This window comes from Pseudomonas sichuanensis (assembly GCF_003231305.1).
In the GTDB taxonomy this organism is placed as follows: Bacteria; Pseudomonadota; Gammaproteobacteria; order Pseudomonadales; family Pseudomonadaceae; genus Aquipseudomonas; species Aquipseudomonas sichuanensis.
Genome location: NZ_QKVM01000024.1, coordinates 1 through 85,928 on the forward strand (window position 1 = coordinate 1; position 85,928 = coordinate 85,928).

The following is an 85,928-nucleotide window of genomic DNA, read 5'->3' on the forward strand; positions in this document are numbered from 1 at the left end:
AGTGATGACAAAGTCCGGTGCCAGCTCGGCATGCGCGTCACTGGACTTGCTGCTGAGGCCCTCGGTGGAGATACCGGCACGCTGCAGCGCGGTGATGGACAGCGGGTGCACCTCACCCTTTGGCTGGCTGCCGGCGCTGTAGGCCTTCATGCCGGCCGGGGCCAGATGATTGAAAACAGCCTCGGAGAGGATGCTGCGGCAGCTATTGGCGGTGCAGAGGAACAGAACTTTCATCGGGTTTTCTCGGCAATGATCAGCAGCAGGAGGCGACGCGTTGAGGGCGGTCACCCATGGTGTCCAGTCGTTTGGTGCTAGTACTTAGCCATTCGCGGTTGGCTTCCAGCGTCGTCGCCAGGACCTCACGTACCCAGGCGGGAAGCGATGGATGCAGCCGGTAATAAACCCACTGGCCCTGACGGCGGTCTTCCAGCAGGTCACAGGTGCGCAGTTGCGCCAGGTGGCGAGAAACCTTGGGCTGGCTTTCTTCCAGCGCGCAGGTCAGTTCACAGACGCAGAGTTCTTCCTCGCGAGCGATCAGCAGCATCATCCGAATGCGGTTCTCGTCGGCGAGGCATTTGAAAACCTTGGTGGGGGTCAGCGAGTCAGTCATAGCAATTCTCAGTGTTTGGTTTTCACCAGGACGAACATCTTGATGCGCTCATGAATCTCGTGAAGCGTGTGTCGGAAGGCATCGTGTTGGTCACTGGTGACAGGGTCTTCGAAGTTCCACGCCAGAACCTCGCCGAAGGCAGGCAACGTAAGGCACTCATGGGCTGCCTTGTCGCACAGCGTAATCACGTAGTCGAACCGCTCCCCTGCGAACTCATCGATGGACTTGCTGCGTAGAGCCTTGGTATCGATATCGAGATATTCGAGGGCTTCATAGGTGCGCGGATCGACTTGGCCAGGCTGGGTACCTGCGCTGAAGGCTTCGAAGTGAATAGGGTCTGTGTGTCGGAGCAAAGCTTCGGCGAGCTGGGAGCGAGCGGCGTTCGCGGTGCAAACAAACAGGACGCGGATCTTGCCAGTCATCACTTGGTACCCTGCGCGTATATGGTTTTTCGAATATACGCTTTTCCGAATGTATCGCAAGCCCTCGATGATGGGTGGCTTTACATGTGCACGTTTATGCACATATATTGACCGCATGACGATCAACCAAAATCTCCGTGCTCAAACCATCGACGCCGCCATCGAGTCGCTGGACGAGGCCTTCTTCAAAGCGCTTTGCGAGCCTTCCAGAGTCGCGGTTTTCAAGCGCGTGCTTTTGCTCGGCCGGGCTGATGTCGGCGAAATCGCCAAAGAGCTGCCACAGGAGCGCTCGGTGATCTCCAGGCACCTGCAGGTATTGCATGACGCCAAGATCGTGAAGGCTACCAAGGTGGGCAGGCAGGTGTTCTATGAAGTAAATGGCGAGGCGATCGTCGAGCGTCTGGAGGGTCTGCTCCAGCGAACCAAAGGTCTGGTTTCGCTCTGCTGTCCGTAGGCCGGCCTTTTTTTGCCCTTATATATGCATGAGTGCGCACATATGAATGATTCGAATCGCGTTCTGGATGTGGTCGTCATCGGTGGTGGGCAAGCAGGTTTGGCGACTGGCTGGCATTTGCAGCAGCGCGGCTTGGAGTTCCTCATCTTGGATGAGCAGGCATCCCTTGGCGGGAACTGGCGTAACTACTACGAAAGCCTGCAGCTGTTCTCACCAGCTGAGTACTCTGCGCTGCCGGGGCGGGCGTTTCCTGGCGATCCCAAGGGCTACCCGCTGCGAGACGATGTGGTGCAGTACCTGGAGGCATACGCCGCCGAGTTTCAGTTGCCTTTCCAGGGCGGTACCCGAGTGGTGGCGGTCGTACAGAAGGAAAAGGCATTTGAGGTTCGCACCGCCAACGGAGCGACTTTCACTGCGCGTGCTGTGGTAGTGGCATCAGGGGGCTTCAGCTGTCCTTTCATGCCTGACATTCCTGGGCTGGAGAACTTTTCAGGACACTGTCTGCATAGCTCGGCTTATCGAACACCTGAGGCCTTTGCCGGCCAGCGTGTTGTCGTTGTGGGGGCAGCGAACTCGGCTGTTCAGATTGCCTATGAGCTTGCCGGCGTTGCACAGGTAGTGCTGGCTACCCGCGAGAAGATCCGCTTCTTCCCTCAGCGGATTCTTGGACTCGATTTTCATGCCTGGCTGAAATTCACCGGGTTGGAGCAAACACGATGGTTGAGTGATCAAAGCACTCCAGTGCTCGACACCGGCAAGTACCGAAAGGCACTGAGCAGCGGCAGACTTCAGCGCAGAGCCATGTTCCAGCAGGTACTGCCCGACGGTGTGATTTGGCCAGACAAAAGCAGCACCCAGATTGACGCGCTGATATTCGCAACAGGATTTCGCCCTAACCAGGAGTTTCTGGCGCAGCTCCCAGTCGTTGACCGGCACGGGCGTACGCTACAGCGAAACGGCGTGGCAATTCAGGTGCCTGGCTTGTACTTCGTGGGTCTGCCCAAGCAAAGGAATTTTGCCTCGGCGACCCTGCGAGGTGTTGGAGCTGATGCGGCATACCTGATGCCGCGGCTGCTTGAGCACTTGAGCGATAGGCGATTGCCTCACCTGTCCACTTCGCCCCGCACGATTTGAACTCGTGCAGGGCGAAAGAGCAGTCTCAGAGCATGGGGTTATGCGCGGCTTGCCGGTGTGCAGCAGCTCGACTTTTGGGCTGAAGGCGTTGCCAGGGGTTCCGGTGATGCACAGCAACTGGTTTGAGTAGTGGGCTTGGGTGCGCAGCAACTGGAAGCTTCATCTTGCTCCTCGAACTGAAGGCTGCAGACACCGGTTTCAGGCAGTTCGAGCTCGACACGCCGTGCCGCTTCCCAGTCGCCTGCAAGCCCGGCCATGATTGAGCGCACCTGCTCATACCCGGTAATCATCAGGAATGTCGGAGCACGACCGTAGCTCTTCATGCCTACGATAAAGATGCCTTCGTCGGGATGAGAGAGCTCATCGATGCCATGGGGGCGAACGGTACCGCAGCTGTGCTCATTCGGGTCGATCAACGGGGCCAACTGAACAGGGCTCTGTGTAGCCGGGTCGATAGCCAGTCGTAGCTCGCCCAGAAGCTGCAGATTAGGGCGGAAGCCAGTGGCGACGATGATCTCATCCACCTCTGGCAGAGCTTGGCCATTGCTGTGCACGACCAGCCCCTGTTCGGTCGTGTCGACCTGGCTGATGGAGATGTCCTGGTGTAGCGAGATCTTTCCTTGTTCGAGCAATGCACGGATTCGCAGACCCAGGCTGCCGCGCTCGGCCAATTTGTCATTGGCACCACCACCCAGAATTTTATCTAGCGAGTGTCCGCGAATAGCCCACGAAACCTGGGTACCGGGCAGTTGGACCAGATCCTGAAGAGCGTTGAATGCCGAGTGTCCGCCACCTACAACCAGCACTCGGCGCCCGAGATAACGATCGCGCGCATTGCCGCTGACATCGGGAATCCCATAGGCAATATGCGCTTTGGCGTTCAACTCTCCCAATGCCGGGATGCCGGATGCGCCCATCCAGTTCGGGGTCTCGTACGTGCCCGAGGCATCGATGACTGCGCGAGCTTGGATGTCTTGCTCACCCTTTGGCCCTTTAACACGCACCAGGAACGCGGCAGATTCGCGGCCTTTGGTTTTCTGCACATCAGCGCCGACTTTCGTCACAGCAGTGACGCGAGAGTTCAGATGAAGTCGTTCCTTGATGACTGGCAGCTCAGCTAGCGGGAGCAAGTAGTGATCCAGCAGTTCACGACCTGTGGGGTACGTGTCGGAATCAGGCGCTTGCCAGCCCGTTGCCGACAGTAACTTTGCAGCCTCCTTGTCTACGTTGTATTCCCAGGGCGAGAACATGCTGACGTGGCCCCATTGGCTAATGCTTTCTCCAGCCTGGCCGCCTGCTTCAAAAATGAGTGGGTTCATACCCCGGGCCACTGCGTGCGCAGCAGCCGCCAGCCCCACGGGGCCGGCGCCGATGATTACGATGGGAAGATCAGATTGGCTCATGCTCGTTCTCCTGTGTCAGGTTGGTTGGAGGGGAAGACTCGTTCAACGATGGCGCAATCAAGCCAGCGTCCTTCAAGGCATGCGTGTTTTTCATAGACGCCGACCTTCCGGAAACCGCAGGACTGGCAGAGCGCAAGGCTCGCTTCGTTGAAGGTGAAAATGCGGGAAAGGACTTTCCAGAAGCCCCGTGCCTCTGCTTCGCTCAACAGTGCGTTCAGCAGTGCCTTGCCGATGCCACGCCCACGGACATCTCGCCGTAAGTAAATCGAGAAATCAGCGATGCCGGCATAGCAGGAGCGCGCCCGGTAGCTGCTCAGGTTTGCCCACGCCACTACTGCGCCGTCTAGCTCGACGACCAGCACCGGGAAGCGAGACATATCGGCAACCCAGGGCTGTACATCCATGGCGGTCCGAGGCTGGGTCTCAAACGTAGAGCTACGGTCATCGATCCCTTGGTTGTAAATCTCGGCGATGGCCTGAACATCACCGAGCTGAGCGGGGCGAATGTGCATCTGGCTTCCTTTTTAAGTTGGTAGTAACAACAATTTAGATAAAAAAGGGGGATCTCCCCCTCATTATTCTTGCGGCTTCGCTGAGCAACTCTCGTTTGCCAAGCCGCAACGTACCTCAGCAGCGCGGGTCAGCTGCCGCAGGAGCGTCAGGGCTCCCTGGCGTACTTCCGGTGCCATGCAACTGATCATCGCCTTTTCTTCATTGATGAGGTCATCGCGGATGCGCTCATACAGGTCGGCACCGGCTTCGGTAGCCTGGACCCGCACGGCACGACGGTCTTCCGGATCTTCCACGCGGGAGACATACCCCTTGCGTTCCAGCGTATCGACGACACGGCTAGCCGTGCTCTTGTCCAGGAACATTTCCTCGGCCAGGGCCTGCAGACGTAGTGGTCCCTGCTTCACCAAGGTCTCGATGGCGTAGCACTGGGTGACGGATACGTCATAGCAGCAGATGCGATCGCGATCCCTGAACTGGTAGACGCGCACCAGCTGGTTCAGGGCTTCGTAGAGGTCTTCAGCATCACGGCTAAGGTCGTCGTTGTGCTCGTTCAGCATGTCATTTCCAGTTAGTTGTTACCTGCAACAATATGGGCGATGAGCGCGCTCGTCAACTGACCGGTCATCAGATTGACCTTTCAGAGCTCCGTCGACTACATTGGTTGTTACTAACAACCATAACAAGGACTGCCGTGACTCGACATGAACAGCTCCTGCCAGCCAACGTGGGTCGCGCTCGGTTAGTGTTCACCTTGGGCATCACCCAGATCTTGGCTTGGGCGTCGACGTTCTACCTGCCGGCGGTCCTGGCAGGTCCAATTGCTCGCGATACGGGCTGGTCTCTATCGTTTGTCGTGGGCGGACTGTCCTGGGGCATGCTGGTTGCTGGCCTTTGCTCTCCGCTGGCTGGCCGACTGATTGATCGCCGCGGCGGGCGCTCGGTCCTTGTTTTCAGTTCGCTGATGCTGGGTGCTGGGCTCACGGTGATGTCGATGGCCAACTCTCTGTGGCTCTATTACCTGGCTTGGTCGCTCCTTGGCGTAGCCATGGCCACGGGTTTGTATGACGCGGCATTTGCAACTCTGGGGACGTTGCTGGGAGAGCGTGCGCGGGGTGCAATAACGGGGCTGACCTTGATTGGCGGCTTTGCCAGTACTGTTGGATGGCCCGCGTTGGCGGCACTGGAGTCATGGATAGGCTGGCGGGATACCTGCTTGGTACTTGCTGCGATACATGTTGTGGTTGGCTTACCTGTTCATTGGCTGGCGGTGCCGAAACCGCTCGGCTCAGGAAAAGAGTCAACCTCGGAAGAGCTGGCGTCGGTGACGCTCGATGAACGTAGCCGCCGCCTTTTCTGGCTTGTTGCAGGGCTGCTGACAGTAGTCGCCTTCGTCATGGCCAGCCTGTCTGTTCACCTGCTCACGGCGCTCAAGCAACTGGGTCTGCCAACGGTCACGGTGTTGGCAGTCGGGATGGTCATTGGACCGGCCCAGGTGGTTGCCAGGGTGCTGGAATTTTCGATTGCCCGGCATCTTCATCCGAGCTGGTCGGCTCGCGTCGGTGTGATGGTAAGCCTCATCGGCATCTGCCTGTTTATCCCTGGTGTGCCTTGGCTGGCATTTCCTGGAGCGGCACTTTACGGCGCGGGAATGGGGATTCTGACCATCGCCCGAGGCACATTGCCGTTGGTGCTTTTTGGCCCCCAGGGATATGGCGCACGGATGGGAGCACTGGCGCGGCCCATGCTTCTCGCACAGGCCGCAGGTCCATTTGCTGCGGCCATTGTGTTGAGCGCTCAGGGCGCTCCTGTAATGCTTTTGCTGATGGCGATGATGATCGCGGTGGCACTCTGGGGAAGCATCAAGTTGCCCACAGACACTCATTTATGACCAGCAATAAGGGGCTTACAAATTGGCTACTTACGGTCCAAAAACAGAGCGGGCCGTACTGATCGCCTCCAACCCAGGGCTGTCGCTAAGCCGGCGTAACCGCACCGAAGCTAGGTAGCTTCTGCTTTGATCTACGACGAAGCGAACCGAAGATGATCTGGAGCGTTTGTATCGTCGGGCCATCCTACGAGGACTAGCCCTGTTAATAGTATGTTTTGATCTGGGGCCCTAATACCAGTACAACAAGAAGCTGCTGCGCGAGATCGATCGCCGCGTGCGCTACCTGCGCAAGCGCCTGGAAGACGTCAAGGTCGTGGCCTACTCACCCGAGCAGGAAGGCAAGGTGTTCTTCGGTGCCTGGGTGGAGATCGAGAACGATGACAGCGAGCAGTTGACGTTCCGTGTAGTCGGCTATGACGAGATCCACGGGCGTAATGACTACATCTCCATCGACTCGCCCATGGCCCGCGCCCTGCTCAAGAAGCAGGAGGGTGACGAGGTGCTGGTGCAGACGCCTACCGGCGAGGCGACCTGGTACATCAACCGCATCAGCTACAGGCCGTAGCCGGCCCCTCTGAGCATTCAGCCTTCGCGCAGTACCGCCAGCGGGCTGGCGTTAAGCGCTCGCCGCGTGCCGATCACCCCGGCGCCTCCCACCAGCACCGCGCCTGCCAGTGGCAGCCCCAGCAGCCATAGGTGCGGCGCCCAGTGCAGATCGAAGGCATAGCGGTACAGTGCCCAGGTGATCAGCTCGCAACCCAGTGCGCCAAGCAGGCCGCTGACGGCCCCCAGCAATCCGAATTCGATACGCCGGGCCTTGACCAGCAGCGGTCTTGCGGCCCCCAGGGCGCGTAGCAGGGCGCCCTGGCGGATGCGTTCGTCGAGGGTTGCCTGCAGGCCTGCGAACAGCACCGCCAGCCCCGCTGCCAGCACGAACAACAGCACATATTCCACCGCCAGCGTCACCTGGGCGAGGATGCTGCGCAGTTGGCCGAGTAGGGCGTCGACCTGGAGGATGGTCGCCGCCGGGAATGCCCGTGACAGCGCGACGACTTCCTGATCATGGCCGGGGGCAAGGTAGAAGCTGGTCAGGTAAGTGGCGGGCAAGCCCTGTAAGGTCCCGGGCTGGAAGATCATGTAGAAGTTGGGCTGAAAACTGTCCCAGTGCACCGTGCGCAGGCTACTGACCCTTGCCTGGCGCTGCTGGCCACCGATGTCGAAGGTCAGCAGGTCGCCCAGTTGCAGGTTGAGGCTCTGCGCCAGTTCTGCCTCGACCGAAACGCCAGGTATGGCAGCGTCTTGCGGCGCCTGTTGCCACCAACTGCCGGCGCTCAGCGCGTTGCCCTGAGGCAGCTCGGCGGCCCAGGTCAGGCTGAGGTCGCGCTGTACCGCCCGCTCGCCGGTGGACTCCTTGCTCACCAGTTGGCGTACCGGCTGCTCGTTGATGTGGGTGAGGCGGCCAGGAATTACCGGATACAGCGGCGCGGAGGTCGCGTTGATCTGTGCCAGGCGCTCAGTGAACGGCTGGCGTTCATCAGGCAGGATGTTCAGGGCGAAATGGTTGGGGGCATCCTTGGGCAGTTGCGCCTGCCAGTTGTCGAGCAGTTCCGCGCGCAGCAGCGCCACCAGACCCATGGCCAGCAGGATCAGGCCGAAGGCCAGGGCTTGGCCGGCAGCTGCCAGTGGATGACGTAACAGCTGGCCCAGGCCAAGGCGCCAGGCCAGCGGCGCACCGGCCAGAAGCTGGCGCAGGCTACGCAAACCGAGCAGCAGCAAGCCCCCGAGCAGCAGCGCGGCGATCAGGCCGCCCCCCAGCAGGGCGAAGGTGAGCAGCAGATCGAGGCTCAGGCGCCACATGATCAGGCCCAGGGCGAGCAGGGCTGCGCCATACACCAGCCAGCTGCTGGTTGGCGTGGGCAGCAGGTCGCGGCGCAGCACTCGCAAGGGCGGCACGCGGCCGAGGGCGGCCAGTGGCGGCAGGGCGAAACCGGCCAGGGCCACCAGCCCGGTGCCGATCCCGGCAAGCGCGGGCGCGACACCGCCGGGGGGCAGTTGGCTGGGCAACAGGCCTTCGAGCAGGCGGAACAGCCCCAGTTGGGCGAGCCAGCCGAGCAGGGCGCCGCCAAGGGCTGCGACCGTGCCGAGCATGGCCAGCTGCAGGCAGTAGAGCCCCAGTGCCTGGTGCCGCGACAGGCCGAGGCAGCGCAGCAATGCGCTGGCGTCCAGGCGCCGGGCGGCGTAACGGCTGGCCGACAGGGCCACGGCGACACCGGCCAGCAGCACCGCCACCAGGCTGGCCATGTTCAGGTAGCGCTCGGCCTTGCCCAGCGCCCCGCCGATCTGACGGTTGCCATCACGGGTGTCGAGCAGGCGCTGATTGGCTGCCAGGCTCGCTTCGGCGGTTTTGCGGTACTGGGCCAGGGCGTCGATGTCGCCTCGCCACAGCTCCCGGTAGCTGACCCGGCTGCCGGGCTGGATCACCCCGGTGGCTTCGAGGTCGGCCAGGTTCATCAGCACGCGTGGGGTGAGGCTGTAGAAGTTGTTGGCGCGGTCTGGCTCGTAGGTCAGTACGCGGCTCATGCGCAGGGTCTTCATGCCCACATCGATACTGTCGCCCACCGACAGCCCGAGCGCCGCCAGCAGGCGTGGCTCGACCCAGGCCTCGCCCGGTGCCGGGCCGCCACCGGGCGTTTCTGCGGCATAGGGCGCGGCGGCGCTGCGCAACTGGCCGCGCAAGGGGTAGGCGGGGTCGGCAGCCTTGATGCTCGACAGCTGAATGCCGTTGTCGCCGCCGACCACGCTGGTGAACTCCACCACCTGGGCGTGGCGCAGGCCCAGCACGGTGCCATCGGCGATCTGCTGCGCGGTTGCCGGCGCGCTGCCTTGCAGCACCAGGTCGGCGCCGAGGAATTCACTGGCGCGCAACTGCATCGCGCCATTGAGGCGGCTGCCGAAGTAGCCGATGGCGGTACTCGCCGCCACTGCCACCAGCAGGGCGAAGAACAGCACGCGCACTTCGCTGGCGCGGGCATCGCGCAGCAGCTGGCGCAGCGAGAGCGCGCACAGGCGCAGGAAGGGCAGGCGGGTCATCAGGGCTCCAGGGGCGCGACCAGGCGGCCGGCATCCAGGCGAATCAGGCGGCGGCAGCGGCTGGCCAGCCGCTCGTCGTGGGTGACCAGTACCAGCGTGGTGCCGCGCTCCTGGTTCAGTTCGAACAGCAAGTCGCTGATGCGCTCGCCGGTGTGGCTGTCGAGGTTGCCGGTGGGTTCATCGGCAAACAGCACCGCAGGTTGCGCGGCGAACGCGCGGGCGATCGCCACCCGTTGCTGTTCGCCGCCGGAAAGCTGGCGTGGGGTGTGGCTCAGGCGTTTGCCCAGGCCGACCCGCTCAAGCAGGCTGCGGGCGTGCTCGCGGGCATCGCGGCGGCCATCGAGCTCCAGCGGCAGCATCACGTTCTCCAGGGCATTGAGGCTGTCGAGCAACTGGAATGACTGAAAGACAAAACCGACGTGTTCGGCGCGTACCCGGGCGCGCTGATCTTCATCGAGCGGGCCGAGGTCGTGGCCGGCCAGGATGACGCTGCCGGCGCTGGGGCGATCAAGCCCGGCGAGCAGGCCGAGCAGGGTGGATTTGCCGGAGCCGGAGGCGCCGACGATGGCCAGGCTGTCGCCTTGGGCAAGGTCGAGGGAGAGTGCGTGGAGGATGGTCAGGTCGCCTTCCGCGCTGGGGACCACTTTGCTAAGGTTCTGCGCAACGAGAATGCTGGGGCCCATGGAGAATCCGATGCGAATGTGGTGGTTGAGTGCCGGTCTGGCCCTGTGTTGCCTGGCCCAGGGCGCGGTGGCGGGAACGGTGCTGGTCGTTGGCGATAGTATCAGCGCCGGTTTTGGCCTGGATACCCGTCAGGGGTGGGTCGCACTCCTGCAGCAGCGCCTGCAGCGCGAGGGTTTTGACGATCAGGTGGTCAATGCCTCGATCAGCGGCGACACCAGTGCTGGTGGCCAGGCGCGGCTGCCGGCGCTGCTTGCAGCGCACAAGCCGGGCCTGGTGGTGCTGGAGCTGGGGGGCAATGACGGCCTGCGCGGGCAGCCTCCCGAGCAATTGCAACAAAATCTTGCCTCGATGATCGACGATGCCCGTGAGGCGGGGGCAAAGGTCGTATTGCTGGGCATGCGCCTGCCGCCCAATTATGGCGTGCGCTACACGACGGCCTTCGCCCAGGTCTACGAGCAACTGGCCGGCGAGAAAAACGTGGCGCTGGTGCCGTTCTTCCTCGAGGGCATCGGTGGGGTGCCGGAGATGATGCAGGCCGATGGTATTCATCCTGCCCAGGGGGCCCAGCAGCGTTTGCTGGAAAATGCCTGGCCGGCGATAAAACCCTTGCTGTGACGCTTTTATCGGGGGCCGCTTTCGGCTAATGTTGCGCCCCCCGATTCGAGTGCCCCCGATGCCCCGCCCCGCCTGGTCCCTGTACGCCTATCAACTGATCGAGCCCGACGAGCAGCTCGACCTGTTCGCCTGCCAGGAGATCCGCGTGCACCTGGCGGCCCGCCAGCTGGAACTGGGTGTGCCGGCCGACCGTACCCTGTGCGGCGGCCTGCTGCCGGCGCAACCGCGCTGGTCGGTGGTGGAGCGCGCCATCTACCGCGACGAGCGCCTGTGCACGCTGTGCAAGGCCATCCTTGATGCCCAGCGCCACGGCATGCGCCCGGTCTGGCCGCAACTCTGAGCACCTTTCATCATCTGAAACGCTTGCCCGCCGCCGACGCCTCCCGCTCGCCGGTGCACGGGTGTACAATCGACTCCCTTGACTGACCTTTCGAAGGATTTACCGGATGTTGCCGCGCTTTCCCGCCGTCACCCGTAGCCTGTCCCTGGCCGCCCTGCTGGTAGCCGGCCCCGCCGTTGCGCTGGAACTGCCGTTGCCCCCTCCTGGTGAAGACGTCGTCGGCCAGGTTCGGGTGATCAAGGCCAAGTACGAAGACACCTTCGCCGACATCGGTACCGCCAACGACCTGGGCTACCTCGAAATGATCGCCGCCAACCCGGGCGTCGACCCCTGGTTGCCGGGCGCCGGTACCGAGATCATCCTGCCCACGCGTTACGTCCTGCCGCCCGGGCCGCGTGAAGGCATCGTCATCAACCTCGCCGAGTACCGCCTCTACTACTACCCGAAAGGGCAGAACGTGGTGCATACGTTCCCGCTGGGCATCGGCCGCGAGGGTTGGGGTTCGCCAATTGCCAACACCCGCATCACCGCCAAGACCCCGAACCCGACCTGGACGCCACCTGCCTCCATTCGCAAGGAGCACGCTGCCGATGGCGACATCCTGCCCGCGGTGGTGCCGGCCGGCCCGGACAACCCGTTGGGGCCGTTCAAGTTCACCTTGGGCGTGCCGGGTTACCTGATCCACGGTTCTAACAAGAAGTTCGGTATTGGCATGCGCACCAGCCACGGTTGCTTCCGCATGCTCAATAACAACGTGTTGACGCTGTCGAAGATGGTCCCGGTAAACACGCCGGTTCGCATCATCAACGAGCCTTACAAGTTCGGCGTCAGTGGTGGCAAAGTCTACCTCGAGGCGCACACGCCGCTGGATGACCAAGGCAACCCGTCGGTGGTCGACAAGCACACCGCGGTCATCAATGCGCTGCTCAAGCGTGAGGACCTGGCCAACAACTTGCGCATGAACTGGGACATGGTGCGTGATGTGGTTGCCGCCGAAGATGGCATGCCGGTTGAAATCGCCGTCCCGGTCAATGGTGGTGCCGCACCGGTGGTCTCGAGCATTCCAGCCGAACTGCAGTAAGCCATTCGCGATTCGTGTAAAGGCCTGCCTTAGTGCAGGCCTTTTCGTTTGTGCGTTTTGCCTTTCACCCGGCAATAAAAAAGCCGACCCACAAGTGGGTCGGCTTCTTAACAATCCGTGAGGATTATTACTTGCGGCTGGCTTTGTCCAGCATACGCAGAGCGCGCTCGTTGGCTTCGTCAGCGGTTTGCTGAGCCTTCTGAGCAGCTGCCAGAGCGTCGTCAGCTTTGCGGTAGGCTTCGTCTGCACGAGCCTGGGCGCGAGCTGCTGCGTCTTCGGTAGCGGTCAGGCGAGCTTCGGTTTCTTTGGAGACGCTGCTGCAACCGGTAGCCAGAACTGCGGCCAGGGCCAGAGCAGAGAATTTCAGAACGTTGTTCATCGTGTTCCCCTTCAAGGACTTTCTATTTAAATAGCCATCTCTCGGAAAAGAGAAACTGGCCGGCGTACATAGTACCCATTACTTGTAGTAAGTAAACTGACAGAGCGCAAGAACTGCAAAAAAAATGTCGCGAGCGGGCAGCAGTGACGGGCTGTGCAGGGCATCTGTGAAAATTGTGTGAGACGCACGCAAGCGATTGTAGGGCGGGAACTTTTTTGTTGAACTAAGGGTGACTTCAACTGTCGGTGAGCGTCTTAGCCCAAAGAGCATTCGGCGCGTATCATGCTACCAGGCCAGTGTGGCAAAACCGCGCTGTTGGATTTTCAGTCCGGGCGCTTGAGCAACCCCGCGTGTGCCGCCTACTATTTGTAGGTGCCCAGGGTCAGAACGATCAAGGTCGTGCAACTGTCCAAGGGGCTAGGGTTGGTACGAAAAGTCGCCGAGCGGCGATCAGGCAAGGCGAAAACAGGCGAGGAACGGTCGGAGTCGCGCTCGACTTTACGTGTTGTAAATGAGCATTCCGAGCCTGTTTTCAACGCAGCATGATCGTCGCGCAGGCACTTTTCGTGCAAAGCCTAGAGGTGGCGCAGAGGTTCCCCGCCGGAAACAAACACATCGGTAAGGTATGGGTCTGCCGACAAGACCTGCGAGGAGTAGTGATGAGCGAGACGCTGACCATCCACCATGACCAGGCGGGTCATCAATTCGAGACCAATGTGGACGGTCACCGGGCGTACCTCACGTACATGGACCTGGGCAAGCAGACGCTGGACATCTACCGTACCTTCGTGCCCAACGCCTTGCGCGGGCGCGGCATCGCCGCCGCCTTGACCGAAAAGGCACTGGAGTACGCCGAGCAGATGGGTTACACCGTCATCCCGTCCTGTTCGTACGTCGAGCGCTACATGGAGCGTCAGCAGCGTCACTCGAGCAAGGCCTGAAGACCTCACCGTACACATGAAAACGCCGGGCATTGCCCGGCGTTTTCATGTGCGCAAGGATTAGCTGCGCTGGCGCTGCGGCAGCACATCCTTGAGCTTGGCGTGCATGCTGCGCAGGGTTTTTTCGGTGGCCGCCCAGTCGATGCAGGCATCGGTCACGGAAACGCCATACTGCAGCTCGTCCAGGTTCTTCGGAATAGCCTGGCAACCCCAATTCAGGTGGCTCTCGACCATCAGGCCGATGATCGACTGGTTGCCTTCGAGGATCTGGTTGGCCACGTTTTCCATGACCAGCGGCTGCAGGGCCGGGTCCTTGTTGGAGTTGGCGTGGCTGCAGTCGACCATGATGTTGGCCTTGATCTTCGCCTTGGCCAGGTCCTGCTCGCACAGGGCGACGCTGACCGAATCGTAGTTGGGCTTGCCGTTGCCGCCGCGCAGTACCACGTGGCCATAGGCGTTGCCTTTGGTGGTGACGATCGACACGCCGCCCTCCTGGTTGATCCCCAGGAAGCGGTGCGGCTTGGAGACCGACTGCAAGGCGTTGATCGCCACGGTCAAGCCGCCGTCGGTGCCGTTCTTGAAGCCGACCGCCGAAGACAGGCCTGAAGCCATTTCGCGGTGAGTCTGCGATTCGGTCGTGCGTGCGCCGATGGCCGACCAGCTGATCAGGTCCTGCAGGTACTGCGGGGAGATCGGGTCGAGTGCTTCGGTGGCGGTGGGCAGGCCCATTTCGGCGAGATCGAGCAGCAGCTTGCGGCCAATGTGCAGGCCGTCCTGGATCTTGAACGAGTCGTCCAGGTAAGGGTCGTTGATCAGGCCTTTCCAGCCTACGGTGGTGCGCGGCTTCTCGAAATACACGCGCATCACCAGGTACAGGGTGTCCGAGACTTCCTCGGCCAGTACTTTCAGGCGTTCGGCATATTCGTGAGCGGCCTTGATGTCATGGATGGAGCACGGGCCGACCACCACGAACAGGCGGTGGTCCTTGCCGTCGAGGATATTGCGCACCACTTCGCGGCCGGCAGTCACGGTCTGCAGGGCTTTGGCGCTGAGAGGGATTTCCTTCTTGAGCTGATCAGGGGTGATCAAGGTCTCGTTGGAGGCAACGTTCAAGTCATCGATCGGTAAATCAGCCATCGTGTTACTCGTCAGGTCACGGGTGCCGGCCGCCAGCAATCCCCGTGCGGCCCAGCAGCAGATTGTTCGCAGCGGGGAGGCCGAACCTTAACGCGTTAGCGGGGGCGGGACAATGGGCTGGGGCCCGTCGATACTGGGTTTTTGCGGGTGGAGCGGCGATTCAGGGGGGTGTGGCGCCCAGGCTCGCCTCGGAAAAGGCCTCGGTATGCAGGCTGATCCATTGCGCGGCCAACTGTTGCGCCGCGCTGCTGTCAAGATCGGCCTGGGCGTGCTCCAGGCAATAGTGCTGGATCTGGCAGGCCTGCTCGCCCATGCGTGCACCGAACAGCGCCTGGCTGTCGGTGAAGGCCACGCCCACTCGATAGCCTTGATCAAGCCGTTGGCACCAGGCGACATAGCCGGGGTAATGTGCATCCAGGCCCAGTGAAGGGATCAGCACGTCGACGGCAGTGCCGCGACGGTAAGCGCGTGGCTGGTTGCAGGCGATGCCGCCGAGGCCCTGGGTATAGAGGTGGCGACGAAACAGGCTGGATGTGGGGCGAAGGGTGAGTTCGACCGGGATGTCATCCGGATGAGGCAGGTATCCGCACATGCTCGACTCCGTGTCGATTATTTGACCTTCTTTGCCCCAGTATAGTGAGGGATCGAAAACCAGCTGATTTACGTGCTAAAAACCGACGAACACACATCAAGGAGAAAAGGCATGCAGGTTAGCAATACTCGCATCGGCATCATTGGCAGCGGGGCCATTGGTGGCTTTTATGGCCTGATGCTGGCCCGTGCTGGCTTCGATGTGCATTTCTTGCTGCGCAGTGAGTACGCCACGGTGCGTGAGCACGGGCTGACACTCGACAGCGCGCTGCACGGCCAGTTGCATGAGCGGGTCCAGGCTTACGCCAGTGCTGCCGACATGCCGCCGTGCGATTGGCTGCTGGTGGGCGCCAAGGCCACCAGCAATGGTGAGCTGGCGCCGTCGATCGTGCAGGCGGCGGCGCCCGGCGCCAAGGTGGTATTGCTGCAGAACGGCCTGGGGGTGGAAGAGCAACTGCGCCCGGCACTGCGCCCTGACATGCACTTGCTCGGTGGCCTGTGCTTCATCTGCGTGAATCGCGAACGCCCTGGGGTCATTCGTCATCAGGCTCTGGGTGCGGTCAACCTCGGCTACCACAGCGGGCCGGCGCAAGATGCCGGGCTGGCGGTGGTGGAAGAGGGCGCCGGGCTGTTCCGTGCAGCCGGCATCGACTCGCAGGCCATGCTCGACCTCAACCAGGCGCGCTGGCAGAAGCTGGTGTGGAACGTGCCGTACAACGGTCTTTCGGTGCTGCTCAAGGCCAGCACCACGCCCCTGATGAGCGACCCTGACAGTCGGGCGCTGATCCAGGCGTTGATGGCTGAAGTGGTCGAAGGTGCGCGTGCTTGCGGGCAGGTGTTGCCGGACGGGTATGCCGAGCATCTGTTCCGGGTGACCGAGCAGATGCCGGACTACTGGCCGAGCATGTATCACGACCACGCCGCACAGCGGCCGCTGGAGTTGCAGGCCATTTATGCCGAGCCGCTGGCAAGGGCGCATGCGGCCGGTTGCCGACTGCCGCGGATCGAGGCATTGCATCAGGCGCTGGCCTTCATCGACCGACAAAACCGGCAAGCTTGAGCAGCCCTGCAGCCCGCGCCGGACGGCAAAGCGGCGCCCGGTGGCGCTGCTAAGCTCAACCTTGCTCTGCCGTAGCGGCAGTCGAGGAGGCCGAATGATCCGCACCATGCTGTACGCCACCGACCTCGGTGTGTACGCACCTTTCGTCATGCAGCACGCCCTGGCCCTGGCGCGCACCTTCAACGCAGAGCTTTACGTGATCCACGCGGTCGAGCCCATGGGCCAGTTTGCCGAATCCCTGCTGCAGAGTTACCTCGATGAGCAAACCCTGGACGCGCTGCACAGCGAAGGGGTCAACACGGTGATGGCCACTATCGAACAGCGGGTACTGGAGAATTTTCGTGACGAGCTGGGCGAGGAAGCCGACCTGGCCCTGATAAAGGCGGTGCGGGTACGCCAGGGCGACCCGGCGCAGGTGATCCTCGAGCAGGCGCATCGCCTGAGTGTCGACCTGCTGATTTTCGGCAGCCACAGCGCCGGGGCGGGCGCCGGGGTGCCCATTGGTCGCACGGCGGTACGCCTGCTGCAGTTGTCGTCGGTGCCCGTGTACATGGTGCCGCTGGCACAGCACCTTGGGCGTAGGAAAGGGGAAGGTAGAGAGTAGGTAGTTTCGGGCAAGAGTAACAAAATAGTTCTAGATTTATTTCCCAAGCCACTAATATAGTTATAACTCGTCGCTGCCAGTGCGCCGGTGGCCTACCGTCTTTGAGGGATATCTATGAAGCTTCAACAACTGCGCTACATCTGGGAAGTGGCGCACCATGACCTCAACGTTTCCGCGACGGCGCAAAGCCTGTACACCTCCCAACCCGGTATCAGCAAGCAGATCCGCCTGCTCGAGGACGAGCTGGGTGTCGAAGTCTTCGCCCGCAGCGGCAAGCACCTGACCCGCGTCACGCCAGCCGGCGAGCGCATCATCAATACCGCCGGCGAAATCCTGCGCAAGGTCGAGAGCATCAAGCAGATCGCCCAGGAATTCTCCAACGAGAAGAAGGGTACCCTGTCGATCGCCACTACCCACACGCAAGCGCGTTACGCACTGCCGCCGGTGATCAGCAATTTCATCAAGCAGTACCCTGAAGTGGCCCTGCACATGCACCAGGGCTCGCCGATGCAGATCGCCGAGATGGCCGCCGACGGCACCGTCGATTTCGCCATTGCCACCGAGGCGCTCGAGCTGTTCGGCGACCTGATCATGATGCCGTGCTACAAGTGGAACCGCTGCGTGGTGGTGCCACAGGGGCACCCGCTGACCAAGCTGCCGAAGCTCACCCTGGAAGCGGTTGCCGAGTATCCGATCGTTACCTATGTATTCGGCTTCACCGGCCGCTCCAAGCTCGACGAAGCCTTCAACCATCGCGGCCTCACGCCCAAAGTGGTGTTCACCGCCGCCGACGCCGACGTGATCAAGACTTACGTGCGCCTGGGGCTGGGCGTGGGTATCGTGGCCAAGATGGCGGTCGACCCCAAGCTCGACAGCGACCTGGTGTGCCTGGATGCCAGCGAACTGTTCGAGGCCAGCATCACCAAGATCGGCTTCCGCCGCGGCACCTTCCTGCGCGGCTTCATGTGCGATTTCATCGAGAAGTTCGCCCCGCACCTGACCCGCGAAGTCATGGCCAAGGCCATCCAGTGCCACAACAAGCAGGAGCTCGAAGAGCTGTTCGAAGGCGTCGAGCTGCCGGTGCACTGATTCAAACCTGTATGGGGCCGTTTCACGGCCCTTTCGCCGGCAAGCCGGCTCCCACAGGAAGGCGCATGGCTTTAAGCTGGCGCGTTCGGGGTGGGAGCTGGCTTGCCAGCGAAAGGGCCGCGAAGCGGCCCCAGTCGTTTATGCCTTGCTGATCAGGTTGCCTGCGTGCAGCCCGCATTCCTTCTGGGTCGACTCTTCCCACCACCAACGCCCCTCGCGCTCGTGCTGGTTGGGCAATACCGGGCGGGTGCACGGCTCGCAGCCGATGCTGATGAAGCCGCGCTCATGCAGGCTGTTGTACGGCAGCTCGAGCATGCGGATATAGCCCCAGACTTCCTCGCTGCTCATCTGTGCCAGCGGGTTGAACTTGTACAGCGTGCGCTCCGGGGTGGAGAAGGCGCCGTCGATCTCCAGGGCTGCCACCTGGCTGCGGGTACCCGGGCTCTGGTCGCGGCGCTGGCCAGTGGCCCAGGCGCTGACTGTGGCCAGCTTGCGGCGCAGCGGCTCGATCTTGCGGATGCCGCAGCATTCGCCGTGGCCGTCCTTGTAGAAGCTGAACAGGCCCTTTTGCTTGACGAAGGGGTCGAGCTTGTCGCGGTCCGGGCTGAGGATTTCGATCGGCAGGTTGTAGTGCTCGCGCACCTGGTCGATGAAACGGTAGGTTTCCGGGTGCAGGCGCCCGGTGTCGAGGCTGAACACCTTGACCTGCTTGTTCAGTTTCCAGGCCATGTCCACCAGCACCACGTCTTCGGCGCCGCTGAACGAGATCCACAGGTCGTCGCCGAAGTGTTCGAAGGCGAGCTTGAGGATCTCCTGCGGGGACTTGCTGGCATAGGTCGCGGCCAGGGCGGCGACGTCGAAGGGTTGGCTCATCAGGCGGTTTCCATCGTGTGAGTGGCGCTGTGCGCTCGTAGTGAACGAATGGTAACAAAAAATGGCGGGGTAGACCTGTCGCGCCGCAATCGCGGGGCAAGCCCGCTCCCACGTTGGAAATCGTGGGAGCGGCGGTTCGGCGCTCCCACGTGCCCCGCGATGCCTCAGAGCGCCTGCAGCGTCTCCATCAGCACCCGCACCTTGGCGATCGACTCTTCGTACTCGGCCTGCCAGTCGGAGTCGGCCACCACCGCGCCGCCGCCCCAGCAACTGACCTGGCCGTCCTTGACCAGCAGGCTGCGAATGGCGATGGAGCTGTCCATCTCGCCGCGCACGTCGATGTACAGCAGCGAGCCGCAATACAGCGCCCGGCGGGCAGGCTCCAGCTCATCGATGATCTGCATCGCCCGGATCTTCGGCGCGCCGGTGATCGAGCCGCCCGGGAAGCTGCCGCCGATCAGGTCGAGTGCGTCCTTGCCGGGTGCCAGGCGCCCGGTGACGCTACTGACCAGGTGATGGACATTGGGATAGCTCTCCAGGCTGAACAGCTCCGGCACTTTCACCGAGCCGATCTGGCAGGTGCGACCGATATCGTTGCGCAGCAGGTCGACGATCATCAGGTTCTCTGAGCGATCCTTGGGGCTGGCCAGCAATTCGGCAGCGTTGCGCGCATCTGCCAGCGGGTCGGCGCTGCGCGGCCGGGTGCCCTTGATCGGGCGGGTTTCGACCTCGCCCTGGCTGACGCGCACGAAGCGCTCCGGGGAAAAGCTCAGCAGCGCCGTGCCGGCGTCCAGCTGCTGATAGCCGGAAAACGGTGTCGGGCAGGCGGCGCGCAGGGCCTGGTAGGCGTGCCACGGGTCGCCCTGGCAGGGTGCACGAAAGCGTTGGGTCAAGTTGATCTGGTAGCAGTCGCCCGCCTGGATGTACTGCTGGACCTTGTCGAACGCTGCACGGTATTGCGCCGCGGACAGGTCGCCAGCCATGGGTGCCAGCAGCGCGAATTCGCCGCTGTCTGCCTGGGTTGGCGCTTCGAACAGCTGGACCAGGCGCTGCCGTTCAGCGGCTTGCAGGCTAGGGTGAAACACCAGTTGGCTAGTGCGCGCATGATGGTCGCTGACCAGTGCCCAGGCATACAGGCCGAGCTGCGCGTCCGGCAGCCCTAGATCATCGGCCGCCTGTGTGGGCAACTGCTCCAGGCGGCGGCCGAAGTCGTAGCTCAGGTAGCCGATCAGGCCGCCGGCAAACGGCAGCTCCACACCGTCGGGCAGCTGCGCCGGCCCCAGTTGCGCCAGTGCCTTGCGCAGCCGCTGCAGGTACGCCTGGCCCGACTCTGCGGTTTGCGCTTGCAGGTGCTGCAACGGCCAGGCGCTGAGCAAGTCGAAGCGGCCCCGTTCGGCGTTGGGGCGGGCGCTGTCGAGCAGGATCGCGCCGGGCGCCGTGCGCAGGCGTGCGAAGTAGTGCGCGGGGTCGGGCTGGTAAGGCAGGGCGTGGAGTGTACAGGTCGGCATCAGAATGGACGGCGAAGAAAAAGCGAGGAGGGCGATTGTAGACCTGTGTAGGAAATGCGCCTAGCACTGGTGGCGACATTCACATGTTGTGCAGAGGCGCTGGGTGGCATCGTGGGAGCGGGCTTGCCCCGCGATTGGGGCTTTGCCTGGCTGTGCTATCGCGGGGCAAGCCCGCTCTCACGGTTCAACTAGTGTGCACGTGCCCGAACAGGCCTTGTGCCACCTTTACCCGTTCTTCGGCGGTCTCGGTGCGGCCTTCTTTGGCCAGTGCCTCGATGTGCGCTTCGATGGCATGGGTGCGCTGGGTCAGGCCGCAGTCGTTGGCGATCTGGATGTTCAGGCCAGGGCGGGCGTTTAGCTCAAGGATCAGCGGGCCCTTGTCCTGGTCCAGTACCATGTCCACGCCGATGTAGCCCAGGCCGCACAGCTCGTAGCAGCTGGCGGCAAGCTTCATGAAACCGTCCCAGTTCGGCAACTGCACGCCGTCCACCGCGTTGGTGGTGTCCGGGTGCTTGCTGATGATCTTGTTCAGCCAGGTGCCGCGCAGCGTCATCCCCGTGGTCAGGTCGACGCCCACGCCGATGGCGCCCTGGTGCAGGTTGGCCTTGCCGCCGGACTGGCGGGTGGGTAGGCGCAGCATGGCCATCACCGGGTAGCCCATCAGCACGATGATGCGGATGTCCGGCACGCCCTCGTAGCTGATGCTCTTGAAGATCTGGTCCGGGGTGACCCGGTACTCGATCAGCGCGCGATCACGGTGCCCGCCCAGCGAGTACAGGCCGGTGAGGATGCTGGAGATCTGGTGCTCGATCTCTTCGTGGCTGATGATCTTGCCGGAGACCGTGCGGTAGCGTTCCTCGAAGCGATCGGCGATCACCAGGATGCCGTCGCCGCCGGCACCCTGTGCCGGCTTGATGACGAAGTCGGTGCGCTCGCCGATGATCTCGTGGAGCTTCTCGATCTGCTTCTCGGTCTCGATGATGCCGTACATCTCCGGCACATGGATGCCGGCCGCCAGCGCGCGCTCCTTGGTGATGATCTTGTCGTCGACGATCGGGTACAGGCTGCGCTTGTTGTACTTGAGTACGTAGTCCGCGTTACGCCGGTTGATACCCATGATGCCCCGGGCCTCCAGGGCTTTCCATGTCTTGATCAGGCCGAACATCAGGCGTCAGCCTTCTTCAGGAAAGCCTTGAAGCGCACGAGCTCGGTCAGGCGGTAGCCGCGGTAGCGACCCATCGCCAGCATGAAGCCCACCAGGATCAGCAGTACCGCCGGGAAGGTGAAGACGAAGTAGGTCAGCTCCGGCACGGTCATCAGCAGGTGCGCCAGGGACGCGGCGAACAGGGTGCCGATGGCCACTTTCATGGCATGGCCGCCGCCGCGCTCTTCCCAGGTGATCGACAGGCGCTCGATGGTCATGGTCAGGATCACCATCGGGAACAGCGCTACCGACAGGCCGCGCTCCAGGCCCAGCTTGTGGCTGAACAGGCTGATGGCGGCGATCAGCACCACGACGAAGGTCAGCACCACCGACAGGCGCGGCAGCATCTGCAGCTTCAGGTGTTCAAGGTAGGAGCGTAGCGACAGGCCCAGCGCGGTGATCACCGTGAACAGCATGATGCCGAAGCCCAGCTGTGTCTCGCGGAAGGCCAGGGCGATCAGCACCGGGGTGAAGGTGCCCAGGGTCTGGATACCGATCAGGTTGCGTAGCACCAGGATCACCAGCACGCCGATCGGGATCATCACCATGATCATGAAGGTCTGCTGGGTCTGCAGCGGCAGGCCGTACAGCGAGTACTCGAGGAAGTCGGCGTCGGTGTTCTCGTCGGTCAGCTTGGCCAGGCGGATGGCGTTCATCTCGCTGTTGTTCATGCTGAAGGTGACGTTGGCCTTCTTGCCGCCATCGACGGTGATCAGGTTGTCGTCACCGGTCCACCACAGCAGGCGGTCGCTGGGCAGGCCCTGTTCGCCGGTGTCCGGGTTGAAGTACAGCCAGTCGTTGCCGTTGAAGCTGCGCAGCCACAGTTCAGGGGTTTGCGGGGTATCGGCCACCAGGCGGATGGTGTGCACTTTCTCCAGCGGCACATGGGCGATGGACAGCAGCAGGTCGATGATCTGCGCCTTCTTCATCGTCGAGGTGTCGCCGGCCAGCAGCAGCTTGACGTTGTCGTCGTTGAGATTGTTGACACGTTTGATGGTCTCGCCGACGAAGGTCTCGACGTCGGCCGAGTGCTGGCGGATCGGCGCCATCAGTGCTTCGGCGGCCAGCTTCTCGGGGCCTTCGATGGCCAGGCTGTCACGGAAGGTCGGGCCTTTGATCTTGGTCTTTTCGCTGCTGTAGCGCTTGGTCAGTACCAGGCGGTAGTACAGCGTCTGGTTGCCGCTGGCGCGGCGCGCCGACCAGGTTACCTTGCGGTTGCCATCGACCCGGTTGACGCTCACCCCATAGTTGTTGGAGATGAAGCTCTCGTTGAGGCTGACATAGTCACGGTTGAGCGGGGGCACGAACATCTGCACCTTGACCGGGTCCTTGGTGCTGGCGACGAACTCGACCTTGGCATCGATGTTCCACAGGTCGTCGGTCTCGTCCTCGGTCACCGGGATGCCCAGGAAGAAGATCTGGTAGGCCGTGACCGCGACGCCCAGCAGCACCAGGACGGTGATCAGGACTTTAAGGTGGAGGGTAAGAGAGCGCATCGGAATTACTCTGCTTTGGAAACTTCGGTGGCACAGGCAGGTTTGCCGGCCGCGTATTTAAGGCTTGGATCGACCAGCGCATCCAGGTGCTTGAGGGCCTCGGAGCCGATCAGCAGCGGGAACTGGAAGGCGCTGCGGTCGGTGAGGTTGACCTCGATGGTGCGTCGGGTCTGGCCCATGCAGATATCGAGCTCGATGACCGGGCGGGCCGTGTAGGCCTTGCCGGACTCGGCGTCATAGTCCCCGGCACGGCGCTTGATCTTGCTGACGCGGGCCAGGGGGCGTTCGATGGGGTGCTTGTGGGCGGCGTCGATCGCCAGATAGAAGCGCACCCAGCTTTCGCCGTTGCGCTTGAAACGCTTGATGTCGCGGGCGCTGAGCGAGGCGGTCTTGGCGCCGGTGTCGAGCTTGGCCGCCACTTCCAGGTCGAGGTCGCCCAGGCGCGCGTATTCGTTCAGGCCATAGACGGTTTTCTCCGCCGCAGGCGCAAGGGCCGGCAGCAGAGTCAGGCAGAGCAGCAATAAAGCGGGTATGGGTCTCATAATCCTGGCGCGGTGCTGTGCGGGGTTCAGGGCAAGGCGACTGGCCAAGCGTCCCTATTGGCCTGCCATCAGCATGAAATGATGACAGGCAGCGTATCCATGCTCCCGAAGGAGCGCGGCATTCTATCACGCCGATGTGTTGACGCCAGCGCACCCGCGATCAGACCGCACGGCGGTGCGGTAAGTTCGTTATTAGACAATTGTCGACAATGTTCTTTTTGTCTTTGACTCTTGCGGCCTATTTAGCTAGTTTTGCCGTCATTGAATGTGAAGGTGTCGACAATCATGCTGGACGCAGCCCAAGCCACCCCAATCCTGCAGGACGAGACCGAGACCCTCTCGGAAAACGTCTTCCGGCGCATCCAGGCGGCCATCGTCAAAGGCGAAATCGCGCCTGGCAGCAAGATCTCCGAGCCGGAACTGGCACGCACCTATGGCATCAGCCGCGGCCCGCTGCGCGAGGCGATTCACCGGCTGGAGGGCCAACGCCTGCTGGTGCGGGTGCCGCATGTCGGTGCGCGGGTGGTGTCGCTCGGCCATGCCGAGCTGATCGAACTCTACGAAATCCGCGAGTCGCTCGAAGGCATGGCCTGCCGGCTGGCCGCCGAGCGCATGAGCCAGGCCGCCATCGACGAACTGCGCCATGTGCTCGACACCCATGAGCGCGACGCCGCGTTCCAGGCCGGGCAGGGCTACTACCAGCAGGAAGGCGACCACGACTTCCACTACCGGATCATCCAGGGCAGCGGCAACCAGACCCTCTACAAGATGCTCTGCGGCGAGCTCTATCAACTGGTGCGCATGTACCGCATCCAGTTCTCGACCACGCCCAACCGGCCACGCCAGGCCTTTGCCGAGCACCACCGCATTCTCGACGCCATCGAAGCCCGCGACGGCGAACTCGCAGAACTCCTGATGCGCCGGCACATCGGCGCGTCCAAACGCAATATCGAGCGTCACTACCAAGGCGCCGACAACAATAGCCCACGAGGTGAGTCATGACAGTGAAGAGCACGCCCGGCCAGCGTTTCCGTGACGCGGTTGCCGCCGAACATCCGCTGCAGGTGGTCGGGGCCATCAACGCCAACCACGCCCTGCTGGCCAAGCGCGCCGGCTTCAAGGCCATCTACCTGTCCGGTGGCGGTGTCGCCGCCGGGTCCCTGGGTCTGCCGGACCTGGGCATCAGCAACCTGGACGATGTGCTCACCGACGTGCGCCGCATCACCGACGTGTGCGACCTGCCGCTGCTGGTGGATGTCGACACCGGTTTCGGTGCCTCGGCCTTCAACGTTGCCCGCACCGTCAAGTCGATGAGCAAGTTCGGCGCCGCCGCCATCCATATCGAAGACCAGGTCGGCGCCAAGCGCTGCGGCCACCGCCCGAACAAGGAGATCGTCTCCCAGCAGGAGATGGTCGACCGCATCAAGGCCGCGGTGGATGCCCGCACCGATGACAGCTTCGTGATCATGGCGCGTACCGACGCCCTGGCGGTAGAGGGCCTGAACGCAGCCCTGGACCGTGCCGCCGCCTGCATCGAGGCCGGCGCCGACATGATCTTCCCGGAAGCCATCACTGAGCTGTCGATGTACAAGACCTTCGCCGACCGGGTGAAAGCCCCGATCCTGGCCAACATCACCGAATTCGGCGCGACGCCGCTGTACACCACCGAAGAGCTGGCCTCGGTGGACGTATCGCTGGTGCTGTACCCGCTGTCGGCCTTCCGTGCCATGAACAAGGCTGCCGAGAACGTCTACACCGCCCTGCGCCGCGACGGCACGCAGAAGAACGTGATCGACACCATGCAGACCCGCATGGAGCTCTACGATGCCATCGGCTACCACGCCTTCGAGCAGAGCCTCGATGCGTTGTTCGCCCAGAAAAAAGGATAAGTGAATGCCTGCACCGGCCTCTTCGCGGGTGAACCCGCTCCCACAGATGAGACGCTGTATCTGAAACTGTGCGACCCCTGTGGGAGCGGGTTTACCCGCGAAGAGGCCGGCACAGGCAAACCGATTAGCCAGAAAGACCTCGATAACAAATTCAAGAAAGGAGAAACACCATGGCCGAAGCAAAAGTACTCAGTGGCGCAGGCCTGCGTGGCCAGGTGGCCGGGCAGACCGCCCTGTCGACCGTCGGCCAGGCCGGCGCCGGCCTGACCTACCGCGGCTATGACGTGCGCGACCTAGCCGCCGGCGCCGAGTTCGAGGAAGTCGCCTACCTGCTGCTGTACGGCGAGCTGCCGAGCAAAGCCGAGCTGGCCGACTACAAGCGCAAGCTCAAGGGCCTGCGCGACCTGCCGCAGGCGCTCAAGGAAGTGCTCGAGCGCATTCCGCGCGACGCCCACCCGATGGACGTGATGCGCACCGGCTGCTCGGTGCTCGGTACCCTGGAGCCGGAGCTGACCTTCGACGCCCAGCACGACAAGACCGACCGCCTGCTGGCGCTGTTCCCGGCAGTGATGTGCTATTGGTACCGCTTCACCCACCACGGTGTGCGCATCGACTGCAGCAGCGACGAAGACACCATTGGCGGCCACTTCCTGCACCTGCTGCACGGCAAGAAGCCAAGCGCGCTGCACGTCAAGGTGATGAACGTCTCGCTGATCCTGTACGCCGAGCACGAGTTCAACGCTTCGACCTTCACCGCCCGGGTGTGTGCCTCGACCCTGTCGGACCTGTATTCCTGCATCACTGCCGCCATCGGCTCGCTGCGTGGCCCGCTGCACGGTGGTGCCAACGAGGCGGCAATGGAGCTGATCGAGCGCTTCCAGAGCCCGCAGGAAGCTACCGCCGAGCTGCTGCGCATGCTCGAGCGCAAGGACAAGATCATGGGCTTCGGCCACGCCATCTACAAAGAGTCCGACCCGCGCAACGAGGTGATCAAGGGCTGGTCGAAGCAGCTGGCTGACGAAGTGGGTGACAAGGTGCTGTACCCGGTCTCCGAAGCGATCGACAAGACTATGTGGGAGCAGAAGCGCCTGTTCCCCAACGCCGATTTCTACCACGCCTCGGCGTACCACTTCATGGGTATCCCGACCAAGCTGTTCACCCCGATCTTCGTCTGCTCGCGCCTGACCGGCTGGGCCGCGCACGTGTTCGAGCAGCGCGCCAACAACCGCATCATCCGCCCGAGCGCCGAATACACCGGCGTCGAGCAGCGCCAGTTCGTGCCGATCGAACAGCGTTGATAAGCAGGTGACGAGCTCTTGTGGGAGCGGGCTTGCCCCGCGATGGCGGCAGCGCTGGCAACGGCGCTTGACCTGTCGATGCTTTCGCGGGGCAAGCCCGCTCCCACGGGATCGGCGTCTGCCCAGGTAAACCGTGACCGAGCCAGATAACGATATGAACAGCGCATTCCGCAAGTCCCTGCCAGGCACCGCCCTGGACTACTACGACGCCCGCGCCGCGGTCGAGGCCATCAAGCCCGGCGCCTACGACGGCCTGCCGTATACCTCCCGCGTACTGGCCGAAAACCTCGTGCGCCGCTGCGATCCGGCCACCCTCGATGCATCGCTCGAACAGCTGATCGAACGCAAGCGTGACCTCGACTTCCCCTGGTTCCCGGCCCGCGTGGTGTGCCACGACATCCTCGGCCAGACCGCGCTGGTGGACCTGGCCGGCCTGCGCGACGCCATCGCCGACAAGGGAGGCGACCCCGCCGCAGTCAACCCGGTGGTGCCGGTACAGCTGATCGTCGACCACTCGCTGGCGGTGGAGTGCGGCGGCTTCGATCCGCAGGCCTTCGAGAAGAACCGCGCCATCGAAGACCGTCGCAACGAAGACCGCTTCCACTTCATCAACTGGACCAAGAAGGCGTTCAAGAACGTCGACGTGATCCAGCCGGGCAACGGCATCATGCACCAGATCAACCTGGAGAAGATGTCGCCGGTGATCCACAGCGAGCGTGGCGTGGCCTACCCGGACACCTGCGTCGGCACCGACAGCCACACCCCGCATGTCGACGCCCTGGGCGTGATCGCCATCGGCGTCGGTGGCCTGGAGGCCGAGAACGTGATGCTCGGCCGCGCCTCGTGGATGCGCCTGCCGGAAATCGTCGGCGTCGAGCTGACCGGTCGCCTGGCGCCGAACATCACCGCCACCGACCTGGTGCTGGCGCTGACCGAGTTCCTGCGCAAGCAGAAGGTGGTGGGTGCCTACCTCGAGTTCCATGGTGTGGGCGCCAGCGCGCTGACCCTGGGCGACCGTGCCACCATCTCCAACATGGCCCCGGAATACGGCGCCACTGCGGCGATGTTCGCCATCGACCAGCAGACCATCGACTACCTCAAGCTCACCGGCCGTGAAGAGTCGCAGGTGCAGTTGGTCGAAACCTACGCCAAGGCCGCCGGCCTGTGGGCCGACAGCCTGGCCAAGGCCGAGTACGAGCGCACCCTGAGCTTCGATCTGTCGAGCGTGGTGCGCAACATGGCCGGGCCATCCAACCCGCACGCCCGGGTAGCCACCAGCGACCTGGCGGCCAAGGGCATTGCCGGGCAGTGGCAGGAGGTGCCGGGGCAGATGCCGGACGGCGCGGTGATCATCGCCGCCATCACCAGCTGCACCAACACCAGCAACCCGCGCAACGTGATTGCCGCGGGCCTGCTGGCGCGCAACGCCAACAAGCTCGGCCTGGCCCGCAAGCCGTGGGTCAAGTCGTCGCTGGCGCCGGGCTCCAAGACCGTGCAGCTGTACCTCAAGGAGGCCGGGCTCGAGCAGGAACTGGAGCAACTGGGCTTCGGTGTCGTCGCCTTCGCCTGCACCACTTGCAACGGCATGTCCGGTGCACTGGACCCGGTGATCCAGCAGGAGATCATCGACCGCGACCTGTACGCCACCGCCGTGCTGTCGGGCAACCGCAACTTCGACGGGCGCATCCACCCGTACGCCAAGCAGGCTTTCCTCGCCTCGCCGCCGCTGGTGGTGGCCTACGCCATCGCCGGCACCATCCGCTTCGATATCGAGAAGGACGTGCTGGGTGTGGTGGACGGCAAGGAGATCCGCCTGAAGGACATCTGGCCGAGCGACGAAGAGATCGACGCCGTAGTACGTGCTTCGGTCAAACCGGAGCAGTTCCGCCAGGTGTACATCCCGATGTTCACCATCGAGGAGGACAAGGGGCCGAAGGTCGCGCCGCTGTATGACTGGCGCCCGATGAGTACCTACATTCGCCGCCCGCCGTACTGGGAAGGCGCCCTGGCCGGTGAGCGCACCCTGCGCGGCATGCGCCCGCTGGCGGTGCTGCCGGACAACATCACCACCGACCACCTGTCGCCGTCCAACGCCATCATGCTCGACAGCGCCGCGGGTGAATACCTGGCGAAGATGGGCCTGCCGGAAGAGGACTTCAACTCCTACGCCACCCACCGTGGCGACCACCTGACCGCCCAGCGCGCCACCTTCGCCAACCCCAAGCTGTTCAACGAGATGGTGCGCAAGGACGACGGCAGCGTGAAGCAGGGTTCGCTGGCGCGCATCGAGCCGGAAGGCAAGGTGACCCGCATGTGGGAAGCCATCGAAACCTACATGCAGCGCAAGCAGCCGTTGATCATCGTCGCCGGTGCCGACTACGGCCAGGGTTCGTCCCGTGACTGGGCGGCCAAGGGCGTGCGCCTGGCGGGGGTCGAGGCGATCGTCGCCGAAGGCTTCGAGCGTATCCACCGCACCAACCTGGTGGGCATGGGCGTACTGCCGCTGGAGTTCAAGCCAGGGACCGACCGCAAGACCCTGGGGCTCGATGGGAGCGAGGTCTATGACGTGCTCGGTGAGCGCAAGCCGCGCGCCACGCTGACCCTGGTGGTCACGCGGCGCAATGGTGAGCGTGTCGAGGTGCCGGTGACCTGCCGCCTGGATACTGCCGAAGAAGTGTCGATCTACGAGGCGGGCGGGGTGCTGCAGCGCTTTGCCCAGGACTTCCTGGAAGGCACGGCCTAACAGGAGCAGCATGGCCCCTGTGGGAGCGGGTTTACCCGCGAATGCGTCGGCAGGATCAACATCATTGCTTGATCAAACGCCTTCGCGGGTAAACCCGCTCCCACAGGGTGTCGTGCAAGACAGGAATTGACCATGACACATGTACCGCAAATCAGAATCCCCGCCACCTACATCCGTGGCGGCACCAGCAAAGGCGTGTTCTTCCGCCTGCAAGACCTGCCCGAACAGGCGCAGATCCCCGGCCCCGCCCGCGATGCCCTGCTGCTGCGGGTGATCGGCAGCCCCGATCCGTACGGCAAGCAGATCGACGGCATGGGCGGCGCGACGTCCAGCACCAGCAAGAGCGTGATCCTGTCGAAGAGTATCAAGCCCGACCATGATGTCGACTACCTGTTCGGCCAGGTGTCGATCGACAAGGCCTTCGTCGACTGGAGCGGCAACTGCGGCAACCTCTCGGCTGCGGTCGGTTCGTTCGCCATCAGTGGCGGCCTGGTCGACCCCGCGCGGGTGCCACGCAACGGTGTCGCCACCGTGCGCATCTGGCAGGCCAACATCGGCAAGACCATCATCGCCCATGTGCCGATCACCGAGGGTGAGGTACAGGAAACCGGCGATTTCGAACTCGACGGCGTGACCTTCCCGGCCGCCGAGGTGCAGCTGGAGTTCCTCGACCCGGCCGCCGACGAGGACGGTGACGGCGGGGCGATGTTCCCCACCGGCAATCTGGTCGACGATCTTGAAGTGCCGGGTGTCGGTACCTTCAAGGCAACCCTGATCAACGCCGGCATTCCGACCATCTTCATCAACGCCGCCGACCTCGATTACACCGGTACCGAACTTCAGGACGCGATCAATGCTGACGTCGCTGCACTGGCGCGGTTCGAGACCATTCGCGCCCACGGCGCGGTGCGCATGGGGCTGATCGAACATATCGACCAGGCTGCCGGGCGTCAGCACACACCCAAGGTCGCTTTCGTCGCGCCGCCAACCACCTACACTGCTTCCAGCGGCAAAGTGGTCAATGCGGGCGATGTCGATTTGCTGGTGCGCGCCCTGTCCATGGGCAAGTTGCACCACGCCATGATGGGCACCGCGGCGGTGGCCATTGGCACGGCAGCGGCGATCCCCGGGACCCTGGTCAACCTTGCCGCCGGCGGTGGCGAACGAAGTGCGGTGCGCTTCGGTCATCCGTCCGGGACGTTGCGCGTGGGGGCACAAGCCCGCCAGGTTGACGGGCAATGGACCGTGACCAAAGCAATCATGAGCCGCAGTGCTCGGGTGCTGATGGAGGGCTGGGTGCGCGTGCCTGGCGACAGCTTCTAACGCACTATCAGCGCTCGGCTTTACTGGCCCATCGCGGGGCAAGCCCGCTCCCACGTCACTACGCGTGGGAGCGGGCTTGACCCGCGATGGGCTGCAAAGCAGCTCTTTTTCAAGGAGCCACGAATGAGCGCCAACACAGACAGCAACACCCGCCCCGACTACGACCAGGTCCTGCAGACCCTTGCCGACTACGTGCTCGGCTATCGCGTCGAATCCCCCGAAGCCCTGGATACCGCCCGTCACTGCCTGATGGACACCCTCGGCTGCGGCCTGCTGGCGCTGCGTTTCCCCGAATGCACCAAGCTGCTCGGCCCGCTGGTCGAAGGCACGGTGGTCCCCAATGGCGCTCGCGTGCCCGGCACCGCCTACCGCCTCGACCCGGTCAAAGCCGCCTGGGACATTGGCTGCATTGTCCGCTGGCTGGACTACAACGACACCTGGCTGGCTGCCGAATGGGCCCATCCCTCGGACAACCTGGGCGGGATTCTCGCGGTCACCGATCACCTGTCGCAGAAGCGCGTGGCCGGTGGCGAAGCGCCGCTGACCATGCGCGACGTCCTCGAGGCCATGGTCATGGCCCACGAGATCCAGGGCGTGCTGGCGCTGGAGAACGCCTTCAACCGGGTCGGCCTGGACCATGTGCTGCTGGTCAAGGTCGCCTCGACGGCAGTGTGCGCCAAGCTGATGGGCGCCAACCGCGATCAGTTGCTGTCGGCCTTGTCCCATGCCTTCGTCGATGGGCAGGCCCTGCGCACCTACCGCCATGCGCCCAACGCCGGCTCGCGCAAGTCGTGGGCGGCGGGGGATGCCTCCAGCCGGGGCGTGCGCCTGGCCGATATCGCCCTGCGCGGTGAAATGGGCATCCCCGGTGTGCTCAGTGCTGCGCAGTGGGGCTTTTATGATGTTTCGTTCAGCCACAGCAACAAGGACCTGGCCCTCAAGCAAGAGGCCCAGCGCGAATTGCGCCTGCCGCAGCCCTTCGGCAGCTACGTCATGGAAAACATCCTGTTCAAGGTCAGCTTCCCCGCCGAGTTCCATGCCCAGACCGCCTGCGAGGCGGCGCTGATGCTGCATCGGCAGGTGCGCAACCGCCTGCATGAGGTCGACCGCATCGTCATCGCCACCAACGAGTCGGCGATCCGCATCATTTCCAAGGAAGGCCCGCTGGCCAACGCCGCCGACCGTGACCATTGCCTGCAATACATGACCGCAGTGCCGTTGATTTTCGGCGACCTGGTGGCCGAGCACTATGAAGACAGCTTCCACGCCGCCCACCCGAGCATCGACCGCTTGCGCGAGAAGATGGAGGTGGTCGAGGAGCCGCGCTTCAGCCGCGAGTACCTGGAGGCCGACAAGCGCTCGATCGCCAATGCCGTGCAGGTGTTCTTCAAGGACGGCACCCACACCGAGCAGGTGGTGGTGGAGTATCCGATCGGCCATCGGCGTCGGCGGGAGGAGGGGCTGCCGTTGCTGGAGGCCAAGTTCAGGGCCAACCTGGCGACGCGCTTCGTGCGTCAGCGCTGTGAGGAGATTGTGGCGTTGTGCAGGGACCAGGCGAGGCTGGAGGCCATGCCCGTGCACAGGTTTGTCGATCTGTTCGTGATTTGATGCTGTTTGTACCGGCCTCATCGCGGGGCAAGCCCGCTCCCACGAGGCTAGTGCCTGCGTATGAACGTGGGAGCGGGTTTACCCGCGAAGAGGCCAGAACAAGGTCAATAAAAAAGCCCCGGTATTTCTACCGGGGCTTTCTGTTACAGCCTGAAACTCAACTTACGCCTGAATCACCGGGATCTTGGCGTTGGCAGCCGCTTCGCGGAACTCGGCGATCTGGTCGAAGCTCAGGTAGCGGTAGACGTCGGCAGCCATGCTGTCGATGTCCTTGGCGTACTGCATGTACTCTTCGACGGTCGGCAGCTTGCCGATGATCGAAGCCACCGCAGCCAGCTCGGCCGAGGCCAGGTACACGTTGGTGGCGTCGCCCAGACGGTTCGGGAAGTTACGGGTCGAGGTGGAGACCACGGTCGAACCGGTCTGCACACGTGCCTGGTTACCCATGCACAGCGAGCAGCCTGGCATTTCCATGCGCGCACCGGCCTTGCCGTAGATGCCGTAGTAGCCTTCTTCGGTCAGCTGGTGGGCGTCCATCTTGGTTGGCGGAGCCAGCCACAGACGGGTAGGGATACCGCCCTTGACCTTGTCCAGCAGCTTGCCGGCAGCGCGGAAGTGGCCGATGTTGGTCATGCACGAACCGATGAACACTTCGTCGATCTTCTCGCCCTGTACCGAAGACAGCAGGCGGGCATCGTCCGGGTCGTTCGGCGCGCAGAGCACAGGCTCTTTGACGTCGGCCAGGTCGATCTCGATGATCTCGGCGTACTCTGCGTCTTTGTCAGCCGACAGCAGCTCAGGCTTGGCCAGCCAGGCTTCCATGGCCTGGGCGCGACGCTCCAGGGTGCGGGCATCGCCGTAGCCTTCGCCGATCATCCAGCGCAGCAGGGTGATGTTGGACTGCAGGTACTCGGCAACGGCCTTCTCTGGCAGCTTGATGGTGCAGCCGGCAGCGGAACGCTCGGCCGAGGCGTCGGACAGCTCGAACGCTTGCTCGACAGTCAGTTCGTCCAGGCCTTCGATTTCCAGGATGCGGCCGGAGAAGGCGTTTTTCTTGCCCTTCTTCTCGACGGTCAGCAGGCCTTTCTGGATGGCGTAGTAAGGGATGGCATGGACCAGGTCACGCAGGGTGATGCCAGGCTGCAGCTTGCCCTTGAAGCGCACCAGGATCGACTCTGGCATGTCCAGCGGCATGACGCCGGTGGCAGCGGCGAAGGCCACCAGGCCGGAACCGGCCGGGAACGAGATGCCGATCGGGAAGCGGGTGTGCGAGTCGCCACCGGTGCCGACGGTGTCAGGCATCAGCATGCGGTTCAGCCAGCTGTGGATGATGCCGTCGCCCGGGCGCAGCGACACGCCGCCACGGGTGCGGATGAAGTCTGGCAGGGTGTGGTGAGTGGTGACGTCGATCGGCTTCGGATACGCGGCGGTGTGGCAGAACGACTGCATTACCAGGTCGGCGGAGAAGCCCAGGCACGCCAGGTCTTTCAGCTCGTCGCGGGTCATCGGGCCAGTGGTGTCCTGGGAACCGACGGTGGTCATCTTCGGCTCGCAGTAGGCACCTGGGCGCACGCCCTGGCCTTCCGGCAGACCGCAGGCACGGCCGACCATCTTCTGCGCCAGGGTGAAGCCCTTGGTCGAAGCGGCAGGTTGCTCTGGCTTCTTGAACAGGTCGGAAGCACCCAGGCCCAGTTCGGCGCGGGCTTTCTCGGTCAGGCCACGGCCGACGATCAGCGGGATACGGCCGCCAGCGCGGACTTCATCGAGCAGCACTTCGGTTTTCAGCTCGAAGCTGGTGACCAGCTCGTCGCTGCCGTTGCGGCGCACTTCGCCCTTGAACGGGTAGACGTCGATGACGTCGCCCATGGCCAGGTTGGTGCAGTCGAATTCGATCGGCAGGGCGCCGGCGTCTTCCATGGTGTTGTAGAAGATCGGAGCGATCTTGGTGCCGAAGCAGAAGCCACCGGCGCGCTTGTTCGGGACGTACGGAATGTCGTCGCCGAAGAACCACAGCACCGAGTTGGTGGCGGATTTACGCGAGGAACCGGTACCGACCACGTCACCGACGTAGGCAACCGGGTGGCCTTTGGCCTTGACCGCTTCGATCTGGGCCAGCGGGCCGACCGAACCAGGCTGCTTGGGCTCGATGCCGTCGCGGGCCATCTTCAGCATGGCCAGGGCGTGCAGCGGGATGTCAGGGCGCGACCAGGCGTCCGGGGCAGGGGACAGGTCGTCGGTGTTGGTTTCGCCTGGCACCTTGAACACGGTCAGGGTGTACTTGTCGGCGATGGCCGGGCGCGAGGTGAACCACTCGCCGGCAGCCCAGGATTCCAGCACGGCCTTGGCGTGGACGTTGCCGGCCTTGGCTTTTTCGGCCACGTCGTGGAAGGCGTCGAACATCAGCAGGGTGTGCTTGAGCTGTTCGGCCGCGACGGCGCCCAGTTCGGCGTCATCCAGCAGCGCAACCAGCGTCTCGATGTTGTAGCCGCCCTGCATGGTGCCCAGCAGCTCGGCAGCGCGCTTGCGGTCGAGCAGTGGCGACTTGGCTTCGCCCTTGGCGATGGCGGAGAGGAAAGCGGCCTTGACGTAGGCGGCTTCGTCCACCCCTGGCGGAACGCGGTTGGTGATCAGGTCTACGAGGAAGGCTTCTTCGCCGGCCGGCGGGTTTTTCAGCAGCTCGACCAGGCCTGCGGTTTGTTCGGCGTTCAGCGGCTGGGGCACGATACCCAGAGCGGCACGCTCTTCGATGTGTTTGCGGTAGGCTTCAAGCACAGTTATTACCCTCATCAGTGGTCCCTAAAGGGAGTCCGGGACGCTCATCCAGCATTCAATGCACCCATGCGCAGCGCCGACTTTTTGAGTCGCACCGCCAGGGTCGCAAAGAATCCTTACAGAAGCTGCTTTCAAAGTTTTACGCCTGTAGAACGGGAGGCTGATGAGGGCTGGCACGGGCATGCGAGGGTGCATGGCCCGGGCCAACGCCGTTCTACCGGATCAACTGTGCTCGTGACGCTTTGAAAACAGCTTCCAACGGACATTGTTGCCTTGAAAAGGCGGAGTGATTCTACGGTAAAAAAAGCCCGAAGGTAAGGCGGCAAAGATGACTTTAACCAGTGACCCTGGTTAGACAAAGGGCTAACATGAGCCGGTGTTCCGCCGTCAAGCTGTTGTTTTCCAATGACCAACCAGTCCATCAAGACCCCTTGCGTCGGCCTCTGCTCCACGGTGTATGGAGATCTGGTGTGCCGTGGCTGCAAGCGTTTTCACCACGAAGTGATCCACTGGAACGGCTACGACGACGAGCAGAAGCGCGCCGTGTGGCTGCGCCTGGAGCAACTGCTGGTGCAGGTGATGATGGCCAAGCTGGAAGTGTTCGACAAAGGCCTGCTGCGCCAGCAACTGGAGCAGCGCTCGATCCGCTTTGTCGTGCAGCAGTCGGAATATTGCTGGGCGTACCAGCTGATCGCCCGTGGGGCGCGGATGATCCGCGATCTCGAGGCGTATGGAATGGTGTTGTTGCCGGAGTTCCGCGATTGGGACTTGCCGCAACTGCGCGATGCCATCGATCGCGAGTTTTTCTTGCTGTCCGAGGCGCATTACCAGCGCTATATCGCGCCGAGCTTTTTGCGCGACGCCATGCAGTAGGCTGCCGGCCTCATCGCGGGGCAAGCCCGCTCCCACGCGTCATGTGGGGGCGTGGGAGCGGGCTTGCCCCGCGATGAGGCCATTCGATCAGTCGCCGGTGTACTCGCACCCGCTGGTGCAGGTCTCATGAATACGCACTTTCGACAACTCCGGCAGCAGCGGCTTGACCTGGTCCCAGATCCACTTGGCGAGCACTTCGCTGGTGGGGTTCTCCAGGCCGGGGATGTCATTCAGGTAGTTGTGGTCCAACTGCTCGTAGATCGGTTTGAAGATCGCCTTGATCTCGGAAAAATCGCGGATCCAGCCGGTGTGCGGATCGAGCGGGCCGGTCAGGTGCAGGCCGACCTTGAACGAGTGACCATGCAGGCGGCCGCACTTGTGCCCGGCGGGAACGTTGGGCAGGCGGTGGGCCGATTCGAAGGTGAATTCCTTGAAGATTTCCAAGATGTCAGGACTCTGTGTGTATCAATGATGCGCGCAGTCTACCAGCATGCCCGCTACAAGGCTTGCAACCGATCCTGCAACCGCCCGGTGGCGATCAGCTCCAGCAGCTCATCCCCCAGCCGCTGGCTTTCGGCAATGGCCTTGTACCAGTAGCGCTTGCGCGTCGGCGCATCGCCCATGAAACGCTTGAAGTCGTTGCGGTCGGGCAGCTTGCCGTAGGGCAGGGCGGCCAGGTACTGCGGCGACGGGGTCATCAGCAGCACGTTCTGCAGGCGCGTGGCGTCGCCCTTGCGCCATGGCAGGGCCTTGTCGAACCAGCCAGGCACCACCTTGTCGGTGAAGTGCGGGTAGAGCACCAGGTCGTCGCCCCGGTAGGGCAGGTCCAGGTGGTAGTCGAGCAGGCCGCCGTCGCGGTAGGTGCCGGCGCCGGCGCCGGGGATGTCGCGCACGCCCTCCATGACCATGGGGATCGAACCCGAGGCGAGCAGGGCCTGGCGCAGGTTGGCCAGGTCCAGCGGCAAGCAGCGCGAAGGGAAGTCGGTGAGCGCGTCCAGCGGTGGCGCGGCGCGCTGGTCATGCAGAATCACTCGTTCGAAATGCCGGCCCAGGCGTGCGCGCCCCAGCAGGTTGCTGGCGACCACCGAAGACAAGCCCAGGCCCAGGCGGCCACGGTGATCGTGGGCGAGCTGGCCGTGGCTCTTCACCACCAGGATGTTCAGGCGGTAGTGCGGGTTGCCGAGAATCTGCCCGTCGCGGCCCTGCAGCAGGTCGTCGAGCATGCGCTGGCTGCTCTGGCTGATCTGCCTGGGGGTGACGCCTTTGGCGAAGTCCTGCTCGGTGTACAGCTCGCCCAGGCGGCGCAGGCCGGCCACCGGGTCGTCGAGGCAGGCGCTGGCGAAGCGCCAGGAACCGATCGAGGCGCCGATCAGTGCGCGCTGGCGTGGGGCGGTGGGTAGCCATTCACCGAACAGCGCCAGGTCCAGGCCCTGAATGCCCAAAGGCTTGGGGCCGCCGGCGGCGCCGGGCAGCACACCGACATCGGCCGCCTGCAGGCCGCGCTCGCGGATCTGGCGCAGGGCGCGTTGGCCGGCCTTGAAGGTCAGGGCGGGGTACTTGATGTGGATGGCGCTCATCGAGGTTCTCTAACCGGGGCAGGCGCGCAGTATAGGCCCAATCGCGGGGCAAGCCCGCTCCCACGGTAACAAGGTGACCGGGTCGGTACAGGCCGACTTCCCATCTGCGCTATCATGCGGCCAGCTGTTTTCAGGTTGGATTAAGGACCCCCGGTTAGTCTTGTTTGCGTAGACAACTTGTTCATCCCCAAGGAGAGACCCCATGAAGACCCTGACTGCCCTGTTCACCGCCGCCGCCCTTGCATTGGGTGCCAACGCCGCCTTCGCCAAGGACGTGCAGCCCGATGAAGTGGTCAAGCTGGTGAACGCCAAGACCATCAAGTCGCTGGACGAACTCAAGGCCGCCGCCGTGGCCAAGCACCCCGGCGCCACCGTCACCGACTCCGAGCTCGAAGACGAATACGGCCGCTACATCTACAAGGTCGAACTGCGTGATGCGCAGAACGTCGAATGGGACGTCGACCTGGACGCCAAGACCGGTGAAGTGCTGAAGGACGCGCGGGACAATTGATGAACGCATTACCGCAGGCGGCGCGCTGCCTGGCCCTGGCCTTGCTCGGGATGTGCTCGCTGGCCGCCGCCCGCGACCTGGATCAGGACGAGGCCCTGGCGCTGCGCCAGCAGGGCATCATCCTGCCTTTCGAGCGCTTGCTCGAGACCGCCCTGGGGCGTTACCCCGGGGCGCGCCTGCTGGAGGCGGAGCTGGAAGAGAAGCACGGCCGCTACGAATACGAAGTCGAGTTGCTGACCCCCCAGGGCGTAGTGCGCGAGATCAAGCTCGACGCCCGCACCGGCGAGCTGCTCAAAGACGAGGAAGATGACTGAATGCGCCTGTTGCTGGTCGAAGACAACGTGCCCCTGGCCGATGAACTGATTGCCGCCCTGCAGCGCCAGGGATATGCAGTGGACTGGCTGGCCGACGGCCGGGACGCGGTGTACCAGGGCCAGAGCGAGCCCTACGACCTGATCATCCTTGACCTCGGCTTGCCGGGGTTGCCTGGGCTTGAGGTGCTGGCGCAATGGCGCGGGGCCAACCTCGCCACCCCGGTGCTGATCCTCACGGCGCGCGGCTCCTGGGCCGAGCGAATCGAAGGCCTCAAGGCCGGCGCCGACGACTACCTGAGCAAACCCTTCCATCCCGAGGAGCTGCAACTGCGCATCCAGGCCCTGCTGCGCCGCGCCAAGGGCTTGGCCAACCAGCCGAGGCTGGAAGCCGCCGGCCTGCACCTGGATGAATCGCGCCAGTGCGTCAGCCGCGAAGGCATCGACGTCCAGCTGACCGCTGCCGAGTTCCGCCTGCTGCGCTATTTCATGCTGCACCCAGGCCAGGTGCTGTCCAAGAGCCACCTGGCCGAGCACCTCTACGACGGTGAGACCGAGCGTGATTCCAACGTCCTTGAAGTGCACGTCAACCACTTGCGCCGCAAGCTCGGGCGCAGCGTGATCGAGACCCGCCGTGGCCAGGGTTATGTGTACGCCGGGAGTGGCGCGTGAAGTCGATCCAGGCGCGCTTGAGCCTGGGCCTGGTGGCGGTGCTGGTGGTGGTGGGCCTGGCGTTTGCGCAACTCACGCTGTGGCTGTTCGAGGCCGGCCTGCAGCGTTACCTGGAAACCGGCCTGCGCAAAGAGAGCGAGAACCTGCTGGTGGCGCTGGTGCGTGGGCCGTCCGGCCTGCAACTGGACGAGCGGCGCATATCGGCGGCCTACCAGCGCCCCTTCTCGGGCTACTACTTTCGTATCGATTTCGACCAGGGCACCTGGCGTTCGCGCTCGCTCTGGGACCTGGACATGCCCAAGCCGGCCAAGCCCGGGCTGGACGACGGCCATGAGCTGGGCCCCGAGGGCCAGCAACTGCTGGCCTATCGCGGCGACTACCGGCGCCTGGGCCAGGACATCTCGATCAGTGTGGCCCAGGACTATTCGCCGGTGCGCGAGGGTTTTCGCCGCATGCAGCAGATCGGCCTGGGCATGGGCCTGGTGGCGTTGTTGCTGGTGCTGGTGCTGCAGCGCATCACCGTGACCCGCTCGCTGCGCCCGCTGGAGCGCGCCCGTCAGCAGATCGCCCAGTTGCAGCAGGGCCAGCGCTCGCAGTTGGATGCCCAGGTGCCCAGCGAATTGCAGCCTTTGGTGGATCAGATCAACCACCTGCTCAATCACACCGAAGACAGCCTGCGCCGCTCGCGCAATGCCCTGGGCAACCTGGGGCATGCGCTGAAGACGCCGCTGGCGGTGCTGCTCAGCCTGGCCGCCAGCGAGCGCCTGCAGGCATTGCCCGAGGTGCGCGCGCAGATGCGCGAGCAACTGCAACAGATCCAGCAGCGCCTGGCCCGGGAGCTCAACCGTGCGCGCCTGGCCGGGGACGCGCTGCCCGGCGCGCAGTTCGACTGCGATGCCGAACTGCCGGGCTTGCTGGCAACCTTGGGGATGATCCATGGCGAAGGGCTGTTGCTGGAGCGCGACGTACCGCCCGGGCTGTTGTTGCCGTGGGATCGCGAAGACCTGCTGGAGTTGCTCGGCAACTTGCTGGACAACGCCTGCAAATGGGCTGACAGCGAGGTGCGCGTGGGCATGGCGGCGACCGCAGATTGTTATCAGCTGTGGGTCGACGACGATGGCCCCGGCATTCCCGAAGCGCAGCGCCTGCAAGTGCTCGAGCGCGGCTCGCGGCTGGACGAGCAGGTCGATGGGCACGGCCTGGGGCTGGGTATCGTGCGCGATATCGTCGACGCCTGGGGCGGGCGCATCGCCTTGCTGGATAGCCCGCAGGGCGGGTTGCGGGTGAGTATCGAGTTGCCGCGCAAAAGTCGTTGATCGCCATCGCGGGGCAAGCCCGCTCCCACGGGATCTCCATCGTGGGAGCGGGCTTGCCCCGCGATGAGGACCGGATCAACCCTGCAAAAAAATTGCAGTACAGCCGCAGTTTTTTGAATTGGCAGGCAAACCTGCCCTCCCGGCACAATCCCCCCCACGAAACCCTCCGGTTTCCATCTCTCCATGGACGGAGCCCCTTGCGTTATTGCCTTTGCAATACCGGGCCCAGGTGCGTTTGCGCTGGGCTTTCTTTTCAAATCAGAAAAACACGACGCCACTACTTCGATGCCTGCCTCTCGCCCCGATACCCGTCTGCAGCGCCTGCTCCCGGCGCCCCTGAACATCCCCCCCAAAGAATGGCTGCGCGCAGGCCTTGGCGCGCTGCTCGGCCTGTTCCTCGCCGGCTACCTGTGCAGCCTGGCCTACGGCCCGTCGATTGCCTTGCACCTGCTCGGCCCGTTGGCAGCCTCGGCGGTGTTGGTGTTCGCCGTGCATTCCGGGCCGCTGGCCCAGCCGTGGCCGGTGGTGGGCAGCTACGCGCTGGCCGGCGCCGTGGGCCTGGCCATGCGCCACGGCTTCGGCGACGGGCTATGGGTGGCGGCAGCCGCGCTGGCGCTCGCCACCCTGGTGATGTGCCTGCTGCGCTGCCTGCACCCGCCGGGTGGCGGCGTGGCGGTCAGTGCGGTGCTGGCCGATCCGGGGCTGGTGGCGATGGGCGACCACCTGCTCGAACCGGTGCTGCTCAATGCGCTGATCCTGGTCGCTGTCGCGGTGGTCTACAACCGCCTCACCGGCGTGCGTTACCCAAAGGGCGCCGCGCCGCGCAAAGACCTGCACCACACCCATGACCCGCTGCCCGGCGAGCGCGTGGGCATCAACGCCGACGACCTGGACCAGGCCCTGGAAGACATCGGCGAGTTCGTCGACGTGACCCGCGACGAGCTGGAGCGGATCATCCTGGCCACCGAGCAGCATGCGTTGCAACGCAGCCTTGGCGGCATCACCGCAGGCGCGGTGATGTCCCGCGATGTGCAGTCGGCCACGCCGCGCACCAGCCTCGAACAGGCCTGGAAGATGCTCGCCAGCCATCACCTGAAAACCTTGCCAGTGCTGGACAACGGCCGCCTGGTGGGCATCGTCAGCCTCAGCGATCTGGTCGGCCCGGCCATGGCGCGCGGGCGTTTCAGCTGGCGTGGGCTGCTGCGCCGCAACACTGTGCGCCTGGAGCAGGTCATGAGTCGACGCGTTGTCAGCGTGAGCAGCCAGCACCCGCTGGAGCGCCTGCTGCCACTGCTCAGCGAGCAGGGCCTGCACTGCCTGCCGGTGCTCGACGGCGACAGCCTGGTGGGGGTGGTCACCCAGACCGACCTGATCGCCGGCCTCAAACGGCACCTCCTGACGGCGGCCGCCCAGGGTTCAGATAACCGGGTCCCAGCGCTGTGACCAGTCGCTTTCGCCGGCGGCCACCAGCCGGCGCAACACCGCGAAGGACTGCTGCAGGGCCGCGCTGTCGCGTTCGCGGGCGTACACCAGGAAGGTCGGGTAGGTGAACTCCGGCGCTTCGGGCACCCGCTCGAACACGCCGCTTTGCAGGTAGGCCTGCACCACCCGGGTGCGGAAGTAGCCGCTGCCGCCCTGGTCGAGGATGAACTGCAGGGCCAGCGGCCCAAGGTTGAAGCTCAGCGCCGGGCGTGACAGCTCGGGCAGGGCGGCGTCGTGCTGGCGGCGAAAGGCCTCGCCCCAGTCGATGTAGATGTACGGCTCGGGCCGGTCCACCCGGCGTACGCGGATCAGTTTCTCCTCCATCAACTGCTCCACCTGCAGGCCTGGGCCGTAGGTCGGCTGGTACACCAGCGCGGCGTCCAGCAGGCCCATCTCCACCTTGCGCAACAGCGACTCACCGTCGCTGACTTCGCTGCGGATCGCGTGGCCATGCAGTTCGCGGTGCAGCGCGCTGACCCAGTCGAGCATCATCGGGTTGCCCAGGCTCACCTCGCCGCCCACATGCAGCACCTGCTGGCAGCCCTGGGGCAGCGGCAGGTCGCGGCGCGCGGCTTCCCAGGTCTGCACCAGCTGGTTGGCATAGCTGACGAAGGCCTCGCCGTCACTGGTCAGGCTGGCGCCGTTGCGGCTGCGCACGAACAACTGGCAGCCCAGTAGCCGTTCCAGCCGTTGCACGCGCGCGGTGATGGCCGTCTGCGACACGAACAGGCGTTCGGCGGCGGCGACCAGGCTGCCGCAACGCACGATTTCCAGGAAGGTTCGGGCCTGATCGATGTCCATGTTGCTGCTCTATGGCGGAAAGAGCGCCTAGTCTAGAGGCTTTGCACCGAAATAGGGCAGGGCCTGGCAACATCAGCCTTCGGGGATCGCCACCCGCGTGCTGGCCTTCACCTCGCGCAGCGCCAGGCTCGACTGGATCGAGGCGATCCCCAGCTGCCGGCGCAGCACCTGTTCGATGAATTCACTGTAGCTGTCCAGGTCCTCGGCCAGCACTTGCAGCAGGTAGTCGGCATCGCCGGTGATCTTGTGGCAGGCGACTACCTCGGGCAGCGCGCGCACCACCGCCTCGAAGTCGTCCGGCGCCTTGTCGCCGTGGCTGGCGAAACGTACCTGGACGAAGGCAAGGATCTCCAGGCCCAGCAGGCGGCGGTCGAGGTTGGCCTGGTAGTCGCGGATCACGCCTTCTTCTTCCAGGCGTCGGCGCCTGCGCCAGCAGGGCGTGACGCTGAGCGACAGGCGCTCGCTCAGTTCGGCGTTGGACAGGCTGGCGTCGGCCTGCAACAGGGCGAGCAGGGCACGGTCGGTATCGTCGAGCGCGACGTGTTTGGATATTTTTTTCGCCATGGGTGCCAGTCCTGAAATAACAGACTCGAAAAGCTAGCATTGCGAGTCTATAAAGCAAAGAACGCCCAGCGTTGACGCAATAGCCTAGTGGTCAATCAACCACCACACAGGCTTCGTCAGCATGTTGACCGTCTTCAGCGCCAACCACCGCCTGCACCATGGCACCGAACTCAAGGATGGCGTGCTCAAGCCATCGTTCGAACAACCCAGCCGCGCCGACACCGTGTACGAGCGGGTGCGCACGGTCGGCCTGGGCGATATCGTCTCGCCGCAGGCGTTCGGCCGCGCCTGCTACGTCAAGGCCCACAGCGAGCGTTACGTGCACTTCCTGGAAACGGCCTGGCAGCAGTGGACCGCCCTGGGCCGCAGCCACGACGCGTTGCCCTTGGTGTGGCCGGTACGCGACCTGGCCGGCGAGCGGGTGCCTCGGCATATCGATGGCCAGCTCGGGTTCTTCGCCATGGACGCCGGCGCGCCGATCACCGCCACCACCTGGCAGGCGGTGAAGACCAGCGCCGACCTGGCCCTGACGGGGCTCGAACTGCTCGACCAGGGCCAGCAGGCCGCCTTCGCCCTGTGCCGCCCGCCGGGGCATCACGCCGCCCGCGAGTACATGGGCGGTTACTGCTACCTGAACAACGCCGCCATCGCCGCCGAGCATGCCTTGACCCGCGGGGCGGCCAAGGTGGCGGTGCTGGACGTCGATTTTCACCACGGCAACGGCACCCAGACCATCTTTTACGACCGCCCGGACGTGCTGTTCGTCTCGCTGCACGGCGAACCGGCGGACTCCTATCCCTACTTCAGCGGCTACGCCGACGAGCTTGGCGCAGGCGCGGGCGAGGGCTTCAACCTCAACCTGCCGCTGCCCAAGGGCACGCGCTGGGCGGCTTACCAGCAGGCCCTGGAACAGGCCTGTGCGCGCCTGCGCCGCCATGCGCCCGAAGTGCTGGTGGTGTCGCTGGGCGTGGACACCTTCAAGGACGACCCGATCAGCCACTTCCAGCTCGACAGCCCGGACTACCTGGCCATGGGCCGGATGATCGCCGCCGTGGGCGTGCCGACCCTGTTCGTCATGGAGGGCGGCTACATGGTCGATGAGATCGGCATCAATGCGGTGAACGTGCTGACCGGGTTCGAAGAAGCCCGCGGCTGATCCAAAGGCCTCATCGCGGGGCAAGCCCGCTCCCACGAGGGAACAAGCGTGGGAGCGGGCTTGCCCCGCGATGGGGTCGTTGAAGACACAAGAAATCCTGCCTCGAAAACACCAACAACAATCCCAGAGGTTTCCCCATGCAGCCTGATCCCTCGGCAGCCCCAAGCGGCCGCCACCTGCAACGCACCCTGAGCAACCGCCATATCCAGTTGATCGCCCTCGGGGGTGCCATCGGCACCGGCCTGTTCATGGGCTCGGGCAAGGTCATCGCCTTGTCCGGTACCTCGATCCTGCTGGTCTACATGATCATCGGTTTCTTCCTGTTCTTCGTCATGCGCGCCATGGGCGAGCTGCTGCTGTCGGACCTCAACTTCAAATCGTTCGCCGACTTCGCCGGCGCCTACATCGGCCCGCGCGCGGCGTTTTTCCTTGGCTGGTCGTACTGGCTCAGCTGGAGCGTGGCGGTGGTCGGCGATGCAGTGGTGGTCGGCGGTTTCTTCCAGTACTGGTTCCCCGGGGCGCCGGCCTGGGCGCCGGCACTGGCGATGCTGGTCACCCTGTTCACCCTCAATGTGCTGACGGTGAAAGCCTTCGGCGAGGTCGAGTTCTGGTTCGCGATCATCAAGATCATCGCCGTGCTCGCACTGATCGCCGTGAGCCTGGTGCTGATTGCCACGGCGTTCGTGTCGCCCACCGGGGTGACCGCGTCGCTGTCGCACCTGGTGCAGCCGGAAGCGGCGTTTCCCCATGGGCTCAGTGGCTTCTTCGCGGGCTTCCAGATCGCCATCTTCTCGTTCGCCGGCACCGAGCTGATCGGCACCACCGCCGCCGAAACCCGTGACCCGCGGCGCAGCCTGCCCAAGGCGATCAACGCGATCCCGCTGCGCATCATCCTGTTCTATGTGGTGGCCCTGGCCTGCATCATTGCCGTGACCTCGTGGGCCAAGGTCGCGCCCAACCGCAGCCCGTTCGTCGAGCTGTTCCTGCTGGCCGGCTTCCCGGCGGCGGCGGGCATCGTCAACTTCGTGGTGCTGACCTCGGCCGCCTCGTCGGCCAACAGCGGCGTGTTCTCCACCAGCCGCATGCTGTTCGGCCTGGCCGAGCGCAGCCAGGCGCCCGCTGTGTTCCGGCGCCTGTCGGGCAACAGCGTGCCGCTGGCCAGCCTGGGCTTCTCGTGCCTGTTGATGCTGCTGGGGGTGATGCTGCTGTTCATCTTCCCCGAGGTGATGACGGTGTTCACCCTGGTGTCCAGCCTGTCGGCGGTGCTGGTGATCTACACCTGGTCGACCATCCTGGTGGCCTACCTGGGCTACCGCCGGCGCCACCCCGAGCGCCACGCCCGGGCCAGCTTCCGCCTGCCCGGCGGGGTGCCGATGGCCTGGCTGAGCCTGGCGTTCCTGCTGTTCGTGCTGGTGCTGCTGGCACTGCAGCCGGACACGCGCATGGCGCTGTACGCAATGCCGCTGTGGTTCGCCGGCCTGGCCATCGCCTACCGGCGCCTGGCCGGGCACGGGCAAGGCCAGCCAGCCACCCAGTCAACCCCCTGAACCCCGGGCGCCACGTGCCGGCGCAGCCTGCTGCAAATCTGCATAAGGGTTGCGACTTTAGTCCGGTGGCGAGCACGTGGCGCCGGTCCATACTCAAGGTTCGCCCTTCAATAACAACAAGTACCGGGTTGCGAACCAATGACCTATCAGCACAGTTACGCCCATTCCATCGCCGACCCTGCGGCCTTCTGGCAGGCCCAGGCCGACCAGCTGGCCTGGCAGCGCAAGCCAACGCAGACCCTGCAGCAGAACCCCGACGGCACCCACCGCTGGTTCGCCGACGGCCGCCTGAACAGCTGCCACCTGGCCCTCGACCATCAGATCGAGCTGGGCCGGGGCGAGCAGGTGGCGCTGATCTACGACTCGCCGGTGACCGGCGTGCAGCAGGCCTACACCTACCTGCAACTGCGCGACGAAGTGGCGCGCCTGGCCGGCCTGTTGCGCACCCTTGGGGTGGGCAAGGGCGACGGGGTGATCATCTACATGCCGATGGTGCCGCAGGCGGCCATGGCCATGCTCGCCTGCGCACGCATTGGCGCGGTGCATTCGGTGGTGTTCGGCGGCTTTGCCGCCAACGAACTGGCCCTGCGTATCGATGATGCCCGGCCGGTGCTGTTGCTCACCGCTTCCTGCGGGTTGGAGTTCGACCGGGTGATCGAATACAAGCCGCTGGTCGACCGTGCGCTGCAACTGGCCCAGCACCAGCCCAGGCAGGTGCTGGTGCTGCAGCGTCCGCAGGCGCGTGCCGAGCTGCAGCCGGGGCGCGACCTGGACTGGCAGCAAGCGCTGGCCGGTGCCGAGCCGGTGGCCCCGGTCGCGCTGGACGCAGGCGACCCGCTGTACATCATGTATACCTCCGGCACCACCGGCAAACCCAAGGGCATCGTCCGCGAAAACGGCGGCAACGCGGTGGCCCTGTGCTACGCCATGCGCCACATCTATGGCATGCAGGCGGGCGATGTATGGTGGGGCATTTCTGATGTGGGTTGGGTGGTCGGCCATTCGCTGATCGTCTATGGGCCGTTGATGAGCGGCTGCACCACGGTGTTCTACGAGGGCAAGCCGATCCGCACGCCCGATGCCTCGGCATACTGGCGGATCGTCGAGCAATACAAGGTCAACGCACTGTTCTGCGCACCGACTGCCATGCGCGCGATCCGCAAGGAGGATCCGCAGGGCGAACTGATCCGCCGCCACGACCTGGGTTCGTTGCGGCAACTGTTCCTTGCGGGCGAGAAGCTCGACTCCAGCACCCATGAATGGCTGGAGCGGGTCAGCGGCAAACCGGTGCACGACCACTGGTGGCAGACCGAGACCGGTTGGCCGGTCACCGCCCCCTGCGTGGGCCTTGAGGGCAGTGCGGCCCGGCCAGGCTCGAGCAACCGTGCGGTGCCGGGTTACCACGTGCAGGTGCTGGACGACGACGGCAAGCCGCTGGGGCCGAACCAGCAGGGCGCCATCGTCATCGCCTTGCCATTGCCGCCTGGCTGCAGCCAGACGCTGTGGGGCGACCACGCGCGCTATTTGCAGGCCTATCTGCACAACTACCCGGGGTATTACCACACCGGTGACGGTGGCTACCTGGATGACGATGGTTTCGTCTACATCATGGGCCGCACCGACGATGTGATCAACGTCTCGGGCCATCGCCTGTCCACCGGCGAGATGGAGGACCTGGTGGCACGCCACCCGGCGGTGGCCGAATGCGCCGTGATCGGTGTGCACGACGAGATCAAGGGCCAGGTGCCGCTGGCGCTGGTGGTGCTCAAGGACGGGCAGGGCATCGGCGAGCTGCAGTTGCAGGGCGAGCTGGTGGCCAGTGTGCGCGAGCATATCGGTGCGCTGGCCTGTTTCAACCGGGTGCGCCTGGTCAAGCGCCTGCCCAAGACCCGCTCGGGCAAGATTCTGCGTGCGGTGCTGCGCAAGATTGCCGATGGGCAGGACTATGTGCCGCCTTCGACCCTGGACGATCCAGCTGTGTTGGGGGAGATCGAGGGAGTATTGGCGGACTTGCCAAGGGCGGGGTGACGCCATCGCCGGCAAGCCGGCTCCCACACTGTGGCGTGCAATTGCCTGATTTTTGTGGGAGCTGGCTTGCCAGCGATTACGCCGTTTCAGGATGCGCTGTCTGACGGCCCCGCCTGATGCAACTGCCCCAGCCGGCTGCGGGTACGCATCAGGTCGGCAATCGCCCCGCCCAGGCTTTCCTGCAGGGCCCGCTGGCCGATCACCGTCAGCTGGCGGTCCTGGTCATACAGCACATCCACCAGGTTGACGAAGCGTTGCTGCGCCGCCAGTGAGCATTCGGCCAGGTCGTCCAGCCCGTCGATGATCCAGTGATCGTATTGCTCGGCCAGCGCCAGGTAGTCGATCACGGCGGTGGGCTGTTCGCACAATCCGTTGAAGCTGAACATCACCCGTCGGCCATCCACTGCCAGGGCACGCAATGGCCGGTTGTTGACCTGCAGCGTGGCCGGCTGCCGGGTGGGTAGGCCAAGGCCCTGGCGCTGCGCCGCATTGCCCGGCCAGACGTAACGCCCCTGGGTGAAGCGCTGGTGCTCGCGGTTGGCCGGCAGGCTGCGAAAATCGGTATCGCCGCCCACCTCCAGCACCTGCATGCGGCTGTTGATCAGGCGGATCACCGGCAGGAAGCGTTCGTGGTAGAGCGGGTTGGGCAGCAGCCCCTCGGGCGCGTAGTTGGAGGTCACCAGCAGGAAGATGCCACGTTCGAACAGGGCGTTGAACAGCCGGGTCAGCAGCATGGCGTCGCCGATGTCGTGCACGTGGAATTCATCGAAGCACAGTACCTGCACGTCGCCCAGCAATTCGTCGAGGGTCGCCCCCATGGCATCGTCCAGTGCCCGGTGGCGGTGCATGCCCTGGTGCAGGCGGGCGAAGAAGTCATGAAAGTGCAGGCGACGCTTTTGCGTCACCGGCACCGCCTCGAAGAAATTGTCGAGCAGCCAGCTCTTGCCGCGGCCAACCGAGCCATGCAGGTACAGGCTGCGTGGCTGCCCGTCGTAGAGGGCCGCCAACTGCGCGGCCATGGCCTCGATCACCCGGCACTGGCCGTCGCTCAGGGTGTAGCCGCGTTCGGCGGCCTTGTCCCGGAAATGCGCCATCAGTGCGCCGGCCTGTGGCGCAGGGCCGCGCAGGCGTTGGTTGAGTTGGCGCAGGGGGGCTGGAATCCAGGTGGACAACGGCATGCTCCTAGGCAGGGAAAGGGCAGGGCGCAGCGTGCGCGACGGGGATTTTGACCAATCGGGAATGTGCCCGGCAAGCCCATTAAACGCGCTTGCACGTCCACTGTAGGAGCGGCCTTGTACCGCGAAAGGGCTGCAGAGCAGCCCCGGCGATTTCCGCTTTGACGCTGAAATCCTGGGGCCGCGCTGCGGCCCTTTCGCGGTACAAGGCCGCTCCTACAAGAAGACAGTTGCACCCACAACCGGCGGTGGCGGGGCCAGACAAAACGGGCGATTTTTACTAACCTGCTGTTTTCCAGCGTTTTTTTTCAAAAAAAGCTTCCCACCTGCAAACAACGCTGGTAAAGTGCCGGCCATTCCCGAGCAGCAACCAGCTGAACGGTGAATGATCAGATCGACAGTGCATCAGTCACTTGTCATATCCGATACAGGGGCGTCGCCAAGCGGTAAGGCAGCAGGTTTTGATCCTGCCATGCGTTGGTTCGAATCCAGCCGCCCCTGCCATTTTTTCTCTCTCTACGCAGTATCTCGCTATCGCCTCAGGGCGATTTTTTCGTTTCTGCTCCCCGATTTTCCAGCAGCTTGGCCAGCGCCAGGGCCAGCACATGCTCGTGCACCGGTTTCTGGATCAACAGGCTGTTCGGCAGTTCCATGTCGTCAAGCTCGGCGTAGCCGGTGAGGAACACCACCGGCAGTTGCGGGAAATGTTCGCGGGCCGCCAGGGCCAGTTGCGCGCCATTGAACTCGGGCATGGCGAAGTCGGTGAGCAGCAGGTCGGTGCGTTCGTCGAGCTGGGCCAGGGCCTGTTCGCCGCTGTGCGCCTCGCGTACCTGGTAGCCCAGGCGACGCAACAGGTCGCCGATCAACTCACGTACCAGATGGTCGTCATCCACCAGCAGGATGTGGCGGTTGCCGCCATCGGCCAGCGGGTTGCAGACCCTGGACGGAGCCGGCTGCGTGGCGCTGGCCTGTGCCCGGACGGCGGGCAGGTACACGCTGACCTGGGTGCCGCGCCCGGGAGTGCTCTGCAGGCTCACGCCGCCACCGGATTGCTTGGCGAAGCCAAACACCTGGGCGAGCCCCAGCCCCGACCCCTTACCGACGCCCTTGGTGGTAAAGAATGGCTCGAACACCTTGGCCGCGACCTCTTCGCTCATGCCGCAACCGGTGTCGCGAATGCTCAGCATCACGTACTCACCGGGTTCCGGGTCTTGCGGGTTTCCCGGCGGGGCGCTGATCCGGGTGTTGCGGGTGGCCAGGGTCAGTTGGCCTCCGCCGGGCATGGCATCGCGGGCGTTGATTGCCAGGTTGAGGATGGTCATCTCGGTCTGGGTCGGGTCGGTGAGCGCTTGCCACAGTTGGGTGTCCAGTTCCAGACGTACCGAGACGCTGCCACCCAGGGTGCGCTGCAGCAACTCTTCCAGCCCGGAAAGGGTCTTGTTGAGGTCCAGCGGCACGGGCTCCAGGCGCTGCTTGCGCGAGAAGGCCAGCAGTTGCGCGGTCAGCTTGGCGCCGCGCTCGCCGGCCTCGCGAATGTTCTGCAGGCGCTTGCCGGCCTTGTCCAGCCGGCCGTTGTCCAGTTCGTTCTGCAGGAAGCTGGCGCCCGTGAGAATGACCGTCAGCAGGTTGTTGAAGTCGTGGGCCACCCCGGCGGTGAGCTGGCCGACCGCTTCCAGCCGTTGCATCTGTTGCAGCGCGGCCTCGACGCGCTCACGCTCGGCAATCTGTTCACGCAGGCGTTCGTTGGCCTTGGCCAGGTCCAGGGCGGCTTCGCGCTCGCTGCTGATGTCGCGGGCCACCACGTGCAACAGCGTGTCGTCCGCCACCACCACCCAGGACAGCCAGCGCTGCTGGCCGCTGGCGTGCAGGATGCGGCCGATGAAGCGTGCACTGCTGTGGCCGAGCGACAAGGTGGCGAGCTGTGTGAGCAAGGCGTCCTGATCATCCTCGGGCAGCAACTGCAGCAGCGAGATCTGCCCCAGGCGTTCACGGCTGAAGCCCAGGCAGGCCTCCCAGGCCGGGTTCAGCGCCACGGGGGTGAGGTCCTTGTTCAGTACCGCCAGCAAGTCCTGGGACAATTCCCAGGCGCGGTCGCGTTCGCGGGTGCGGCGCTCGACGCGCTCACCGAGCATTTCATTGAGTTGCTCCAGAGCACGGGTGGCCTGGCGCTGGCTGTGGATGTCCTGCAGCACCCCGGAAAATCGAACGCAGCGGCCTTCGCTGAACTGAGTCTGGCCGCTGGACAGCAGCCAGCGTGGCTCCAGGCCGCCGGCCGGGGCAATGCGAAACTCCGCCCGGTAACTGCCATCACCGTCCGGGTGCATGGCTTGCTCGACCGCCTCACGCACCCGTGGCAGGTCATCGGGGTAAATGCCGGCATAGAACAGCTCGAGGCTCATTGTGGTGTCGAGCGGCAGGCCGAACAGCATCTTGCAGCGTTCATCCCAGCGCATCAGGCCATTCTGCGGGTGATAGTCCCAGGTACCCATGCCAGCGGCATCGATGGCGAAGCGCGCGCGCGCCTCGACATCCGCCAATGCTTGTTCGGCGTGGCGCCGGCGCTGACGCTCCTGCACTTCGCCCAAGGCCCGGCGCACGGCCTTGGGCAGCAGTGGCAGGTTCTTCTTCAATACATAGTCGGTGGCACCCAGGCGGATCATCTCCACCGCGTGTTCTTCGCCGTAGATACCGGAGAGGAAGATGAACGGTACGTCCGGTGCCAGGCGCTGGGCCGTGGCCAGGACGTCGGCGCCGGACGAACCTGGCAGCACGCAGTCGCAAAGGATCAGGTCGAAGCGGCCTTCATGCAGGGCCTGCTCGGCACCGACATGCTCGAACACCCGCTGTGGCTGCACCTGCAGCCCGCTGCGCTCCAGGCGTAACAGGATGAGTTCGGCATCCATGCTGCTGTCTTCGACCATCAGCAGTTTCAACGGTGTTTGTTGCATCGTGCCGGCCTCAGTGGTTCAGGTGCTTTGCGCCGGGCGCGGGTTCGTCGAGCAGTGCCCAGAACACCTTGAGGCCGGCGATGGCGCTGACGAAGTCCTTGAACTCCACGGGCTTGACCAGATAAGCACTGACGCCCAGCTCATGGGCGCGCTGCAGATCGGGCTGTTCCTGAGACGACGTCAGCATGACGATCGCAAGACTGCGCAACTGTGGGTGGGCGCGCACCTGCGCCAGCACCTCCAGGCCATCGACCTTGGGCAGTTTGAGGTCGAGCAGCATCACGGCCGGGTTACCCTCGGCACGCCCGGCGTACGTGTTGCGCCGCAACAGGTAGTCTAGGGCATCGGCACCGTCGCGCAGCACGATCACCTCGTTGGCCAGCTGGCTGCGCTCCAGTGCCAACTGGGTCAGTTCCAGGTCCCTGGGGTTGTCTTCGACCAGCAGGATGGGCTTGAGCATGGTCGTCAGCGGCCTCAGGCAGTCGTCGGTGGGTGGGGGAGGGTGAAGTGGAAGCTGGCGCCCTGGTCGAGCTGGCCGTTGGCCCACACCCGGCCATCGTGGCGTTCGATGATCCGCCGCACGCTGGCCAGGCCGATACCGGTGCCTTCGAATTCCTCCATGCGGTGCAGGCGCTGGAACACGCCGAACAGCTTGTCGACGTAGGCCATGTCGAAGCCCACCCCGTTATCGCGCACATACACCTCGGTCTCGTGGCGGTGGCGCACGGCGCCGATCTCGATATGGGCGGATTCGCGGCCACGGCTGTACTTGATGGCGTTGGCGATCAGGTTGTGCAGGACCATGTTGATGAACGCCGGGTCGGCGATCACCTTGGGCAGCGGCGCCACCGCCCAGCTGATCGTCCGCCCGGCGTAGTCCGGTGCCAACTCCGTGCGGATCACCTCGACCAGCGCATTCAGGTCGACATCGCATAGACGCAGCGCCGAGCGGCCCATCTGCGAGAAGTTGAGCAGGTTGTCGACCAGGGTACCGGCAAATTGCGCGGCTTCCTCGATATGACCGAGGAAGCGCTTGCCACGCTCGGTCAACTGCGCGCCTTCGATCTCGCCCAACAACTCGCTGTAGCCGGCGATATGCCGCAGCGGTGCGCGCAAGTCATGGGACACGCTGTAGGAGAACGCCTCAAGCTCCTGGTTCGAACGCTTGAGCTCGCCCGCCAGTTGCGCCAGTTCTTCGGCCTTGCGCAGGACAATGCCCAGCACCGCGCCGCGCAGTTCGGTCACGCCTTCGATGATCAGCGGGTCCCAGGCGGCACTGAAATCACGGACCTCCTCATGCCAGCAGTCGAAACTGTGCCGCGGGTTGAGGTTGCCCAGCGGGCCTGCCTGTTTATCCGGGCGCCCGGCCCAGTTCACCGTGTGTGCCTGTTCGGGGCGGAACCACAGCAGGTAGTGCGAGTGCAGCTGCGAGATGGTCACTGCCAGCACGCCGGCGGCATGCTCGGCCAGCTCTGGCAGCCCCTCGATGTCGCGGCGTGCGTTGTCGGTGTGGAACAGCGTCTCGTCGCCACGCTCGGCCAGCCAGCGCACCAGGGCATTGACCTGCGCTGCCGGTGGCGTCTTGCCGATCAGGTCGCAGCGCTCGGCGCTGATGATCGCCGCGCCCGAGGCCCCGGCAAACTGCAGCATCACCTCGGGCAGGGCCAGCAAGCCGGCGCTGACGCTGTCGTGGTCGGCCATCGAGGCGAGCATGCGCACGATGTGCTGGCGCAGGTCGAGCAGCCGGCGCGTGCTGGCGTGCTTCTCGTGGGCTTCGATCTGCAGCGACAGCACATTGGCCAGCAGCTCGCAGGCGGTGCGGGTCTGGAAGCCTGCCGCGCGGGGTTGGTCGTGGTGACAGGAGATCAGGCCCCAGAGCTGGCCATCGACCACGATCGACAGCGACATCGAGGCCTGGGTGCCCATGTTGCGCATGTACTGCAGGTGCACCGGCGAGACGCTGCGCAACGCCGCGAAGCTCAGGTCCAGGGCCTTGCCGGTGCGCGGGTTGGCGGCAGGCAGCAGCGGGGAGGGCTGGTAGTCGGCGTCCTCGATCACCCGGATGCGGTTGACGCGGTACAGCTCGCGGGCCTGGCGCGGGATGTCCGACGCCGGGAAGCACAGGCCCAGATAGCGCGGGTAGCCGGGGTCGGCGTCTTCGGCGAGCACCGTGCCGGTGCCCTGGGCATCGAAACTGTAGGCTTTGACCCGGCCAAAGCCGGTGATGCGCTTGATCTGCCGTACCGATCGCTGCAGCAGTTCTTCGATGCTGGTGGCCTGGTGCAGGGTGCTGATGAACGCACGTACCAGTGGGTAGTAGTCGCCTTGCCGGGCGTCCGCTTCGTGACAGGTTTCGAATTCGAGGATGAGCACCTGGTCGTGGCGGTGGGCCAGCACCCGCAGTGAGGCCTGGCAGGGCGCTTGCTCGTGCAGGCGCACATCACCGATATGAAAGGGGAAGACCTCGTCGACGGGCAGGCGGCCCAGCTGGCCGCGCAGGTCGAAGGTACTGCCGAGCAGCGCGGGCAGGGCCTGGCCAAGCAGCTCGCTGGCTGACATGCCCAGCCATTGCGCGCTGTTTTCGCTGGCCTGCAGGATGCGCAGGTCATGCTCGTCCAGTACCAGCAGGAAGCCTTGGGGCTGGATGCTGCCAGGCACCTGGATCGGTTCCTCGGCGCAACGCTCGATGGCTTGGTCGAGCGGGTTGGAGGTCGTGCTCAAAGTTATCTCCTGCAGGTTCCGTCCATGCATGGGCATGACGTTAACAGAAGGCTGGATGTTTTTGTCGGAACAAGGTGTTTTCGGGTGTGGGATGTACTGATGCATCCCGGAGGTCGAGGTGAAACTCCGTAGAGATTGTTGCGTGTTTCCCGCGCGTTGCCAGCCCTTTTCATTAATGCCAAAGAGAGGGATCCCACGGCTGTTCGGATCCGATCGCGCTGCTACGCTCAAGCTCAACCCTTACAGACAAGGATCGATCGCTGATGCAACGCTTGATGGCCGCGCTGTTGGGCCTGTGGTTGAGCGGCAGTGCCGTGGCTGCAGAGTTTCTCGTCGACGTGCAGGTGCGCGTGCAACGCGGCTGCATGCTGGTCGGCCAGCAGCGCGAGGCAGGTGCCCAGGCCCTCGGGGTGATCGACCTGGGCAGCGCCGCCCGGCTGGACGGGTCGGGCGCGCCCTTGAGTGGCGCACTGTTCAGCCAGCGCCCGCCGCGCCTGGAGTGCAACCCCGATACCCCCTATCAAGTGCGCGTCGATGGCGGCCAGCATGGCGGCACCGGTGCGCTGCGTTACCTGGCCAGCGACGATCGCCAGGCCAAGCCGATTCCGTATCGGCTGTTCCGCGACGCTGCCTGGCGCGAGCCGCTCGAGGTGGGGGTGGCGCAGTCGGCGCGGGTGCCGGGCAGCGGCTCGGTGGAGCTGCCTCTGTTTGCGCGGATCGACAGCCTGGCCTGGGTGCCGCGCGCAGGCCTGTACGCCGACCTGCTCAAAGTCACGGTCACCTGGTGAGGAGCCACGCCACCATGCACAAGGACGCGCTGCAACGCACTTCGCTACTGCTGCTCACCCTCGGCCCGCTGTTGCTGCCCAGTGGCGCCGCCCATGGCACCAGCACCGGCTTCATCCAGGCCCGCCTGGTGATCAGTGCTGCCTGCCAGATCGACAGTGGCCAGCAGCCGGCGTCGTTGGGCAACCCCGGGCTGATCGACTTCGGCGCCCGCGGCCCGACCTGGGACCATGCGCTGACCAGCCGGGTGGATGAGGCGGGCGGCGAGGGCAGCCTGCAGATCAGTTGTTCGCCGCAGGTGCGTGCATTCAGCGTGCGGATCAATGGCGGGCTCAATGGCAGCGACGGTGTGCGCCGGCTGAGCAATGGCCGTGAACTGATCCCCTACCAACTGGCGGTCGACCCCAGCGGCAACGGCCGCTATGTGGTCGGTCAGGCCCGTACCTTCACCATCAGCGGCACGCAGCAGGTGCCCGTGCCTATCTACGGCGTGGTGGTCGCGCAACCGCGCGCGCTGCCTGCCGGGCTGTACCGCGACACCCTCAGGGTGACACTGGACTGGTAACACGCAAGGAGACCTTCATGCCCAAGCACACGACTCGCTGCATCCTCGTCGGCCTTGGCCTGGCGCTGACCGCCCAGGCCCAGGCGGCCACCGTCACCGGCACCATCAACTCGACCCTGACGCTGACCGCCGCCTGCCAGGTCAACGGCGCTGGCGGCACTTCGGGGCTGAACTTCGGCAACCTCAATTTCGGCACCCAGGATTCGCTGTTCACCACGGCCAACGGGCAAGTGCTCGGTGGCGGCGGCGGCGCCATGAGCATCCTCTGTTCTTCGGGCACGATACCGGTGATCAAGGTGCGGGCCGGATCCCATGACGGGCAGTCATCCGGTGGTGCCCGCGCGCTGGCCGATGGTTCCGGCAACTTCGTGGCCTATGACTTCTACACCGACGCCGGGCACACGACCCCGCTGGCCATCGACGGCACCATCACCCTGCCGACCAGCACCGGCGTGGCGCAGACCGTCAACCTCTATGGCCAGGCGCGCGGCAAGGCGGGCCTGCCGGCCGGGGTGTACACCGACACGGTGGCGGTCGAGCTGAGCTTCTGAGCCATGCCACGCGCATGGCGGCTGCCGGCTGTCGGGCTGGGCCTGTTGTTGGCGCAAGGCGCGCTGGCCGCGACCGGCAGTACCTTCCAGGTGAGCGCGCAGATCGTTGCCGGCTGCCTGGTGGTCGGCGGGGTGACCACCTATGGCGTGCTGGACTTCGGCACCAGTTCGGCATTGTCCACGGCCACCTTGAGCACGTCGCTCGGCGGCACCACGGTGACCTTCCAGTGCACCCCGGGGGTGGCCATGAGCATGAGCCTGGACGGCGGCCAAAACAGCGCCAGCGGCACCCGCAACCTCAAGCGCAGCGGCGGCGGCCAACTGCTGGCCTACCAGCTGTACCGCGACGCCGCCTTCAGCCAGAGCCTGGCCATCGGCAACAGCGTCACCGTGAGCTACAGCGACCCGACGGCGATCAAGTTGCCGGTCTACGGCCGTACCACCTTGCCCGGCAGCCTGCCGGCAGGGACCTATACCGATGTGGTGCAAGTGACGGTGAGCTGGTGAAGCCGGCGCCGTGAACCATTGGATGCAGAAGGAGAGGGGCATGGGGGCAAGCGCGAAACTGGCGCAAACGTTGTTCGGGATGCTGCTGTTGGCCAGCGCGCAGGCCATGGCGGCGACGTCGGTGCTGATCTGGCCGATCGACCCGGTGCTGGAGGCCGAGCAGAAGGCCGGCGCGCTGTGGCTGGAAAACCGTGGCACGGCGCCGGCCAGCCTGCAGGTGCGGGTGTTCGCCTGGCGCCAGGGTGAGTACCAGGAGCAGTTCCAGGCCCAGCGCGAGATCATCGGCAGCCCGCCGGTGGCCAACATCGCGCCGGGGCAGAAGCAACTGATTCGCCTGACCCGCACCGGCAGTTCGCCGGTCGGCCAGGAGCAGGCCTACCGCATCATCATCGACGAAATCCCGTCGCCGATGCCGGCCGACACCGCCAGCGACGGGCCGAAGGCGGCAATCCGCCTGCAGATGCGCTATTCGGTGCCGTTGTTCGTCTATGGCGAAGGGTTGTGGAGCAAGCCCGACCCGGACGGCAAGCGCAGTGCCGAGGGCGTGGGCAAGCCGCAACTGAGCTGGCGCGCGGTGACGGTGCAGGGCAAGCCCTATGTCGAACTGCGCAACACCGGCCCGGTGCACGCCCGGCTCACCGATGTGGTGTTGCAGCAAGGGGGGCAGGACAAACCCCTGGTCGAGGGGCTGCTGGGGTATGTGCTGCCGGGCGCGAGCATGCGCTGGCCGGTGCCGGCCGCACCGGGTGCGGCCAGTGTGCTCAAAGGGCGGGTAAACGGTCAGGAGGTTGCGCAAGCCATCCGGCAAGGGCAGTGACACGGCATTGAATGTACGACAGGGGCCAGGGAGGACCCGACAATGGTTGGACATCGTGTGTGAATTGGGTGCGGGTGGCAGCGCACCGTGTGTGGCTGGGCCTGGCGGTACTGGTGCCCGGTGTGGGCGTGGCCGACGAATTGCCGCCGCCACCCACCGAGCAGGCCGCCATCACCGATGCCACGCTGTACCTCGACCTGTTGGTGAACCAGGTGGGCAAGGCTGAGCTGGTGCCGGTGCAGCAGCGCGCCGGGCGCCTGTACCTGGACAGCGATGTGTTGCGCGCGGCCGGCATCAAGCTGCCCGGCGAGCCCCAGGGCGAGGTGGCGCTGGACGCCATTGTCGGCTTGCATACCGACTACGACAGCCAGAACCAGCGCCTGCTGCTGCAGGTGCCAGCGGCCTGGCTGCCCGACCAGCAGGTGGGCGGGCGCAGCCTGTACCCGGCCAGCGATACCCGCACCAGCTTCGGTGCCCTGTTCAACTACGACGCCTACCTCAACGACACCGATGACGGTGGCACTTATCTGGCCGCCTGGAACGAGCTGCGCCTGTTCGACGGTTGGGGCACGTTTTCCACCACCGGGCAGTGGCGTCAGGCGTTCAATGGTGCGCAAAGCGATACCCGCCAGGGTTTCTTGCGCTACGACACGACCTTCCGTTACACCGACGAGCAGCGACTGCTGACCTATGAAGCCGGCGACCTGGTCACCGGCGCCTTGCCCTGGAGCACCTCGGTGCGTATCGGTGGCTTGCAGCTGTCCCGCGACTTCGGGGCGCGTCCCGACCTGGTCACCTACCCGCTGCCGGCCTTCGCCGGTGAGGCGGCGGTGCCCACCTCGCTGGACCTGTTCATCAATGGCTACAAGAGCAGTACCACCGAGCTGCAGCCGGGCCCTTACACCCTGACCAATGTGCCGTTCATCAACGGCGCCGGCGAGGCGGTGGTGGTGACCACCGATGCCCTCGGCCGGCAGGTATCGACCACCTTGCCGTTCTATGTCACCAGCAGCCTGTTGGCCAAAGGCCTGACCGATTACTCGGTGGCCGCCGGCAGCCTGCGCCGCGATTACGCCGTACGCGATTTTGCCTATGGGCCGGGCGTCGCCTCGGCGAGCCTGCGCCATGGCCTGTCGGACTACTTCACCGTCGAGACCCATGCCGAAACCGCCGAGTCGATGATGCTTGGCGGCCTGGGCGGCAACCTGCAACTGGGTACCTTCGGGGTACTCAACGCCGCCGTGGCCCAGAGCCGCTTCGATGGCGATACTGGCCAGCAGGTGGCGCTGGGCTACCAGTACAACAGCCGCCGGCTGGGCTTCAACTACCAGCGCATCGAGCGCCATGGCGACTATGCCGACCTGTCGCTGGTGGACAACCCCTACACCCAGCTGAGCCGGCGCAGCGAACAGGCCACCGTGAGCCTCAACCTGGACAGCTACGGCAGCCTGGGCGCCGGCTATTTCGACATACGTGCCGGTGATGGCTCGCGCACCCGGCTGATCAACCTGAGCTGGAGCAAGCCGTTGTGGGGTAACAGCAGCCTGTACCTGTCGGCCAACCGCGACGTCGGCGACAGCCAGTGGGCGGTGCAGGCGCAACTGGTGATCCCCTTCGACCTGCACGGCACCCTGGCCTTCAGCGCCGAGCGCAGCAAGGACGGCCAGGACCTGCAACGGGTCAACTACAGCCACGCGGTGCCGGTGGGCGGCGGCGTCGGCTACAACCTCGGCTATGCCACGGGCGGTACCACTGGTGACTACCGCCAGGCCGACCTGACCTGGCGGTTGCAGTCGGTGCAGTTGCAGGCAGGGCTGTATGGCAACCCCGAGCAGATGACCCGTTGGGCCGACGCCAGCGGCTCGGTTGTGCTGATGGATGCCGGGCTGTTCGCCGCCAACCGCATTGATGACGCATTCGTGGTGGTCAGCACCAACGGTTATGCCGATGTGCCGGTGCGCTACGAAAACCAGCAGATCGGCCGCACCGACCGCAGCGGCCATTTGCTGGTGCCTTACAGCAGCGGTTACTACCGCGGCAAATACGAGATCGACCCGATGGAGCTGCCGGCCGATGTGCTGGCGCCGGAGGTGGAGCAGCGCGTGGCGGTGCGCCGCGGCAGCGGCTACCTGCTGGAGTTCCCGCTCAAGCGCGTGCTGGCGGCGAGCCTGGTGCTGGTCGACGGCAACCAGCAGGAACTCAAGCTGGGCAGTCGGGTGGTGCACCGGGAAAGCGGCGCCGAAGCGGTGGTGGGCTGGGATGGCCTGGTGTACCTGGAGAACCTGTCGCCGAGCAATCATCTGCAGGTGGACAAGGCCGATGGCGGGCAATGCCAGGTCACGTTCGAACTACCCGACGGGGAGGGGCCGATCCCGCTGATCGGCCCACTGGTGTGCCAGTGAGGGCGGCGGCGCGTTGCCTGTGGTTGCTGGCAGGCTGGATGCTGCCGGGCGCGGCCTGGGCCCTGTGCTCCTCGGTGGCGACGGCGCCGGCGGCGTTCGGCACGATCAATTCGACCCTGGTGCGCACGACGATACAGAGCGCTTCATCCAGCAACGCCGGGCTGCAGTGCACTGGCTCATTGCTGTCGCTGCTGGCCACCAACGATCACTTCTATGCCACCATCACGTCCAGCACCAGCGGGCTGGTGGGGCCGACGGGTGACGTGATCCCCTACACGCTGTACGCCAACGCCACCACCAATTACCCGATCGCCCGTGGCGTGCAGTTCGATTTCGCCCGTAACGGCATCATCGACGCCTTGGGGCTGCTCAATGGCACCGTGCCCAAGAGCGTGCCGCTGTACCTCAAGACCGTGATCGGCGCCAACGTGGCGGCAGGCTTGTACCAGGAAACGCTGAACATCGCCTGGAGCTGGAACTACTGCGCTGGCGTCGGCGCCTTGGGCGCCTGCGTGCTGGGGCGCGATATTGGCAGCGGCAACCAGACCCTCACCGTCACCCTGACGGTCAGCAACGACTGCCAGATCACCAGCCCCAACATCAACTTCGCCAGTGCGCCGGTGGTGGCCGGGTTCGGCACGGTGAACCAGAACATCAGCCTGTCGTGCACCAAGGGCAGCAGCTACACGGTGGGGCTGGATGACGGGCAGAACGTGGCGGGTGGGCGGCGGCGGATGAAATCCAGCGCCGGCAACTACCTGGCCTACGACATCTTCAAGAGTGGTGGCAGCGTGCGCTGGGGGGTACTGTCGTCGGCGCGGCGCTCGAGCAGCGATGCCGATGTGAACCCTGGCAATGGCACCGGCACGGGGAGCCAGACGTTCAACTACAACGCCAAGGTGTATACCGACCAGGCCACGCCGCCGGCGGGGAGCTATCTCGACAATGTGATTCTGGATGTGCAGTTCTGAGCCGGCCGGGAGCGTGGTTGTGATTGTGGGAGCGGGCTTGCCCCGCGATTGATGTCGGCATTGATCTGACGTCAATCGCGGGGCAAGTCGCAGCGGCGCATCGCCGCTCCCACGGTCGGTTCAGCGCAGATCGTCGACCATCTTCAGCAAGGTTTCCAGCACCGCACCCGCCAGCGCCTTAGAGCGCTCGCCGGACCACCCGGTACGCGGATTCGGCGCATCGTCATGGTCCTTGAACGGCATCTCCAGGGTCAGCGACAGGCAGTCATGGGTTTGGCCCACGGCGTTGCAAGCCAAGGTCATGTTGGCCTGGCCGGGTTCGTCGCGGGTGTAGCCGTACTTGGTCTGGAAGTCTGGCGTCAGGCTGCACAGCGTGCTGCGGAACTGCTCTTCCAGCTTGGCGATACGCGGCGTGTAACCCGGGTTGCCCTCGCAGGCAGCGGTGAATACGTGGGGGATTTCCTCGTCGCCATGGGCATCGACGAATGCGTCCACGCCATGCAGTTTCATCTGGCTCTGGGCGAAGAACACCTCGGGGCTCAGCTCGACACTGGCGTCCTGCCAGGCGCGGTTGAGGTCCTTGCCCTTGAAGTTGGTGCGCAGGTGGCCGAGGAAGGCGCCGTCCGGGTTCATGTTGGGGATCAGGTACAGGTCGGCCTTGGCCAGCAATTGCTGGATGACCGGCCCGTTGGCCTCAAGGGCGTCGATCACGCCTTCCATGAACCATTCGGCCATGTGCTCGCCCGGGTGCTGCTGGGCGATGATCCACAGCTTGCGCTTGCCGGCGCCGCCGTCGCCTGCACGTAGCAGCGGGATGTCACGGCCCTGCACGCTACGCCCGTTGGCCAGCAGCGTTACGCCGGGGACATGCCGGGCACGTTCGATCAACTGGTTGTGGCGGGCGCGGGGGTAGGGTTCGAAGTAGGCGAACCAGGCCTGCTCCTGTTCAGCCTTGAGCTCGAAGCTCAGCGCCTTGCCATCGAACTGGCTGGGCACGCGGAACCAGGTCTGCTGGTCGTAGGAGGCCACGGCGTGGTAACCGGTCCAGGCGTTCTTATAGGAAGACTCGGCAGCGTTATCCAGGCTGAAGCGATGGACCTGGCCAGGGGTGAGGCCGCCGACCTTGAAGTGGAACCACTGGAAGTGGCCACTGTTGGTGTCCGGTCGGATGTTCAGGTGGACCTGCGTGGGGTTGCTGGCGTCCAGCACCAGGATGTTGCCGGAGTCGAAGTCGCAGTCGATGTGCAGCGGGGACAGCGTCACGGTCATTGCCAGGCTCCTGTCTTGGCGTTGTTGTGACGGTACTGTACACCGCATGGTCGCGGCATTGTGCAGCGAATGTCGGCTTGGCCATCAGCTCTCAAGGGCTGATGCGATCCTGCAGGGATCGCGAAGGCTTCAGGCCCACAAGCCCAATGCCACCAGCGCGGCGACACCCAGCCCGAGCGCAATCGAACACCCACCCAACGACAATGCGGCGCGCCCTTGCCGATACCAGCCGTCGTCACCCAGTTGGCGTGCCGGCGCGAGCAGGCTGCGCCAGCGCAATTCGGTTTGCTGGAAGGCGTGCAGGTGTTCGGGGGCCGCATCCAGCCAGCGGCGGAAGTCGATGCGTTCGCTGGCGGTCACTTCAGGGCTTTGCAGGCGCACATACCATTGCCCGGCAATGCTGGCCACGGCGTCGCCTTGTGCGCGGGTGGTCTGCAGGGCCTGGTTCATGTGGCGTTCGATGCTGATCAAGGGCAGGTCGAGGCGTTCGGCGATGGCGGCGAAGCCCAGTTGGTCGAGGCGGTTGAGCAGAAAGACTTGCTGCACCCGACGCGGCAGGCGTTTGAGCGCATGCATCAGGTTGTCCTGATCATGCTGCATGGCGATTTGGGGGTCATGCTCAAGGGGCAGTAGCAAGCGGGTCATGAACAGCTCCTTGCTCATTGGGGGAGGAGTGGGGGCATCTTCCTTGACGCGAGATCAGCTTAAACTTAACGAGATTGATTCTCAAGTGCTGATTCGGCAAAGATTTGTAATGAGCGTTCACGTCCTGACACAGTTTTGCTATCATCGCCGGCATCAACGATCTTCATTAGCCTGAAGAGCCAAAAAAAATGACCCGGCAAAAAGCCGGGTCAAAAACCGTGATTAGCCTGATGAGGAGATAATCTGAGCGTCCGACCTGAGGACGTTGCAGGTTATCCAGCGGGTCTCGCGACCTGCTGAGTGCAATAATAATCGTTATCATTTGCCAGTCAAATGATTTTTCCGGTTATCGGCAAAATAATCTTCCTGACGCGCTCCTCGTCCCCGGCAAATGGGGCTTTTGCCGTTCGTCAGCTGTCACGTTCTCCCTTCTATACCGCCCCTTGTTCCGTGGTTTGGCGCTGCTCGAGCAGGGCTCGCGCCATGTTGATCATGTGCATCAGGGCAAATACCACATCCCGTGTCGTGCCCTGCAGATGGGTGCCTGTTTCCTGGGCGGTGGCTGCCGCGCAGCGCAGCAGCGCCATGGCGTTTTCGTTCGCCTGCTCGCCGGTGACGCCTTCGCGCAGTGTCCACAGTGGGCGCTGCAGCTCCGACGGGGTAGGGGTGGGGTTGAGGTAGAAGTCGAGGGCGCGGCGGGCGGCCTCTTCGTCGAGATCTGTTTCTTCTTTTTTCGAATTGCTCATGACTGCACCTATGAAATCCGTTCCAGGACAATGAGCGGATGATGGTAGGTCATTCTGTATTATTGTCGCGTGCTAAGATAATTCAGAATGTGTGTTGATGCCGTTCATCCAGTCCGTATCGTTCACAGCCATGGAAAACTGGATCGAATTTCTCTCGCGCTACAAGCACGAGCACAACCTAAAGCAATACCAACTGGCCGAACGCCTGGGGATGACCCAAGGCGGTCTCGGCCATTGGTTGCGTGGCACGCGCCGGCCAACCCTGGAAACCGTCAACGAAAAGCTGGAGCAGCTTGGGCTGGTGTACCTGGAGGCGCGGGTGATGGTGGTCGAGCGCGATAACATGGCGCGCGAGGACCGGGGTGTTTACGCGGTGGACCGGCCGCTTTCGGTCAATGCCATGCGTCATGCCAGTTTTCGCTTTCCGGTGTTGAGCTGGGCCGACCTGCAGAGCACGTTGCCCGAGTCCAGTGAAACCCAGGAACTGACTGGCTATTTGCCTGCCGGCAATGCCTTCTGGTTACCGGTGGAGAATGACTCGATGAACGCTGCCAGTGGCAGGAGCGTGCCGCAGGGCGTGCTGGTTCTGGTGGATGCCGGGATCGAGGTAGCGCCAGGCAGGCTGGTGGTGGCCCGGCAACCGGGCAAGCCAGCGGTGCTGAGGGAGTTGATCGAGGAGGGCGGGCAGCGGATGCTCAGGCCGCTCAATACCTTGTATCCCACCGTGCTGTGCGAGGAGGGGTGCGAGTTTCTGGGGGTTGTGGTGCGGATGCACGGGGTGCTCTAGGTTTGCGCGGGGACCGCGTTGGGGCTGCGAGGTGCCAGGCGGTAGCCTTGCAGCGCTCTTGAGATCGAGCGCCGCCCGCGCGGCGCTTCGCGGGTAAACCCGCTCCCACAGTTTGTTTCGGGCCAGTCTTTCCTGGGCCATCACCTGGTCCGCCTTGTTGGTACGACGCGGTTTCAGTGTGGGCGTTGCCGCCGCCCCACATGACTCAGGGCATGCACCAAGGCAGGCGCCGGTACTTTCACAGGAATAAATGGCCCGAAACAGACTGTGGGAGCGGGTTTACCCGCGAAGCGCCGCGCGGGCGGCGCTCGATCTCATAGGCGCTGCAAACCTTTCGGCGAGCGCATCGCAACCATCACTCCCCCTCCAACTCCACCAGCACCGTCCCCTCGCTGACCATATCCCCCTCCTGACAGAACAGCGCCTTCACCGTCCCGCCATGGGGCGCGCGAATGCTGTGCTCCATCTTCATGGCTTCAAGCACCACCAGCGCGGTACCGGCCTCCACCACCTGCCCCGGCTCCACCAGCACCCGCACGATACTGCCGTTCATCGGCGCACCGAGCCCGCCCTGATGGCTGTGGCTCGCTTCAGCGGCGGCAATCGGGTCATGCACGCTGACGGCATGCAGCTCGCCGTGCCACTGCAGGTACAGAGTGCCGCCCCGGCGCACGGCCAGATGGCGACGACGGATGCCGTCCTGGTCGTGGCACAGCTGTTCGCCAACGAGCTGGTAGCTAGACGGCGCAGTGCGTTCCAGCGCGACCGCCTGCTCATGCCCCTCACACTGCAAATGCAGGCTGCTGCGTGCTGGCAGCCCCAGGCGCAGCCCCTCGCGGGCGGCCCACGGCGAGGCTGGGTCGTCCTGGCGTTGCAGGGCCGGCGCGCTCTGTAGCCAGGCTTCGGCGGCAGCTTCCCAGAACGGCGCGGGCAAGGCTTCGACCGCCGGCAGCAGAACCTCCTGATGACGGGGAATGAACCCCGTGTCCAGCTCCGCCGCGGCAAACGCCGGGTGGGCGAGGATGCGGCGCAGGAAGGCGATGTTGCTCTTCAAGCCACCGATGGCGAACTCATCGAGCATCGCCAGCAGCCGCAGACGCGCCTGCTCGCGGTCCTGGCCCCAGGCAATCAGCTTGCCCAGCATCGGGTCGTAGAATGGCGACACCACGTCGCCCTCGCTGACCCCGCTGTCCACCCGCCGCCCTTCACCCGGCGCCGACTCGCGGTACAGCGCCAGGGTGCCGGTGGCCGGCAGGAATTCGTTGGCCGGATCCTCGGCGTACAGCCGCACTTCGATCGCATGGCCGATCAGCGGTACCTGCTCCTGGGTGATCGGCAGTGCTTCGCCACAGGCGACGCGAATCTGCCAGGCCACCAGATCGAGGCCGGTGATGGCCTCGGTGACCGGATGCTCCACCTGCAGGCGGGTGTTCATCTCCATGAAGAAGAACTCGCCACGGGCGTCGAGCAGGAACTCCACGGTACCGGCGCCCACGTAGCCGATGGCCTGGGCCGCGCGCACCGCCGCCTGGCCCATGGCCTGGCGCAGTTCCGGGGACAGGCCCGGGGCTGGCGCTTCCTCCACGACCTTCTGGTGGCGACGCTGGATCGAGCAGTCGCGCTCGTTCAGGTACAGGCAATTGCCGTGCTGGTCGGCGAACACCTGGATCTCAACATGCCGTGGCTTGAGCACGTATTTTTCCACCAGCATGCGCGCATCGCCGAACGACGACTGTGCTTCACGCTGGGCCGAGGCCAGGGCGTCGGCCAGCTGGCTTTCCTCCTCGACCACCTTCATGCCCTTGCCGCCACCGCCGGCGCTGGCCTTGAGCAGCACCGGGTAGCCGATGCGTTCGGCGGCGGCGCGGAAGGTGTCGATATCCTGCGCTTCACCGTGGTAACCGGGTACCAGCGGCACGCCGGCAGCCTCCATCAGCGCCTTGGCCGCCGACTTGCTGCCCATGGCGTCGATGGCGCTGGCCGGTGGGCCGAGGAAGATCAGCCCGGCCTGTTCGATGGCGCGGGCGAAGCCGGCGTTCTCCGATAGAAAACCATAGCCCGGGTGGATGGCCTGGGCGCCGCTGGCCTTGGCCGCGGCGATCAGCTTGTCGATCACCAGGTAGCTGTCGGCGGCCTTGCTGCCGCCCAGGTCGACACGGATGTCGGCTTCGCGGCTGTGGCGTGCGTCACGGTCGGTGGCGCTGTGCACGGCCACGGTGGTCAGGCCCAGGGCCTTGGCGGTGCGCATCACCCGGCAGGCGATCTCGCCGCGGTTGGCGACCAGCAGGGTGGTCAACGTGGGACGGCTCATGGGCGCGATTCCTTCTTCTGTTCGGTTTGCCAGGCGGGGCGACGTTTTTCCAGGAAGGCGCGCAGGCCCTCCTGGCCTTCGGCGCTGACGCGGATACGGGCGATGGTGTTCTCGCAATAGCGGCGCAGGGCCGGGCTCAGCTCGCCGTCGTCCACTTCGCGCAACAGCTCCTTGGTGGCGCGCAGGGCCTGGGGGCTGTTGTGCAGCAGGTTGTCCACCCAGGCTTCGACCTGGGTGTCCAGTTCGCCGGCCGGGTACGCCTCGGCCAGCAGCCCCAGTTCACGGGCACGTACCCCGCTGAAACGCTCGGCGGTGAGGGCATAGCGGCGTGCGGCGCGCTCGCCGATGGCCTTGACCACGAACGGGCTGATCACCGCCGGGGCCAGGCCGATGCGCACTTCCGACAGGCACAGTTGCGCGTCTTCGGCGCCGATGGCCATGTCGCAGCAACTGATCAACCCCAGCGCGCCACCAAAGGCCGCGCCTTGCACCACGGCCAGGGTCGGGGCCTTGAGGCGGTGCAGGGCATACATCAGCTCGCCCAGTTCATGGGCGTCGTCGAGGTTGGTATTGAAGTCCAGTTGCGCCGACTGCTGCATCCAGGCCAGGTCCGCGCCGGCGCTGAAATGCCGGCCACGGCCACGCAGCAGCAGGAAGCGCAGGCTGCTGTCTTCGGCTAGCCGGTCCAGCGCGACGATCAGCTCGCGGATCATCTGGGCGTTGAAGGCGTTGTTCTTGTCTTCCCGGCTCAGCCACAGGGTGGTGAAGCCGCGGGGGTCGTGTTCCAGCTCGATAGTGGCGAAATCGGTCATGGGTCACATCCGGAAAATGCCGAAGCGGCTCTGTTCGATCGGGGCGTTCAGCGCGGCGGACAGCGCCAGGCCGAGCACGTCGCGGGTCTGCGCCGGGTCGATGACGCCGTCGTCCCACAGCCGGGCGCTGGAGTAGTAGGGGTGCCCCTGGTGCTCGTACTGGTCGAGGATCGGCTGCTTGAGCTTCTTCTCGTCTTCCAGGCTGAACACTTCGCCGCTGCGCTCGCTTTGCTCGCGCTTGACCTGAGCCAGCACGCCGGCCGCCTGTTCGGCACCCATCACGCCGATGCGCGCATTGGGCCACATCCACAAGAAGCGCGGGTCGTAGGCGCGGCCGCACATGCCGTAGTTGCCGGCACCGAAGCTGCCGCCGATGATCACCGTGAACTTCGGCACCTGGGCGCAGGCTACCGCGGTCACCAGTTTGGCCCCGTGCTTGGCGATGCCGCCTTCTTCGTACTTCTTGCCGACCATGAAACCGGTGATGTTCTGCAGGAACAGCAGCGGGATGCCGCGCTGGCAGGCCAGCTCGATGAAGTGCGCGCCTTTTTGCGCGGCTTCGGCGAACAGGATGCCGTTGTTGGCCAGGATCGCCACCGGGTAGCCGTGCAGGTGGGCGAAACCACAGACCAGGGTGGTGCCGAACAGCGCCTTGAACTCATCGAACACCGAGCCGTCGACCAGGCGCGCAATCACCTCGCGCACATCGAATGGCTGCTTGGCATCGGCCGGCACCACGCCATACAACTCTTCGGCGCCATACAGCGGTGCAATCGGTGCCTGGCATTGCAGTTTGCCGAGCTTGTGCCAGTTGAGGTTGGCCACGCTGCGCCGGGCGATGGACAGGGCGTGTTCATCGTTGTCGGCATAGTGGTCGGCCACGCCGCTGGTGCGGCAGTGCACGTCGGCGCCGCCGAGGTCCTCGGCGCTGACCACTTCACCGGTCGCCGCTTTCACCAAGGGCGGGCCGGCGAGGAAGATGGTCGCCTGCTGGCGCACCATGATCGCCTCGTCGGCCATGGCCGGCACATAGGCGCCACCGGCGGTGCACGAGCCCATCACCACGGCGATCTGGGGGATGCCCAGCGCGCTCATGTTGGCCTGGTTGAAGAAGATCCGCCCGAAGTGCTCGCGGTCGGGGAACACCTCGTCCTGGCGTGGCAGGTTGGCGCCGCCGGAGTCCACCAGGTAGATGCACGGCAGGCGGTTCTGCAGGGCGATGGTCTGGGCGCGCAGGTGCTTTTTCACCGTCAGCGGGTAGTAGGAGCCGCCTTTGACCGTGGCGTCGTTGGCCACGATCATGCACTCCACGCCCTCGATGCGGCCGATACCGGCGATCACGCCAGCGGCGGGTACGTCCTCGCCGTAGACCTCATGGGCGGCCAGCTGGCCGATCTCGAGGAACGCCGAACCCGGGTCGAGCAGGCGGTCGATGCGCTCGCGCGGCAGCAGCTTGCCGCGCGAGGTGTGCCGCTGCTGGGCCTTGGGCCCGCCGCCCTGGTTGACCTGGGCGAGCAGGCCGCGCAGTTTCGCGACCTGCTCGAGCATGGCCGCGCTGTTGCCGGCGAACTCCGCCGAGCGCGGGTTGATCTGGGTGTGCAAGGTAGCCATGTGCGCCCGTTCCTTATGCTCAGCGGGTTTCGTTGAACAGTTCGCGACCGATCAGCATCCGGCGGATCTCGCTGGTGCCGGCGCCGATCTCGTACAGCTTGGCATCGCGCAGCAGGCGGCCGGCCGGGAACTCATTGATGTAGCCGTTGCCGCCGAGGATCTGGATCGCCTCCAGGGCCATCTGCGTGGCGCGCTCGGCGGTGTACAGGATCACCCCGGCGGCGTCCTTGCGGGTGGTCTCGGCGCGGTCGCAGGCCTGGGCCACGGCGTACAGGTAGGCGCGGCTGGCGTTGAGCTGGGTGTACATGTCGGCGATCTTGCCCTGGATCAGCTGGAACTCGCCGATGCTCTGGCCGAACTGCTTGCGGTCGTGAATGTAGGGCACCACCAGGTCCATGCAGCTCTGCATGATGCCGGTCGGGCCGCCCGAGAGCACCACGCGCTCGTAGTCCAGGCCGCTCATCAGCACCCGTACGCCGCCGTTGAGCTGGCCGAGGATGTTCTCTTCGGGTACTTCCACGTCATCGAAGAACAGCTCACAGGTGTTGGAGCCGCGCATGCCCAGCTTGTCGAACTTGTTGCTGCGGCTGAAACCTTTCCAGTCGCGCTCGACGATGAACGCAGTGATGCCGTGGGGGCCCTTGTCCAGGTCGGTCTTGGCGTAGATCACATAGGTGTTGGCGTCGGGGCCGTTGGTGATCCAGGTCTTGCTGCCGTTGAGCACATAGCGGTCGCCGCGCTTTTCGGCGCGCAGCTTCATCGACACCACGTCGGAGCCGGCGTTGGGTTCGCTCATGGCCAGGGCGCCGATGTGCTCGCCGCTGATCAGCTTGGGCAGGTACTTGAGTTTCTGCTCGTGGGTACCGTTGCGGTTGATCTGGTTGACGCACAGGTTGGAGTGGGCGCCGTAGGACAGGGCCACCGAGGCCGACCCGCGGCTGATTTCTTCCATCGCCACCACGTGGGCCAGGTAGCCCAGGCCGGCGCCGCCGTACTCCTCCGCAACCGTGATGCCCAAGAGGCCCATGTCGCCGAACTTGCGCCACATGTCGGCGGGGAACAGGTTGTCGTGGTCGATTTGCGCGGCGCGCGGGGCCAGCTCGGCGGCGACGAAGGTGCGCACCTGGTCGCGGAGCATGTCGATGGTTTCGCCCAGGGCGAAGTTCAGGGTCGGGTAATGCATGTGGGCACCTTCTTGTTCTTGAAATGGGAGCGGTTGCTGCGGCGTTGTGGGAGCGGGCTTGCCCCGCGATGCCCGTCAGAACGGCCAGCGGTATTGCCTGGTCCGGCCTCATCGCGGGGCAAGCCCGCTCCCACAACGCCGTCATGTCTATGGTTGACGTTAACGTAAACCTGCCTCCCGACACTGTCAATGGAATCATCACCTTTACGTAAACGTAAATCTGCGCCAGAGTATTTGCCGCCTGCTTCAGTCATGCCCAGAACAACCACAAGAAGGGACAACCATGCCTCAACCAAGCTATACCCGCGGCCGCCAGGACCATCCTTTGTTGACCCTGACCATAGGCCAGGCCTTCGATGCCACCGTGGCCCGGCATGCCGAGCGCGAGGCGCTGGTGGTGCGGCACCAGGGCCTGCGCTACAGCTGGCGCGAACTGGCCGCACAGGTCGAGCTGCACGCCCGGGCGCTGATGGCGCTGGGCGTGGCCGGCGGCGAACGGGTCGGCATCTGGGCGCCCAACTGCGCCCAGTGGTGCATCCTGCAGCTGGCCACGGCCAAGGTTGGCGCGATCCTGGTCAACATCAACCCGGCCTATCGGGTGGGGGAGCTTGAATATGTGCTGCGCCAGTCCGGCTGCCGCTGGCTGGTGTGCGCCGATGCGTTCAAGACCTCCGACTACCACGCCATGGTGCAGGCGCTGGTGCCGCAGCTGGCCGAGCATCCCGTCGGCCAGTTGCGCAGCGAGCGCCTGCCCGACCTGCGCGGGGTGATCAGCCTGGCCGCCGAGCCGCCCGCAGGCTTTCTGCCCTGGGCCGCGCTGGCCGGGCGGGCAGGGGAGACCGATGCCGCCACCTTCGAGCAGCGCCAGAACAGCCTGCAGTTCGACCAGCCGGTGAACATCCAGTACACCTCCGGCACCACCGGCGCGCCCAAAGGGGCGACCCTGAGCCACTACAACATTCTCAACAACGGTTACATGGTCGGCGAAAGCCTGGGCCTCACCGAACACGACCGCATGGTGATCCCGGTGCCGCTGTACCACTGCTTCGGCATGGTCATGGCCAACCTCGGTTGCATTACCCACGGCAGCACCATGGTCTACCCCAACGACGCCTTCGACGCCGAGCTCACCCTGCGCGCCGTGGCCGAAGAGCGCGCCAGCATCCTCTATGGCGTGCCGACCATGTTCATCGCCATGCTCGACCATCCGTCGCGCCCGCAGCTGGACCTCTCGACCCTGCGCAGCGGCATCATGGCCGGCGCCACCTGTCCGATCGAGGTGATGCGCAAGGTCATCGAGCAGATGCACATGGCCGAGGTGCAGATCGCCTACGGCATGACCGAGACCAGCCCGGTGTCGCTGCAGACCGGCCCGGATGATGAGCTGGAGCTACGTGTGACCACGGTCGGCCGCACCCAGCCGCAGCTGGAAACCAAGCTGGTGGACGCCGACGGCTGCATCGTCCCGCGTGGCCAGATCGGCGAGTTGTGCACCCGTGGGTACAGCGTGATGCTCGGCTACTGGGACAACCTGCAAGCCACCCACGATGCGATCGACCCGGCCCGCTGGATGCGCACCGGTGATCTGGCGGTGATGGACGATCAGGGTTACGTGCGCATCGTCGGGCGCAACAAGGACATGATCATCAGAGGCGGCGAGAACATCTATCCGCGTGAGCTGGAAGAGTTCTTCCACACGCATCCGGCGGTGGCCGAGGCACAGGTGGTGGGGATTCCGTGCAGCAAATACGGCGAGGAGGTGGTGGCCTGGATCCGCCTGCACCCTGGGCACAGCGCCACGGCGGATGAATTGCAGCAGTGGTGCAAGGCGCGCTTGGCGCATTTCAAGGCGCCTCGACATTTTCGCTTTGTCGACGAGTTCCCGATGACGGTGACGGGGAAGGTGCAGAAGTTTCGGATGCGTGAGATCAGTGTCGAGGAGCTAGGCGCCCCGGCTGGGCATCAATCGCCTGGCGCACCAGCTTGAGCAATTGATCGAAGGTGACGTCGACGGAAATCTCCGTTTCGATCAGGATGTGCAGCTCTTCCTCGATCCGTGCCTGCAGCTCGACCATGTCGAAGCTGTCGGCGCCAAGTTCGCCCATGCCATAGCCAGCCCTGAGCGCCTTGTGCCTGCCATTGAGTTCAAGGAAGTCGTCGATGATCCACAGCAGGATCGAGGTGACACGGTCGTCGGCGGGCATGAGGGCGGCTGGCATCAGAGGGGTGAGTGCTCTGTTTAACCAGCTTCGCCCGCCTGCGCTACTGGCAAAAATATCAGGTGCCCCGCCAGCCTCACCCCCAGCCTTGTCTATCCTCAAGCTTTCACCGGCGGCTCCTCGCTCGGCGGGTCGCCCACCGTGGGCGGCGCGCTCGGCTTGATCGGCGCTTCGTCCGGATCCTCCTCGGGCACCGGCGGCGGCAATGTCGGGTCGTCGATGTTCGGGTCGGGTGTCTCCGGTGGAATGGGAATACTCATGGGCCTGACCTCGCGTGGTGAATGAAGCGGTGTTGCAGGCTTGGACTCACGCCTTGCGCCATTCGCTCAGTTTTTTTGAACCCCGCGCCTGATCACGGCTCAGAACCCTAACCGCCACAATCCACACGGAGCGAGTGCGATGTCAGGTAACGAGCCCTTCGAAAGCGTGCCCATGGCCAACGATCACCCGGAGCAGGCCATCAGCCTGTCCCAGGCCTTGCTGGCGCCGCGCATCGTGATCGAGGATGTAAGCCCGGTGCTCGACGGCGGCACCTTTGCCGTCAAGGCGGTGCGCGGGCACAAGGTCGGGGTCAGCGCCAAGGTCTACAGCGACGGCCACGACCGCCTGGCGGTGCGGCTCAACTGGCGCCAAGCCCACAGCCGGGGCTGGCAAGCCTTGGCCATGGTCTCTCCAGGCAACGACCTGTGGCTGGCCGAGTTCACCCCTGGCGAACTGGGCCTGCACCTGTTCAGTATCGAGGCCTGGATCGACCCGTTCGCCACCTACTGCCACGATCTGGAGAAAAAGTACGCCGCAGGCGCGGACGTAAAGCTCGAACTCGAAGAAGGGCGCTTGCTGCTGGGCAAGGGCATCGAGCGCAGCGACGGCGCGTTGCGCGAGCAGTTGCAAGCCTTGCAGCAGCGCCTGCCGGGCTTGTCGGTGGATGACCAGGTGGCGCAGCTGCTGCACCCCGATGTCACCCGGTTGATGAGCGAGGCCGAGCACCGCAGTTACCTCACCCGTAGCGGCGAGTTGCCCTTGGACGTGGACCGCGAAGCCGCGTTGTTCGCCAGCTGGTACGAGCTGTTCCCACGTTCGGTCACCGACGACCCCGAGCGCCACGGCACCTTCAACGACGTGCACCAGCGCCTGCCGATGATCCGCGACATGGGCTTCGACGTGCTGTACTTCCCGCCCATCCACCCCATCGGCATGCAACACCGCAAGGGCCGCAACAACGCTTTGCAGGCCGAGCCCGGCGACCCCGGCAGCCCCTACGCCATCGGCAGCCCCGAAGGCGGCCACGACGCCATCCACCCACAGCTGGGCAGCCGCGAAGACTTCCGTCGGCTGGTGGCGGCTGCCGCCGAGCACGGCCTGGAGATCGCCCTGGACTTCGCCATCCAGTGCTCCCAGGACCACCCCTGGCTGAAGGAGCACCCCGGTTGGTTCAGCTGGCGCCCCGACGGCACCATCCGCTATGCCGAGAACCCGCCGAAAAAGTACCAGGACATCGTCAACGTCGATTTCTACGCCCCCGAGGCGGTGCCCAGCCTGTGGCTGGCGCTGCGCGACGTGGTGGTCGGCTGGGTCGAGGAGGGGGTCAAGACCTTCCGCGTCGACAACCCGCACACCAAGCCACTGCCGTTCTGGCAATGGCTGATCGCCAATGTGCGCAGCCAACACCCCGAGGTGATCTTCCTCGCCGAAGCCTTCACCCGCCCGGCGATGATGGCGCGGCTGGGCAAGGTGGGGTACGCCCAGAGCTACACCTACTTCACTTGGCGCAACAGCAAGCAGGAGTTGCGCGAGTATTTCGAAGAACTCAACCAGCCGCCGTGGAGCCTGTGCTATCGGCCCAACTTCTTCGTCAACACGCCGGATATCAACCCGTTTTTCCTGCATACCTCGGGCCGTGCGGGCTTTCTGATCCGCGCCGCGCTGGCGACCATGGGCTCAGGGCTGTGGGGCATGTATTCGGGCTTCGAGCTGTGCGAAGGCACGCCGCTGCCCGGCAAGGAGGAATACCTGGACTCGGAGAAATACGAGATCCGCCCGCGCGACTTCAACCAGCCCGGCAATATCGTCGCCGAAATCGCCCAGCTCAACCGCATCCGCCGGCACAACCGCGCCCTGCAGACCCACCTGGGCGTGGTCTTGCTCAACTGCTGGAACGACCAGATCCTGTACTTCGCCAAGCGCACCGCCGAGCGCGACAACTACATCCTCGTCGCCATCAGCCTCGACCCGCACAACGCCCAGGAGGCCAGCTTCGAGCTGCCCCTGTGGGAGCTGGGCCTGGATGACCACGCCGATACCCAGGGCGAGGACCTGATGACCGGCCAGCGCTGGACCTGGCACGGCAAGACCCAGTGGATGCGCATCGAGCCCTGGCACCAGCCGTTCGGCATCTGGCGGATAGAGAAAATGCGCTAGGCCAATCGCGGGGCAAGCCCGCTCCCACGATCTACCACGTGGGAGCGGGCTTGCCCCGCGATCATCCTCGTGCACCAAACCGAACAGAAAGGAGTCGCACATGGCCAAGCGTTCCCGCCCGGCAGCCTTCATCGACGATCCCCTCTGGTACAAGGACGCGGTGATCTACCAGCTGCACGTGAAATCGTTCTTCGATGCGAACAACGACGGCATCGGCGATTTCGCAGGCTTGATCAGCAAGCTCGACTACATCGCCGAACTCGGCGTCAACACCCTCTGGCTGCTGCCGTTCTACCCCTCGCCCCGGCGCGATGACGGCTACGACATCGGCGAATACAAAGCCGTGCATCCGGACTACGGCAGCATGGCCGATGCCAAGCGCTTCATCGCCCAAGCCCACAAGCGCGGCCTGCGGGTGATCACCGAGCTGGTCATCAACCACACCTCCGACCAGCACCCCTGGTTCCAGCGCGCCCGCCACGCCAAGCGCGGCAGCAAGGCCCGGGACTTCTACGTGTGGTCGGACGATGAGCAGAAATACGACGGTACCCGGATCATCTTCCTCGACACCGAAAAGTCCAACTGGACCTGGGATCCGGTGGCCGGCCAGTACTTCTGGCACCGCTTCTACTCGCACCAGCCGGACCTGAACTTCGACAACCCGCAGGTGCTCAAGGCCGTGATCGGGGTGATGCGTTTCTGGCTCGACATCGGCGTCGATGGCCTGCGCCTGGACGCCATTCCCTACCTGATCGAGCGCGACGGCACCAACAACGAAAACCTGCCTGAGACCCACGCAGTGCTCAAGGCGATCCGCGCCGAGATCGACGCCAACTACCCCGACCGCATGCTGCTGGCCGAGGCCAACCAGTGGCCGGAGGACACCCGGCCGTACTTCGGCGAAGGTGAAGGCGACGAATGCCACATGGCCTTCCACTTCCCGCTGATGCCGCGCATGTACATGGCCCTGGCCATGGAAGACCGCTTCCCGATCACCGATATCCTGCGCCAGACCCCGGAGATCCCCGCCAACTGCCAATGGGCGATCTTCCTGCGCAACCACGATGAGCTGACCCTGGAGATGGTCACCGACCGCGAGCGCGACTACCTGTGGAACTACTACGCCGAAGACCGTCGCGCGCGCATCAACTTAGGCATCCGCCGCCGCCTGGCGCCCTTGCTGCAGCGCGACCGCCGGCGCATCGAGCTGCTGACCAGCCTGCTGCTGTCGATGCCCGGCACGCCCACGCTGTACTACGGCGACGAACTGGGCATGGGCGACAACATCTACCTGGGCGACCGCGACGGCGTGCGCACCCCCATGCAGTGGTCGCCGGACCGCAACGGCGGTTTCTCCAAGGCCGAGCCGCAGCGCCTGGTGCTGCCCCCGATCATGGACCCGCTGTACGGCTACCAGACCGTCAACGTCGAGGCCCAGGCCCACGACCCGCACTCGCTGCTCAACTGGAACCGCCGCCTGCTGTCGGTGCGCAACCAGCAGAAGGCCTTTGGCCGTGGCACCTTGAAAATGCTCACCCCAAGCAACCGGCGCATCCTCGCCTATATCCGCGAGTACACCGATGCCGAAGGCAACAGTGAAGTCGTGCTGTGCGTGGCCAACGTTTCACGCGCCGCCCAGGCCGCGGAGCTGGAGCTTTCGCAGTACGCCGAACGGGTGCCGGTGGAGATGCTCGGTGGCAGCGCGTTCCCGCCCATCGGCCAGTTGCCGTTCCTGCTGACCCTGGCGCCGTACGGCTTCTACTGGTTCCTGCTGGCCGCCCACGACCGCATGCCCAGTTGGCACGTGCAGCCCACCGAAGGCCTGCCCGATCTGACCACCCTGGTGCTGCGCAAGCGCATGGAAGAGCTGCTCGAAGCGCCGTCCCGGGGCACCCTGGAAAGCGTGGTCCTGCCCCAGTACCTGCCCAAGCGCCGCTGGTTCGCCGGCAAGGAAGGGCCGATCGACCAGGTGCGCCTGCGTTACGGCGTACGCTTCGCCACCGCGACGTTGCCAGCATTGCTCGGCGAGCTGGAGGTACACGGCAACGGGGTGGTCACTCACTACCAGCTGCCGTTCGGGTTGTTGCCAGAGGAGCAGATCAACGCCGCGCTGCCTCAGCAACTGGCGTTGTCGCGGGTGCGCCGTGGTCGTCAGGTGGGGCTCATTACCGATGCCTTCGTCCTCGAACCCTTCATCCGTGCGGTGCTACGCGGCTGCCAGGATGGCCTGCGCCTGCCCTGTGGCGACGGCCTGGGCGAACTGCGTTTCCAGTGCACCGAGCAACTGGCCGCGCTGGCGCTCGATGACCAGAGCGAGGTGCGCTACCTGGGCGCGGAGCAGTCCAACAGCTCGGTGGTGGTGGGCGGCAGCCTGGTGCTCAAGCTGATCCGCCGGGTCAACCCGGGCATCCACCCGGAGCTGGAGATGAGCGCCTACCTCACGGCTGCCGGTTTTGCCAATATCTCGCCTTTGCTGGCCTGGGTCAGCCGCATCGACGAAAGCGATCAAGCAACCCTGCTGATGATCGCCCAGGGCTACCTGAGCAACCAGGGCGATGCCTGGGACTGGACCCAGAACACCCTGGAGCGGGCGATCCGCGACGAGATGGAACCGACCCGCAGCGAGCAGGAGGCGCACACCGACGCCTTGGCCGAACTCACCGGCTTCGCCGCCTTGCTGGGCCAGCGCCTGGGCGAGATGCACCTGCTGCTGGCGGCGCCCACCGCTGATGAAGCGTTCCAACCGCGGCCGAGCGATGCCCGCGACAGCGAGCGCTGGAGCCGGCAGATCAGCAGCGAGCTCGAGCATGCCCTGGACCTGCTGGCCCAGCACCGCAACAGCCTGGACGGTGAAAGCCAGGCCCTGGTCGACGACCTGCAGCAACAACGCCAAGGCTTGCGCCAGCACATCGACAACCTGGCCCGCCAGGCCCAGGGCGGGTTGTTGATGCGTGTACACGGCGACCTGCACCTGGGCCAGGTGCTGGTGGTGCAGGGCGATGCCTACCTGATCGATTTCGAGGGCGAACCGGCCCGTCCGTTGAACGAGCGCCGGGCCAAACACAGCCCATACAAGGATGTCAGCGGCGTATTGCGATCCTTCGACTATGCTGCTGCCATGATCCTGCGCAGCGCCTCGGCGGTAGACCTCTCCGACGCGGCGCGCCAGGCCCGTCAGCGGGTTGCCCGGCAGTACCTGCACCAGTCGCGTCATGCCTTCGTCGAAGCCTATGGCCTGGCCACCGCCGCCATGCCCCATGCCTGGCAGCAGGCCGAGGGCGAGCGCGCCGCACTGGAACTGTTCTGCCTGGAAAAAGCCGCCTACGAAATCAGCTACGAAGCCGAGAACCGGCCGAGTTGGCTGGCCGTGCCTTTGCATGGCCTGCATGGGTTGATCAGTACCTGGGGGGAGTCATGAGTTTCGTAGTTTCGTGGGAGCGGGCTTGCCCCGCGATGGGGCCTCAACCCTCATCGCAAGGCAAGTCGCATCGGCGCACCGCCGCTCCCACGCCGCGCTCAAAAGGTCGTCAAGCAATCGTGTAAACACATGGAAAGGGGCAGTGAGATGAATGCAACCACGCGTGACAACGGCAGCCTTCGGCAACGGGACCTGGACGCCCTTGCCAGCGCCACGCACGCCGACCCGTTCGCCGTGCTCGGCCCGCACCCCGATGGTGCAGGCGGTCAGTTTATCCGGGCCTTCCTGCCCAACGCCCTGAATGCGCGCGTGCTGGCGCGCGATGGCGGGCGCGTGCTCGCTGAAATGCAGCAACAGCGCCTGCCAGGGCTGTTCACCGTGCACATCGACGATGCACAGCCGTACCTGCTGCAGATCGGCTGGGCCGGGGGCGAGCAGGTCACCGAAGACCCTTACAGCTTCGGCCCGCAACTGGGCGACATGGACATGTACCTGTTCTCCGAGGGCAACCACCGCGACCTGTCCGGCCGCTTCGGTGCGCAACCGACCCAGGCCGACGGCATCGACGGCGTGTGCTTCTCGGTGTGGGCGCCCAACGCCAGACGGGTTTCGGTGGTGGGCGACTTCAACAACTGGGACGGCCGCCGCCACCCCATGCGCCTGCGCCACAGCGCCGGCGTGTGGGAACTGTTCGTGCCGCGCCTGGGTGTCGGCGAGACCTACAAGTTCGAAGTGCTCGGCGCCGACGGTGTGCTGCCGCTCAAGGCCGACCCGCTGGCCCGCGCCACCGAACTGCCACCGAGTACCGCCTCGAAGGTGGCCGGCGCCCTGGCCCACGACTGGCACGATGAGCAATGGATGGCGCAGCGCGCCCAGCGCCACGCCTACAACGCACCGCTGTCGATCTATGAGCTGCACGCCGGCTCCTGGCGCTGCGAGCTGGACGACACCGGCGAGGTCGCGCGCTTCTACAACTGGCGCGAGCTGGCCGAACGCCTGGTGCCCTACGTGCAGGAACTGGGCTTCACCCATATCGAGCTGATGCCGATCATGGAGCACCCGTTCGGCGGGTCCTGGGGCTATCAGCCGCTGTCGCTGTTCGCCCCGACCTCGCGCTACGGCACGGCGGAGGATTTCGCCTTCTTCATCGACGCCTGCCACCAGGGCGGCATCGGCGTGATCCTCGACTGGGTACCGGCGCATTTCCCCACCGACGAACACGGCCTGGCGCGCTTCGACGGCACCGCGCTGTACGAGTACGACAATCCGCTGGAAGGCTTCCACCAGGACTGGAACACGCTGATCTACAACCTTGGGCGCAACGAGGTGCGCGGCTTCATGCTGGCCTCGGCGCTGCACTGGCTCAAGCATTTCCACATCGACGGCCTGCGCGTCGATGCGGTGGCGTCGATGCTCTACCGTGATTACTCGCGCAAGGCCGGCGAGTGGGTGCCCAACCGCCATGGCGGGCGCGAGAACCTCGAAGCCATCGACTTCATCCGCCACCTCAACGGCGTCGCGGCCCACGAGGCACCGGGCGCGCTGATCATCGCCGAGGAATCCACCGCCTGGCCCGGGGTCAGCCAGCCGGTGCAGCAGGGCGGCCTGGGCTTTGCCTACAAGTGGAACATGGGCTGGATGCACGACACCCTGCACTACATGCAGAACGACCCGATCCACCGCACCTACCACCACAACGAGATGAGCTTCGGGCTGATCTATGCCTACTCCGAGCACTTCATCCTGCCCATCTCCCACGACGAGGTGGTGCACGGCAAGCACTCGCTGATCGACAAGATGCCCGGCGACCGCTGGCAGAAGTTCGCCAACTTGCGCGCCTACCTGGCGTTCATGTGGGCCCACCCGGGCAAGAAGCTGCTGTTCATGGGCTGCGAGTTCGGCCAGTGGCGCGAGTGGAACCACGACAGCGAACTGGACTGGTACCTGCTGCAATACCCCGAGCATCAAGGGGTACAGCGCCTGGTCGGCGACCTCAACCGCCTGTACCGCGAGGAGCCGGCACTGCACGAACAGGACTGCCAGCCCCAGGGCTTCCAGTGGTTGATCGGCGACGATGCGCACAACAGCGTGTACGCCTGGCTGCGCTGGAGCAGCCAGGGCGAACCCTTGCTGGTGGTGGCCAACTTCACCCCGGTGCCGCGCGAGGGCTACCGGATCGGCGTGCCGTTCGGCGAACGTTGGCAAGAGTTGCTCAACAGCGATGCCGGGCTGTATGCCGGGTCGAACGTGGGCAACCTGGGGGCAGTGGCCAGCGATGAGATTGCCAGCCATGGGCAGCCCTTGTCGCTGGCGCTGAACCTGCCGCCGCTGGGGGTTTTGGTGATGAAGCCAGCCTGACAGGGCCATCGCGGGGCAAGCCCGCTCCCACGGTCTGAACGTGGGAGCGGGCTTGCCCCGCGATGGCATTGCCGCCTACCAGCGCATCCGCACGCCCAGGCTGCCAATCAGCCCATTCAGGTCATTGTCGTCCACATCACTGCTGTAATCGGCACTGACGAACAGCGCCACGTTCGGTGTGACCCGCGCCACCAGCCCCAACCCCAGGTCCACCGAGGTCGAACTGCGCGAACTGGAGATCTTGTCTACCTGGTCCAGCTTCACCGAGTCGCTGTTGCTGAAGTCGTACCAGACGTTGGTGCGCACATAGGGCTCGATGGGCATGCCTTTCACTTCGTAGCGTGCCGACAGCTTGGCACCGACCCGACCGCTCCAGCTTGGCTGGCTGTCGAACGCTTGCAAGGTTTCCTCCTGCACCTGGCTGCCAGGGAAGAACTGCTGGTTGATCAATTGCGCCTGGGGCTCGATCACCCAGCCGCCGCCCAGGCCGATGGGGAAGCCACCCTCCACCGAGAAGGTCATCGCATGGCCGCTGTCGTCCACCCGCTGGCCGGCCTGGGAGCGGCCATTGACGTCGATGCGCGTGCCCATGGCCACGGCGTCCACGTGCCAGCCCTGCTCATGGGTCATGCTCCAGTACACGCCCAGGCTCTCGCCGCTGAGGTTCACCGCATTGCGCTGCTTGTCGCCGAGCAAGGGGCGCATGCCGTTGAAGCTGCTCTGCAGGTTGTTGTGGCCGACGAAGATCCCGGCCCGGTGAACGTTGCCTGCGCTGGTTTCGCGCACGAACAGGTCGGGGCCGATCATCAACTGCTGGCTGGGCGCCTCCAGTTGCGCCGGCGCCTGGGCCGTTGGCCGTGGTGCGCCGGGGAAGAACTGCGCCCACTGGCTGGCGATCATGTCGCCGGCCAGCGGGCCGTGGCGCTCGCTCATCTGCGTGGAGAAGGCCGAGAGCATGCCCTGGTTGAGGCCATTGACGCTCAGCGGGTCGAGGGAGAGTTGGGGGACCTCGGGCTGTTCCAGGAACCGGGCGAAGGTTTCGCCCTCCTGCAGTTCGAAGGCAAAGGTTTCCACCGGGGTTGCCAAGAGCAGCGACGTGGAAACCGCGCAGAAAAAAGCTTCGAAGCGCAGGGGGTTCGAGGTGCTTTTCATGGCGGATCTCCTGTTGTTGTGTGTTGGACAGCACGTTGAACAGCCGGGCAATCTGGCCTGATGTCACGGGCTGTACGACAAAAACAGGGGCGACCCAGACCCGCGCGCCAGCCTGCTTGAGCGCGCACAAAGGCGCGAGCTAGAGACCCGGCACGAATTTTTACGTCTGTTGGTTCTGTTCAGCTAAGGAGAGGACAGGGCTTGCGTCAAGAATATGTGAAGGCTTTGGTAAGGGTTCGTTGAGTAATTCAAGCCATTGAATTTGTGCAGAATTGGCGAGGCCATATCGACAAAGGCGATTTCTCGGCGGGCGGCTATGCCGAATCGTTGCTACAGGCGCACTTCCACTGCCAATGGCAGATGATCGGACAGGTGTGTCCAGGGCTTGTGGCCGAGGATCTTCGGCCCATGGCTGTCGGCGTTGCGCAGGTAGATACGGTCCAGGCGCAGCAGTGGCAGGCGCGCGGGATAAGTGCGGGCGAGCAGGCCGTGATGGCGTTCGAAGGCTTCGTGCAGGCCCTGTTGCCGGCCCAGGGTGCGATTGCCGTGCAACTGCCAGTCGTTGAAGTCACCGGCGATGATCACCGGGGCATCGGCGGGCAGTGCATCGAGCAGCCTGCCCAACAGTTGCAGCTGTTTTTGCCGATGGCTTTCCAGCAGCGACAGGTGCACGCAAATGGCATGCACCGGTGGTTGCCCGGGCACGTCGAGCACGCAGTGCAGCAGGCCGCGGCGTTCGGGGCCGGTGATCGACACGTCGAGGTTGCGGTGTTCGATGATCGGGTACTTGGACAGCAGCGCGTTGCCGTGGTGGCCGTCCGGGTACACCGCGTTGCGCCCGTAGGCGAAGTCGCTCCACATGCTGTCGGCGAGGAATTCGTACTGCGAGGTCTGCGGCCAGCCGGGGTAGCGGCTGGCGTGGCGGCCATGGCTGCCGAGCACTTCCTGCAGGAACACGATATCGGCCTGGGTGCTGCGCACCGCCTCGCGCAGCTCCGGCAGGATGAAGCGCCGGTTGAAGGCGGTGAAACCCTTGTGGGTGTTGACCGTCAGCACCTTGACCCGGTGCACGGCCGGGGCCTGGCTGACGCTGGCGAAACCTGGACTGCCGGCTTCGGGGTTCACGGGGGCTCCTCAGGGACAATGGCTTTGTGGGAGCGGGCTTGCCCCGCGATGGCGTCTGATCAGGCAACATCGCAGGGCTTTGCTGACGCCATCGCGGGGCAAGCCCGCTCCCACAAAGCCTGCTCCCACGCAGTGTAGGACCGAAAAGGCCCATTGCAGGTTCAGTCCTCTTCGCGCTGCAACACCATCAACAGCAACGACCGCCCCTGCACCTCGAACACCGTGTCGAACGGCAGATGCTGCGGCTTGCGCAGCTCCGGCCGGTCGGTGTCGACCAGGCAGCTCCAGTACTCGCCCTGCGGCACCGCCGGCAGTTTGAACGGCACCACGTCGTGGTAGGCGTTGACGATCAGCAGCAGGGTTGCCTCGGCCCCGGGGCGGGCAATGCCGCTGACCTGGGCGCGGCCATCCATCAGCATGCCCAGGCAACGCCCGTGCGGGTCTTCCCACTGCTCCACGGTCATCTCGCTGCCGTCCGGGGCCAGCCAGGTGACGTCCTTGACCCCGATCGCCTCGTTGTAGTCGCCCACCAGAAACCGCGAGCGGCGCAGGATCGGGTAGGCCAGGCGCAGGCGGGTCAGGCGCTTGACGAAGGCCAGCAAGGCCTTGCCGTCCTCGTCCAGCTCCCAGTTGACCCAGCCGATCTCGCTGTCCTGGCAATACGCGTTGTTGTTGCCGTGCTGAGTGCGGCTGAACTCGTCGCCGGCGACGATCATCGGCGTGCCCTGGGCCAGCAGCAGGGTGGCGAAGTAGTTGCGAATCTGGCGCATGCGCAGGGCATTGATCGCAGGGTCGTCGGTCGGGCCTTCGACGCCGCAGTTCCACGACAGGTTGTTGTTGGTGCCGTCCTGGTTGTTCTCGTCGTTGTCCTCGTTGTGCTTGTCGTTGTACGACACCAGGTCGCGCAGGGTGAAACCGTCGTGGGCGGTGACGAAGTTGACCGAGGCGTAGGGCCGCCGGCCACGGTTGTTGAACAGGTCGCCGGAGGCTGTGATGCGCGCGGCGAAGTCGGCGAGCATGCCTTCGTCGCCTTTCCAGAAACTGCGCACGGTGTCGCGGAAACGGTCGTTCCACTCCGCCCAGCCGGGGGCGAAGTTGCCCACCTGATAGCCGCCGGGGCCGCAATCCCAGGGTTCGGCGATCAGCTTGACCTGGCTGAGCATCGGGTCCTGGCGGCAGGCCACGAGGAAGCCGTGGCGTTCGCTGTAGCCGTCGTGGTAGCGGCCGAGGATGGTCGCAAGATCAAAGCGGAAGCCGTCCACATGCATCTCGCCAGCCCAGTAGCGCAGCGAGTCGGTGACCAGTTGCAGCACGCACGGGTGGCTCAGGTCGAGGGTGTTGCCGGTGCCGGAATCGTTGATGTAGAAGCGCTTGTCGTCGGGCTTGAGGCGGTAGTACGAGGCGTTGTCGATGCCGCGCATCGACAGGGTCGGGCCGCGCTCGTTGCCCTCGGCGGTGTGGTTGTAGACCACGTCCAGAATCACTTCCAGCCCGGCGTCGTGCAGGTGCGCGACCATCTCCTTGAACTCGGCGATCTTGCCGCTGGCCAGGTAGCGCGGGTGCGGGGCGAAGAAAGCGATGCTGTTGTAGCCCCAGTAGTTGTTCAGGCCCTTGTCGAGCAGATGCTGGTCGTTGACGAAGGCATGGATCGGCAGCAGTTCGATGCTCGATACCCCAAGCGCCTTGATGTGCCCGAGCAGTTCGTCGTTGGCCAGGCCCGCGAAGGTGCCGCGCAGCGCCTCGGGCACCGCCGGGTGGCGCATGCTGATGCCGCGGGCGTGCGCCTCGTAGAGGATGGTGCGCTCCCAGGGGATCTGCACACGTTGGTCGCGGCCCCAGGTGAACGCCGGGTCGATGACCTTGCATTTGGGCACGAAGGGCGCGCTGTCGCGCTCGTCGAACGACAGGTCGTCGTCGGGGTGGCCAATGGTGTAGCCAAACAGGGCTTCGGACCATTTCAGCGTGCCCACCAGTTGCTTGGCATAGGGGTCGATCAGCAGTTTGTTGGGGTTGAAGCGGTGGCCGTTCTGCGGTTCATACGGACCGTACACGCGGTAGCCGTAGACCAGGCCAGGGTGCGCGTCGGGCAGGTAGCCGTGGTAGATCTCGTCGGTGTACTCGGGCAGCTCGATGCGCTCGAGCTCCTGTTCGCCGGTTGAATCGAACAGGCACAGTTCGACTCTGGTGGCGTTGGCCGAGAACAGGGCGAAGTTGACCCCCAGGCCGTCCCAGGTGGCGCCCAGCGGGAAGGGCATGCCTTCGCGGATGCGCGACGGGGCGACGGAGCGGGTTTTCTTCGGGG

The 85,928-nt window shown here is 64.7% G+C and carries 74 protein-coding genes, 1 tRNA gene and 1 pseudogene; 39 read left to right on the forward strand and 37 right to left on the reverse strand.

The genetic code is table 11. The features are described from left to right. From DM373_RS14270 to DM373_RS14280, 3 genes are all read right to left on the reverse strand, one after another. Positions 1 to 234, reverse strand: a 234-nt coding sequence (locus tag DM373_RS14270; protein ID WP_482822400.1) for an arsenate reductase/protein-tyrosine-phosphatase family protein, incomplete at its 3' end; no start/stop codon positions are given. A gap of 19 nt (positions 235 to 253) precedes the next feature. Then, positions 254 to 610: a metalloregulator ArsR/SmtB family transcription factor gene (locus DM373_RS14275; protein WP_051096013.1), complete on the reverse strand. Its 357-nt coding sequence runs from the start codon at positions 608 to 610 to the stop codon at positions 254 to 256. An 8-nt stretch (positions 611 to 618) separates the two neighbouring features. Continuing rightward, positions 619 to 1,032: an arsenate reductase ArsC gene (locus DM373_RS14280; RefSeq protein ID WP_110994187.1), complete on the reverse strand. Its 414-nt coding sequence runs from the start codon at positions 1,030 to 1,032 to the stop codon at positions 619 to 621. Between the two features lie 115 nt (positions 1,033 to 1,147). Between DM373_RS14280 and DM373_RS14285 the strand changes: the two genes are divergently transcribed. Both DM373_RS14285 and DM373_RS14290 read left to right on the forward strand, forming a co-directional pair. Continuing rightward, positions 1,148 to 1,486 carry an ArsR/SmtB family transcription factor gene (locus tag DM373_RS14285; RefSeq protein ID WP_110994188.1) on the forward strand — a complete coding sequence of 113 codons (339 nt, stop codon included), beginning with the start codon at positions 1,148 to 1,150 and terminating at the stop codon, positions 1,484 to 1,486. Between the two features lie 42 nt (positions 1,487 to 1,528). Continuing rightward, positions 1,529 to 2,620: a flavin-containing monooxygenase gene (locus DM373_RS14290; protein ID WP_110994189.1), complete on the forward strand. Its 1,092-nt coding sequence runs from the start codon at positions 1,529 to 1,531 to the stop codon at positions 2,618 to 2,620. A gap of 38 nt (positions 2,621 to 2,658) precedes the next feature. Here the strand turns inward: DM373_RS14290 and DM373_RS14295 are convergent, their stop codons facing one another. From DM373_RS14295 to DM373_RS14305, 3 genes are all read right to left on the reverse strand, one after another. Next, a complete protein-coding gene (locus tag DM373_RS14295) occupies positions 2,659 to 4,023 on the reverse strand; it encodes an NAD(P)-binding domain-containing protein (RefSeq protein WP_110994190.1) in 1,365 nt (454 codons plus the stop codon). After that, complete coding sequence (locus tag DM373_RS14300) at positions 4,020 to 4,535, reverse strand: arsinothricin resistance N-acetyltransferase ArsN1 family A (RefSeq protein WP_051096008.1); 516 nt, start codon at positions 4,533 to 4,535, stop codon at positions 4,020 to 4,022. Before DM373_RS14300 ends, DM373_RS14295 begins: the two co-directional genes overlap by 4 nt. 63 nt (positions 4,536 to 4,598) lie before the next feature. Further along, complete coding sequence (locus tag DM373_RS14305) at positions 4,599 to 5,093, reverse strand: MarR family winged helix-turn-helix transcriptional regulator (RefSeq protein WP_110994191.1); 495 nt, start codon at positions 5,091 to 5,093, stop codon at positions 4,599 to 4,601. Between the two features lie 134 nt (positions 5,094 to 5,227). Here DM373_RS14305 and DM373_RS14310 point away from each other — a divergent pair, with 134 nt between their 5' ends. Together DM373_RS14310 and greB are read left to right on the forward strand one after the other, a co-directional pair. Next, on the forward strand, positions 5,228 to 6,424 hold the full coding sequence (locus tag DM373_RS14310; RefSeq protein ID WP_110994192.1) for an MFS transporter: 1,197 nt from the start codon (positions 5,228 to 5,230) through the stop codon (positions 6,422 to 6,424). 232 nt (positions 6,425 to 6,656) lie between these two features. Continuing rightward, positions 6,657 to 6,989, forward strand: a pseudogene (gene greB, locus DM373_RS14315) (transcription elongation factor GreB); the annotation flags it as partial. A gap of 17 nt (positions 6,990 to 7,006) precedes the next feature. Here greB and DM373_RS14320 read toward each other — a convergent pair. Together DM373_RS14320 and DM373_RS14325 are read right to left on the reverse strand one after the other, a co-directional pair. Next, positions 7,007 to 9,514: an ABC transporter permease gene (locus DM373_RS14320; protein ID WP_110994194.1), complete on the reverse strand. Its 2,508-nt coding sequence runs from the start codon at positions 9,512 to 9,514 to the stop codon at positions 7,007 to 7,009. Continuing rightward, on the reverse strand, positions 9,514 to 10,197 hold the full coding sequence (locus tag DM373_RS14325; protein ID WP_110994195.1) for an ABC transporter ATP-binding protein: 684 nt from the start codon (positions 10,195 to 10,197) through the stop codon (positions 9,514 to 9,516). The genes DM373_RS14320 and DM373_RS14325 overlap by 1 nt, the downstream gene beginning before the upstream one ends. A gap of 10 nt (positions 10,198 to 10,207) precedes the next feature. On the opposite strand from DM373_RS14325, the gene DM373_RS14330 reads away from it, so the two are divergent. From DM373_RS14330 to DM373_RS14340, 3 genes are all read left to right on the forward strand, one after another. Further along, complete coding sequence (locus tag DM373_RS14330; RefSeq protein WP_110994196.1) at positions 10,208 to 10,813, forward strand: arylesterase; 606 nt, start codon at positions 10,208 to 10,210, stop codon at positions 10,811 to 10,813. Between the two features lie 58 nt (positions 10,814 to 10,871). Beyond that, positions 10,872 to 11,153 (forward strand): hypothetical protein, encoded by a 282-nt coding sequence (locus DM373_RS14335; protein WP_110994197.1) that lies wholly within the window; start codon positions 10,872 to 10,874, stop codon positions 11,151 to 11,153. A gap of 106 nt (positions 11,154 to 11,259) precedes the next feature. Further along, positions 11,260 to 12,234 carry a L,D-transpeptidase family protein gene (locus DM373_RS14340; RefSeq protein WP_110994198.1) on the forward strand — a complete coding sequence of 325 codons (975 nt, stop codon included), beginning with the start codon at positions 11,260 to 11,262 and terminating at the stop codon, positions 12,232 to 12,234. 127 nt (positions 12,235 to 12,361) lie between these two features. Here DM373_RS14340 and oprI read toward each other — a convergent pair whose 3' ends face one another. Further along, positions 12,362 to 12,613: an outer membrane lipoprotei OprI gene (gene oprI, locus DM373_RS14345; RefSeq protein ID WP_003259780.1), complete on the reverse strand. Its 252-nt coding sequence runs from the start codon at positions 12,611 to 12,613 to the stop codon at positions 12,362 to 12,364. A 659-nt stretch (positions 12,614 to 13,272) separates the two neighbouring features. Here oprI and DM373_RS14350 point away from each other — a divergent pair. Continuing rightward, positions 13,273 to 13,554 carry a GNAT family N-acetyltransferase gene (locus tag DM373_RS14350; RefSeq protein ID WP_110994199.1) on the forward strand — a complete coding sequence of 94 codons (282 nt, stop codon included), beginning with the start codon at positions 13,273 to 13,275 and terminating at the stop codon, positions 13,552 to 13,554. Positions 13,555 to 13,614: 60 nt separating this feature from the next. Here DM373_RS14350 and DM373_RS14355 read toward each other — a convergent pair whose 3' ends face one another. Next, positions 13,615 to 14,691, reverse strand: coding sequence for a 3-deoxy-7-phosphoheptulonate synthase (locus DM373_RS14355; RefSeq protein ID WP_110994200.1), 1,077 nt, complete (start codon positions 14,689 to 14,691; stop codon positions 13,615 to 13,617). Between the two features lie 160 nt (positions 14,692 to 14,851). Continuing rightward, positions 14,852 to 15,283: a PilZ domain-containing protein gene (locus DM373_RS14360; RefSeq protein WP_110994201.1), complete on the reverse strand. Its 432-nt coding sequence runs from the start codon at positions 15,281 to 15,283 to the stop codon at positions 14,852 to 14,854. A gap of 111 nt (positions 15,284 to 15,394) precedes the next feature. On the opposite strand from DM373_RS14360, the gene DM373_RS14365 reads away from it, so the two are divergent. The 3 genes from DM373_RS14365 (at position 15,395) to cysB (ending at position 18,035) form a co-directional block, all read left to right on the forward strand. Continuing rightward, positions 15,395 to 16,342, forward strand: a complete 948-nt coding sequence (locus tag DM373_RS14365; RefSeq protein ID WP_110994202.1) for a putative 2-dehydropantoate 2-reductase — start codon at positions 15,395 to 15,397, stop codon at positions 16,340 to 16,342. A 94-nt stretch (positions 16,343 to 16,436) separates the two neighbouring features. After that, entirely contained in the window at positions 16,437 to 16,946 is a 510-nt protein-coding gene (locus tag DM373_RS14370; RefSeq protein WP_110994203.1) for a universal stress protein, read from the forward strand. 114 nt (positions 16,947 to 17,060) lie between these two features. Then, positions 17,061 to 18,035, forward strand: coding sequence for an HTH-type transcriptional regulator CysB (gene cysB, locus DM373_RS14375; protein WP_011533140.1), 975 nt, complete (start codon positions 17,061 to 17,063; stop codon positions 18,033 to 18,035). Between the two features lie 138 nt (positions 18,036 to 18,173). On the opposite strand, the gene DM373_RS14380 is transcribed toward cysB, so the two are convergent. The 5 genes from DM373_RS14380 to rloA form a co-directional block, all read right to left on the reverse strand. Further along, positions 18,174 to 18,908 (reverse strand): phosphoadenylyl-sulfate reductase, encoded by a 735-nt coding sequence (locus tag DM373_RS14380; RefSeq protein ID WP_110994204.1) that lies wholly within the window; start codon positions 18,906 to 18,908, stop codon positions 18,174 to 18,176. A 164-nt stretch (positions 18,909 to 19,072) separates the two neighbouring features. Further along, entirely contained in the window at positions 19,073 to 20,416 is a 1,344-nt protein-coding gene (gene pabB, locus DM373_RS14385; RefSeq protein WP_110994205.1) for an aminodeoxychorismate synthase component I, read from the reverse strand. Between the two features lie 184 nt (positions 20,417 to 20,600). Further along, positions 20,601 to 21,581, reverse strand: a complete 981-nt coding sequence (locus DM373_RS14390; RefSeq protein ID WP_110994206.1) for an alpha-L-glutamate ligase-like protein — start codon at positions 21,579 to 21,581, stop codon at positions 20,601 to 20,603. Then, positions 21,581 to 23,116 (reverse strand): osmotic stress tolerance membrane protein RloB, encoded by a 1,536-nt coding sequence (rloB, locus tag DM373_RS14395; protein WP_110994207.1) that lies wholly within the window; start codon positions 23,114 to 23,116, stop codon positions 21,581 to 21,583. Before rloB ends, DM373_RS14390 begins: the two co-directional genes overlap by 1 nt. 5 nt (positions 23,117 to 23,121) lie before the next feature. Continuing rightward, positions 23,122 to 23,658: a retropepsin-like aspartic peptidase RloA gene (gene rloA / locus DM373_RS14400; protein ID WP_110994208.1), complete on the reverse strand. Its 537-nt coding sequence runs from the start codon at positions 23,656 to 23,658 to the stop codon at positions 23,122 to 23,124. A 285-nt stretch (positions 23,659 to 23,943) separates the two neighbouring features. Between rloA and DM373_RS14405 the strand changes: the two genes are divergently transcribed. The 6 genes from DM373_RS14405 to prpD all read left to right on the forward strand — a co-directional run bounded on the left by DM373_RS14405 (position 23,944) and on the right by prpD (position 32,519). After that, positions 23,944 to 24,660: a GntR family transcriptional regulator gene (locus DM373_RS14405; protein ID WP_110994209.1), complete on the forward strand. Its 717-nt coding sequence runs from the start codon at positions 23,944 to 23,946 to the stop codon at positions 24,658 to 24,660. Further along, positions 24,657 to 25,547 (forward strand): methylisocitrate lyase, encoded by an 891-nt coding sequence (gene prpB, locus DM373_RS14410; protein WP_110994210.1) that lies wholly within the window; start codon positions 24,657 to 24,659, stop codon positions 25,545 to 25,547. The genes DM373_RS14405 and prpB overlap by 4 nt, the downstream gene beginning before the upstream one ends. A 170-nt stretch (positions 25,548 to 25,717) precedes the next feature. After that, complete coding sequence (prpC, locus tag DM373_RS14415; protein ID WP_110994211.1) at positions 25,718 to 26,845, forward strand: bifunctional 2-methylcitrate synthase/citrate synthase; 1,128 nt, start codon at positions 25,718 to 25,720, stop codon at positions 26,843 to 26,845. A gap of 154 nt (positions 26,846 to 26,999) precedes the next feature. Further along, positions 27,000 to 29,588, forward strand: a complete 2,589-nt coding sequence (gene acnD / locus DM373_RS14420; protein WP_110994212.1) for a Fe/S-dependent 2-methylisocitrate dehydratase AcnD — start codon at positions 27,000 to 27,002, stop codon at positions 29,586 to 29,588. Between the two features lie 132 nt (positions 29,589 to 29,720). Beyond that, positions 29,721 to 30,911, forward strand: a complete 1,191-nt coding sequence (gene prpF / locus DM373_RS14425) for a 2-methylaconitate cis-trans isomerase PrpF (protein ID WP_110994213.1) — start codon at positions 29,721 to 29,723, stop codon at positions 30,909 to 30,911. Between the two features lie 123 nt (positions 30,912 to 31,034). Beyond that, a complete protein-coding gene (prpD, locus tag DM373_RS14430; RefSeq protein WP_110994214.1) occupies positions 31,035 to 32,519 on the forward strand; it encodes a 2-methylcitrate dehydratase in 1,485 nt (494 codons plus the stop codon). Positions 32,520 to 32,681: 162 nt separating this feature from the next. Here prpD and acnB read toward each other — a convergent pair whose 3' ends face one another. Continuing rightward, entirely contained in the window at positions 32,682 to 35,291 is a 2,610-nt protein-coding gene (gene acnB / locus DM373_RS14435; protein WP_110994215.1) for a bifunctional aconitate hydratase 2/2-methylisocitrate dehydratase, read from the reverse strand. 405 nt (positions 35,292 to 35,696) lie between these two features. Between acnB and DM373_RS14440 the strand changes: the two genes are divergently transcribed. Further along, positions 35,697 to 36,164 (forward strand): DUF1289 domain-containing protein, encoded by a 468-nt coding sequence (locus DM373_RS14440; RefSeq protein WP_110994216.1) that lies wholly within the window; start codon positions 35,697 to 35,699, stop codon positions 36,162 to 36,164. An 87-nt stretch (positions 36,165 to 36,251) separates the two neighbouring features. Here the strand turns inward: DM373_RS14440 and queD are convergent, their stop codons facing one another. Then, positions 36,252 to 36,608, reverse strand: a complete 357-nt coding sequence (gene queD / locus DM373_RS14445) for a 6-carboxytetrahydropterin synthase QueD (protein ID WP_110994217.1) — start codon at positions 36,606 to 36,608, stop codon at positions 36,252 to 36,254. Positions 36,609 to 36,661: 53 nt separating this feature from the next. Beyond that, complete coding sequence (locus tag DM373_RS14450) at positions 36,662 to 37,741, reverse strand: patatin-like phospholipase domain-containing protein (protein WP_110994218.1); 1,080 nt, start codon at positions 37,739 to 37,741, stop codon at positions 36,662 to 36,664. Positions 37,742 to 37,943: 202 nt separating this feature from the next. Between DM373_RS14450 and DM373_RS14455 the strand changes: the two genes are divergently transcribed. The 5 genes from DM373_RS14455 (at position 37,944) to DM373_RS14475 (ending at position 41,994) form a co-directional block, all read left to right on the forward strand. Beyond that, on the forward strand, positions 37,944 to 38,252 hold the full coding sequence (locus DM373_RS14455) for a PepSY domain-containing protein (RefSeq protein WP_110994219.1): 309 nt from the start codon (positions 37,944 to 37,946) through the stop codon (positions 38,250 to 38,252). After that, positions 38,252 to 38,566, forward strand: a complete 315-nt coding sequence (locus DM373_RS14460; RefSeq protein ID WP_110994220.1) for a PepSY domain-containing protein — start codon at positions 38,252 to 38,254, stop codon at positions 38,564 to 38,566. Before DM373_RS14455 ends, DM373_RS14460 begins: the two co-directional genes overlap by 1 nt. After that, entirely contained in the window at positions 38,567 to 39,235 is a 669-nt protein-coding gene (locus DM373_RS14465) for a response regulator transcription factor (RefSeq protein ID WP_110994221.1), read from the forward strand. Then, a complete protein-coding gene (locus tag DM373_RS14470) occupies positions 39,232 to 40,551 on the forward strand; it encodes a sensor histidine kinase (protein WP_110994222.1) in 1,320 nt (439 codons plus the stop codon). Before DM373_RS14465 ends, DM373_RS14470 begins: the two co-directional genes overlap by 4 nt. 285 nt (positions 40,552 to 40,836) lie before the next feature. Next, the gene (locus tag DM373_RS14475) at positions 40,837 to 41,994 is read left to right on the forward strand and encodes an HPP family protein (protein ID WP_110994223.1); all 1,158 of its coding nucleotides are present in this window, start codon (positions 40,837 to 40,839) and stop codon (positions 41,992 to 41,994) included. Here the strand turns inward: DM373_RS14475 and DM373_RS14480 are convergent. Together DM373_RS14480 and DM373_RS14485 are read right to left on the reverse strand one after the other, a co-directional pair. After that, a complete protein-coding gene (locus DM373_RS14480) occupies positions 41,968 to 42,834 on the reverse strand; it encodes a LysR family transcriptional regulator (protein WP_110994224.1) in 867 nt (288 codons plus the stop codon). The two genes, DM373_RS14475 and DM373_RS14480, sit on opposite strands and share 27 nt — an antisense overlap. A 72-nt stretch (positions 42,835 to 42,906) precedes the next feature. Beyond that, positions 42,907 to 43,398, reverse strand: coding sequence for an Lrp/AsnC family transcriptional regulator (locus DM373_RS14485; RefSeq protein ID WP_110994225.1), 492 nt, complete (start codon positions 43,396 to 43,398; stop codon positions 42,907 to 42,909). Positions 43,399 to 43,519: 121 nt separating this feature from the next. On the opposite strand from DM373_RS14485, the gene DM373_RS14490 reads away from it, so the two are divergent. From DM373_RS14490 to DM373_RS14500, 3 genes are all read left to right on the forward strand, one after another. After that, the gene (locus DM373_RS14490; protein WP_110994226.1) at positions 43,520 to 44,554 is read left to right on the forward strand and encodes a histone deacetylase family protein; all 1,035 of its coding nucleotides are present in this window, start codon (positions 43,520 to 43,522) and stop codon (positions 44,552 to 44,554) included. A gap of 137 nt (positions 44,555 to 44,691) precedes the next feature. Further along, positions 44,692 to 46,101: an amino acid permease gene (locus DM373_RS14495; RefSeq protein WP_110994227.1), complete on the forward strand. Its 1,410-nt coding sequence runs from the start codon at positions 44,692 to 44,694 to the stop codon at positions 46,099 to 46,101. A gap of 138 nt (positions 46,102 to 46,239) precedes the next feature. Then, the gene (locus DM373_RS14500; RefSeq protein ID WP_110994228.1) at positions 46,240 to 48,129 is read left to right on the forward strand and encodes a propionyl-CoA synthetase; all 1,890 of its coding nucleotides are present in this window, start codon (positions 46,240 to 46,242) and stop codon (positions 48,127 to 48,129) included. A gap of 86 nt (positions 48,130 to 48,215) precedes the next feature. Here the strand turns inward: DM373_RS14500 and zapE are convergent, their stop codons facing one another. Continuing rightward, positions 48,216 to 49,301, reverse strand: a complete 1,086-nt coding sequence (zapE, locus tag DM373_RS14505; RefSeq protein ID WP_110994254.1) for a cell division protein ZapE — start codon at positions 49,299 to 49,301, stop codon at positions 48,216 to 48,218. Positions 49,302 to 49,733: 432 nt separating this feature from the next. On the opposite strand from zapE, the gene DM373_RS14515 reads away from it, so the two are divergent. Continuing rightward, positions 49,734 to 49,808, forward strand: a tRNA-Gln gene (locus DM373_RS14515). A gap of 35 nt (positions 49,809 to 49,843) precedes the next feature. Here DM373_RS14515 and DM373_RS14520 read toward each other — a convergent pair. Genes DM373_RS14520 through DM373_RS14530 form a run of 3 tightly spaced genes read right to left on the reverse strand, consistent with a single transcriptional unit; the run spans position 49,844 to position 54,973 of the window. Then, positions 49,844 to 52,252, reverse strand: a complete 2,409-nt coding sequence (locus DM373_RS14520) for a hybrid sensor histidine kinase/response regulator (protein ID WP_110994230.1) — start codon at positions 52,250 to 52,252, stop codon at positions 49,844 to 49,846. Positions 52,253 to 52,262: 10 nt separating this feature from the next. After that, the gene (locus tag DM373_RS14525) at positions 52,263 to 52,712 is read right to left on the reverse strand and encodes a response regulator (RefSeq protein ID WP_110994231.1); all 450 of its coding nucleotides are present in this window, start codon (positions 52,710 to 52,712) and stop codon (positions 52,263 to 52,265) included. Between the two features lie 14 nt (positions 52,713 to 52,726). After that, positions 52,727 to 54,973 carry an ATP-binding protein gene (locus tag DM373_RS14530; RefSeq protein WP_244215077.1) on the reverse strand — a complete coding sequence of 749 codons (2,247 nt, stop codon included), beginning with the start codon at positions 54,971 to 54,973 and terminating at the stop codon, positions 52,727 to 52,729. Positions 54,974 to 55,236: 263 nt separating this feature from the next. Between DM373_RS14530 and DM373_RS14535 the strand changes: the two genes are divergently transcribed. The 7 genes from DM373_RS14535 to DM373_RS14565 are packed head-to-tail and all read left to right on the forward strand — an operon-like array spanning position 55,237 to position 61,572. Next, positions 55,237 to 55,761 carry a Csu type fimbrial protein gene (locus DM373_RS14535; protein ID WP_425272584.1) on the forward strand — a complete coding sequence of 175 codons (525 nt, stop codon included), beginning with the start codon at positions 55,237 to 55,239 and terminating at the stop codon, positions 55,759 to 55,761. Between the two features lie 29 nt (positions 55,762 to 55,790). Continuing rightward, positions 55,791 to 56,324 (forward strand): Csu type fimbrial protein, encoded by a 534-nt coding sequence (locus DM373_RS14540; protein ID WP_110994255.1) that lies wholly within the window; start codon positions 55,791 to 55,793, stop codon positions 56,322 to 56,324. A gap of 17 nt (positions 56,325 to 56,341) precedes the next feature. After that, complete coding sequence (locus DM373_RS14545) at positions 56,342 to 56,875, forward strand: Csu type fimbrial protein (RefSeq protein ID WP_110994234.1); 534 nt, start codon at positions 56,342 to 56,344, stop codon at positions 56,873 to 56,875. Between the two features lie 3 nt (positions 56,876 to 56,878). Then, on the forward strand, positions 56,879 to 57,382 hold the full coding sequence (locus tag DM373_RS14550; RefSeq protein ID WP_110994235.1) for a Csu type fimbrial protein: 504 nt from the start codon (positions 56,879 to 56,881) through the stop codon (positions 57,380 to 57,382). Positions 57,383 to 57,422: 40 nt separating this feature from the next. Next, positions 57,423 to 58,199, forward strand: coding sequence for a fimbrial biogenesis chaperone (locus DM373_RS14555; protein WP_110994236.1), 777 nt, complete (start codon positions 57,423 to 57,425; stop codon positions 58,197 to 58,199). A gap of 11 nt (positions 58,200 to 58,210) precedes the next feature. Beyond that, a complete protein-coding gene (locus DM373_RS14560) occupies positions 58,211 to 60,601 on the forward strand; it encodes a fimbria/pilus outer membrane usher protein (RefSeq protein ID WP_110994237.1) in 2,391 nt (796 codons plus the stop codon). Between the two features lie 38 nt (positions 60,602 to 60,639). Beyond that, on the forward strand, positions 60,640 to 61,572 hold the full coding sequence (locus tag DM373_RS14565) for a Csu type fimbrial protein (protein ID WP_110994238.1): 933 nt from the start codon (positions 60,640 to 60,642) through the stop codon (positions 61,570 to 61,572). 120 nt (positions 61,573 to 61,692) lie between these two features. Here DM373_RS14565 and DM373_RS14570 read toward each other — a convergent pair whose 3' ends face one another. The 3 genes from DM373_RS14570 to DM373_RS14580 all read right to left on the reverse strand — a co-directional run bounded on the left by DM373_RS14570 (position 61,693) and on the right by DM373_RS14580 (position 64,232). Next, complete coding sequence (locus DM373_RS14570) at positions 61,693 to 62,841, reverse strand: M14 family metallopeptidase (protein ID WP_110994239.1); 1,149 nt, start codon at positions 62,839 to 62,841, stop codon at positions 61,693 to 61,695. 129 nt (positions 62,842 to 62,970) lie between these two features. Continuing rightward, positions 62,971 to 63,486, reverse strand: coding sequence for a DUF4880 domain-containing protein (locus DM373_RS14575; RefSeq protein WP_110994256.1), 516 nt, complete (start codon positions 63,484 to 63,486; stop codon positions 62,971 to 62,973). Positions 63,487 to 63,917: 431 nt separating this feature from the next. Beyond that, on the reverse strand, positions 63,918 to 64,232 hold the full coding sequence (locus tag DM373_RS14580; RefSeq protein ID WP_110994240.1) for a DUF6124 family protein: 315 nt from the start codon (positions 64,230 to 64,232) through the stop codon (positions 63,918 to 63,920). A 130-nt stretch (positions 64,233 to 64,362) separates the two neighbouring features. Between DM373_RS14580 and DM373_RS14585 the strand changes: the two genes are divergently transcribed. After that, complete coding sequence (locus DM373_RS14585) at positions 64,363 to 65,019, forward strand: LexA family protein (protein ID WP_110994257.1); 657 nt, start codon at positions 64,363 to 64,365, stop codon at positions 65,017 to 65,019. Between the two features lie 355 nt (positions 65,020 to 65,374). Here the strand turns inward: DM373_RS14585 and DM373_RS14595 are convergent, their stop codons facing one another. From DM373_RS14595 to DM373_RS14610, 4 genes are read right to left on the reverse strand one after another with little or no spacing between them, the layout of a single operon-like run. Continuing rightward, complete coding sequence (locus DM373_RS14595) at positions 65,375 to 67,330, reverse strand: acetyl/propionyl/methylcrotonyl-CoA carboxylase subunit alpha (RefSeq protein ID WP_110994241.1); 1,956 nt, start codon at positions 67,328 to 67,330, stop codon at positions 65,375 to 65,377. Beyond that, positions 67,327 to 68,142 carry a gamma-carboxygeranoyl-CoA hydratase gene (locus tag DM373_RS14600; RefSeq protein ID WP_110994242.1) on the reverse strand — a complete coding sequence of 272 codons (816 nt, stop codon included), beginning with the start codon at positions 68,140 to 68,142 and terminating at the stop codon, positions 67,327 to 67,329. The genes DM373_RS14595 and DM373_RS14600 overlap by 4 nt, the downstream gene beginning before the upstream one ends. Before the next feature lie 3 nt (positions 68,143 to 68,145). Beyond that, positions 68,146 to 69,753 carry a carboxyl transferase domain-containing protein gene (locus DM373_RS14605; protein WP_110994243.1) on the reverse strand — a complete coding sequence of 536 codons (1,608 nt, stop codon included), beginning with the start codon at positions 69,751 to 69,753 and terminating at the stop codon, positions 68,146 to 68,148. A 19-nt stretch (positions 69,754 to 69,772) separates the two neighbouring features. Continuing rightward, complete coding sequence (locus tag DM373_RS14610) at positions 69,773 to 70,936, reverse strand: isovaleryl-CoA dehydrogenase (protein ID WP_110994244.1); 1,164 nt, start codon at positions 70,934 to 70,936, stop codon at positions 69,773 to 69,775. Between the two features lie 283 nt (positions 70,937 to 71,219). On the opposite strand from DM373_RS14610, the gene DM373_RS14620 reads away from it, so the two are divergent. After that, the gene (locus tag DM373_RS14620) at positions 71,220 to 72,923 is read left to right on the forward strand and encodes an AMP-binding protein (RefSeq protein ID WP_110994246.1); all 1,704 of its coding nucleotides are present in this window, start codon (positions 71,220 to 71,222) and stop codon (positions 72,921 to 72,923) included. Here the strand turns inward: DM373_RS14620 and DM373_RS14625 are convergent. Beyond that, on the reverse strand, positions 72,865 to 73,155 hold the full coding sequence (locus DM373_RS14625; RefSeq protein ID WP_110994247.1) for an acyl carrier protein: 291 nt from the start codon (positions 73,153 to 73,155) through the stop codon (positions 72,865 to 72,867). The two genes, DM373_RS14620 and DM373_RS14625, sit on opposite strands and share 59 nt — an antisense overlap. Before the next feature lie 98 nt (positions 73,156 to 73,253). Next, entirely contained in the window at positions 73,254 to 73,415 is a 162-nt protein-coding gene (locus DM373_RS28955) for a hypothetical protein (protein WP_167409837.1), read from the reverse strand. A gap of 139 nt (positions 73,416 to 73,554) precedes the next feature. Here DM373_RS28955 and DM373_RS14630 point away from each other — a divergent pair, with 139 nt between their 5' ends. From DM373_RS14630 to glgB, 3 genes are all read left to right on the forward strand, one after another. After that, complete coding sequence (locus DM373_RS14630) at positions 73,555 to 75,573, forward strand: alpha-1,4-glucan--maltose-1-phosphate maltosyltransferase (protein ID WP_110994248.1); 2,019 nt, start codon at positions 73,555 to 73,557, stop codon at positions 75,571 to 75,573. Between the two features lie 100 nt (positions 75,574 to 75,673). Next, on the forward strand, positions 75,674 to 78,991 hold the full coding sequence (gene treS / locus DM373_RS14635; RefSeq protein WP_110994249.1) for a maltose alpha-D-glucosyltransferase: 3,318 nt from the start codon (positions 75,674 to 75,676) through the stop codon (positions 78,989 to 78,991). A gap of 147 nt (positions 78,992 to 79,138) precedes the next feature. After that, positions 79,139 to 81,349 carry a 1,4-alpha-glucan branching protein GlgB gene (gene glgB / locus DM373_RS14640; RefSeq protein WP_110994250.1) on the forward strand — a complete coding sequence of 737 codons (2,211 nt, stop codon included), beginning with the start codon at positions 79,139 to 79,141 and terminating at the stop codon, positions 81,347 to 81,349. Positions 81,350 to 81,424: 75 nt separating this feature from the next. On the opposite strand, the gene DM373_RS14645 is transcribed toward glgB, so the two are convergent. The 3 genes from DM373_RS14645 to glgX form a co-directional block, all read right to left on the reverse strand. Continuing rightward, the gene (locus DM373_RS14645; RefSeq protein WP_110994251.1) at positions 81,425 to 82,501 is read right to left on the reverse strand and encodes an autotransporter domain-containing protein; all 1,077 of its coding nucleotides are present in this window, start codon (positions 82,499 to 82,501) and stop codon (positions 81,425 to 81,427) included. A gap of 330 nt (positions 82,502 to 82,831) precedes the next feature. Further along, on the reverse strand, positions 82,832 to 83,626 hold the full coding sequence (locus DM373_RS14650) for an endonuclease/exonuclease/phosphatase family protein (protein WP_110994252.1): 795 nt from the start codon (positions 83,624 to 83,626) through the stop codon (positions 82,832 to 82,834). Between the two features lie 161 nt (positions 83,627 to 83,787). Then, positions 83,788 to 85,928: glycogen debranching protein GlgX (gene glgX, locus DM373_RS14655; protein WP_110994253.1), on the reverse strand; the 2,141-nt coding region annotated here is incomplete at its 5' end.

Bases quoted from the DNA above. Each gene is read 5' to 3' on its own strand.
- DM373_RS14335 (WP_110994197.1), top strand. From the start codon at position 10,872: ATGCCCCGCCCCGCCTGGTCCCTGTACGCCTATCAACTGATCGAGCCC.
- DM373_RS14455 (WP_110994219.1), top strand. From the start codon at position 37,944: ATGAAGACCCTGACTGCCCTGTTCACCGCCGCCGCCCTTGCATTGGGT.
- DM373_RS14360 (WP_110994201.1), bottom strand. From the start codon at position 15,283: ATGTGCGGATACCTGCCTCATCCGGATGACATCCCGGTCGAACTCACC.
- DM373_RS14580 (WP_110994240.1), bottom strand. From the start codon at position 64,232: ATGAGCAATTCGAAAAAAGAAGAAACAGATCTCGACGAAGAGGCCGCC.
- DM373_RS14570 (WP_110994239.1), bottom strand. From the start codon at position 62,841: ATGACCGTGACGCTGTCCCCGCTGCACATCGACTGCGACTTCGACTCC.
- glgB (WP_110994250.1), top strand. From the start codon at position 79,139: ATGAATGCAACCACGCGTGACAACGGCAGCCTTCGGCAACGGGACCTG.
- DM373_RS14300 (WP_051096008.1), bottom strand. From the start codon at position 4,535: ATGCACATTCGCCCCGCTCAGCTCGGTGATGTTCAGGCCATCGCCGAG.
- DM373_RS14595 (WP_110994241.1), bottom strand. From the start codon at position 67,330: ATGAGCCGTCCCACGTTGACCACCCTGCTGGTCGCCAACCGCGGCGAG.
- DM373_RS14625 (WP_110994247.1), bottom strand. From the start codon at position 73,155: ATGCCAGCCGCCCTCATGCCCGCCGACGACCGTGTCACCTCGATCCTG.
- rloA (WP_110994208.1), bottom strand. From the start codon at position 23,658: ATGAGACCCATACCCGCTTTATTGCTGCTCTGCCTGACTCTGCTGCCG.
- DM373_RS14565 (WP_110994238.1), top strand. From the start codon at position 60,640: ATGCTGCCGGGCGCGGCCTGGGCCCTGTGCTCCTCGGTGGCGACGGCG.
- DM373_RS14380 (WP_110994204.1), bottom strand. From the start codon at position 18,908: ATGAGCCAACCCTTCGACGTCGCCGCCCTGGCCGCGACCTATGCCAGC.
- prpC (WP_110994211.1), top strand. From the start codon at position 25,718: ATGGCCGAAGCAAAAGTACTCAGTGGCGCAGGCCTGCGTGGCCAGGTG.
- DM373_RS14535 (WP_425272584.1), top strand. From the start codon at position 55,237: ATGCAACGCTTGATGGCCGCGCTGTTGGGCCTGTGGTTGAGCGGCAGT.
- DM373_RS14320 (WP_110994194.1), bottom strand. From the start codon at position 9,514: ATGACCCGCCTGCCCTTCCTGCGCCTGTGCGCGCTCTCGCTGCGCCAG.
- DM373_RS28955 (WP_167409837.1), bottom strand. From the start codon at position 73,415: ATGAGTATTCCCATTCCACCGGAGACACCCGACCCGAACATCGACGAC.
- prpB (WP_110994210.1), top strand. From the start codon at position 24,657: ATGACAGTGAAGAGCACGCCCGGCCAGCGTTTCCGTGACGCGGTTGCC.
- prpD (WP_110994214.1), top strand. From the start codon at position 31,035: ATGAGCGCCAACACAGACAGCAACACCCGCCCCGACTACGACCAGGTC.
- DM373_RS14575 (WP_110994256.1), bottom strand. From the start codon at position 63,486: ATGACCCGCTTGCTACTGCCCCTTGAGCATGACCCCCAAATCGCCATG.
- DM373_RS14365 (WP_110994202.1), top strand. From the start codon at position 15,395: ATGCAGGTTAGCAATACTCGCATCGGCATCATTGGCAGCGGGGCCATT.
- DM373_RS14480 (WP_110994224.1), bottom strand. From the start codon at position 42,834: ATGGACATCGATCAGGCCCGAACCTTCCTGGAAATCGTGCGTTGCGGC.
- DM373_RS14370 (WP_110994203.1), top strand. From the start codon at position 16,437: ATGATCCGCACCATGCTGTACGCCACCGACCTCGGTGTGTACGCACCT.
- acnD (WP_110994212.1), top strand. From the start codon at position 27,000: ATGAACAGCGCATTCCGCAAGTCCCTGCCAGGCACCGCCCTGGACTAC.
- DM373_RS14450 (WP_110994218.1), bottom strand. From the start codon at position 37,741: ATGAGCGCCATCCACATCAAGTACCCCGCCCTGACCTTCAAGGCCGGC.
- DM373_RS14490 (WP_110994226.1), top strand. From the start codon at position 43,520: ATGTTGACCGTCTTCAGCGCCAACCACCGCCTGCACCATGGCACCGAA.
- DM373_RS14305 (WP_110994191.1), bottom strand. From the start codon at position 5,093: ATGCTGAACGAGCACAACGACGACCTTAGCCGTGATGCTGAAGACCTC.
- DM373_RS14440 (WP_110994216.1), top strand. From the start codon at position 35,697: ATGACCAACCAGTCCATCAAGACCCCTTGCGTCGGCCTCTGCTCCACG.
- DM373_RS14340 (WP_110994198.1), top strand. From the start codon at position 11,260: ATGTTGCCGCGCTTTCCCGCCGTCACCCGTAGCCTGTCCCTGGCCGCC.
- DM373_RS14405 (WP_110994209.1), top strand. From the start codon at position 23,944: ATGCTGGACGCAGCCCAAGCCACCCCAATCCTGCAGGACGAGACCGAG.
- DM373_RS14330 (WP_110994196.1), top strand. From the start codon at position 10,208: ATGCGAATGTGGTGGTTGAGTGCCGGTCTGGCCCTGTGTTGCCTGGCC.
- DM373_RS14500 (WP_110994228.1), top strand. From the start codon at position 46,240: ATGACCTATCAGCACAGTTACGCCCATTCCATCGCCGACCCTGCGGCC.
- DM373_RS14525 (WP_110994231.1), bottom strand. From the start codon at position 52,712: ATGCTCAAGCCCATCCTGCTGGTCGAAGACAACCCCAGGGACCTGGAA.
- DM373_RS14460 (WP_110994220.1), top strand. From the start codon at position 38,252: ATGAACGCATTACCGCAGGCGGCGCGCTGCCTGGCCCTGGCCTTGCTC.
- DM373_RS14610 (WP_110994244.1), bottom strand. From the start codon at position 70,936: ATGCATTACCCGACCCTGAACTTCGCCCTGGGCGAAACCATCGACATG.
- DM373_RS14355 (WP_110994200.1), bottom strand. From the start codon at position 14,691: ATGGCTGATTTACCGATCGATGACTTGAACGTTGCCTCCAACGAGACC.
- DM373_RS14645 (WP_110994251.1), bottom strand. From the start codon at position 82,501: ATGAAAAGCACCTCGAACCCCCTGCGCTTCGAAGCTTTTTTCTGCGCG.
- DM373_RS14295 (WP_110994190.1), bottom strand. From the start codon at position 4,023: ATGAGCCAATCTGATCTTCCCATCGTAATCATCGGCGCCGGCCCCGTG.
- DM373_RS14600 (WP_110994242.1), bottom strand. From the start codon at position 68,142: ATGACCGATTTCGCCACTATCGAGCTGGAACACGACCCCCGCGGCTTC.
- rloB (WP_110994207.1), bottom strand. From the start codon at position 23,116: ATGCGCTCTCTTACCCTCCACCTTAAAGTCCTGATCACCGTCCTGGTG.
- oprI (WP_003259780.1), bottom strand. From the start codon at position 12,613: ATGAACAACGTTCTGAAATTCTCTGCTCTGGCCCTGGCCGCAGTTCTG.
- DM373_RS14285 (WP_110994188.1), top strand. From the start codon at position 1,148: ATGACGATCAACCAAAATCTCCGTGCTCAAACCATCGACGCCGCCATC.
- DM373_RS14475 (WP_110994223.1), top strand. From the start codon at position 40,837: ATGCCTGCCTCTCGCCCCGATACCCGTCTGCAGCGCCTGCTCCCGGCG.
- DM373_RS14620 (WP_110994246.1), top strand. From the start codon at position 71,220: ATGCCTCAACCAAGCTATACCCGCGGCCGCCAGGACCATCCTTTGTTG.
- DM373_RS14275 (WP_051096013.1), bottom strand. From the start codon at position 610: ATGACTGACTCGCTGACCCCCACCAAGGTTTTCAAATGCCTCGCCGAC.
- DM373_RS14560 (WP_110994237.1), top strand. From the start codon at position 58,211: ATGTACGACAGGGGCCAGGGAGGACCCGACAATGGTTGGACATCGTGT.
- cysB (WP_011533140.1), top strand. From the start codon at position 17,061: ATGAAGCTTCAACAACTGCGCTACATCTGGGAAGTGGCGCACCATGAC.
- DM373_RS14545 (WP_110994234.1), top strand. From the start codon at position 56,342: ATGCCCAAGCACACGACTCGCTGCATCCTCGTCGGCCTTGGCCTGGCG.
- treS (WP_110994249.1), top strand. From the start codon at position 75,674: ATGGCCAAGCGTTCCCGCCCGGCAGCCTTCATCGACGATCCCCTCTGG.
- DM373_RS14465 (WP_110994221.1), top strand. From the start codon at position 38,567: ATGCGCCTGTTGCTGGTCGAAGACAACGTGCCCCTGGCCGATGAACTG.
- DM373_RS14485 (WP_110994225.1), bottom strand. From the start codon at position 43,398: ATGGCGAAAAAAATATCCAAACACGTCGCGCTCGACGATACCGACCGT.
- prpF (WP_110994213.1), top strand. From the start codon at position 29,721: ATGACACATGTACCGCAAATCAGAATCCCCGCCACCTACATCCGTGGC.
- DM373_RS14520 (WP_110994230.1), bottom strand. From the start codon at position 52,252: ATGCAACAAACACCGTTGAAACTGCTGATGGTCGAAGACAGCAGCATG.
- pabB (WP_110994205.1), bottom strand. From the start codon at position 20,416: ATGCCGACCTGTACACTCCACGCCCTGCCTTACCAGCCCGACCCCGCG.
- DM373_RS14495 (WP_110994227.1), top strand. From the start codon at position 44,692: ATGCAGCCTGATCCCTCGGCAGCCCCAAGCGGCCGCCACCTGCAACGC.
- DM373_RS14555 (WP_110994236.1), top strand. From the start codon at position 57,423: ATGGGGGCAAGCGCGAAACTGGCGCAAACGTTGTTCGGGATGCTGCTG.
- DM373_RS14550 (WP_110994235.1), top strand. From the start codon at position 56,879: ATGCCACGCGCATGGCGGCTGCCGGCTGTCGGGCTGGGCCTGTTGTTG.
- DM373_RS14630 (WP_110994248.1), top strand. From the start codon at position 73,555: ATGTCAGGTAACGAGCCCTTCGAAAGCGTGCCCATGGCCAACGATCAC.
- DM373_RS14605 (WP_110994243.1), bottom strand. From the start codon at position 69,753: ATGGCTACCTTGCACACCCAGATCAACCCGCGCTCGGCGGAGTTCGCC.
- DM373_RS14325 (WP_110994195.1), bottom strand. From the start codon at position 10,197: ATGGGCCCCAGCATTCTCGTTGCGCAGAACCTTAGCAAAGTGGTCCCC.
- DM373_RS14280 (WP_110994187.1), bottom strand. From the start codon at position 1,032: ATGACTGGCAAGATCCGCGTCCTGTTTGTTTGCACCGCGAACGCCGCT.
- DM373_RS14290 (WP_110994189.1), top strand. From the start codon at position 1,529: ATGAATGATTCGAATCGCGTTCTGGATGTGGTCGTCATCGGTGGTGGG.
- DM373_RS14585 (WP_110994257.1), top strand. From the start codon at position 64,363: ATGGAAAACTGGATCGAATTTCTCTCGCGCTACAAGCACGAGCACAAC.
- DM373_RS14390 (WP_110994206.1), bottom strand. From the start codon at position 21,581: ATGTTCGGCCTGATCAAGACATGGAAAGCCCTGGAGGCCCGGGGCATC.
- DM373_RS14350 (WP_110994199.1), top strand. From the start codon at position 13,273: ATGAGCGAGACGCTGACCATCCACCATGACCAGGCGGGTCATCAATTC.